The organism is Leucobacter japonicus (assembly GCF_001273855.1).
GTDB lineage: Bacteria > Actinomycetota > Actinomycetes > Actinomycetales > Microbacteriaceae > Leucobacter > Leucobacter japonicus.
Map to the genome: position 1 here is coordinate 1 of NZ_JHBX01000076.1, position 114,982 is coordinate 114,982.

99 protein-coding genes and 1 pseudogene (1 of these 100 cut by a window edge) are annotated in these 114,982 nt (G+C 66.5%); 57 read left to right on the forward strand and 43 right to left on the reverse strand.

From position 1 onward, the window contains the following. Positions 1–193: 193 nt before the first annotated feature. The 3 genes from AMS67_RS00270 to AMS67_RS00280 all read right to left on the reverse strand — a co-directional run bounded on the left by AMS67_RS00270 (position 194) and on the right by AMS67_RS00280 (position 3,178). On the reverse strand, positions 194–1,060 hold the full coding sequence (locus AMS67_RS00270; RefSeq protein WP_053385585.1) for an alpha/beta hydrolase: 867 nt from the start codon (positions 1,058–1,060) through the stop codon (positions 194–196). Between the two features lie 76 nt (positions 1,061–1,136). Further along, on the reverse strand, positions 1,137–1,625 hold the full coding sequence (locus AMS67_RS00275) for an Lrp/AsnC family transcriptional regulator (RefSeq protein WP_053385586.1): 489 nt from the start codon (positions 1,623–1,625) through the stop codon (positions 1,137–1,139). A 92-nt stretch (positions 1,626–1,717) separates the two neighbouring features. Continuing rightward, on the reverse strand, positions 1,718–3,178 hold the full coding sequence (locus AMS67_RS00280; RefSeq protein WP_053385587.1) for an aldehyde dehydrogenase family protein: 1,461 nt from the start codon (positions 3,176–3,178) through the stop codon (positions 1,718–1,720). A gap of 197 nt (positions 3,179–3,375) precedes the next feature. Between AMS67_RS00280 and AMS67_RS00285 the strand changes: the two genes are divergently transcribed. Then, positions 3,376–4,824, forward strand: a complete 1,449-nt coding sequence (locus tag AMS67_RS00285) for an NAD(P)/FAD-dependent oxidoreductase (RefSeq protein WP_082305182.1) — start codon at positions 3,376–3,378, stop codon at positions 4,822–4,824. Between the two features lie 103 nt (positions 4,825–4,927). On the opposite strand, the gene AMS67_RS00290 is transcribed toward AMS67_RS00285, so the two are convergent. The 3 genes from AMS67_RS00290 to AMS67_RS00300 form a co-directional block, all read right to left on the reverse strand. Further along, positions 4,928–6,190, reverse strand: coding sequence for an MFS transporter (locus AMS67_RS00290; RefSeq protein ID WP_053385588.1), 1,263 nt, complete (start codon positions 6,188–6,190; stop codon positions 4,928–4,930). A 271-nt stretch (positions 6,191–6,461) separates the two neighbouring features. Beyond that, a complete protein-coding gene (locus AMS67_RS00295) occupies positions 6,462–8,102 on the reverse strand; it encodes an amidohydrolase (RefSeq protein WP_053385589.1) in 1,641 nt (546 codons plus the stop codon). Positions 8,103–8,165: 63 nt separating this feature from the next. Continuing rightward, a complete protein-coding gene (locus AMS67_RS00300; RefSeq protein WP_241487945.1) occupies positions 8,166–9,395 on the reverse strand; it encodes an MFS transporter in 1,230 nt (409 codons plus the stop codon). Positions 9,396–9,558: 163 nt separating this feature from the next. Between AMS67_RS00300 and AMS67_RS00305 the strand changes: the two genes are divergently transcribed. Together AMS67_RS00305 and AMS67_RS00310 are read left to right on the forward strand one after the other, a co-directional pair. Next, positions 9,559–10,191 (forward strand): TetR/AcrR family transcriptional regulator, encoded by a 633-nt coding sequence (locus tag AMS67_RS00305; protein WP_053385590.1) that lies wholly within the window; start codon positions 9,559–9,561, stop codon positions 10,189–10,191. Beyond that, positions 10,188–11,240, forward strand: a complete 1,053-nt coding sequence (locus AMS67_RS00310; RefSeq protein WP_241487946.1) for an alpha/beta hydrolase — start codon at positions 10,188–10,190, stop codon at positions 11,238–11,240. Before AMS67_RS00305 ends, AMS67_RS00310 begins: the two co-directional genes overlap by 4 nt. A gap of 138 nt (positions 11,241–11,378) precedes the next feature. Here AMS67_RS00310 and AMS67_RS00315 read toward each other — a convergent pair whose 3' ends face one another. Together AMS67_RS00315 and AMS67_RS00320 are read right to left on the reverse strand one after the other, a co-directional pair. Next, on the reverse strand, positions 11,379–11,945 hold the full coding sequence (locus tag AMS67_RS00315) for a flavin reductase family protein (RefSeq protein ID WP_082305183.1): 567 nt from the start codon (positions 11,943–11,945) through the stop codon (positions 11,379–11,381). Beyond that, the gene (locus tag AMS67_RS00320) at positions 11,942–12,463 is read right to left on the reverse strand and encodes an NADPH-dependent FMN reductase (RefSeq protein WP_053385729.1); all 522 of its coding nucleotides are present in this window, start codon (positions 12,461–12,463) and stop codon (positions 11,942–11,944) included. The genes AMS67_RS00315 and AMS67_RS00320 overlap by 4 nt, the downstream gene beginning before the upstream one ends. Positions 12,464–12,736: 273 nt before the next feature. Between AMS67_RS00320 and AMS67_RS00325 the strand changes: the two genes are divergently transcribed. From AMS67_RS00325 to AMS67_RS00360, 8 genes are all read left to right on the forward strand, one after another. Then, positions 12,737–14,041, forward strand: a complete 1,305-nt coding sequence (locus AMS67_RS00325) for an LLM class flavin-dependent oxidoreductase (protein ID WP_053385591.1) — start codon at positions 12,737–12,739, stop codon at positions 14,039–14,041. Beyond that, complete coding sequence (locus AMS67_RS00330; protein WP_053385592.1) at positions 14,038–15,450, forward strand: NtaA/DmoA family FMN-dependent monooxygenase; 1,413 nt, start codon at positions 14,038–14,040, stop codon at positions 15,448–15,450. Before AMS67_RS00325 ends, AMS67_RS00330 begins: the two co-directional genes overlap by 4 nt. Then, on the forward strand, positions 15,447–16,070 hold the full coding sequence (locus AMS67_RS00335) for a GNAT family N-acetyltransferase (RefSeq protein ID WP_082305184.1): 624 nt from the start codon (positions 15,447–15,449) through the stop codon (positions 16,068–16,070). The genes AMS67_RS00330 and AMS67_RS00335 overlap by 4 nt, the downstream gene beginning before the upstream one ends. Further along, positions 16,067–17,110 carry an amino acid ABC transporter permease gene (locus AMS67_RS00340; RefSeq protein ID WP_075201149.1) on the forward strand — a complete coding sequence of 348 codons (1,044 nt, stop codon included), beginning with the start codon at positions 16,067–16,069 and terminating at the stop codon, positions 17,108–17,110. The genes AMS67_RS00335 and AMS67_RS00340 overlap by 4 nt, the downstream gene beginning before the upstream one ends. 10 nt (positions 17,111–17,120) lie before the next feature. Further along, entirely contained in the window at positions 17,121–18,008 is an 888-nt protein-coding gene (locus AMS67_RS00345; protein WP_075201150.1) for an amino acid ABC transporter ATP-binding protein, read from the forward strand. A 61-nt stretch (positions 18,009–18,069) separates the two neighbouring features. Next, the gene (locus AMS67_RS00350; RefSeq protein WP_053385593.1) at positions 18,070–19,080 is read left to right on the forward strand and encodes an ABC transporter substrate-binding protein; all 1,011 of its coding nucleotides are present in this window, start codon (positions 18,070–18,072) and stop codon (positions 19,078–19,080) included. Between the two features lie 130 nt (positions 19,081–19,210). Further along, a complete protein-coding gene (locus AMS67_RS00355) occupies positions 19,211–20,233 on the forward strand; it encodes an ABC transporter substrate-binding protein (RefSeq protein WP_241487947.1) in 1,023 nt (340 codons plus the stop codon). Further along, positions 20,230–22,488, forward strand: coding sequence for an FAD/NAD(P)-binding protein (locus AMS67_RS00360; RefSeq protein ID WP_053385595.1), 2,259 nt, complete (start codon positions 20,230–20,232; stop codon positions 22,486–22,488). The genes AMS67_RS00355 and AMS67_RS00360 overlap by 4 nt, the downstream gene beginning before the upstream one ends. 230 nt (positions 22,489–22,718) lie before the next feature. Here the strand turns inward: AMS67_RS00360 and AMS67_RS00365 are convergent, their stop codons facing one another. Further along, positions 22,719–23,537 carry a DUF1684 domain-containing protein gene (locus AMS67_RS00365; protein WP_053385596.1) on the reverse strand — a complete coding sequence of 273 codons (819 nt, stop codon included), beginning with the start codon at positions 23,535–23,537 and terminating at the stop codon, positions 22,719–22,721. A 263-nt stretch (positions 23,538–23,800) separates the two neighbouring features. Between AMS67_RS00365 and AMS67_RS00370 the strand changes: the two genes are divergently transcribed. Then, complete coding sequence (locus tag AMS67_RS00370) at positions 23,801–24,655, forward strand: hypothetical protein (protein WP_156316470.1); 855 nt, start codon at positions 23,801–23,803, stop codon at positions 24,653–24,655. Beyond that, positions 24,652–25,200 carry an RNA polymerase sigma factor gene (locus AMS67_RS00375; RefSeq protein WP_053385598.1) on the forward strand — a complete coding sequence of 183 codons (549 nt, stop codon included), beginning with the start codon at positions 24,652–24,654 and terminating at the stop codon, positions 25,198–25,200. The genes AMS67_RS00370 and AMS67_RS00375 overlap by 4 nt, the downstream gene beginning before the upstream one ends. Positions 25,201–25,229: 29 nt before the next feature. Here AMS67_RS00375 and AMS67_RS00380 read toward each other — a convergent pair whose 3' ends face one another. Beyond that, entirely contained in the window at positions 25,230–25,598 is a 369-nt protein-coding gene (locus tag AMS67_RS00380; protein WP_053385599.1) for a VOC family protein, read from the reverse strand. A 76-nt stretch (positions 25,599–25,674) separates the two neighbouring features. Between AMS67_RS00380 and AMS67_RS00385 the strand changes: the two genes are divergently transcribed. Next, the gene (locus AMS67_RS00385) at positions 25,675–26,148 is read left to right on the forward strand and encodes a MarR family winged helix-turn-helix transcriptional regulator (RefSeq protein ID WP_075201151.1); all 474 of its coding nucleotides are present in this window, start codon (positions 25,675–25,677) and stop codon (positions 26,146–26,148) included. A 48-nt stretch (positions 26,149–26,196) separates the two neighbouring features. Next, on the forward strand, positions 26,197–26,796 hold the full coding sequence (locus AMS67_RS00390) for a GNAT family N-acetyltransferase (RefSeq protein WP_053385601.1): 600 nt from the start codon (positions 26,197–26,199) through the stop codon (positions 26,794–26,796). A 57-nt stretch (positions 26,797–26,853) separates the two neighbouring features. On the opposite strand, the gene AMS67_RS00395 is transcribed toward AMS67_RS00390, so the two are convergent. Continuing rightward, positions 26,854–27,438 carry a TetR/AcrR family transcriptional regulator gene (locus AMS67_RS00395; protein WP_053385602.1) on the reverse strand — a complete coding sequence of 195 codons (585 nt, stop codon included), beginning with the start codon at positions 27,436–27,438 and terminating at the stop codon, positions 26,854–26,856. A gap of 184 nt (positions 27,439–27,622) precedes the next feature. On the opposite strand from AMS67_RS00395, the gene AMS67_RS00400 reads away from it, so the two are divergent. Then, on the forward strand, positions 27,623–30,163 hold the full coding sequence (locus tag AMS67_RS00400; RefSeq protein ID WP_053385603.1) for an MMPL family transporter: 2,541 nt from the start codon (positions 27,623–27,625) through the stop codon (positions 30,161–30,163). 172 nt (positions 30,164–30,335) lie between these two features. Here the strand turns inward: AMS67_RS00400 and AMS67_RS17190 are convergent, their stop codons facing one another. From AMS67_RS17190 to AMS67_RS00420, 4 genes are all read right to left on the reverse strand, one after another. Next, the gene (locus AMS67_RS17190) at positions 30,336–30,938 is read right to left on the reverse strand and encodes a putative endonuclease domain-containing protein (RefSeq protein WP_156316471.1); all 603 of its coding nucleotides are present in this window, start codon (positions 30,936–30,938) and stop codon (positions 30,336–30,338) included. 835 nt (positions 30,939–31,773) lie between these two features. Beyond that, positions 31,774–33,039 carry an alpha-hydroxy acid oxidase gene (locus AMS67_RS00410; protein ID WP_053385605.1) on the reverse strand — a complete coding sequence of 422 codons (1,266 nt, stop codon included), beginning with the start codon at positions 33,037–33,039 and terminating at the stop codon, positions 31,774–31,776. Between the two features lie 10 nt (positions 33,040–33,049). After that, positions 33,050–34,543, reverse strand: coding sequence for a rhamnulokinase (locus AMS67_RS00415; RefSeq protein ID WP_053385606.1), 1,494 nt, complete (start codon positions 34,541–34,543; stop codon positions 33,050–33,052). Next, the gene (locus AMS67_RS00420) at positions 34,540–36,582 is read right to left on the reverse strand and encodes a bifunctional rhamnulose-1-phosphate aldolase/short-chain dehydrogenase (RefSeq protein ID WP_053385607.1); all 2,043 of its coding nucleotides are present in this window, start codon (positions 36,580–36,582) and stop codon (positions 34,540–34,542) included. Before AMS67_RS00420 ends, AMS67_RS00415 begins: the two co-directional genes overlap by 4 nt. Before the next feature lie 142 nt (positions 36,583–36,724). On the opposite strand from AMS67_RS00420, the gene AMS67_RS00425 reads away from it, so the two are divergent. Both AMS67_RS00425 and AMS67_RS00430 read left to right on the forward strand, forming a co-directional pair. Next, positions 36,725–37,486, forward strand: coding sequence for a DeoR/GlpR family DNA-binding transcription regulator (locus AMS67_RS00425; protein ID WP_053351621.1), 762 nt, complete (start codon positions 36,725–36,727; stop codon positions 37,484–37,486). A 135-nt stretch (positions 37,487–37,621) separates the two neighbouring features. Continuing rightward, on the forward strand, positions 37,622–38,392 hold the full coding sequence (locus AMS67_RS00430; RefSeq protein WP_053385608.1) for an SDR family oxidoreductase: 771 nt from the start codon (positions 37,622–37,624) through the stop codon (positions 38,390–38,392). Between the two features lie 110 nt (positions 38,393–38,502). On the opposite strand, the gene AMS67_RS00435 is transcribed toward AMS67_RS00430, so the two are convergent. Beyond that, the gene (locus AMS67_RS00435) at positions 38,503–39,264 is read right to left on the reverse strand and encodes a DeoR/GlpR family DNA-binding transcription regulator (RefSeq protein WP_053385609.1); all 762 of its coding nucleotides are present in this window, start codon (positions 39,262–39,264) and stop codon (positions 38,503–38,505) included. 162 nt (positions 39,265–39,426) lie between these two features. On the opposite strand from AMS67_RS00435, the gene AMS67_RS00440 reads away from it, so the two are divergent. From AMS67_RS00440 to AMS67_RS00475, 8 genes are all read left to right on the forward strand, one after another. Further along, the gene (locus AMS67_RS00440) at positions 39,427–40,935 is read left to right on the forward strand and encodes a rhamnulokinase (protein ID WP_053385610.1); all 1,509 of its coding nucleotides are present in this window, start codon (positions 39,427–39,429) and stop codon (positions 40,933–40,935) included. Then, the gene (locus AMS67_RS00445) at positions 40,932–41,693 is read left to right on the forward strand and encodes a class II aldolase/adducin family protein (protein ID WP_053385611.1); all 762 of its coding nucleotides are present in this window, start codon (positions 40,932–40,934) and stop codon (positions 41,691–41,693) included. The genes AMS67_RS00440 and AMS67_RS00445 overlap by 4 nt, the downstream gene beginning before the upstream one ends. 62 nt (positions 41,694–41,755) lie before the next feature. Next, positions 41,756–42,487 (forward strand): SDR family oxidoreductase, encoded by a 732-nt coding sequence (locus tag AMS67_RS00450; protein ID WP_053385732.1) that lies wholly within the window; start codon positions 41,756–41,758, stop codon positions 42,485–42,487. A 2-nt stretch (positions 42,488–42,489) separates the two neighbouring features. Further along, a complete protein-coding gene (locus AMS67_RS00455; protein WP_053385612.1) occupies positions 42,490–43,266 on the forward strand; it encodes an ATP-binding cassette domain-containing protein in 777 nt (258 codons plus the stop codon). After that, the gene (locus AMS67_RS00460) at positions 43,266–44,300 is read left to right on the forward strand and encodes an ABC transporter permease (protein WP_053385613.1); all 1,035 of its coding nucleotides are present in this window, start codon (positions 43,266–43,268) and stop codon (positions 44,298–44,300) included. The genes AMS67_RS00455 and AMS67_RS00460 overlap by 1 nt, the downstream gene beginning before the upstream one ends. Before the next feature lie 47 nt (positions 44,301–44,347). Next, positions 44,348–45,358 (forward strand): ABC transporter substrate-binding protein, encoded by a 1,011-nt coding sequence (locus AMS67_RS00465; protein ID WP_053385614.1) that lies wholly within the window; start codon positions 44,348–44,350, stop codon positions 45,356–45,358. 82 nt (positions 45,359–45,440) lie between these two features. Next, positions 45,441–46,514 (forward strand): class I mannose-6-phosphate isomerase, encoded by a 1,074-nt coding sequence (locus AMS67_RS00470; protein WP_053385615.1) that lies wholly within the window; start codon positions 45,441–45,443, stop codon positions 46,512–46,514. Further along, positions 46,511–47,911, forward strand: coding sequence for an FGGY-family carbohydrate kinase (locus AMS67_RS00475; protein ID WP_053385616.1), 1,401 nt, complete (start codon positions 46,511–46,513; stop codon positions 47,909–47,911). Before AMS67_RS00470 ends, AMS67_RS00475 begins: the two co-directional genes overlap by 4 nt. A gap of 17 nt (positions 47,912–47,928) precedes the next feature. Here AMS67_RS00475 and AMS67_RS00480 read toward each other — a convergent pair whose 3' ends face one another. Continuing rightward, on the reverse strand, positions 47,929–48,870 hold the full coding sequence (locus AMS67_RS00480; RefSeq protein WP_075201164.1) for a 1-phosphofructokinase family hexose kinase: 942 nt from the start codon (positions 48,868–48,870) through the stop codon (positions 47,929–47,931). A gap of 68 nt (positions 48,871–48,938) precedes the next feature. Here AMS67_RS00480 and AMS67_RS00485 point away from each other — a divergent pair, with 68 nt between their 5' ends. Beyond that, positions 48,939–49,772 (forward strand): class II fructose-bisphosphate aldolase, encoded by an 834-nt coding sequence (locus tag AMS67_RS00485; RefSeq protein ID WP_053385618.1) that lies wholly within the window; start codon positions 48,939–48,941, stop codon positions 49,770–49,772. A 114-nt stretch (positions 49,773–49,886) separates the two neighbouring features. Here AMS67_RS00485 and rhaI read toward each other — a convergent pair whose 3' ends face one another. The 6 genes from rhaI to AMS67_RS00515 form a co-directional block, all read right to left on the reverse strand. After that, positions 49,887–51,056: an L-rhamnose isomerase gene (gene rhaI, locus AMS67_RS00490; protein ID WP_053385619.1), complete on the reverse strand. Its 1,170-nt coding sequence runs from the start codon at positions 51,054–51,056 to the stop codon at positions 49,887–49,889. Between the two features lie 27 nt (positions 51,057–51,083). Continuing rightward, positions 51,084–51,437 (reverse strand): L-rhamnose mutarotase, encoded by a 354-nt coding sequence (locus AMS67_RS00495; RefSeq protein WP_053385620.1) that lies wholly within the window; start codon positions 51,435–51,437, stop codon positions 51,084–51,086. Between the two features lie 137 nt (positions 51,438–51,574). Then, positions 51,575–52,624, reverse strand: a complete 1,050-nt coding sequence (gene rhaS, locus AMS67_RS00500; RefSeq protein WP_053351624.1) for a rhamnose ABC transporter substrate-binding protein — start codon at positions 52,622–52,624, stop codon at positions 51,575–51,577. 68 nt (positions 52,625–52,692) lie between these two features. Further along, positions 52,693–53,766, reverse strand: a complete 1,074-nt coding sequence (locus tag AMS67_RS00505) for an ABC transporter permease (RefSeq protein WP_053385621.1) — start codon at positions 53,764–53,766, stop codon at positions 52,693–52,695. Next, positions 53,763–54,794, reverse strand: coding sequence for an ABC transporter permease (locus AMS67_RS00510; RefSeq protein WP_053385622.1), 1,032 nt, complete (start codon positions 54,792–54,794; stop codon positions 53,763–53,765). The genes AMS67_RS00505 and AMS67_RS00510 overlap by 4 nt, the downstream gene beginning before the upstream one ends. After that, positions 54,791–56,320: a sugar ABC transporter ATP-binding protein gene (locus AMS67_RS00515; protein WP_053385623.1), complete on the reverse strand. Its 1,530-nt coding sequence runs from the start codon at positions 56,318–56,320 to the stop codon at positions 54,791–54,793. Before AMS67_RS00515 ends, AMS67_RS00510 begins: the two co-directional genes overlap by 4 nt. A gap of 250 nt (positions 56,321–56,570) precedes the next feature. Here AMS67_RS00515 and AMS67_RS00520 point away from each other — a divergent pair, with 250 nt between their 5' ends. Continuing rightward, positions 56,571–57,596, forward strand: coding sequence for a LacI family DNA-binding transcriptional regulator (locus AMS67_RS00520; RefSeq protein WP_053385624.1), 1,026 nt, complete (start codon positions 56,571–56,573; stop codon positions 57,594–57,596). A gap of 105 nt (positions 57,597–57,701) precedes the next feature. Here the strand turns inward: AMS67_RS00520 and AMS67_RS00525 are convergent, their stop codons facing one another. From AMS67_RS00525 to AMS67_RS00535, 3 genes are all read right to left on the reverse strand, one after another. Then, positions 57,702–58,064: a DUF3817 domain-containing protein gene (locus AMS67_RS00525; protein ID WP_053385625.1), complete on the reverse strand. Its 363-nt coding sequence runs from the start codon at positions 58,062–58,064 to the stop codon at positions 57,702–57,704. A gap of 250 nt (positions 58,065–58,314) precedes the next feature. After that, positions 58,315–59,028 carry a response regulator gene (locus AMS67_RS00530; protein WP_053385626.1) on the reverse strand — a complete coding sequence of 238 codons (714 nt, stop codon included), beginning with the start codon at positions 59,026–59,028 and terminating at the stop codon, positions 58,315–58,317. Then, on the reverse strand, positions 59,025–60,311 hold the full coding sequence (locus AMS67_RS00535; protein ID WP_053385627.1) for a sensor histidine kinase: 1,287 nt from the start codon (positions 60,309–60,311) through the stop codon (positions 59,025–59,027). The genes AMS67_RS00530 and AMS67_RS00535 overlap by 4 nt, the downstream gene beginning before the upstream one ends. A gap of 149 nt (positions 60,312–60,460) precedes the next feature. Between AMS67_RS00535 and AMS67_RS00540 the strand changes: the two genes are divergently transcribed. The 5 genes from AMS67_RS00540 to AMS67_RS00560 all read left to right on the forward strand — a co-directional run bounded on the left by AMS67_RS00540 (position 60,461) and on the right by AMS67_RS00560 (position 64,925). Further along, positions 60,461–61,366, forward strand: coding sequence for an ABC transporter ATP-binding protein (locus AMS67_RS00540; RefSeq protein ID WP_053385733.1), 906 nt, complete (start codon positions 60,461–60,463; stop codon positions 61,364–61,366). Beyond that, a complete protein-coding gene (locus AMS67_RS00545) occupies positions 61,363–62,505 on the forward strand; it encodes an ABC transporter permease (RefSeq protein WP_053385628.1) in 1,143 nt (380 codons plus the stop codon). The genes AMS67_RS00540 and AMS67_RS00545 overlap by 4 nt, the downstream gene beginning before the upstream one ends. An 82-nt stretch (positions 62,506–62,587) precedes the next feature. Then, positions 62,588–62,983, forward strand: a complete 396-nt coding sequence (locus AMS67_RS00550) for a cytidine deaminase (RefSeq protein ID WP_053351632.1) — start codon at positions 62,588–62,590, stop codon at positions 62,981–62,983. A 97-nt stretch (positions 62,984–63,080) separates the two neighbouring features. Further along, a complete protein-coding gene (locus AMS67_RS00555) occupies positions 63,081–64,562 on the forward strand; it encodes a DHA2 family efflux MFS transporter permease subunit (RefSeq protein WP_277619547.1) in 1,482 nt (493 codons plus the stop codon). Between the two features lie 60 nt (positions 64,563–64,622). Continuing rightward, a complete protein-coding gene (locus tag AMS67_RS00560; RefSeq protein WP_053385629.1) occupies positions 64,623–64,925 on the forward strand; it encodes an MTH1187 family thiamine-binding protein in 303 nt (100 codons plus the stop codon). A gap of 10 nt (positions 64,926–64,935) precedes the next feature. Here the strand turns inward: AMS67_RS00560 and AMS67_RS18075 are convergent, their stop codons facing one another. Beyond that, complete coding sequence (locus AMS67_RS18075) at positions 64,936–65,580, reverse strand: TetR/AcrR family transcriptional regulator (RefSeq protein WP_082305187.1); 645 nt, start codon at positions 65,578–65,580, stop codon at positions 64,936–64,938. Between the two features lie 72 nt (positions 65,581–65,652). On the opposite strand from AMS67_RS18075, the gene AMS67_RS00570 reads away from it, so the two are divergent. The 8 genes from AMS67_RS00570 (at position 65,653) to AMS67_RS00605 (ending at position 77,645) form a co-directional block, all read left to right on the forward strand. Then, on the forward strand, positions 65,653–67,458 hold the full coding sequence (locus tag AMS67_RS00570) for an AAA-type ATPase lid domain-containing protein (RefSeq protein WP_053385631.1): 1,806 nt from the start codon (positions 65,653–65,655) through the stop codon (positions 67,456–67,458). Positions 67,459–67,680: 222 nt separating this feature from the next. Then, positions 67,681–68,628, forward strand: coding sequence for a C-terminal binding protein (locus tag AMS67_RS00575; RefSeq protein ID WP_053385632.1), 948 nt, complete (start codon positions 67,681–67,683; stop codon positions 68,626–68,628). An 18-nt stretch (positions 68,629–68,646) separates the two neighbouring features. Further along, positions 68,647–69,927, forward strand: a complete 1,281-nt coding sequence (locus AMS67_RS00580; protein WP_082305188.1) for an aspartate aminotransferase family protein — start codon at positions 68,647–68,649, stop codon at positions 69,925–69,927. A gap of 19 nt (positions 69,928–69,946) precedes the next feature. Beyond that, entirely contained in the window at positions 69,947–70,840 is an 894-nt protein-coding gene (locus AMS67_RS00585) for a fumarylacetoacetate hydrolase family protein (protein ID WP_053385633.1), read from the forward strand. A gap of 51 nt (positions 70,841–70,891) precedes the next feature. Further along, a complete protein-coding gene (locus AMS67_RS00590; RefSeq protein WP_053385634.1) occupies positions 70,892–72,973 on the forward strand; it encodes a hydantoinase/oxoprolinase family protein in 2,082 nt (693 codons plus the stop codon). Between the two features lies 1 nt (position 72,974). Then, on the forward strand, positions 72,975–74,738 hold the full coding sequence (locus AMS67_RS00595; RefSeq protein WP_053385635.1) for a hydantoinase B/oxoprolinase family protein: 1,764 nt from the start codon (positions 72,975–72,977) through the stop codon (positions 74,736–74,738). Positions 74,739–74,919: 181 nt separating this feature from the next. Next, complete coding sequence (locus AMS67_RS00600) at positions 74,920–76,062, forward strand: Gfo/Idh/MocA family protein (protein WP_053385636.1); 1,143 nt, start codon at positions 74,920–74,922, stop codon at positions 76,060–76,062. Positions 76,063–76,139: 77 nt separating this feature from the next. Next, positions 76,140–77,645: a PucR family transcriptional regulator gene (locus AMS67_RS00605; RefSeq protein ID WP_162230797.1), complete on the forward strand. Its 1,506-nt coding sequence runs from the start codon at positions 76,140–76,142 to the stop codon at positions 77,643–77,645. A gap of 49 nt (positions 77,646–77,694) precedes the next feature. Here the strand turns inward: AMS67_RS00605 and AMS67_RS00610 are convergent, their stop codons facing one another. Then, entirely contained in the window at positions 77,695–79,014 is a 1,320-nt protein-coding gene (locus tag AMS67_RS00610) for an MFS transporter (protein ID WP_075201166.1), read from the reverse strand. A 275-nt stretch (positions 79,015–79,289) separates the two neighbouring features. On the opposite strand from AMS67_RS00610, the gene AMS67_RS00615 reads away from it, so the two are divergent. The 5 genes from AMS67_RS00615 to iolG all read left to right on the forward strand — a co-directional run bounded on the left by AMS67_RS00615 (position 79,290) and on the right by iolG (position 85,303). Then, a complete protein-coding gene (locus AMS67_RS00615) occupies positions 79,290–80,219 on the forward strand; it encodes an NAD(P)-dependent oxidoreductase (protein WP_075201153.1) in 930 nt (309 codons plus the stop codon). Positions 80,220–80,330: 111 nt separating this feature from the next. Continuing rightward, positions 80,331–82,277, forward strand: a complete 1,947-nt coding sequence (iolD, locus tag AMS67_RS00620) for a 3D-(3,5/4)-trihydroxycyclohexane-1,2-dione acylhydrolase (decyclizing) (RefSeq protein WP_053385640.1) — start codon at positions 80,331–80,333, stop codon at positions 82,275–82,277. Positions 82,278–82,389: 112 nt separating this feature from the next. Beyond that, positions 82,390–83,757, forward strand: coding sequence for an aldehyde dehydrogenase family protein (locus AMS67_RS00625; RefSeq protein ID WP_053385641.1), 1,368 nt, complete (start codon positions 82,390–82,392; stop codon positions 83,755–83,757). Next, positions 83,754–84,293 (forward strand): VOC family protein, encoded by a 540-nt coding sequence (locus AMS67_RS00630; RefSeq protein WP_053385642.1) that lies wholly within the window; start codon positions 83,754–83,756, stop codon positions 84,291–84,293. Before AMS67_RS00625 ends, AMS67_RS00630 begins: the two co-directional genes overlap by 4 nt. Next, complete coding sequence (iolG, locus tag AMS67_RS00635; protein ID WP_053385643.1) at positions 84,290–85,303, forward strand: inositol 2-dehydrogenase; 1,014 nt, start codon at positions 84,290–84,292, stop codon at positions 85,301–85,303. Before AMS67_RS00630 ends, iolG begins: the two co-directional genes overlap by 4 nt. On the opposite strand, the gene AMS67_RS00640 is transcribed toward iolG, so the two are convergent. Both AMS67_RS00640 and AMS67_RS00645 read right to left on the reverse strand, forming a co-directional pair. After that, positions 85,296–86,312, reverse strand: coding sequence for a Gfo/Idh/MocA family oxidoreductase (locus tag AMS67_RS00640; protein ID WP_053385644.1), 1,017 nt, complete (start codon positions 86,310–86,312; stop codon positions 85,296–85,298). The two genes, iolG and AMS67_RS00640, sit on opposite strands and share 8 nt — an antisense overlap. A gap of 64 nt (positions 86,313–86,376) precedes the next feature. Next, positions 86,377–87,225, reverse strand: a complete 849-nt coding sequence (locus AMS67_RS00645) for a sugar ABC transporter substrate-binding protein (RefSeq protein WP_162230798.1) — start codon at positions 87,223–87,225, stop codon at positions 86,377–86,379. Positions 87,226–87,572: 347 nt separating this feature from the next. Here AMS67_RS00645 and AMS67_RS00650 point away from each other — a divergent pair, with 347 nt between their 5' ends. From AMS67_RS00650 to AMS67_RS00685, 8 genes are all read left to right on the forward strand, one after another. Next, entirely contained in the window at positions 87,573–88,337 is a 765-nt protein-coding gene (locus AMS67_RS00650; protein WP_053385646.1) for an SDR family NAD(P)-dependent oxidoreductase, read from the forward strand. Positions 88,338–88,389: 52 nt separating this feature from the next. Then, positions 88,390–89,352, forward strand: coding sequence for a D-2-hydroxyacid dehydrogenase (locus tag AMS67_RS00655; protein WP_053385647.1), 963 nt, complete (start codon positions 88,390–88,392; stop codon positions 89,350–89,352). Between the two features lie 223 nt (positions 89,353–89,575). Then, positions 89,576–90,946 carry an APC family permease gene (locus tag AMS67_RS00660; RefSeq protein ID WP_156316474.1) on the forward strand — a complete coding sequence of 457 codons (1,371 nt, stop codon included), beginning with the start codon at positions 89,576–89,578 and terminating at the stop codon, positions 90,944–90,946. A gap of 209 nt (positions 90,947–91,155) precedes the next feature. Beyond that, positions 91,156–92,028 (forward strand): ATP-binding cassette domain-containing protein, encoded by an 873-nt coding sequence (locus AMS67_RS00665; RefSeq protein ID WP_053385649.1) that lies wholly within the window; start codon positions 91,156–91,158, stop codon positions 92,026–92,028. Further along, positions 92,025–93,017, forward strand: a complete 993-nt coding sequence (locus AMS67_RS00670; RefSeq protein WP_193392064.1) for an ABC transporter permease — start codon at positions 92,025–92,027, stop codon at positions 93,015–93,017. The genes AMS67_RS00665 and AMS67_RS00670 overlap by 4 nt, the downstream gene beginning before the upstream one ends. 38 nt (positions 93,018–93,055) lie before the next feature. After that, positions 93,056–94,027 carry a sugar ABC transporter substrate-binding protein gene (locus tag AMS67_RS00675; protein ID WP_053385650.1) on the forward strand — a complete coding sequence of 324 codons (972 nt, stop codon included), beginning with the start codon at positions 93,056–93,058 and terminating at the stop codon, positions 94,025–94,027. Positions 94,028–94,149: 122 nt separating this feature from the next. Continuing rightward, positions 94,150–97,110 carry an FAD-binding and (Fe-S)-binding domain-containing protein gene (locus AMS67_RS00680; RefSeq protein ID WP_053385651.1) on the forward strand — a complete coding sequence of 987 codons (2,961 nt, stop codon included), beginning with the start codon at positions 94,150–94,152 and terminating at the stop codon, positions 97,108–97,110. Beyond that, positions 97,107–97,931 (forward strand): purine-nucleoside phosphorylase, encoded by an 825-nt coding sequence (locus AMS67_RS00685; protein ID WP_053385652.1) that lies wholly within the window; start codon positions 97,107–97,109, stop codon positions 97,929–97,931. Before AMS67_RS00680 ends, AMS67_RS00685 begins: the two co-directional genes overlap by 4 nt. Positions 97,932–97,937: 6 nt before the next feature. Here the strand turns inward: AMS67_RS00685 and trpB are convergent, their stop codons facing one another. The 3 genes from trpB to AMS67_RS00700 all read right to left on the reverse strand — a co-directional run bounded on the left by trpB (position 97,938) and on the right by AMS67_RS00700 (position 102,468). Continuing rightward, entirely contained in the window at positions 97,938–99,125 is a 1,188-nt protein-coding gene (trpB, locus tag AMS67_RS00690) for a tryptophan synthase subunit beta (RefSeq protein WP_053385653.1), read from the reverse strand. Positions 99,126–99,133: 8 nt separating this feature from the next. Next, the gene (locus AMS67_RS00695) at positions 99,134–100,591 is read right to left on the reverse strand and encodes an APC family permease (protein WP_053385654.1); all 1,458 of its coding nucleotides are present in this window, start codon (positions 100,589–100,591) and stop codon (positions 99,134–99,136) included. Between the two features lie 116 nt (positions 100,592–100,707). Next, complete coding sequence (locus tag AMS67_RS00700; protein ID WP_053385736.1) at positions 100,708–102,468, reverse strand: IlvD/Edd family dehydratase; 1,761 nt, start codon at positions 102,466–102,468, stop codon at positions 100,708–100,710. 234 nt (positions 102,469–102,702) lie between these two features. On the opposite strand from AMS67_RS00700, the gene AMS67_RS00705 reads away from it, so the two are divergent. After that, the gene (locus tag AMS67_RS00705; protein ID WP_053385655.1) at positions 102,703–103,887 is read left to right on the forward strand and encodes a Gfo/Idh/MocA family protein; all 1,185 of its coding nucleotides are present in this window, start codon (positions 102,703–102,705) and stop codon (positions 103,885–103,887) included. A gap of 62 nt (positions 103,888–103,949) precedes the next feature. On the opposite strand, the gene AMS67_RS00710 is transcribed toward AMS67_RS00705, so the two are convergent. The 5 genes from AMS67_RS00710 to AMS67_RS17195 form a co-directional block, all read right to left on the reverse strand. Continuing rightward, positions 103,950–104,708 carry a sulfite exporter TauE/SafE family protein gene (locus tag AMS67_RS00710; RefSeq protein WP_241487948.1) on the reverse strand — a complete coding sequence of 253 codons (759 nt, stop codon included), beginning with the start codon at positions 104,706–104,708 and terminating at the stop codon, positions 103,950–103,952. 153 nt (positions 104,709–104,861) lie between these two features. After that, positions 104,862–105,815 (reverse strand): sugar ABC transporter substrate-binding protein, encoded by a 954-nt coding sequence (locus AMS67_RS00715; RefSeq protein ID WP_053385656.1) that lies wholly within the window; start codon positions 105,813–105,815, stop codon positions 104,862–104,864. A 52-nt stretch (positions 105,816–105,867) separates the two neighbouring features. Next, positions 105,868–106,932, reverse strand: coding sequence for a phosphotriesterase family protein (locus AMS67_RS00720; RefSeq protein WP_053385657.1), 1,065 nt, complete (start codon positions 106,930–106,932; stop codon positions 105,868–105,870). Between the two features lie 575 nt (positions 106,933–107,507). Continuing rightward, on the reverse strand, positions 107,508–107,912 hold the full coding sequence (locus AMS67_RS00725; RefSeq protein ID WP_053385658.1) for a hypothetical protein: 405 nt from the start codon (positions 107,910–107,912) through the stop codon (positions 107,508–107,510). 58 nt (positions 107,913–107,970) lie between these two features. Then, positions 107,971–108,444: a hypothetical protein gene (locus AMS67_RS17195; protein ID WP_156316475.1), complete on the reverse strand. Its 474-nt coding sequence runs from the start codon at positions 108,442–108,444 to the stop codon at positions 107,971–107,973. Between the two features lie 34 nt (positions 108,445–108,478). On the opposite strand from AMS67_RS17195, the gene AMS67_RS16710 reads away from it, so the two are divergent. Together AMS67_RS16710 and AMS67_RS00730 are read left to right on the forward strand one after the other, a co-directional pair. Continuing rightward, positions 108,479–109,516: a serine/threonine-protein kinase gene (locus AMS67_RS16710; RefSeq protein WP_075201154.1), complete on the forward strand. Its 1,038-nt coding sequence runs from the start codon at positions 108,479–108,481 to the stop codon at positions 109,514–109,516. A gap of 221 nt (positions 109,517–109,737) precedes the next feature. Continuing rightward, positions 109,738–109,920 (forward strand): annotated as a pseudogene (locus tag AMS67_RS00730) (thiamine-binding protein); the annotation flags it as partial. A 33-nt stretch (positions 109,921–109,953) separates the two neighbouring features. On the opposite strand, the gene AMS67_RS00735 reads toward AMS67_RS00730, so the two are convergent. The 5 genes in view from AMS67_RS00735 to AMS67_RS00755 are tightly spaced (at most 51 nt apart) and all read right to left on the reverse strand, a layout consistent with a single transcriptional unit that may run on beyond the window. Further along, positions 109,954–110,787, reverse strand: coding sequence for an alpha/beta fold hydrolase (locus AMS67_RS00735; protein ID WP_053385660.1), 834 nt, complete (start codon positions 110,785–110,787; stop codon positions 109,954–109,956). Then, on the reverse strand, positions 110,784–112,064 hold the full coding sequence (locus AMS67_RS00740; RefSeq protein WP_053385661.1) for an enterochelin esterase domain-containing protein: 1,281 nt from the start codon (positions 112,062–112,064) through the stop codon (positions 110,784–110,786). The genes AMS67_RS00735 and AMS67_RS00740 overlap by 4 nt, the downstream gene beginning before the upstream one ends. Next, complete coding sequence (locus tag AMS67_RS00745; protein WP_053385662.1) at positions 112,061–112,873, reverse strand: ABC transporter ATP-binding protein; 813 nt, start codon at positions 112,871–112,873, stop codon at positions 112,061–112,063. The genes AMS67_RS00740 and AMS67_RS00745 overlap by 4 nt, the downstream gene beginning before the upstream one ends. Before the next feature lie 51 nt (positions 112,874–112,924). Beyond that, on the reverse strand, positions 112,925–113,953 hold the full coding sequence (locus tag AMS67_RS00750; RefSeq protein ID WP_053385663.1) for a FecCD family ABC transporter permease: 1,029 nt from the start codon (positions 113,951–113,953) through the stop codon (positions 112,925–112,927). A 50-nt stretch (positions 113,954–114,003) separates the two neighbouring features. Then, positions 114,004–114,982, reverse strand: partial view of a FecCD family ABC transporter permease gene (locus AMS67_RS00755; RefSeq protein ID WP_206541722.1) — the 3' portion only. 164 nt of this gene lie beyond the right edge of the window; the window shows 979 of its 1,143 coding nt (coding positions 165–1,143); its start codon lies beyond the right edge, outside the window; it ends in the stop codon at positions 114,004–114,006.

Sequence of the window (114,982 nt, forward strand, 5' to 3'; positions counted from 1 at the left end):
GGGGTAACTTCGGACCAGTGCAGACGGCGAATGCGCCCGCTGCACCCACCCAAAGTTACCCCGATCGCGAAAATGAGCGGAGTGGCGGAGTGGCGGAGTGGCGGAGTGGCGGAGTGGCGGAGTGGCGGAGGCGCGGCAAAAAAACCGCGGCGGTGTGGCCGCGCCGGATCAGCCGCCGACCCGCGACCTCGCCTCAGTCGCTGGCGACGCGCTCCTGAATCCAGGTGGTGACGTCGGCGAAGACCTCGTCACGGTTGGTCTCGTTCAAGATCTCGTGCCGTGCCCCGGGGTAGATCTTCACGGTGACGTCGCGCACGCCCTTCGCTCGGTAGGCGTCGGCGAGCAGCCGGATGCCGTCACCACGGCTCAAGGGGTCGTCGGCACCGGCGACGAGCAGAATTGGCACCTCGGGAGCGAGGCCGGCGCCGGGCTTGCCGAAGAGCCGGAGTCCGTCGGCGACTCCGAAGAGCTTCAGAATGTCGGCCTCGAAGGTCAACGGATCTTCGGCGAACGCGGTACCCACGGAAGCGTCGCGGCTCAACCATTCGAAGCCGCTTCCGGCGTCTGCGGCCCACTTCGCGTTGAGGTTGCCGCTCTCCATGTGCCGGAACGTGCGGAAGGCCGACCCCGACAGTACGACCGCATCCCAGGTGCGTGGGTGCTCGTTCATGATGCGCTGCGCCATGAGCGATCCCCAGGAATGCGCGAACAACACGAGCGGCAGGCTGGGGTGGCGTTCGCGCGCGATGTCGGCGAACTGCCGCAGCGCGGCTTCGGTGGCAAGCAGCCCGCCGGGCCCGAGTTTGCCGAGCTTTGCGAGCTCACCACCGTGCTGGCGGCGGCCGGTTTCGCCGTGCCCGCGGTGATCGTCGGCGACGACGGTGAAGCCTGCCGCGGCGAGGTGGCGCGCGAACGGCTCGTAGCGCAGGGCGTAGTCGCCGATCCCGTGCGCGATCTGCACCACCCCGACCGGGTCTGCCGCCGCCCACTCGTAGCAGTGGATCTCGACTCCGTGCGCGTCGACGTAGTCGAATTCGGTGCGCTCGCCCTCGGTGCTCATTGCCCCATTCTGTCGCTTCGCGGGCGGGGGCACCAGGGAGGTCACTCAGGGTGGGCAGCAACCCATCGGTGCGGGATCACCCGATGTCGCCGACGCCCCAGCCGTAGGCGAGTTTGTGCGCCTTCAAGACGAAGAACGATTCGGTGCTCGCCACACCGGGGACCTTCTGCAACGTATTGAACATGAGGTCGGTGTAGTGGTCGATATCGCGGCAGACGACCTCGACCATCACGTCGAAACCGCCGCTCGTGAGCACGACGTAGCTGGTTTCGGAGAGGTCGGCGAGTGCTTCGCACACGGCCGGCGCAGTGCCGGGCTCGCACTTGATGCCGATCAGCGCGAGCCGGTCGAACCCGATGTTGAGCGGATTCGCGATGCCGACGATCTGGAAGAGCCCGCTGTCTTGCAGCCGCTGCACGCGGTATCGCACCGACGACGCGGAGACGCCGAGGTCTTGCGCCAGGATGCTGAACGGGGTGCGGCCGTCGATCTGCAGTGCGGCGATGAGCTTGCGATCCAACTCGTCGAGATCGAGGTGTGCGGCGGGCGGTTCGCGATCCGTCATGAATCCTCCTCGGCGGTACAGCGGTGTACCTATTCTAGGGACGTGGCGTTCGGGGCCAGGCGTTGTCCCGACCCCGAACGCCACATCGGCGGTTAGTCGCCGATGTGGATGACCGAGGTGCGCAGATCGGTCATGTCGTGCAGGGTGTACATGCCGCCGATGCGGCCCCAGCCCGTGCCCTTGCCGCCGGCGCCGCCGAACGGCATGTTGATGTCCCACCAGCCGTTCGATTCGTTCAGCAGCACCTGCCCGGTCTCCAGCTCTTCCAGGAAGCGGTAGCCGCGCGAGATGTCTCGCGTGAACACGGCCGACTGCAGGCCGAGCGAGTCCGCGTTCGCGATGCGGAGGGCATCATCGTCATCTTTCGCGGTGAGGATCGGCAGCACCGGCCCGAATGACTCCTCGCGCGAGAGCAGCGACTCCTCGGCGACGCCATCGACGATGGTGAAGTCGTAGTAGAGGTCGGTGGCGAACCCCGAGGCGCGACCGCCGCCGAGCAGCACGTCGAAGCCGAGTGCGCGCGCCTCATCGAGGTGGCGATCCATCTTCTGCGCGACGAGCTCATTGTTGAGCGCACCCAGGTTGGTGTGCTCGTCGAACGGGTCGCCGATCTTGACGTTCGTGCGCGCATACGCGAGCGCGGCCTCGACGAAAGCGTCGTGCGCGCCCTGGTGCACGATGACGCGCTCAGTGGCGCAGCACACCTGGCCTGCGCAGTAGAACGCCGAGTCGACCGCGGCCTTCGCCGCGCGCTCGATGTTGGCATCGTCGAGCACGATGACCGGGCCGTTGCCCGAGCACTCCATCACGGAACGCTTGAGGCCGGCGGTCGCCTGGATCTTCGCACCGGTCGCCGATGAGCCGATGAACCCGATCGCGTGAATGCCGGGGTGGGCGACGAGCTTCGACCCGAAGTTTCCCTCGCCCGGGAGGATGTTGACGAGGCCGTCGGGGAGGCCCGCCTCGACGAGGTACTCCATCGCCTTCAGTACGGTGAGCGAGGTGTGCGTCGGTGGCTTCACGACGAGGGCGTTGCCGGTTGCGAGGCCCGGGGCCGCGAACTCGGTGAACATGAGCAGCGGGAAGTTCCACGGGGTGATGATCGCCCAGGTGCCGACCGCTTGACGCCACGTGTGCATGCGCTTCTGCGGGTCTGAGGAGGGGAGGGTTTCCCCGTAGAGACGCAGCGCATCTTCGGCGTGGAGGTGGAAGAGTTGTGCGGCCTCGGTGACGTCGGCGCGCGACTCGGTGAGCGGCTTGCCCTGCTCAAGGGTCTGCAGCAGCGCGAGCTCTTCGATGTGCTGCGCAAGCGTGTCGCCGATGCGGTGGCAGATCTCGGCGCGCTTGAAGACTCCGAGCTTGCGCCAGTCGCGCTGTGCGCGGTTCGCCGCGGCAACGGCGCGATCCAGGTCGCTCTCGGTCGGAACCGGAAGCGCCGCGATGGTTTCGCCCGTGGCGGGGCTGACGATTTCGAATCGTTCGCTGCCGGAGCCGTCGGTGTATGCGCCGTCGATGAAGAGTTGGGCGTTGGGCTGGGGAATCTCATGGGACATGTGGGGATCTCCTGTCGTCGTTGACGCCATCTGCTGGGTGATGTCAGCATATCCCCGCTTTGCTGATCAAACAAGAGAAACGTGATTTAGTCGTTGATTCCGCAATCTCGGCGCGAGTATATTCGTTGAATCAACTAAAACTTGGCGCCGCAATGCTTGAGTGGCGGCGCCTGATGTGTCAAGGGAGACCGCGCAAGATGCAACGACCGACCACCTTCGAAACGGCAGAGGCGCGCGCGGATTTTTCGCGAGCGAAGCGTCTGCTCGCCCACGCTCGGCGCACGTCGTTCTGGCTCGACGACCTCGGTGAGACTGAGGCGCATCCGCCACTCGCGGGCGATACGACGACAGATCTGCTCGTGGTCGGCGGAGGGTACAACGGCCTCTGGGCTGCGCTGCGCTCGAAAGAGCGCTATCCCGATCGGGAGGTCGTGCTGATCGAAGCCAAACGCTTGGGCTGGGCCGCTTCCGGCAGAAACGGCGGCTTTTGCGAGCCCAGCCTGACGCATGGGAGGGCGAACGCCGCGATTCATGTGCCGGGGGAGGAGGCGATCCTCGCCGAGCTCGGGGAGAAGAATCTCGCGGATCTCCTCGCCACCCTTGAGCGCTACGGGATCGAGTGCGATGTGCGGCCTCACGGAGTCATCAAGTTGGCGACCGAGCCGCATCAGGTGCCCGCGCTTGAAGCGCTCGCCGCTTCCGACTCCTCGGTGCGCGTGCTGCGCGGGCCCGAGTTGCAAGCGCAGGTGCGCACCGCGGCGGCCGAAGTCGGCGGGTGGGCGACGGAAGAGGGGGTGGTGCTGAACCCGGCGCGCCTCGTGCGCGGGCTTGCGGAGGCGTGCCGATCGTTGGGGGTGCGCTTCTACGAAGATACTCCGGCGACGGGGCTGCGCAGCCTGGGCCGCGACGCAGGGGTCGAGGTCACGACGCCGCGCGCGTCGATTCGAGCGCGCCACGTCGCGCTCGCGACGAACGGCTTCCCGTCGTTGCTGCGCAGTACGCGGCTGCACACCGTGCCCGTCTACGACTACGCCGTCGTGACCGATCCGTTGACCGCAGAACAGCGGGCAAGCCTCGGGTGGGATCTGGAGCAGGGCGTTACTGACATGAACAATCGCTTCCACTACATGCGCCTGCTGACCGATGCCGATGGGCGCGAGCGCCTGCTGCTCGGCGGATACGATGCGCTCTACCACTTCGGGCGGCGCGTGCGACCCGAGTACGACGTGAGCGAGTCGACGTTCGAGCGGCTCACCGTGCACCTGGAAACCCTGTTTCCGCAGCTCATGGGAGTGCAGTACTCCCACGCGTGGGGCGGCATGATCGACACGTGCAGTCGGTTCTTCGCGTTCTTCACCCGCGCGCACCACGGCCAGGTCGTTGCCGCGGCGGGCTTCACCGGTCTCGGCGTGGCCGCGACACGATTTGCCGCCGACGTCATGCTCGACCTGCTGCACGGGGAATCGACCGAACGCACGCGCACGAGTCTGGTGCGCAAACGCCCCATGCCGTTCCCGCCCGAGCCCTTCGCCTGGCCCGCGATCCGGTTCACCTCCGCGATGATGGCCCGCTCCGACCGTCGCGGAGGCAAAAGCGGCGCATGGCTGTGGTTGCTCGAGAAGCTCAAGCTGGGGTTCGACTCCTGAGTGGGGAGGTGCGCGCGGGGGCGGGTGGCCCCATACGCGCAGTGGGCGGGCCGTCGGAAAATGCTTCCGGCGGCCCGCCCACTGCGTGTGGCGGCGAGACGCGTTATCCTCGCGTCACCGCGGGTTCTCCCACCGTGACAGCACCTGCGGGTGCGCGGCGCACGTCCTTTGCAAATAGTGCGATCACGAAGTTCAATACGAGCGTCGCGACCACCATGGCGATGAACCCGACGGTGTAATCACCGGTCGCGTCTTTCACGACGCCGATGAAGTACGGGTAGACGAACCCGCCGACGATGAACCCGATGCCGAGCACGAAGCCGTTCACTGCCCCGGCCATGCGAGTCGGCACGGACTCGGCGGCCAACGCGAGCGCCAAGGGCATGCCGGTGTACACGCCGAGGCCGACCAGCGGCAGGCAGAGCGCGACCAGCACGTAGTTGCCGCTCGACAGGCCGAGCGTGAGCACGCCCATGAACACGGTCATGGCGATGCCGGCGATCACGATCAGTCCTTTTCGTCGCCCGAGGCGATCCGAAACGAGTCCGAAGCCGATCGACGTGATCATGCCGATCACGACGTACAGCGACGAGAAGAGGCCGGCGAGTGTCGCGTCCCACCCGGCGCCCTCGATCAGGATCGTGGGCATCCACACGGCAACGACGGCGAAGATGCCCCATTCTCCGATGAAGAACGCCGCGGCAACGAGCACGTTGCGGCTGAACAACCAGCTCGCCAGCGAACGCCCGGAATCCGGTTCTGTGGTGTCTGCTACCGCCGCGGGTTCCGGCTTCGGTGCATCTTTCAAGAAGAGCGCGGCGATGATGAAGATGGCGACGAGGAATGCGCCGCCGACGGCAGAACCGGTGCGCCAGCCGAGTGCGACCAGCACGATCGCGAAGGCGTAGAGCGCGAATGCGCTGCCGATGCCGTCTGAGGTGAACATCACGCCGAGAGCGATACCGCTCTTGCGTTCGCGCTCGAACCAGTTCACGGCCATCGTGTACGGGCCGACGAAGAGCAACCCGACGCCGATGCCGCTCACTGCGCGCCCCAGCATGAGGAGCGTGTAGTCGGGCGCCCACGAGAAGAGCAGCTGCCCGATGAGCGATGCGACGATGCCCACAAGAATGATGCGCTTGATGCCCCAGCGATCCCCGATGACGCCGGCGAACGGCAGGATGAGGCCGCCGACGAGTGCGGTGATCGACCCGAGGAGCCCCGCCTGGGTCGCACTCAGGGAGAACTCTTCAGAAATGTCGAGGAGCGCGACGCTCCAGCCGATGTATGGGATGAAGCAGGCGATGAGCACGAGATACGAGAGCCCGAGCATCACCCACTTGGTAGACGAGGTGTTCGCATTCATGGAATGAACTTTCTTCTCGGCGTTGAGAGGTGAGAAAGTGCAGCCGGAGAGGCTTCACTCAACAACGAAATCGCATATTGATTTGTTGTATGAGCAGAAAGATACTCCAATAGTTGCGAATCTGCGAGAAATAGCCCCATAATTGTGCTCGCTGCGTGCAGGGGTGTCGATTCGAATCGGTGCGGTGATCCCATGGACGCAGTGAGCGCCGAACCCCGGGAGGGGCTCGGCGCTCAGTGGAATTGTCGGTCGTCGGTGACGCGCGTCGCGATTACCCTTCCGCGACGGCCGCCTGCCCGTCGACGACGGTCAGCACCGCGGCAGCGCCAAGCAGCAGTTCGGGCGCTTCGACGAGCGGGTTCACAGCCCAGACGACGAAGTTCGCGCGGTAGCCGGCGGCGATGCGGCCGAGCTCGTGGTCGCGGCCGGTGGCGTAAGCGGTGCCCACGGTGAAGGCCTCGAGAGCCTGCGGGGGTGTGAACACGCGCTCCGGTTGGTAGGGGGCGCGGTCGCGTTCGAGCACCGACTTCGCGGTGAGCGCGATGAACAGGTTGTCGGCCGCCTCGTGCGGCGCGGTCGGGGCGTCGGTGCCGAGGGCGAGGTGCACGCCGGCCTCACGGAACTTGTGCCACGGGAAGCCGGTGACGGCGCGCTCGTCGCCGAGCACGGCCTGCCAGTTGTCGAGCACCGCGGGGTCGCAGTGCACCGGCTGCATCGATGCGGTCACGCCGAGGTCGGCCATGCGCGCGATCGTTTCGTCGGCGACGTATTCGAGGTGCTCGACGCGGGGGCGGCGGTTCGGGTTCTCGCCGTTGACGCGCACGGTCTCAGCGATCATGTCGAGTGCGATGGTGCTCGCCTCGTCTCCGATGGCGTGCAGCGCGAACTGCAGCCCGGCGGCGTCGGCGGCGACCGCGACGGGCAGCGCGAACTCGCGCTCCCAGATCGGCCCGGGCAGCTCGCCGTTGGCGTAGGGCGCGCGCATGGCGGCGGTGCAGGCGTCGATGACGCCGTCGAGGATGAACTTGACGCCCGCGATGCGCAGCCACGTGTCGCCGTAGGTGGCGGCGATCTCGTCGCGAATGCGCGCGACCTCCGCGATCTCGGCGAGGTCGGTCTCGAGGTCGCCCGATGCGGTGAGCAGCCAGTGCGCGTTCACGGGGAACGGCAGGCGCCCGTCGCGGTCGAGGATGCGGCGGTAGGTGGCCAGGTCGGCGTGCCCGAACGACATCTCGGTCGCGCCGGTGACGCCGGTCTCGAGGTACGCGGCGAACGCGTTCGCGAGGAAGCGGTCGCGGTCGGCATCGGTCGAAACCGACTCGAGGTAGGCCCACGCGTACTTCACGGCGGCGGTCTCGAGCAGGAACCCGGTCGCCTCGCCCGAGGCATCGCGCACGATCTCGCCGCCGATGGGGTCGGGGGTCTCGCGCGTGATGCCCATGGCGGCGAGAGCGGCGGTGTTCACCCACACCGAGTGCAGGTCGTTCGCGTCGAGCACGACGGGCACGTCGGCGATCACCGCGTCGAGGGCGGCCGCGGTGGGGCGCTCGCCGTCGGCGAAGATGTCGAAGCGCCAGCTGACGCCGGTGATGATGGAGGCGTCGGGCTGGGCTGCGCGTGCGGCGGCGAGGCGGCGCTGCACCTCGGCGACCGAGTCGGCGTCGCGCAGTTGCACCTTGCCGAGCGCTTCGCCGAGCATGAGCATGTGAGCGTGCCCCTCAGTGATGCCGGGGGTGACGAAGGATCCGGCGAGGTCGATCTCAGCCGCACCCGCACCGGCGGCCTCGCGCACCTCGGCGAGACTGCCGACCGCGAGCACCCGGTCGCCTTGCACGGCGAAGGCCTCTTGGGTGTCGGCGTCGGCGGGGCCGGTGAAGACGACGGCGTTGGTGTAGACGGTGGTGGCCGACATGGGGCTCGCTTTCGATCGGGGTGCTGCGGGGTGGTGCTGTGGTGGTGCGGTGGTGCGCGCGGTTCAGGCGTTCGCTGCCTCGCGGGCGGCGGATCGTGCCAGCGCTCGTTCGGCACCCGTCGAGACGCGCGCGACGAGCACGACGGGAACGATCACCGCGAAGCTGACGATACCGGTGATGAGCGTGAATCCGCCGATGCCGAACCAGGCGATGAACAGACCGCCGATGAGCGGCGCGAAGCTGGAGCCGACGAGGTAGGCGCCGAGCAGCGGCCCAGACCACCGCCCGCGCGCGTCGAGGCCAGCGGCGGTGGCGATGAAGAGCGCGAACGCGAATGCGTAGATCGAGCTGACGGCGATGATGAGCACGGCGTAGGTAGTCGGGTCGGCAGTGAGCCCGGTCCAGACCTTCAGGGCGCCGCCGATCACGAGGGCGATCGCGAGTGGCCAGGCGCGGCCGAAGCGGTCGCCGATGATTGCGGCGATCACCATGCCGACGATGCCGCCGCCGGCGGCGAGGCTGAGGGTGAATCCGAGCGACTGCTCGCCGATGCCGAGGGCGTCGCCCATGACGGGCGCCATGGTCCAGATCGCATCCTCGCTTGTGCCCCAGAGCGGGAAGAGGAAGAGGATCGCGATGCCCGCGATGGTGATGCGGCGCGGCTCGGCGATCTGCAGCGATGAGGTGACATCGACGGGTGCGGCGTGCTCGGGCGCGTTCGGCAGCCAAGAGGTCAGGGCGAGCCCAACGAGCGAGATACCCGCGAGGGTGCCGAACACGCTGCCCTGGGTGATCCCGATCAGCGGAATGATGGCGAGAATCACGGTGATGAGGGCGCGGTTGACGAGCCCGCTTGTCGCCGAGACGCGGTTCGGGTTGCGGAGGGCCGCGATGGCGGCGCCCGACGTCGAGATCGCTGCCCCGACGCCCGCGCCGCCGACGATGAGCCCGGCGATGGCGACGGCGGGGGTCGTGACGAAGGTGGCGAGGCCAAATGCGAGTACCGCGACGACGAGGCCGGCCACGGCGAGCGGGCGGCGCAGGCGCCCGGAGGCGATGCGACCGGTGCCGAGCCCGACGACGGCCGAGGCGAGCAGCGCCCAGGTGAGGATGTTGCCGGCGGCGACGGCGTCGAAGCCGAGCGTCATGAGGGCCGTGATGATGAACGGGGCGAGATTCGCCATCATCAGGCTCGCGAGCGCGATGAGGAAGGTGGCGCTCCCGTTGCGGAGGGTCAGCGGGTGGCGGGGATCGGTGTCGGCCTGTCGGGGCGGCATCGTCTGTGATGACAAGGGAACTCGATTCTTCGGCTGCGTCGCCGGGCTCATTAACCGAATCAGTTTCGGTTTTGCTGCGACCATGCTCCTCGCTGTGGGAGGATCTGTCAAGACGGCGGCGATCCTGCCCCCACAGCGACACCCGAAACCCCCGAACCGCGAACCCAGGAGACACCCCGTGGCCCGACCGAAAACCGCGCGCCTCAGCCGCGAGATCATCGGTCGCGCTGCCATCGAGCTGGCGGAGTCGGGCAAAGAGCTGCAGGTCGTGCCGCTCGCGAAGAAGCTCGGCGTCAGTGTCTCGTCGCTCTACCACCACGTCAACGGGCGCGACGGCGTCATCCGCGCAATGCGCGAGGTGCTGGTGCCCCGGTACCTGCTCGATGTGCCCGAGGGGGCGACCTGGGAGCAGCGCATCCGCCTCGAGGTCGAGCGCACCTGGCGCATGTACGCCGACCACCCGCGCGTGCTGCAGTACATGGTGACGTCGGTGATCGATGAACCCGATGTGATGCGCTTCTACAATGCGCTCGCCGAAGCCCTCACCGAGGCGGGCCTGCCGTCGGGCGAGATCCTCTCCACGATCGAGGTCATCGACGCCTTCACCTTCGGTGCGGCCCTCGATACGCTCTCGCCCGACACCATTCTCGACCCGGCGAGCGCGGGCGAGGTGCTGGGCGCATTGATGGCGGATCACCCCACCGGTGCCGCACGAAACCGCCGACTGTTTGACCTCGGTCTCGAATTGTTACTCTCGGGCATCACGGCCCGTGTCGCATCCCAGCGGAGCTCGCTTACACTGTCCGAGTGACGCGCCCCTCCGGTCGCCGCCCCGCACCGCGCGGCCGGCTCGTGTCCCCGCTCCTCGCGGGGATGGCGTTGGTCGCGCTCGCCGCAGCCGTGCCCGTCGCGGTGATCGCTCCCGGGCCCGCGGTTTCCGCAGAGGCCGACCCGCTCGCCACCCAGGAGGCCCAGCCCGTGAGCATCACTGATCTGACCGTTGCCGGCCCGGCTCGCGGCGCGATTCTCGATTCGCCGAACCGGTTGGGGCTGCCCGCCGTTCCCGTGCGCGCGTACGAGCCGGAAGGTGCCGCATGGGCGACCCTCGTGTGGGCCCACGGCGGATCATTCGTGCACGGCACCCTTGACGGCCCGGAATCCGACTGGGTATCGCGTCGCTTCGCCGAAGCCGGGGTGCGCGTGTACGCCGTGGGCTACGGAGTCGCCTCCGACTCGGTGAAAGCTCCGGCACCGGCGAACGACGTGGCCGCGGTGCTGGCCTGGGTCGCGGCGCGCACCGACGGACCCATCGCGGTCGGCGGGGCGAGCGCCGGCGGGCAGCTCGCGGTGCAGGCTGCGCTGCAGCAGGCGGATCGCGCGGACGCCGACCCACTCGGCGTGGTGCGCCGGGCCGACGCCGTGCTGCTCGAGTACCCGACCCTGCATCGCGTGCAGCAGCACGACGCGACGATCGCGGCGGCCACGGCCGGCGTCATCGAGCGGCGCCGGTTCTCGGCCGAGCGGATCGCCGAGATGTACGACTACTATCTTGGCGGTGCGGCAGAACCCGCGGACGGCTCAGCGAACGCGAACGTGGTCGGCGAGCTGCCCGCCGCGCGCCTCGCAGCGCTGCCCGCCACCGTCATCGTGAACGCCGACCTCGACGACCTGCGCGCGTCGGGCGAGCAGTTCGCGGCGCAGCTGCGTGAGGCCGGGGTGCCGGTCGCCGAGTCGCTGCAGCCCGGTACCGATCACGGCTACCTCAGCCGGCCGCAGGAGTCGCCTGAGACCGACGCCGCCGCGCGCGAGACCATCGAGCGATTCGTCGCGGAGCTGCGGGAGATCGTCGCCGCGCGCTGACGCTCGGCGGTCCTTCCCCGGCCCCGATTCGTCCTCGCGCACCGATTCGACGAAAGGCAGACAGTTTCTCGTCGAAACTGATATCAGTTCGTCGAATCGGTGTGCCAGGGCAAGGGGTGAGGCCCGCGCTCGAGCGCCTCAGATCTGGTACTCGAGCTCGTGGTACTTGCCGCGGTAGAACAGCAGCGGCGCGCGATCGGGGTCGGTCGAGATGCCCGAGACGGCAACCAAGAAGATGAGGTGGTCGCCCGCCTCGATCTCGCGCTCGATCTCGCCCGCGACCCAGCCGGTGCCGCCCGCGAGGGTCGGTGCGCCGTTGCTCTCGGAGGGGTACCAGTCGACACCGGCCCACTTGTCGGTGCCGGATCGGGCGAACTGCCCGCTGAGGTGCTGCTGCTCGGCGCTCAAGAAGTTGACGACGACCTGCCCGTCCTCGCGCACAGCGGCGAGGCTCTTCGAGGTGCGGGCGACCGAGAATGAGATCAGCGGCGGGTCGATCGACACGCTGTAGAAGGATTGGCACGTGAAACCGACGGGGCCGTCGGGGCCGCGGGTGGTGATGATGGTGATGCCCGAGGCGAAGCCGCCCATGGCGTCGCGGTACTCGCGCTGGTCGAACGCGGCGACGGGGGCCGCGGCCTCGATGGCCGGCTCGACCGCGGTGGCGGTGTCGGGGAGCTCGATGGTGGTGGTGTCGGTGCTCATGCGGAGGCCTCCGTTCGGTCGAGTGCGGGCAGCAGCAGGCGCCCTTCAGATGCGATCCACTCGTCGAGAATCTCGTCGCGGCGGTCGAAGCGCGGGGTGGCGAAGGCGAGGCCTCGGGTGGGCACGCTGGCTCCGAGCTCGACGAGCAGGGGGCGCAGGGTGAATTCGACGGCGAGGGCGTGCTCGTCTGACGCGGTGGTGAAGACAGGAATCGCGGTGACGCCGTCGAGACCGCGCGCCGGATAGCGGTCGAGGAACGCCTTGAGCAGGCCGGTGTAGCTGGCCTTGTAGGTCGGGGTCGCGATGATCGCGTAGGTGGAGGATCGCAGCTGCTCGTTCAGCGAGTCGACCGAGGGCGCTGGCCAGGCGAAGAGCTCGGCGGCGTGGTCGATGAGGTCGACGGTCGGCAGCACCTCGGCGCCGGTGGTCGCTGCGACGCGCTGCGCGAGGTCTTCGGCGATCTGCCGCGTGCGCGACTGCGGCTTCGGGTTGCCGACGATGACGGAGATGGTGGACAAGACGCTCCCTTCGGGAAAGCAGCTGGGTGCGGCGCCGCGGTCGTGCTCATGAGCGCGCTCGGCGTCGCATGGCTTCATCGGCTGCATGCGGGCGGTTGGGTCATGATCCACGGTGTGATGTCGCGGAGTCGCCTCGGGATCTCATCCCGCGGAACTGTGCTCCAGTGTATGGCTGCCATTCGCTGCGGTGAAGATTCGACTGCAACCGGGCGTAACGGTCATGGTTCGTCATCTTTGTTTCACGATCGTGATCGGTTCGCATAAGCTCCACGCATGTCTTCCATAACGATACCCGCAGCGGGTGCCGCCGTTCCGACGGTCGGCATTGCCCTCGACGGCGCCGGGTGGCACCCGGCGGCCTGGCGCGAGCCCAGTGCTCGGCCCGATGCGCTCTTCACCGCCGACTACTGGCAGCAGCTCGTCGACACCGCCGAAGCCGCGGGTGCCGATTACGTCACGTTCGAAGACGCGCTGCGTCTGCAGAGCGCTCCGGTGCTCGGCGGCGCGGCCGATGCGGGCATCGATCCGACCATCGTCGAGGGGCGCCTGGACGCTCTGCTTACCGCCAGCTGGATCGCGCCGCGCACGCGCACCATCGGTCTGATTCCGACGGTCACGACCACGCACACCGAACCGTTCCACGTCGCGACCGCGCTGCAAACACTCGATCACGTCTCTGCCGGCCGCGCGGGCTGGCAGCTCCGGTTCTCGGCCGAGTCGGTTTCGGCCGACGCGTTCGGGCGCCGCTCCGCACCGCAGATCGATGTCGAGCGCGTGCTGGCGGGCGATGCCGACGCGGGCCTGACTGAGCTGCTCGACGATGCGCACGACGCGGCAGAGGTCGCACGCCGACTCTGGGACAGCTGGGAAGACGACGCGATCATTCGCGACCTCGAGTCGGGCCGCTTCTTGGATCGCGATCGCGTGCACCACATCAACTTCGAGAGCGAGCGCTTCTCCGTCGTCGGGCCGTCGATCGTGCCTCGATCGCCGCAGGGTCAGATCGTCGTGACGCTGCTCGCGCACGCCGCGCCGATCTACGGCCTCGCTGCACGCGTCGCCGACGTGGTCTTCATCACGCCCGAGAACGACGCCCCGAACGCTGGTGCGTCGCGCGGCAAGCGCACGGCCGAGATCGTCGCCGAGGTGCGCGCCGCCGAGGCCGAGGCCGACCGTGCTGCGGCGGGTCTGGCACCGCTGCGCGTCATCGCCGACCTGGTCGTCGCGCTCGACACGGCCGACGAGCTCGCCGTCGATCGCATCGCGCGCCTCGACGACGCTGCCGGTACGGCCTTCGCGAGCGATGCACGCATCGAGGCCGGCAGCGCTGCGCACATCGCCGACCGCATCGCCGAGTGGCACGCGGCCGGTATCGACGGGGTGCGTCTGCGCCCGGCCGCCCTCCCGCTCGATCTCGACCTCATCGCCGCCGAGCTGCTGCCGCTGCTGCGCGAGCGCGGTCTCGCAGGGGTTGCCGACGTCGGTTCGCTGCGCGACCGCTTCGGCCTCGGCAGCGCCGTCAACCGTCATACCGCGGCCCGCACCGCATCCGAGCACGCCGAGGAGGCCGCAGCATGAGCAAGCGTCAGGTGCGACTGGTCGCGCACTTCCCGGGTGTCAACAGCACGACGGTCTGGAGCGACCCCGAGTCGGGCAGCCAGATCGACTTCGCGTCGTTCGAGCACTTCGCCCGCACGGCCGAGCGAGGGTTCTTCGACTACGTCTTCTTCGCCGAGGGCCTGCGCCTGCGCGAGCACGGCGGGCAGATCCACGACCTCGACGTCGCGGGTCGCCCGGCGACGCTGGCGATCCTCGCCGCCATCGCGTCGGTGACCGAGCACATCGGGGTCGTCGGCACGCTTTCGGCCACGTTCAACGAGCCCTATGAGCTCGCGCGCCAGCTCGCGACCATCGATCACCTGTCGGGCGGTCGCGTGGGCTGGAACGTCGTGACCTCGCCCGACGCGTTCCACGGCGGCAACTTCCGCCGCGGCGGGTTCCTGCCCTACGACGAGCGCTACACCCGTGCAGAAGAGTTTGTCACGCTGGCGAAGCACCTCTGGGATTCGTGGCAGACGGGCGCCGTGACCGCAGACCAGCAGCTGGGACGCTTCGTCGATCCGGCACTCGTGCAGCGCGTCACCCACGCCGGCCCGCAGTTCGATGTGACCGCCACCAGCACCGTTCCGCGCAGCCCGCAGGGGTACCCGGTCATCGTGCAGGCGGGTGACTCGCCCGCCGGCCGCGACTTCGCCTCCGCGAACGCCGAGGTCATCTTCTCGCGGCACACCGGGTTCGCCGACGGCCAGGCGTTCTACCGCGACGTCAAGGGCCGCCTGCCCGCAGTGGGGCGCACGGAAGAGTCGCTGCTGATCCTGCCCGCCGCCACGTTCGCGCTCGGCGACACCGATGCCGAAGCGCGCGAAGCGTCGCGCGAGATCGGCTTCGCGCAGACCACCCCGCAGACCGCCGTCGCCTGGATCGAGGCGATCTGGGGGCAGGAGCTGCCGGGCCTCGACCCCGATGGGCCGCTGCCGACCGTCGAACCGCAAGAGACGGAGCAGCGTCAGGGGCAGGCCGCGACGAAGATCGATCGTGCGGCCCGCGCGGCCGAGTTGCGGGATCGCGCCCAGCGCGACGGCCTCACCGTGCGCCAGCTGGTCGCCGCCGAGACCGCCTCGCACACGTTCGTCGGCTCGGCCGAGACCATCGCGTCTGAGATCGACCGCTACGTGCAGGGCCGCGCCTCAGACGGGTTCGTGCTCGTGCCGCACCTGACCCCCGGCGGGCTCGACGGCTTCGTCGACCAGGTGGTGCCGCTGCTGCAGGAGCGCGGCGTCTTCCGCGAGCAGTACGAGACCGATGCGGCGTCCGGTGCCCCCGTGACGCTGCGCCGCACGCTCGGCCTGCCGACCCCTCCCGGGCCGGCCGACGCATCGTCGTTGCGCGCGACGACCGAGCGCGAGACCGCCGAGGCCGCCGCATGAGCGCGACCGCTGTGCTGCCCGAGACCGGCCCAGCCGTCACGGAGCCCGAGCTCACGGTGTCGGATCAGGATGCGTTCGAGATCCGCATCGTGCACCCGGATGACGCGCTCGCGCGGCCGCTGCTCGACGACCTCGAGCGCGAGTACGACGCGCGGTACGGCGTCGAGGTGTTCGGCGAGCCCGCCTCGGCCGAGATGAACCGCTACCCGGTCGCCGATTTCACGGCGCCGAACGGCACCTTCCTCCTGCTGTTGCAGGGCGGAGCGCCCGTCTCGGGCGGCGCCTTCATGCGGTACGACGAGCGCACCGCCGAATTCAAGCGCATCTGGACGCGCGCGGACCTGCGCGGCCGCGGGCTCGCGCGTCGCGTGCTCACCGCGCTCGAGCAGGAGGCGGCTCGCCTCGGCTACGACCGGGTGTACCTGACGACCGGCCCGCGTCAGCCGGAAGCCGTGACGCTGTACCTCCGCACGGGGTACACCCCGCTCTTCGACCCGGCGCTCACCGCCGAAGAGATCGGCGTGCACGCGTTCGAAAAAGCTCTGCCGCCCATCGCCTCCCGCGATGGTGCGGAACCCGCAACATCCCCCGCAGATACCGCGAAGGAGGCACGATCGTGACCGCAACACTCGACGCACCCCAGGCCGAGGTGGTGAACCGCACCGCGAAGCCGAAGCAGAAGCTCGACGTCGTGCCGCTGCGCCACTGGTGGCGCTGGGCATTCAGCGCCATCGGCGTCTTCCTGCTCGCCCAGCTCGTCTGGACGTTCTTCTCGAATCCGCAGTGGCGCTGGCACATCTTCGCCGAGTACTTCTTCAACGATGCGGTGCTGCGCGGCCTGTGGCTGACGCTCTGGCTCACCGCAGTCTCGGCGGTCATCGGGTTCATTCTCGGCGGGCTGCTCGCGGTGGCGCGGTTGTCTGGATCCGCGATCCTCAGCTCATTCGCCTGGGGCTTCATCTGGTTCTTCCGTTCCGTGCCCCTCGTGGTGCAGCTGGTCATCTGGTACAACCTCGGCTACCTCTTTCCGACGCTCGGGATCGGCTGGCCGTTCACGTACGACTTCTTCGTGGTCGAGTTCGACACGGTGCGCTTGCTCTCCGGTTCCGTAGCGGCCATCCTGGGCCTGTCGCTGCACCAGGCCGCCTACTCCGCCGAGATCATCCGTGGCGGCCTGCTCTCGGTCGATCAGGGCCAGCTCGAAGCCGCCCGCGCACTCGGCATTCCCCGCGGCCGCCGTTTCTTCCGCATCGTGCTGCCCCAGGCGGCGCGCGCGATTCTGCCGAACGCCTTCAACGAGGTCATCGGGCTGCTCAAGGGCACCTCGGTCGTCTTCATCGTCGCGCTGCCCGAGCTCTTCTACACGGTGCAGGTGATCTACAACCGCAACCAGCAGGTCGTGCCCCTGCTGCTCGTCGCGGCCGTCTGGTACACGATCTTCACGACCGTGCTCAGCATCGCCCAGTTCTACATCGAGCGACGATTCGCCCGCGGCACCGCCCGCGAGCTGCCACCGACGCCGATTCAGAAGCTGCGTCGCCGAATCGCACAGTTCACCGGGCGCGGCACCGCCGTCGCGCCGTCGGCGCCCGTCGCCGCGGCCCCCGGTACCGCCCTGTCCAACCACTCCGGCGCGGCCACCTCCGCGAGCGCCCAGTAAGGAGGCCGTCATGACCATCACCACCGCATCAGCCACGGCGGCCGTCGAGGCACCGACCTCAGACGCCGAAGCGCCCGTCGTCGAACCCGGCAGCGCCGCGACTCCCGAAGCCGCCGCGACCCCCGCCGCTCGGTCGGGCAAGGGGCTCGTCGAGATCACCGGCGTGCACAAGTCGTACGGCGCCCACGAGGTGCTCCACGACATCACCCTGCGCGTCGAGCCCGGTCAGGTCGTCTCGCTGCTCGGTCCGTCGGGCTCGGGCAAGTCGACCCTGCTGCGCGCGATCAACCACCTCGAGACCATCGATGCCGGGTCGATAACCATCGACGGCGAGTACATCGGCTACGAGCAGCGCGGCGGCAAGCTGCACGAGCTGCACGAGAAGCAGGTGCTTGAGCGCCGCACCCGCGTCGGCATGGTGTTCCAGAACTTCAACCTGTTTCCGCACCTCACCGCGATCGAAAACATCATCGAGGCGCCGATCGGACTGAAGCGCGCCAAGCGCGCCGAGGCCATCGCCCAGGCGAAGGTGTTGCTCGAGCGGGTCGGCCTCGCCGACCGGGCCGACCACTACCCCCGCCAGCTCTCGGGCGGCCAGCAGCAGCGCGTCGCGATCGCCCGCGCGCTCGCACTGCAGCCCGACGTGCTGCTGTTCGACGAGCCGACGAGCGCGCTCGACCCCGAGCTCGTGGGCGAGGTACTGCGGGTGATCCGCGACCTCGCGCACGGCGGCACCACCCTGATCATCGTCACGCACGAAATCGGCTTCGCCTCAGAAGTGTCTGACCACGTCGTCTTTCTCGACGGCGGCCGCGTGATCGAAGAGGGCACTCCCGAGCAGGTGCTGCGCGCCCCCGAACAGGCCCGCACCCAGGAGTTCCTCGACTGGGTCATCTGACCCCTCCGTACCACCCCGCAACACCCCCATATTCCCTTTCATGACCCAAAGGACATCACGCATGCCCACCATTTCACGCCGCGTTCGCACCGGCTCCGCGCTCGTCGCGCTCTCCGCACTCGCACTCGCCGGCCTCACCGCTTGCAGCGCCGTCGTCAGCGATGAAGACGCCGCGAAAGCCGACTCGGGCGAGATCACGAAGGGCGAATCGCCCTTCGACCTGACGAGCAAGAACGCCGACGAGCGACTGCACATCGACCCCGTGCCCGAGGCCGTCGAGGCGCTCAAGAAGAGCGGATTCACGCCGATCCAAGACGGCAAGCTCACCGTCGCCCACTCGGCGTACGAGGCCCCGCTCGGCTTCCTCGCCGAGGACGACAACACGACCCTGCTCGGCATCGAGCCCGACATCGCGAACCTCGTCGCCGACGGTCTCGGCCTCGAATACGCCCCCGAGAATGTCGCCTGGGCCGACTGGCCGCTCGGCGTCGAGTCGGGCAAGTACGACGCCGTCGTCTCGAACGTCACGGTGACCGAAGAGCGTAAAGACATCTTCGACTTCGCGACGCACCGCCAGGATGTGCTCGCGTTCTCCGTGAAGGCCGACAGTGACATTACGTCGATCAAGGAAGCCAAAGACGTCTCCGGTCTCAAGGTCGTCGTCGGCAGCGGCACGAACCAGGAGAAGATTCTGCTCGACTGGTTCGCCGAGAACGAGAAGGCCGGCCTGCCCGCGGGCGAACCGATCTACTACGACGACAACGCCGCAGCGCAGCTCGCGCTCGTCTCGGGCCGCGTCGACGCGATCTTCGGGCCGAACCCGACCGCATCGTACGTCGCAGCCGTGAGCGGCGAGTCCAAGGTCGTCGGCACGCTCAACGGCGGCTTCCCCGAGAACGCCGAAATCGGTGTCACCACGGCGAAGGGCAACGGCCTCATCGAGCCCGTGCAGATCGTGCTCAACTCCATCATCGAAGACGGCACCTACGCCAAGGCGCTCGATCGCTGGAACCTCGCCGACGAAGCCGTCGAGGAATCGCGCGTCAACCCGCCCGGCCTGCCCCGTCCGTAGCGGTCACGTGCTGGGGCGCCGATTCGCGCGCCCCAGCACCCCGCCCCGCACCACTCGCACGACCGTGCACGCGCAGCGACGCACGGCCAGGTGATCCCGCATCACCGCACCACAGACTCTGGAGAACACCGTGACCACCCTCACCACCGCCCGAATCGCCCGCCGGGGCGCGACGCTCGTCGGCCTGCTCGCCGCCGCGACCCTCGCGCTCACCGCCTGCTCCGCAGTGGTCACCGAAGACGATGCCGCCGCGAAGTCAACAGGCGAGACCGCGGTGAAAACCGAGGCGCCGTTCGACCTCACGACCGCGAACCTCGACACCCGGCCGCACATCGACGCGGTGCCCGAGGCCGTCGCCGCGCTCAAGGCGAGCGGGTTCGAACCCGTGCAGCCCGGCAAGCTCACCGTCGCCATCAACGGCGCCGGCACCCCGCCGACCACGTTCTTCGCCGAAGACGACGCGCAGACCATTCTGGGCAGCGACGCAGACTTCGCCTCGCTCATCGCCGAGGGTCTCGGCCTCGAGTACACGCCCGAGAACGTGGCCTGGGCCGACTGGCCGCTCGGTATCGAGTCGGGCAAGTACGACCTCGCCCTCACCAACATCGGCGTGACCGAAGAGCGCAAGGAGCTCTTCGACTTCGCCACCTACCGCGACGCCGTCATGGCGTTCACGGTCGCTGATGACTCCGACATCACGTCGATCGACAAGCCCGCCGATGTCTCCGGGCTGAAGGTGATCGTGGGCAGCGGCACCAACCAGGAGGCGTACCTGCTCGATTGGTTCGACCAGAACGAGAAAGCGGGCATCGACCCGGGCGAGCCCGTCTACTACGACGACATCGCCGCCGGGCAGCTTGCGCTCTCGTCGGGTCGCGCCGACGCGAACATCGAGCCGTACGCACTCGCTGCGTTCCAGCAGGCGACGCTCGGCGACACCCGCATCGTCGGCAAGTTCAACAGCGCCTACCCGGTCAACGGCCAGGTCGGGGCGGTCACCGCGAAGGGCAGCGGGCTCATCGAACCCGTGCAGCTCGTCTTCGCGGCACTCATTGCCGACGGCACCTACGACGAGGTGCTCAAACGCTGGGGCCAGCAAGAAGAGGCGGTCGCCGAATCGCTCATCAACCCGCCGGGCCTTCCGAAGCCGTGACGCAGTTCTCGCACGCACCCGCGGCGCCGGTCACCATCGCATGGGTGGGGGCCGGCCCCGGCGCGATCATGCTGCTCGAACGCGTGATCGCGAACCACGCCCGTGACACTCCGGGCGCACCGGTGTCGGTGCACCTCATTGACCCGCACCGACCCGGCGGCGGGCGCATCTGGCGCCGTGAGCAGTCGCCGCTGCTCAAACTCAACTCGATGCTCGAAGACGTCGCCTTCTTCACCGACGCCTCGTGCACCATTGACGGCCCCATCGCCCCCGGCCCGTCGCTCGCCGAGTGGGTGCGGGCCGTGCGCGCGGGCGACATCGCCCGACCCGAGTGGATCGACGCGGCCCTCGAGCACGAGATCGCCGAGATCGGCGACCGCGATTTTCCGACGCGACGCCTCAACAACGCCTACCTGAGCTGGGCGTACGACGAGACGCTGCGGCGAGCCGACCCGGCATTTTCGGTGACCTGGCATCAGGACACGGCGGTGGCGATCGGTGCCGGTACTGGTGCTGATGCTGCTGATGATCCTGCGCAGGATGGCTCTGCCGGGCATGGCTCTGCCGCGCATGGCCCCACCGCGCATCGCCCCGCCGCGCATCGTGTGCACCTTGCTTCGGGGCAGACGATCGACGCCGACCTCGTCGTCTACACCCTCGGGCACAACGGCACCGACCCCTCGGCCGACGCACTGCGTCTTGAAGCCTTCGCCGCACGTCATGGCCTCGACTACGTCGCGCCGGCGTTCACCGCTGAACTCGACCTCGACTTCATCGAGCCCGGCACCGAGGTGATCGTGCGCGGTCTCGGACTCGCCGCCATCGATCTCGCCGTGATGCTCACGGGTGGGCGAGGCGGCGAATTCGCCACGCGGGCCGATGGCTCACTCGCCTACACCCCCAGTGGGCGCGAACCCGTGCTGCACTTCGGATCGCGCCGCGGTGTGCCCTACCGTTCGAAGATCACGAGTCGCATGGTCGGTGATCCCGTTGCGCTGCAGTACCTCGGAGCCGAGTTCCATGCGCAGCTCGCCGAGCGCACCGAACCGCTCGACTTCGAGCGCGACGCGTGGCCGTTGATCGCTGCCGAACTCGTCACCGGCTACTACCGCGAACTCTTTACCGGGCACCCCGAGCTCGTCGTCGGCACCTGGGATGCGTTCGCTCCCGCGCTTCGGGCAGCGCTCGCGGAAGAACGCGGCTGGGATTCGCCGCGGCTCACCGCCCTCATCGCCGAGCACGTGCCCGACGCAGACCATCGATTCGACCTCGAAGCGTTCGACCGACCGCTCGCGTTCGCGCCTGAGGTTGGGGATGGTGCTGGTGCTGACACTGGTGCTAGTGCTAGTGCTAGTGCTAGTGCTAGTGCTAGTGCTGGTGCTGACACCGGTGCGGGTCTCGAGGCAGATGCTGACGCCGGCGCCGCAGCGGTGCAGCGCCGCGTGATCGAGCACATCGCCACCGATCTGCGGCACCGCACGAGCCAAGATCACAGCGCGACCCAGGCGCTGTTCATGACGTGCCTCTTCGCGTATATTTCGCTCGCCGAGGTGGCGCCCGAGCGCTGGAACGCGCGCAGCCGCACCAGCCTGCTGCCGCGCCGCTGGCACACCTACTTCAGCTACCTTGCGAGCGGCCCGCCCGGGCATCGACTTGAGGAGCTCGTCGCCCTCGCCGAAGCCGGTGTGGTGCGCTTTCTTGGCGGCGATGTTGAGCTCGACGCAGATGACACACGGGGCGTATTCACCGCGCGCGGCAGCGTCGTGCTCGCCGGCGATGGAGATGCCGGGGCCGGGGCTGGCGTCCGTGGTGATGCGGGTGCTCGCGCTGAGGCTGATGCGGCCGCTGCCACTCCGGTGACCGCGAGCGCCACCGTCACGACGCGCACGCTGATCGATGCGTGGCTGCCCGAGGCGCGGGCCTCGCGGAGCGACAACGCGCTGTTGCGCCAACTCGTCGCGACCGGACGTGCGGCGGAGCTTTCGGTGACCGACGCCGAGGGGACCTCGTCGACGGGGCAGATCGGCGTCGCGCCGGGCGGGCGTATCCCGGGGAGCGACACCGAATTCGCGCTCGGTCCGTTCGTCGCCGCACCGAGCGGCGGCGCGTTCACGCGACCGGGCCTCGATTCGCTGCCGTTCCGCATGCACGACCGTGTGGCGCGGGCGATCGTCGACACCCTTGCCGGTGCTCCTGCCGCTGCCACCGCGAGTCGCGACATCGAAGCCGAGCTGCACGACATCGCGGTGGCTTGAGTCTGCTGGGGACCGGGTGCTCCCGGTGTGCTGACGCTCCTGCAGGAGAAATTCGTTCACGCCGGTGAAACCGCACAGGGTGTTCCGCATGAGCGAATTTCTCCGGTGCGACGGAACACGCAGGTGGAACCTGTTGCCGGGCTGCCCGGCGGAACCGGGCTGCCTGGCGGAGCCGGGTGACCGGGCGGCCGGATTGCCGAGTCGCAGGGCGCCCGCGCGGTCGCGCTGATCTACGCGCCGCTGAGAGCGACCCCGGGTCGCAGTTCGCCGGCTTCGATGCGCACGTCGAGACGGTTCTCGGTCGGCGGGAACGGGCAGGTCGCCGCGTCGGAGTAGGCGCACGGCGGGTTCGTCGCGCGATTGAAGTCGATGCGCACGGTGTCGGCGTCGATCACCTGCGCGCCGACGAAGCGCACCGCGGGGTACGTCAGATCGCCCCCGGTCGCATCGGCGAACAACGCGCGCAGATTGCCGGCCTCGGGTGATCCGAAGAGCGTCAGTGCGACGGGTCGCCCGTCGATCTCGAACTCGGCCGACCCCGCGGAATCATAGTGCTGGGTTCGCCCCTCGCCCGCGGCACTGCCGACCTCGACGATGTGCGGCTCGGCGGGGGCGAAGCGGGCGGTGACGGCCCAACGTTCATCTGCTGGGAAGGTGTTCGTGCCGGCGTAGTCGATGCGATCCTGCGCGGCCGGATCGCGCGGCCGCACCACGAGCGCCCCGCTGCGCGCGGCGACCTCGATCTGAATCTCGCCCCACACGACCGTGGTCGACTCGATGCCGGTGAGCGGCCCGATGCGCACTTCGCCAGAGAGCGATTCGCCGTCACGGCTCACACCGTCGGATTCGGTGAGCACCGCGGTGGCGACTCCGTCGACGTCGGCGCTCCAGGTTCCGGGCAAACCAGGCAACACAGTCGGCGTCGCGGTGAGCCAGTGCAGTGCAGTGACGCTCAGCGGGCCGTACGGTGCGACGCGTGCTGCCTCGACCTGCGCGTGCCAGGCGGCGTGCGCGTCGGCGAACGAGGTGCTGCGGATGGGTTCGGTCATGAGGCTCCCTCGAAGCGGTCGGCGCGTGCACTGCGAACCATGCAGTCGATGCGTGGTCACCAGCCCATCACAGGCCGCCGACATTCGGTCGAGTGTGACCGCAGATTGCACTGACTGCGGAGACGTCGAGCGCCCGCCCACTGCACGCACCCGACCCGCGGAGAGTGTTTGAGAGAGTGCCCTCAATAAAATTTCTTCGGCAGTGTGTCACGTTTTGGGCCTCGCAGCACAGGAAGAGGTGACGACAGATGCAGGAGGACGAGATGCACATATCCGAGACGGAGTTCGACGCGCGGCTTTCTGCGCAAGCGCGCCCGACCCCGGAGATCGATCGAGGGCTCGTGCTCGCGCTGATGAACCAAGCAGGAACGCGTGCTCGTGGAAGACGCCGACGCTGGCTGGCGCTGGGCGCCGGCGTTGCACTCGCGGGCTGCGGCCTTGCAATCCCGGCGACGGCGATTGCGACGCACATGTTCCGCGCACAGACCGGCGTGTTCAACGTGGAAGCAGACGGCTCGGCGCCCACTGCGGCGCAGTCGAACGAGCGCGCTGAAGTGTTTGATCCGGGAACGGAGGGCGCGCCCGGCGCCGAGTGGATCGACATGGCCTCGCCCGACCTCGAATCGTACATGCGGTCAGTGGCCCCCACCGAGTTGCCGTTGCCGCCCGGGATGACCTGGGGCGAAGCAATGGACGGCTTCTTGGCCGGCTTCTCGCAGAGCGAGTACCTTGCCTCGAACGATCTGGGCGGCGGCGGGGGCATTCGCGCCGAAAGCGTGGTGATCGACATCATGCTCGAGAACCATGCCCGAAAGCTGTGGCTGACGGAGTGGTTCGACGCGTATGGTGCGCACGATCGAGCGCGCATGCTGGGGGCGGGAGACGCCCTCACCGCGTCTGTGGATTGGCCGGCCGAGGTGGCGAGCTCCGGTGGCGCGTATGCCGAGCAGATGCGCGTGTGGATGCGGGTGATCGGCGCCGGCGACTTCGATGCGGCGCAGGCCTACGCAGAGACGATGGAGTGGTCGGAGCTCTGGGACGGCCAGGAGCGCGGAGACCTCGTCGGTGATCTGTACGCAGGCACGGTCGCTGTGCCCGGTGAAGGCGGTGCCGCATGACCCGCGCATCGCGAGCGGCCGACTCCGCCGCGCGCCTCGACGACGCCAAGCGGGCGCTCGCGGGCATGTTCCCCGAGCTCGTCGGGTACTTCTCTCGCAGACTCGGCAACCTCGAGGACGCCGCAGACGCCGCGTCGATGACCGTCGTCGAACTGCTTGCGCGGCCGCGTCGATTGCCCCTCGAGCTTTCCGCACTTCGTCAGTACGCGTATGGCACGGCCCGCCACGTGCTCGCGCGGGTGCGCAAGGGCAGGCTTCGGGATCTGCATCTCGCCGATCAGATGAAGCTCCAATTGCGCGTGCAGGATCAGTCGATCCACATCCCCGAAGATCGGGGACTCGCAGATGCGCTCGGTCGGCTGAGCTTCGCGGATCAGGAGCTGCTGCTCATGGTCGCGTGGGAGGGATTCGGGATCGCCGAAGCCGGTGCGATTCTCGGGCTTCGGCCCGAGGCGGCCCGCAAGCGCTACTCGCGTATTCGGCTCAGGCTGCGGAGCGAGCTCGGGGCTGCCGAAGAGGTTGGTGGGGTCCGCTCGCCATCGTGATCGCGCCGTGTACTCGCCCGCAGCGGGGGTTACGCGGCCGAGTGCACGGTCATACGGTATCCATCAGGATCGACGAAGGTGAACTGCGTCCCGAACTTGCCGTCGGTGGGGGCCTCGGCGATCTCGACGCCGGCGGTTGCCAGTCGATCGTGCAGGCCGAGGGTGTCGTCGGAATGGAACCACAGTGCGATGCCGACTCCGGGCTGCCCCGACTCGAGGTCGGTGCCGGGCAAGAGGTCGCGCACCGCGAACGTGAGGCCACCGGTCGTGAAGAGCGAGACGACGGGGTTCGGAGCGGGCAGTGCGGTGAGGCCGACGAGGCGTTCGTAGAAGTCGGCGGATGCGGCGCGGTCGCGCACCTGGAGCGAGAGGAAGTCGAGCGCGGGTGCCTGGGTCATGAGGGCTCCTTCGGAATGAAGTTGTATGTGTGTCAATATCCTGACACTGATTTGCAATCTGTGTCAAACTGTTGACATGGATGGAATGGCGCCTGCCGATCAACTCGGCCTGCTGGTGAAAGAAGCTCAGGCCGTGCTCCACCTCCGCATGACCGAAGCTTTGCGACCTCTCGGCCTGAGCGTGCCGCAGTACGCCTGCCTGAACGCGTTGCACGAGCAACCCGGGCTCACGAGTTCGGAGCTGGCGCGTCGGGCGTTCGTCTCGCGGCAGTCGATGAACGTGCTGCTGCAGGGACTTGAGCAACACGGGCTTGTCGAGCGTTCGACCGAGCCCGGACCGCGGCGCGAGCGCGCAGCGATGCCGACGGAGGCGTCGGGGCAGCTGCTGATCCGAGCGCATCGGGTCGTCGGCGAGGTCACGCGGGTGATGACGGGCGGGCTCTCGAGTGATGACGTGATGCAGGCGTTGGCGATCCTGCGCCTTTGCCGCGATGCCCTGCTCGATTCCGGCTCCGAGATCGCATCTGGCACGGTGTCGGGCACCGACTGATCGGCGCGCGAACCGCCCAATGTCGGCGGTTCGGTGCAGAATACCGACATGGCTCTCGATCACCCCGGCACGCTGCGCGGTGCCCTCGTCACCCTTGAACCGCTTGCACTCGATCACCTGGAGGGGCTCGCCGCTGCCTCCGCTGACGGTGAGATGTGGAAGGTCTGGTACACGTCGATTCCGGCGCCTGACGAGATGGAAGCGGAGATTCGGCGACGCCTCGGCCTGCAAGAGGCCGGGTCGATGCTGCCGTTCACCGCTCGGCGCAACGACACCGGTGCCATCATCGGCATGACGACGTTCATGAACATCGACGCGGTCACCCCGCGCGTCGAGATCGGTTCCACGTGGAACGCCTTGAGTGCGCAGGCGACGGGCACGAACCCCGAGTCCAAGCTGATGCTGTTGCAGCACGCGTTCGAGGTCTGGGGCTGCTCAGCGGTCGAGTTCCGCACCGATCACAACAACCATCAGTCGCGCGCAGCGATCGCGCGGCTCGGCGCGAAGCAAGACGGCATTCTTCGCGCGCACCTGCGGCCCCCGGCGGGGTACGTGCGCGACACTGTCGTGTTCTCGATCACGCAGCCCGAGTGGGCCGGTGTGAAGCTCGGGCTCGAGTACCGCATCGCGCGCCACCGCGCGCGCTGAGTCATCGGGGATCGGTGGCCAGGAGCGCGCGGCTGAGGGGGGTCGTCCGCGCGTGACTCAGGGGGCCTCTGGGCCCAGCGCGACAGTGATGAGGCCCCGGATCGCCGCGTCATCCAGGGGTGAGCGACTGAGGGCGCGCAGCAGCAGTGCCCCGACGAGCGCCTCGGCGATCTCGTCGATCGGTGCACCAGGCGTGAGGTTCGGTTCGGTGCCACTCGCGGCATGCAGCCTCGTCGACAGCGCACCCGACCCCGCGATCGCATCGCGCAGCCGGCGCCCCACATCGGCGTTGTCCGTTGCAGCTGCGATGAGCGAACGGGCGAGCCCCTCGCCCTGCGGGCTGAGCAGCACCTCACCAATGGCTTCGAGCCACGTGCTGAGGTCGGCGCGCACATCGCCGGTGTTCGGCAGATCGAGTCGCTCGCGCAAGATCATGCCCTCGAGCAGCGCCTCCGCGATGATCGCGCTCTTTGACCGCCACCAGCGGTAGATGGTCTGCTTGCCCACGCCAGCGCGCGCCGCGATGCCCTCGATGGCGAGATGGTCGTACCCGCGTTCGGCGAGCAGTTCGACGGCCGCCGTCAGGATCGCCTGTCGCGCAGCCTCGCTGCGTACCGGGCCGGAGCGCGTGGAAGCGGTCACGGTGACTCCTTTCAGGGCGGTGCGAGGCGGTTCAGTTCGGCGCCGTGCGCCGGCTCGTGAGATGTTCGAGCGCGTCGTTTCGATTCGCCCAGTAAAGACGAGACGGTCCGTGTTATCTTACCCATGCTGGTCGAAGACGATGGCGACCGGTATCTCGGTCGTCCCGTGAGCTGAGGGAGATTGCATGGCCGAGTTGCTGCACCGCTTGGGAACGTTCGCCGCGCGGCGCGCCTGGACCGTGATCATCGCCTGGGCCGTAATCGTGGGGATCGCGGTCGGTGGTTTCCTCGTCGGATTCAAGGGACTGAGTTCCAGCTTCGACGTGCCCGGCACGGCGTCGGGCAAGGTGCTCGAAGAGCTGGAAGATTCGTTGCCCGACTTCAGCGGTGCGTCAGGAACCGTCGTGTTCCACTCCACTGACGGCAAGTCCTTCACCGACGAGCAGCGCGCAGAGATCACGAAGCTCGCGGCGGGCGCGAAAGATCTGCCCGACGTCGCCGATGTGATCGATCCCTTCGAAGCCCAGCAGCAGCTCGCAGACCAGCAGCAGCAACTTGTCGACGGGCAGCAGCAGCTCGACGACGGTCGCGCGCAGGCCGAGGCCGGCCAGCAACAACTCGAAGCCGCTCGCCAGCAGATCGCCGACGGCCAGGCGCAGCTCGACGCCGCGAACGCGCAGCTCGCCGCGATCGAGATGCCCGACGAAGCACGAGCCCCGCAGCTCGCCGCACTCGAAGCCCAGCAGCAGCAGCTCGATGCCGGCAACGCCGAACTCGACGCGCAGCAGCAGCAGGTCGATGCCGGCGTCGCCGAGCTCGACGCGAACCAGGTGAAGCTCGACCAGGGCGCGAAACTCGCCTCGTTCGCCGAGAACATCCGCCTCGTCTCGAGCGACGACACGACCGCGCTCGTCAACATTTCGTTCACGGAGCCCCGCCTCGATCTCTCCCAGGAGTCGAAGGATGCGGTGATTGAGCACTTCGAGGGCACCGCAATCGACGGCGTCGACGTGGCGCTGTCGACCGACATTTCGCAGGGCGTTCCCGAAATTCTCGGGGTCGGCGAAGCGATCGGCGTGCTGCTCGCGGCGATCGTGCTGATCGTCGTGCTCGGCTCGATCCTCGCCGCCGCATTCCCGATCGTCACCGCGCTCGTCGGCGTCGGCGTCGGGGCGATGGCCACACTGTCGTTCTCGGGGCTCGTGCAGATGGCCTCGGTCACGCCGATCTTGGGCGTCATGCTCGGGCTTGCGGTCGGCATCGACTACTCGCTGTTCATTCTCTATCGTCACCGTCGCCAGCTGCTGCAGGGCGCCGGCGTCGAAGAATCGATCGGGCTCGCGAACGGTACCGCAGGCAACGCGGTCGTCTTCGCCGGCACGACCGTGATCGTGGCGCTGCTCGCGCTGAACATCACCGGCATCCCGTTCCTCGGACTCATGGGCACCGCGGGGGCCGTGAGCGTCGCGGTCGCCGTGCTCATCGCGGTATCGCTGACCCCGGCACTGCTCGGGATCGCCGGCACCCGCGTGCTCAGCCGTCGAGCGCGCGCTCGCGCCGCCGAGGCGGCCGCGCAGGAGCCGGGAACGGCACCCGATCCGATGCGCTCGGTGAAGCCGATGAGCAACGTTCGGGCGATCCTGACCGCCGTCGTCTCGGTCATCGTGCTGCTCGTCATCGCGATCCCCTCGATGTCGATGCGCCTGGGGCTGCCCGACGGTGGCTCCGAAGCCGCCGGATCGACCGCGTACCGCGCCTACACCCTGACGAACGACGCGTTCGGCGAGGGGGCCAATGGGCCGCTGCTCATCACCGCCGACCTGCCCGACGGGCTCGACGACGACGGGGTGCTCGACGCTCAGGTCGACGTCGCCAGCCTGCTCGCGGAGCAGAGCGACGTGGTCGCCGTCGCGCCGGTCGCGGTCTCCGACGACCACCGGTTGGCAGCGTTCCAGGTCGTGCCCGCCGAGGGGCCGAACAGCGAATCGACCGAGGCCCTGGTGCGCGACCTGCGCGCGCTGCCCGCGATCAGCTCCGACGGCGGCGACATCACGCTCGGCGTCGCCGGCCAGGCTGCGATCAACATCGACATCTCCGAGGGCCTGCAGAACGTATTGCCGCAGTACCTCGCCGTCGTGGTCGGGCTCTCGTTCCTCATCATGGTGATGGTGTTCCGGTCGCTGCTCGTGCCGCTGCTCGCCACCGGTGGATTCGTGCTGTCGCTGTTCGCGACCTACGGGGCCGTCACCGCGGTGTTCCAGTGGGGCTGGCTCGGCGGTCTGCTCGGCGTGCACAACCCCGGGCCGATCCTGAGCTTCCTGCCGGTGATCCTCGTCGGCATTCTGTTCGGGCTTGCGATGGATTACCAGCTGTTCCTCGCCACCGGCATGCGCGAGGCGTATGCGCACGGTGCGCCGGCGCGGCTTGCGGTCGCGCAGGGCTTCCGGGCGGGGCGCACCGTGGTGATCGCGGCCGCCATCATCATGGTCGCCGTGTTCGGCGGCTTCATCGCCTCGGAGTCCGTGATGATCAAATCGATGGGTCTCGGGCTCGCGCTCGGCGTGCTGTTCGACGCGTTCATCGTGCGCATGCTGCTCGTGCCGGCGCTCATGCACCTCGTCGGGCGAGGCGCCTGGTGGCTGCCGAAGTGGCTCGACCGCATCATTCCGAACGTCGACGTGGAGGGCGCGGCACTCGAACGCCGCCACCCTGTGCACCACGGGTGAGCGGCGGGGCGGCGGAGCTCCGCCGCTCTGCTGCTCTGCTGCTCTGCTGCTCTGCTGCTCTGCTGCTCTGCTGCTCCGCCGCTCTGCCGCCCGGCTCTTTGAGGTAACTTCGGACCAGTGTTGACGCTCAAATGGCGCTCCACACTGGTCCGAAGTTACCCCGATCGGCGACTTAGCGCTGAGCTGCGGTCGCCACAGCAATCGCGCGGGCGAGCGCGGCGATGAAGTCCGTGGGATCCGCCAGATCTTCGTCGGTGGCCTGCAATACTGTCCAGCCAGCATCGATCATCGCTCGCCGACGGCGCAGGTCGAACTTCACCTGCGTCGCGTTGGAGAAATGGTATTTGCCTTCGTACTCGATTGCGATGCGAAGCTCGGGGTATCCGAGATCGGCGAAGAGCACGCGTTCGCGGGTCGCTACGGGGCAGCTCACGATGGGCTCGGGGAGTGGCGCGCGGAGGATCGCCAGACGCAGATGCGATTCAGGCGGTGAGTCAACGGGAGCCCGCAGCAACGAAACAGCTCGGCGCCGAAGAGGCGAGCCTGTGGTGCGTTGATGGCGTCGGCGAGCTCGCTCGATGTCGTCGAGTGTGCAGAGCGGCGGCGTGCGCCGCTGAGCCGCGTGCGAACGTGCGGAGGCGTCAACGATCGGTGTGCCAGAGATGAGGAAGTCACCTGCGGCAACCAGCTGTTCCAACGTGACGACTGCAGCGAGTTGGCACCAGATGTCGGCCGGTGTCGGCGTGACGATCCCGTCGATTTCTGCCCACTCCACCGATCCGGTACGGACCCGATGGCCCGAAATGATGCGGGTCTGTGGCGCTTTGAGTGGGCTGAAAGAAGACACTTCGACGCGTCCGCCAGGGGCCACTGGCGCGGGCACTCCCCACAGGATGGCGGCAGATCGGTGCGAGATGAAGTGGCCTTGACGCAGCGTTTCTGCCACTGCGATGCAGCGCTGCCGATAATCGAACGGGTCGAATTGCAGTGCAGGATGAATAACATAGCCGCGTGCGATGCGGCGAATGTCGGTGGCACGCAGCCTCTGCGCCGAGACTCCGTGCTCTCGGAGCTCAGAAGTTCGGTACACGCGGGGACTGAGGTGAAGTGGGCGGCGACGAGTCATGCGGTCAGCTTCGGGCCCGCGTGATGCTGCAGTTCGCCAATATGTGCAAACTGTGGAAAGCGCGCAACAGCACGTGGCCATTCGCGCACTGTGAGTACACCATAAGCAGGGGCGCAGGGGCGCATGGGCGCATGGGCGACTGGGCGACTGGGCGACTGGGCGGTCGCGGTCGCACCCACACGATCGGGGTAACTTCGGACCAGTGCTGAGGCTCTCAACCGCCTAAACACTGGTCCGAAGTTACCCCAGACGCATCAGGAGGCGGCGGGCCGCAACACCCTCCAAAAGTGACCCCGCTCCCACAGGGCGGCGGGGAACAGCTGGGCCGCAGCGCCGCGCCAGCCGCACCGCCGCACAACCGCCGCGCACCCCTGCAGGCAGCGCAAACGCGGCCGACCGGCGGGCGTCGTGGGCGCGACATCCGCTGGCCGACCGCGTTCGCAGTCTGGGGGAGTGATCGATGGGCCGCGCGCGGCCCCGTGACCTACAGGCCCGCGCGAGCGCGGGCGGCGAGGCCGGGTTCGACCGGCGCGAGGCGCTGCAGCTGGGTGACGTGCGCCGGTTCGAGCTCTTCGATCGACGAGACGCCGAGCAGCTTCATGGTGCGCTCGATCTCGCTCTTCAGGATCGCGATGGTGCGGTCGACGCCCGCACGCCCACCCGCCATCAGGCCGTAGAGGTAGGCGCGGCCGATGAGCGTGAACTTTGCGCCCTGCGCGATCGACGCGACGATGTCGGCGCCGTTCATGATGCCGGTATCGACCATCACGGTCGCGTCTTGGCCGACCTCGCGCACGACCTGCGGCAGCAGGTGGAAAGGGATCGGTGCGCGGTCGAGCTGGCGCCCGCCGTGGTTCGACAGGATGATGCCGTCGACACCGTGGTCGGTCAGCTTTGCGGCGTCTTCGACGGTCTGCACGCCCTTGACGACGAGCTTGCCCGGCCACATGTCGCGGATGACGCGGAGGTCGTCGAAGCTGATCGTCGGATCCATCGCCGCGTCGAGCAGTTCGCCGACGGTGCCGCCGGTGGTCGACAGCGACGCGAACTCGAGCTTCGGCGTGGTGAGGAAGTCGACCCACCACCAGGGGCGCGGGATCGCGTTGACGATCGTGCCAAGGGTGAGCTGCGGCGGAATCGAGAAGCCGTTGCGCTTGTCACGCAGGCGGGCTCCCGCAACGGGGGTGTCGACGGTGAACTGCAGGGTGTCGAACCCGGCTTCGGCGGCACGCTGCACGAGACCGTATGAGATCTCGCGGTCGCGCATGACGTAGAGCTGGAACCAGTTGCGGCCCTCGGGGTTCGCAGCCTTCACATTCTCGATCGAGGTCGTGCCGAGCGTGGAGAGCGTGAACGGAATGCCTGCGGCCCCTGCGGCGCCGGCGCCGGCGATCTCGCCCTCGGTCTGCATCAGACGGGTGAACCCGGTCGGTGCGATGCCGAAAGGGAGCGCTGACGTGCCGCCAAGAATCTCGACCGACGTGTCGACATTGGCAGCGGGCTTGAGGATGCCGGGGTGGAATTCGACATCTTCGAACGCCTGACGGGCGCGCGCCAGCGACAGCTCGCCCTCAGCGGCTCCATCGGTGTAGTCGAACGCGGCTTTCGGGGTGCGGCGCTTCGCGATCGTGCGCAGATCGTTGATGGTCAGCGCCGAGTCGAGGCGGCGCTTCTTGCCGTCGAGTTCGGGGCGCTTGAACTGCATGAGCTCGAGGAGCTCCTTGGGATTGGGAAGCTGACGGGAAACCATGTCTGAAACCTTACGAAGAACTCGGGATGTAACGGATGGGAGCGGTGGATCGGGCGACGACGGCGCGCAGCTCGGCGAGACCGGGTTCGATGAGCCCGAGCGCTTGCGCCTGAATGAGCAGGTTGCCCATTGCGGTCGCCTCGACTGGGCCGGCGAGTACCTCGAGACCGGATCGATCGGCGAGGCGTTGGCAGAGCAGCGTGTTCTGGGAGCCGCCGCCGACAACGTGAATCACTGATACTTCGCGATCGGCGAGGCGGCTCGCGGTGGTGACCGCATCGGCGAATGCCACTGCAAGGCTCTCGGTGATGGAGCGCAGGATCTCGGCTCGGCCTTCGGGTGCGCGTTCGCCGCGCTCTGTGAACCAGCCCACAATGCGCTCGGGGAGGTCTCCGGGCGGGAAGAACCGAGCGTCGTTCGCGTCGAACACCGGCGCGGGGCCGGTGAGCGTTGCGGCCTCGGCAAGAAGCTCTCCGAGCAGACTCGAACGCTGGGCGTCGGTCGCGCCGGGCTCCCAGGAGCGGAGCGACTCGGAGAAGAGCCAGGTGCCCATCACGTTGTGCAGGAATCGCGTGGTGCCTTCGAGCCCGCCTTCGTTGGTGAAGTTGGCCTCTCGAGCTTCGTCGGTGAGCACCGGAGCATCGAGCTCCAAGCCCACGAGCCCCCAGGTGCCGCACGAGATGTACGCGAAGTCTGGGCGAGTAGCTGGCACGGCGGCGACTGCTGAAGCGGTGTCGTGCGATGCGACCGAAACGACGTCGAATGACCGGCCGATCACCCGGGCGGCTTCCTCCGAGATCTGACCGAGTCGCTCACCGGCTTCGATGAGCGGGGGCAGGATGCGTGCGGGAATACCGGCGGCCTCCGCCAACTCGAGATCCCATTCGCGGGTGCGCGGGTCGAGCAAGCCAGTCGTCGACGCGTTGCTCCGCTCGGCAGCTTCGACGCCGGTCAGCCAATAGTTGAAGAGATCGGGTACGAGGAGCGCGCGTTCTGCGACCTCCAGGAGCCCGTCTTCTGCCGCCAACTGGAAGATCGTGTTGAAGGTGAGGTGCTGCAATCCGTTGCGCGCATAGAGCTCGTCGGCGGGTACGCGGGCATGCACGGCGGCGACGCCGAGGTCGCAACGCGCGTCGCGGTAGTGGAACGGGATGCCCAGGAGCCGACCGTGGCGCAGTAGCCCGTAGTCGACTGCCCAGGAATCCACGCCCACGGACGCGATCTCACCTGGAGCGATGCGCTCGGCGGCGGCCAAACCCTGGAGTGCCTGACGGTAGAGCTCGAGAAAATTCCAGTGCAGACCGTCAGGCGTGCGCACGGGGTCGTTCGCAAATCGTGCGATGTGCTGCGTGTGCAGTTCGGCACCATCAGCGCCTTGCACGATTCGCCCGACGATGACGCGCCCACTGGTCGCCCCGAGGTCGACGGCCGCGACAGCGGTACCGGCGGTCGAACCGCTGGCACCGCTTGCGTTGACCGTCGAGTCAGAAGCCGGAGTGCTCATCGCAGGAACGCCGCCGCGACGCCGGAGTCGACCGGGATATGGAGGCCGGTGGTGCGAGTCAGCTCGGGCCCGGTGAGCACGTACACGGCGTCGGCCACGTTCTCGGGGACGACCTCTCGCTTGAGGATCGTGCGGTTCGCATAGAACTGGCCGAGATCTTCTTCCTTAACGCCGTAGGTCGCGGCGCGGTTGGCGCCCCAGCCGGCGGCGAAGATGCCCGACCCGCGCACCACGCCGTCAGGGTTGATGCCGTTGACGCGGATGCCGTGTTCGCCGAGCTCGACGGCCAGCAGGCGCACCTGGTGCGCCTGGTCGGCCTTCGTCGCCGAGTAGGCGATGTTGTTGGGGCCCGCGAAGACGCTGTTCTTCGACGAGATGTAGATGACATCGCCGCCGAGGCCCTGGGCGATCATGGCGCGTGCCGCAGCCTGCGAGACGAGGAAGGAGCCCTTTGCCATGACGTCGTGCTGCAGGTTCCAGTCGGCCTCGGTGGTGTCGAGGAGCGACTTCGAGAGCGACAGGCCCGCATTGTTCACGATGAGGTCGATGCCGCCGAAGGCGAGCACTGCGGCGTCGATGGCGCCCTGCACGGCTGCCGCGTCCGCGACATTCGCGGCGACGCCGATCGCGACGTCGGTGCCGCCGAGCTCTGCGGCTGCAGCCTGCGCCTTCTCGAGGTCGAGGTCGGCGACCACGACGCAGGCGCCCTCGGCGGCGAGGCGCGTTGCGATGGCCTTGCCGATGCCCGATGCCGCGCCGGTTACGAACGCGATGCGTCCCTGGTGCGACTTCGGCTTCGGCAAGCGCTGCAGCTTCGCCTCTTCGAGTGCCCAGTACTCGATGCGGAACTTCTCGGCATCGCTGATCGGGGAGTAGGTCGAGAGCGCCTCGGCACCGCGCATGACGTTGATCGCGTTGACGTAGAACTCGCCGGCCACGCGTGCGGTCTGCTTGTTCGCGCCGTAGCTGAACATGCCGACTCCGGGGATGAGCACGATGAGCGGGTCGGCGCCACGCATGGCCGGGCTCGCGTCGTCGGCGTGCGCTTCGTAGTACGCACGGTAGTCTTCGCGGTACGCCGCGTGCAGCTCCTGGAGACGCGCGATCTGCTCGTCGATCGTTGCCGACGTTGGCAGATCGAGTACGAGCGGCTTCACCTTGGTGCGCAGGAAGTGGTCGGGGCAGCTCGTGCCGAGTGCGGCGAGCGGGGCGAGCTTCTCGCGCGACAGGAAGTCGAGCACCGCATCGGCGTCGGTGAAATGACCGACCATCGGCTTGTCGGTGCTGGCGATACCGCGCACGACGGGGGCGAGGCGCGCGGCACGCTCGCGACGCTCAGCCTCGGGCAGGGGCTCGAAGCCGGATACGACGGCGCCGAACGGCTCAGGAGCACCATGCTCGGCGATGTACGCCGCAGCGGTGTCGATGATCCAGAGTGAATTCTGTTCGGTCTCTTCGCTCGTGTCGCCCCACGCGGTGATGCCGTGGCCGCCGAGAATGCAGCCGATTGCCGAGGGGTTGTCGGCCTTGATCGCCGCGATGTCGAGGCCGAGCTGGAAGCCGGGGCGGCGCCACGGCACCCAGACGACCTTGTCGCCGAAGATGGTGCTGGTGAGGGCTTCGCCGTCGGCTGCGGTCGCGATGGCGATGCCGGAGTCGGGGTGCAGGTGATCGACGTGGGCGGCGTCGACCAGGCCGTGCATGGCTGTGTCGATCGAGGGTGCTGCCCCGCCCTTGCCGTGCAGGCAGTAGTCGAGTGCGGCCACCATCTCGTCTTCGCGCTCGAGGCCCGGGTACACGCCGACGAGTGCGCGCAGGCGGTCGATGCGCAGCGTCGAGAGGCCGGCCTCGGTCAGCGTGCCCAGGTCGCCGCCCGACCCCTTGACCCACATGAGCTCGACGTCGTCGCCGGTCACGGGATCTTTCGTGAACCCCTTGGCCGAGGTGTTGCCGCCGGCGAAGTTCGTGTTCTTCTTATCGGCGCCCAGTCGGTTCGAGCGGGCGATGAGTGCCTGGGCGGTGGGATCGGTGTGCGTCATTGGCGGCCTTTCGAGATCCGATGGGTACGAGTCAACCATAGGCAGTTGAGCTTTCGAAAACAAGTACACATGATTCCGTTCGAAAGGAGATACGTTTCGAAACTCGCACTGGGGATGCCGGATCGCGGTATCATCGACAACTATGACCCCACCGGCAGATCAACGCGATGAGCGCATTCTCGACCTTCTCGAGGGCCGCGAACAGGTGCCGGTCGTCGAACTCGCCGAACAGGTGGGGGTTTCGGAAGTCACGATCCGGAAAGATCTCGAACGATTGGTGCGCAGCGCGCTGATCGAGCGCGTGCGCGGGGGCGCCCGGTTGCGCACCGGCGAAGAGGGGCCGCTGGCCGAGCGCCTGGGGCAGCGCGTGACCGCCAAACGCGCGGTGGCCCGCCGCGCGGCCGAGCTGGTCGAACGCGAAGCGGTGATCGCGATCGACTCGTCATCGACGGGTTACTACCTCGCGCTGGAGCTCGCCGAGCGGGCGGATGCGACGGTGGTGACGAATTCACTGCGTGTGGCGAGCCAGCTCGCCGAGCGCTCCGGCCCGGCGGTCGTGATGCTCGGCGGCACGGTGCGACGCACCTCATTCTCGACGGTCGGTTTCCCGCCCGAACTGCTGCGCGGCTACGGCACTATCGACATGGCGTTTCTCGGGGTCTCGGCGCTTTCGCCCGAGCAGGGGCTGCTCGAGCGCTCGTTCTCCGAGGCTGAAACGAAGCGGGCGATCGCATTGGCGGCGAACCGGGTCGTCGGGCTGTTCGACTCGTCGAAGGCGTCAGGGTTCGGTCAGCACAGCGTGGTTCCCGCCTCGGCGGTCGATCGCCTCATTACCGATGACGAATTCAGCGAGGCAGACGCCGCGCCCTGGCGCGCACTCGGCGTCGACGTCGATCGCGTGTGAAAGGCCGCTCCCGGGATGCGACCGATGCTGCCTGCCCAAAGGCGCACTTGACGCATGCCGATGCATCCCAAATGTGAATGTGATATCACTGTGTAAGTAACACCAAGTCACACGCATGGATCAGAGGAGATCATCATGACCGACGCGGCAACGAAGCCCGGTCCCGCTGTCATCACCGGAGGCGCTCGAGGGCTCGGCTACTCGCTCGCGACCGCCCTTGCGCGCACCGGATCGGCGGTCGCGCTGCTCGATATCCTTCCCGACGTCGAAGAATCGGCCGCGCGCATCGCCGCCGAGTTCGGGGTGGAGGCCGTGGGCCTGCGTGTCGACGTGACGGATCGACAGGCGGTCGCTGCAGCGTTCGACACGGTGACCACGCAACTCGGGGTGCCGCGCACGTTGCTCACCGCAGCCGGAATCACGGTGTGGAACGATTCGGTCGACGTGTCGGCCGAGGAGTGGCGCAAGGTGATGTCGGTCAATCTCGACGGCACGTTCTTCGCGGCCCAGGCATTTGGGCGGGGTCTGCTCGACTCGGGGCAGGCTGGAAGCGCGATCTTCGTCGCCTCGATGTCGGGAAGCATCGTCAACGTTCCCCAGTTCCAGGCGTCGTACAACGCTTCGAAGGCGGCGGTGTCGCACCTCGCGAAGTCCCTGGCGGTCGAATGGGCCCCTTCCGGAATCCGAGTGAACTCGATCTCACCTGGCTATTTCCTCTCCGATATGACGCGACAGTTCACGGAGCAAAATCCTGAGCTCGCCCGAGATTGGGTGGCGCGCATTCCCCTGGGGCGGATGGGGGAACCCGAGGACCTCCACGGACTCGTCGCATTCCTGGCATCAGACGCATCCGGGTATCTCACCGGTCAGGATCTCATCATCGACGGCGGGTACACCGCCATTTAGGTCGAGGCGGGATCACCTCGTCGGCGGGCCATGATCGTGCCGAGGTGATCCCGAACAACGCTTTCTGCGTGACCGGCACCGTGGGCCGGATAGCGCGGAGTGGAGACCGACTATCGGATCTCAGCGACGAGATCGCGATAGGGATCGAGCCGAACGTCGTTCGGCGACAGGTCGGTCACCAGTACATCGATATCACTCGGCCCGAGCGAGCGAAAGCGTGCCTGCGTGTCGAGTTTCGAAGCGTCGATCGCGAGCACCAGCCGGTTCGCGCGTGCGGCGAGGGTGCGCTTGTACGAGACCTGGGCGAGCGTGTTCTCCCCAGCGCCCAGCTGCGGGTCAAGGCTCATGGTCGAGATGAAGGCCGTGCCGATGAGGAAGTGCGTGAGCGAGGATTCGGCGAGTGGCCCGACGAGTGAGTCGTTCTGCACCTCCTGCTCACCGCCGGTGAGGAATGCCTGGGCGCCTTCGCGATCGCGGAGTGCGTGGAAGGCGGGGAGACCGTTCGTGATGATCGTGACGCCGCTGAGTCGCGTCAGGCGCTCGGCGAACACGCTGATGGTCGTCGAGGAGTCGAGTGCAATGACCGCTTCGGGTTCGACAAGATCGAGCATCTTTTGTGCGATCGTTTCCTTCGCGGTCGCGTTCAGGTGCCGGCGGTGCTTGAAGCTGTCGCCACGGAGAGCGATGATGCCTCCGCGTACGCGTTTCGCGATGCCCTGATCGACGAGGAATTCGAAGTCTCGCCTCACGGTCATCGCGTGCACGCCCCATTCGGCAGCGGCATCGGTGACGAGGAGGGTCCCCTCGCTGCTGAGCCGAGCCGTCATCGACTCGCGCCGCCGTTCGGTGTCGAACGTGCTGTTTACGGCCATCGAGTATGCACTCCCTTGCGTTCGCGGGCTCGGGCCGCGGCCCCGTTGCCCTGTGCTCATCATAAAGCCTGGATAAAAAAGATTGTACTTGTTGTGAGAAGCAACACGATATAACATCATCCCGACACATGATCGTAACTTTCACAAGGACGTGAATCGCACATGCAATCCATAGCAGCAACCGATGGGCCCTTCGCGTACGTCGCGGTCGACCTCGGTGCCTCGAGTGGCCGGGTGGTGCTCGGCGTGTGCGATGCCGGTGTCTGGAGCTTCACGGAGACGCATCGATTCGACAACGGCGTTCTCGCCACCGATGCGGGCGAAGCCTGGGACGTGGAACGACTCTTCCGTGAATCGTGCACGGGGCTTCGAGAGGCGGCGCGGCTCGGCGCGGCGTTGGGTGCAGAAATCCGCAGTATCGGTGTGGACTCCTGGGGAGTCGACTGGGCCCTGATCGATGGCGCGGGTGAGGTTCAGCTGCCGGTGCTCAGCTATCGAGGAGCTCCGAACGCGACGGAGATCATCGCGACGCGTTCCCTCGACGCCCGCGCGGTCTACGAGAGGTCAGGGATCCCTGACCACCCGATCAACACTTCCCTCAGATTGGGCGCACGCTCGCGCACCGAGGATCTCGCCGGCTACCGACTCGTGTTCATCCCCGACCTCTGGGCGTACTGGCTCACGGGTACTGTCGGCACGGATCCCACCATCGCCTCGACCAGCCAGTTGCTGCACGCCGGCGGCGCGGAGTTCTCGCCTGAGCTGGCGGCGGCTGTGGGCATCGGTGATCTCGAGTTTCCCGCGGTTGCCCGAATCGGAGACCCGGCCGGAGCTCTGACGGAGCAGGCTGCGCGCGACACAGACCTCAGCACCCGCGTGATTGTGCGCCGCGTCGCTGGGCACGACACCGCCGCGGCGTTCGCCTTCGCGGATGCCGCGGGAAGTCGGGGCCGGGAAGTGCTCATCTCCAGCGGCACTTGGTCGCTCATCGGTGCCGCGGTCGACGCACCGGTCACCTCGGAGGCCGCACGGCTCGGTGGGTTCTCGAACGAGCGGGGCGCCGACGGCACGCTGCTCCTGCGCAACCTCACCGGGCTGTGGACGTTGCAGGAGTGCCTGCGCGAATGGGGCGATCCCGATCTCGCCGAGCTGCTGAACGAGGTGCGCACCCACGACTTCGACGCGCGCACGTTCGACACGTCCGACCCCGTGCTCTTCCCGAGCGGCCCGATGGAGCACCGCGTGCGTGCGCTGTGCGCGAGCGTCGGGCGGCCAGTCGCTGACGGTCGGGGCCCTGTCGTGCACGCCATTGTCGACAGCCTCGCGAGCGACTACGCGACCGGTGTCCGCGCTGTCGTCGCCCTCACCGGCGTGCAGCCCGAGCGCATCCGCATGGTCGGTGGCGGTTCGCGCAACGACCGCCTCTGCCGCCTGACCGCCGAGCTGACTGGCGTCCCGGTGGTCGCCGGCCCCACCGAAGCGACTGCGATCGGCAATATTGCGATCCAGGCGGCGGCCGACGGGGTCGTGGTGCACCCCGCCGACGTCTTCGAAGCCCTCGACGCCACGCAGATCCACCGATACTCCCCGGTCGTGGCCCCGCAGACCGCGTCCGCACCGCTACCCGCATCAGCACCCGCCCACGTAGGAGTCGAGGAGACCCACGCATGACCGACACCGCCCCTGACCGCATCTCGGAGATCGTCGAGCTCACTCGCAGAGCCGGCGATCCCGAACGGGAGTACGCCATTCTGGCCGAAGGCAACACCTCACTGCGCACCGTTCCCGACCGCATGCTGGTGAAGGCGACCGGAACGTCGATGAGTGATGCCGATGCCGGCAGCTTCGTCGAGGTGGACCTGCCGAGTTACTGGGACGCGATCGATGGCGGCGCCGAGAGCGACGACTTCGTGCGAGAACTCTTCGCCCGCGCGACGACCTGGGGCGATGGCCGTCCGTCGGTTGAGTCCGTGCTGCACGCGGTCTGTCAGCGGCTCGACGGTGTCGAAGCCGTGGTGCACACGCATCCGGCGCCCGTCAACGCGCTGCTGTGCTCGGATCAGGCTGAGCTGCTCACCGCCGGAGCGTTGTTTCCTGACCAGATCGTCGTCATGGGACGCCGCCCGCTGCTCGTGCCCTACGTCGACCCGGGGTTGCCGTTGGCTCGTGCGGTGTCGCGGGCGTTGCAGGATCACCTCGAGCAGCACGGTGAGCGTCCGCGGGTGATCTACCTCCGCAATCACGGCGTGTTCGCGCTCGCTCGCACCGCAGACGAGGCGCTTTCCATCACCCAGATGACGGTGAAGTGCGCCGAGGTGCTCAGCTCGGCGCTCTCGATCGGCGGGCCGGTATTCCTCTCCGACGAGCACGCGTCGCGGATCGACACTCGGCCCGATGAGATTCTCCGGCGCAGCATGCTGGCCGGTTGAGCGCGATGCATCACCACGAGGATGTGCCGGTGCCGCAGCGCACGGCGAAGAAAGGACAGGCGATGGAACGGATCGCAGGACAGACCGCGGTGGTCACGGGCGCGAGCTCGGGCATCGGCCGCGCCTACGCGCGAGCACTCGCGGATGCCGGCGCCCACGTCGTGCTGGTCGGCAGAAACGAGGAACGGCTCCGCAGCGTCGCGGACGCGCTTCCCGGCGAACACCTCGCGGTGCCGATCGACGTCTCGGTCGACGGCGGCGCTGCTGAAATCGTGCGGGCTGCGACCGAGCGGTTCGGGCGCATCGATGTGCTGCTCGCCAACGCCGGGCTGTACCTGCCGGGCGATTTCGCCGAAGCCGATCTGTCGGCCGTGCGCGCGCTGCTCGACGTCAACGTCTATGGCGCGCTGGCGATCGTGCGCGAGGTACTGCCCGCCATGGTCGCCGCCGGTGCGGGCGACATCATCGTCACGAGCTCGGTCTCCGGGCACCAGGCGATCCACTGGGAGCCCGTGTACTCGGCGTCGAAGCACGCGATTCAGGCGTTCACCCACGGGGTACGTCGCCAGCTCGTGGGCTCCGGTGTCCGCATGGGGGCCATCGCTCCGGGGGTCGTGCTCAACGAACTCTGGGGTATCGGCGAAGAAGCGTCGGCGAAGATCGCGGCCGAGATCGCCGCGGCTCGCGGCATCGACTCGACGGACGTTGCCGAAGCCGTGCTGTTCATGCTCAGCCGCCCCCGCCACGTGAACATCCGCGATCTCGTGATCCTTCCGACTGCACAGGAGATTTGACCATGACCCAGTCCACTCAACTCGAGCCGCTGCTCGAGGCGCGCGGCATCGTGAAGACGTTCGGCCACGTCCGCGCGGTGCGCGAGGCCGACTTCACCGTGTACCCGGCCGAGATCGTGTCGCTGATCGGCGACAACGGGGCCGGGAAGAGCACACTCGTGAAGATGCTTTCGGGTGCGATCCGGCCCGATGCCGGGGAGCTGCGCTTCGACGGTTCGCCCATCACCTTCGAAAGCCCCCAAGACGCCCGCCGTCACGGCATTGAGACGGTTTATCAGGATCTCGCGCTCGCACAGGATCTCGACCCCGCGGCGAACCTCTACCTCGGGAGAGAGCTCAAGCGCGGTGGTTTGCTTGGCGCGCTGGGCTTCCTGGATCGCAAGCAGATGCTCGACACGGCCGAGCGGGAGATGTCCGATCTCGGGGTGAAGCTGAAAGACATCACCGCGCCGATCGCGGAACTCTCGGGGGGCCAGAAACAGTCGGTCGCCGTCGCGCGCGCTGCCATGTGGGCGAAGCGCATCATCTTCATGGACGAACCGACGGCTTCACTGGGGGTGGTGCAGACAAAGCAGGTGCTGGATTTGATTCGCCGCGTCCGCGACGCCGGAATCGCGGTGGTACTCATCAGCCACAACATGCCTCAGGTGCTCGAGGTGAGCGATCGCGTCGAGGTGCTGAGGCTCGGCCAGCGCGTCGCAACGTTCGACGCGGCCACCACGAGCGTGGACGATCTCGTCTCCGCGATGACGAGCGGTGCAAAGGAAGGAAAGCAGTGATGATCGCTCCACATGAGGAGACCATGTCCACGGCCGTGATCGGATCGGCCGACCTGTACCAACGACCCCCGCTGCTGCGACGCGTGCTGACGAGTGACACGTTCCGACTGTTCCTCGCCATGGTCGCGCTCGTCGTCGTGTTCGGTGTGCTGCGCCCCGGCGCGTTCTTCACGCCCAACAACTTCATCAACCTGCTGACCGACGCGGCGATCCTGCTCGTGATGGCCGCCGGTGCGACATTCGTCATCATCACCGCCGGTATCGACCTCTCGGTCGGTGGCGTGCTGGTGTTCTCGAGCGTCGCGTCGGCGATGACAATGTCGGCGATCGGCAACGGATCACCGCTCACCCTCCTCATCGGCGTCGTCGTCGCCCTCGTTGCGGGTGCTGCCTGGGGCCTGCTCAACGGATTGCTCGTCGCGAAGGCGAAGATCCCGGCACTCATCGTGACGCTCGCGACCATGGGGGCCTCGCTCGGTGCGTCGCTGCTCATCACGGGAGGCGTGGACGTTCGCAACGTGCCGTTCAAGCTCGTCGACACGATCGGATCGGGTCGCATCCTGGGGATCCCGATTCTCGCGGTGATCGCGCTCGTCGTCGCAGTCATTTTCGGCGTCGTGCTCGCCGAGACCCGATTCGGTCGCTACACCTACGCGGTCGGTTCGAACGCCGAAGCGCTGCGCCGTACCGGCGTCAATGTGGATCGCCACCTCGTGAAGGTCTACATGCTCGCGGGCCTCCTCGCCGGGTTGGCCGGATACCTCTCGGTTGCGCGCTTCGCCACCACGACACTTGGCGGGCACTCGACCGACAATCTCTCGGTGATCACTGCAGTCGTGATTGGCGGCGCGAGCCTCTTCGGCGGCCGCGGCCTCATGGTCGGCACCGTGATCGGCGTGTTCATCCCCGTCATCCTGCAGAACGGCTTCGTCATCCTCAACGTCAGCCCCTATTGGCAGCAGATCGCTGTCGGCGCGGTGCTGCTCGGCGCGGTGTACCTCGACCAAATGCGTCGACGCAACAGCAACCGCTGACCTCCTCACTTGATCCACCCAACCCACACGAAAGGCAACATTCGAAGATGAATAACGTTCAGCGCAGTGCAGCGCTTCTCGCGGTGTCGGCTCTGGCCGTATCGCTCGCCGCGTGCACCACCGGAAGCCAGCAGTCCGAGGCCGCGGCGAGCGAGTCGGGCGGAGCGCTCAGCACCGCCGATCTCGCCGGAAAGACGATCGGGTTCATCCCCGGCGTCAATGATCCGTTCTACATCTCCATGCAGTGCGCCATCGAGGACGCTGCTGCTGAGTACGACATGAAGGTCTCCGCGCAGATCCCGGGCCAGTTCGAGGCTGCGGTGCAGACCCCGATCGTCAACTCGATGGTCGCGACGAAGCCCGCGGCGCTGCTCATCGCTCCGACCGACGGCAAGGCGCTCGAGCCGCCGCTCAAGCAGGCGGTCGACGCCGGCATCCCTGTCGGTCTGGTCGACACGACGCTCGACGATCCGTCGCTCGCCTTCACCTCGGTAGCGACCGACAACGAGCAGGGCGGCGCGGCCGCGGCCGATGCGCTCGCTGACCTCATCGGCGACAAGGGCAAGGTGCTCGTCATCGCGTTCAAGGCAGGCGCGTCGACCTCTGACGCACGACAGAAGGGGTTCGAGGACCAGATCGCCACGCACAGCGGGATCGAGTACCTGGGCGCACAGATCAACGACAACGACCCGGCGAAGGCCGCGTCCATCGTCCAGGCAGCCCTTGCCGCGAACCCCGACCTCTCGGGCGTCTTCGCGACGAACCTGTTCGCAGCACAGGGCGCCGCAACCGGTTTGCGCAACGCGAACGCCCAGGGCAGCGTGAAGATCGTCGGCTTCGACGCCGGCGCGACTCAGGTCGAGCAGCTGGAGCGCGGCGATGTGCAGGCACTCGTGGCGCAGAAGCCCGGCGACATCGGCAAGCAGGCTGTGGAGCAGACCGTGGCCGAGCTCACCGGCGGCGATGTGACCCCGCAGATCGGCACCGAAACGGTCGTGCTCACCGCCGACAACCTCGACAGCATGCAGGACGCCGTCTACAAGGAATCCTGCGGATAACCCGCCGGGGCGGCCGGGCCGAGTGCCTGGCCGCCTTTCGCGGTCGTACGTCGGCCGCGCCAGGCACCAGAAAGGACGCACGATGTCGACGCCGATCCACCAGCTCCCGGGCATCATCGACCTCCCGGCTAACCAGCCCCTCGACCGGCCGTACTTCGGGGGCAGCGGCATCGCCGCCTTCCGCGGAATTCCGCAGCGCGATGATCGCTGCCCCGAAGACTTCCTCGGGTCGACGACCGAGGTCTTCTCGGGTGGGGGAGTCGGACTGACCGTGCTCTCCGACGGTCGCACCCTGCGCGACGCGGTTGCTGACGAGCCGGAAGGGTTTCTCGGGCCGGATCTCGCTGCGCACCTGCCGGCAGGGTCGACCGGGCTCCTCACCAAACTGCTGAGCACCGACGCTGCGCTCTTCATCCACGCTCACCCCGACGATGCCTACGCGCGCCAGCACGGCCTGGGCTGCTGCGGCAAGACGGAATCGTGGTTCATTCTCGCGGTCGACGACGACGCGCCGGGAGAAGTGCTGCTCGGCTTCACCCGCGACGTCTCGCAGACGGAGCTCGCCGACTGGTTCGAGACGCAGAACGTCGCCGCAATGTCCGCTGCGATGCACCGCTTCCGGGTGAGACCCGGCGACACCGTGCACGTGCCGGCCGGAGTACCGCACGGCATCGGACCCGGAATCACGCTGCTCGAACTCCAGCAGCCGACCGACCTCTCGATTCTCTTGGAATACGCGGGGTACCCCGGGCTCAACCGGGCCGACGCACTGCTCGGTCTGACCGTCGACACGGCACTCGCGGCGTTCTCATCGACCGCGCTCGACACCGACGCGCTGCGGACCCTGCGCGAAGTGCGGCCCACGATCGGCCGCATTCAGCTGCTGTTCCCCGCCGACACTCATGAGTTCTACGGCGCCGAACGAGTGCACCCGGGCGCCACCGCAGCGACTCTCGATGCGGGGTTCGCAATCGCGGTGGTCATCGGGGGCAGCGGGCGCATCGCCTCCGCACGGCACGCGCTTCCCGTGGAGCGCGGTCGTGTGCTTCTCGTGCGCCACGACGCGGGCCCCGTGACGGTCGACCCCGGGCTCGACGTCGTGTTTTGCCGGCCGGCACCCGTGCCGCACACCGTAGGGACGCCGCAGGATTCATGAACGCGATGCTCGAACCCGGCGTGCTGCTGGTCGGTCTCGACGTCGGCACAACCGGGGCGAAAGCCGTCGTTTTCGACGGCGCGGGATCGCCGAAGGCCAGCGCGCGGCGCTCGATCGTCTGGCAGCCCGCCTCGAACGGCGGAGCGGAGACCTCGGCTGATGCACTCCGGCAGGCCGCGTTCGACGCCCTCCGAGCGGCGCTCGATGAGGCCCCCGAGGGTACGGTCGCCGGAATCGGAATTGCGAGCCTGGCCGAATCTGGAATCGTGCTCGACACGGACGATCGCGCGGTGGCGCCCGTCATCGCGTGGTACGACGAGCGAGATGTATCGGAGCGTCGAGCGCTCATCGAGGTACTCGGCGCGGATCGCTTTGCCACGACCACGGGGTTGCCCGCGGGCCAGCAGTGGTCGCTCACGAAGAGCCGATGGATCTCGGAGCATGTCCCTGAGGCCGCTGCCTCCGGCCGCCTGCGGCTGAGCGTCGCCGAGTGGATCGCGTACGCGCTCGGCGGTCGTGCCGCCAGCGAACCGTCGCTCGCCTCTCGGACGGGATGGCTGGACCTGCGCACGCGCGAGTGGTGGGGCGAAGCCCTGGAGTTCTCCCGGGTGCCAACGGGGTGGCTCCCCGAGCTGCTCGACGCGGGTACCGACCTGGGGCCCGTGACCGCAGCTGTGCATGCGCGCCTCACCGGCGCGCGAATCGCGGTGGCCGGGCACGACCACCAATCGGCAGCGGTCGGTGCCGGAGCCTGGAACGCCGGAGACGTGCTCGACTCCTGCGGCACCGCCGAGGCGCTGGTGCGCACGGCCGATCCGGGCCTCGACGACCCGGTGATCGGGCAGCTTACGCGGGCGGGAGTGACGGTGGGCTGGCACGCGCTCCCCGGCCGGTGGTGCCTGCTCGGTGCGACGCAGGGCGGGCGCACACTGGGTCGCGTGCTCGACGCGCTCGGTGTCACTGACGTGACGCGGTCGCTCGATGCGGCGGCGCTCGGCGCTGCCGATCCCGACGCCGCACGCGTCAGCGTGCCGGATGCAGTGCTTCCACACGCGACCGACCACCTCCCCAGCATCGGCGACGTCGCCACCGAGCAGGAACTCGCCGCGCTGGTGTCGCGAGAGACACGGCCGGGCGCTGTCTGGCTCGCTGCAGTGACGGGAGTCACGGGCGAAGCGGCAGCCCTTGATGCGCTCATGACTCACCACGCGGGCCCACGGCGTCGCATGCTTGCCGTTGGTGGGTGGACGGCCAGCACAGCGCTGCTCGCAGCGAAGCGGCAACAGTTCGGTGCCGTGGAGATCCCCGATGTGCGAGAAGCCGGCGCGCGGGGTGCGGCACTGTTCGCCGGAGTCGCCGCGGGGTTGTGGGAGCACGTTGCGGAGTCGTCGTGGTGACCCGCGCAGCCTCCGATTCAGTCGGAGTCGGACTGAATCGCTCGCGTCCAATCGATTTCGACCGTGCTCCACTGCTCAAGCCGGTGCTCGGGCAATACGGCGAAGAGGGTCGTCGGGTGCGCCACGGCGGAGGCCCCCCAGCGCACGGCGGTGCGGATGGCCTCTGCCCGGTCAGCACGTGCCGCGAGGAAGCCGGCGAGCATTGCATCTCCGGCTCCGACCGCGTTGACTACCGCGTCGGGCCGCGCGCCTGCCCAGATCTCGCCGACCCCGTCGACGAGCAGCGCACCATCGGCTCCGAGGCTGACGAGCACCGTGCCGATCCCGAACTGCTCGCGCACACCCCGCGCCGCATCGCGCACGTCCCCGAACGTGCGCAGCGAAGCGCCGGTCAGCTCGGCGAGTTCGTGAGCGTTCGGCTTGATGAGATCGGGGGCCGCCCTCACAGCGGCGGCGAGTGCATGCCCAGAGGTGTCGACCGCGGTGTATCGCCCGAGTTCCCGTGCGCGGGTCACCAGGCGCGCGTGAAGCTCCGCGTCGGTGCCGGGTGGCAAACTCCCCGCAGCGAGCACGGCGTCTGCGTCAGGGAACGCGGCGATGCCCTCGACCAGTGCGTCGCAAGCGGCGGCATCGAGCGCGACTCCGCTCGTGTTGATCTTGGTGTCGGGATGACCGTCCACGAGCAGGGTGACGTTCGTGCGCACCGGGCCGCCCGGCGTGAAGGTATGCGCCACATTGAGCGCATCGAGTGCGCCACCCATGAAATCCGTTCCCTCGCCCGAGGCGGCGATCACCGCGTGCGTCGGGACTCCCGCGCGCTGCAGCGCCACCGACACGTTCACACCCTTGCCGCTTGGCTCGCGGCGTTCCGCGCGGGCGCGATGCACCAGGCCGAACGCGAAATCAGCGCACTCCAGCGTCCAATCGATAGCGGGAGCGGGGGTCACCGTGATCAGCACGCCACCATCGTATCCGCGCATCAGCCGGACCGCTCAACGTCTCACCACCCCACCTCAGGAGGATCCGCATGACCGTACTGCATGAGCTCATCTCCACATCTCGCGGCACCGGCATCCTCGCCGTGAACGTGGTGACCCTCGAACACATCAGCGGAGCCATCGCAGCCGCAGAGATCGCCGGCCGGCCGATCGTGCTGCAGCTGAGCGAGAACGCGATTGCGTTTCACGGGAAACCGGAGCCGATCGCGGCGGCCGCGCGTTCAGCGGCCGATTCGGCGGCCGTGCCCGTCGCGCTGCACCTCGACCACATCACCGATGCGGCACTCGCGCTTCGCGGGGCAGAGCTCGGCTTCGACTCGGTCATGTTCGACGCCGCTGCCCTGCCCTACGCCGAAAACGTTGCGCGCACCCGAGCCGTCACCGAAGCGTTGCACGCGGAGGGAGTGTTCGTCGAAGCGGAACTCGGTGAGATCGGCGGGAAAGCAGGGGCTCACGCGCCCGGCGTGCGAACGGACCCCGATGAAGCACACTCGTTCGTCGCGTCGACCGGCGTCGACGCGCTCGCGGTCGCCGTCGGTTCGCAGCACGCGATGACGACGCGAGACGCGCATCTCGACCTCGAGCTGATCGCGCGTCTGGCCGCGGCGGTACCGGTGCCCCTCGTGCTGCACGGATCTTCCGGAGTCTCAGATGCAGGTATCCGGGAGGCGATCACCGCGGGCATCACGAAGGTCAACGTCGGCACTGCGCTCGGCGTTGCCTTCACTGAGGCGGTCCGCACAACGCTGCGAGAGCAGCCGGATTTGGTGGATCCGCGGCGGTTTCTCGCCCCGGCTCGCACAGCGGTGCGCGACACGGTGCTCCACCTGCTGGCTGAGGTGCTGCCGCCGAGTGCGGCGTAGGCCGCGCCCCGCTGCCCCCACCCAGTGCGATCGGGGTAACTTCGGACCAGTGTGACACGGCGATTCCGCCTCAACACCGGTCCGAAGTTACCCCGATCGCAAGGGAGTCAGCGACTACGCGCCCCAGCTGGCCTGTGCGCCGCCGACGCGGTCGGCGTTGATGCGCTGCTGGTAGCCCGACGCGGCGTAGGCGGCCATCGGGTCGGCGGGCAGGCCGCGCGACTCGCGCCACTCGGCGAGGGCGGGGCGCACGTCGGTGTAGAACGCATCCATGAACACGGCGTTGGCGCCGAGTACGTCGCCGGCGGCCTCAGCAGCGCCGAGGGCGTCGCGGTCGAGCAGCAGGGCGCGGGCCGTCATCTCTTGCACGTTGAGCACGGAGCGGATCTGGCCGGGGATCTTCTCTTCGACGTTGTGGCACTGGTCGAGCATGAAGGCCACGTCGGGGTTGTTGAGCCCGCCGCCGCGCACCACCTCGACGAGAATGCGGAAGAGCTGGAACGGGTCGGCCGCGCCCACGATGAGGTCATCGTCGGCGTAGAAGCGGCTGTTGAAGTCGAACGAGCCGAGCTTGCCGAGGCGCAGCAGCTGCATCACGATGAACTCGATGTTGGTGCCGGGGGCGTGGTGGCCGGTGTCGAGGCAGACCATGGCTTTCTCGCCGAGCGATGACACCTGCGCGTACGAGGTGCCCCAGTCGGGAACATCGGTGTGGTAGAAAGCGGGCTCGAAGAACTTGTACTCGAGCACGAGTCGCTGGTCGGCGGAGAGGCGTGCGTAGATCTCCTGGAGCGACTCCTGGAGGCGATCCTGACGGCCGCGCATGTCGGCCTGACCCGGGTAGTTCGAGCCCTCGGCGAGCCAGATCTTGAGGTCGCGCGATCCGGTCTCGTCCATGACGTCGATGCACTTCAGGTGGTGGTCGATGGCCTTGCGGCGCACGGCGGCGTCGACGTGGGTGAGGGCGCCGAACTTGTACTCGTCGTCTTGGAACGTGTTCGAGTTGATCGTGCCGAGTTCGACCCCGAGGTCTTCTGCGTGCTTGCGCAGCACCCCGAAGTCGTCGACGAGATCCCACGGAATGTGCAGCGCAACGGCGGGCGCGAGGCCGGTGACGCGGTGCACCTCGGCGGCGTCGGCGATCTTCTCGAACGCATCGCGCGGGGTGCCCGGCGTGCCGAAGACCTTGAACCGCGTGCCCGAGTTGCCGTAGGCCCACGACGGGACCTCGATCGCCTGCTGGGCGAGGGTCTGCTGGATTTCTGGGGAGAACAAGGAGCTCATGATCTGCGCTTTCTTTCCGGTACTGCGCTATGCGCGATTCGTGCTCGCGTGGTGGCGGGCGAGTTGGTCCTCGAGGTTGAACACCTCGGGAAGTCGGGGGGCCTCCTGGTCGGGGCGGCCGGTCGACGCGACGAAGTAGTCGGCCATCTTCGACTCCCACGCGGCGGTGCGGGGGTCGGCTTCGAGCGCTCGCTGCGCGGCGTCGTCGTCATCGGTTTCGTAGTAGCCGATGAGCAGCCCGTCGGGGCGCAGGAAGAGCGAGTAGTTGCGGCGGCCGGCATCGGCGATGGCCTCGAGCATGTCGGGCCAGACGGCGGCGTGGTGCTCGGCGTACTCGGCCAGGCGGTCGGGCTTGACCTGCATTTGGAAGCACACGCGCATGGGAGTCTCCGAGTCTGGTGGGGCGCGGCTGGGCCTGCGCGGGGTGGGGCGGTGGTGCGGTGGTGCGGAATGGCGTGACAGAGCGGGGTGGTGCGGGGGCAGGATCGCAACCGATCCGGCCCCCGCCCCGTGGCGGCTTAGAAGTCGAAGTCGCCGATGTTGTCTGCGTTGAAGCGGAACGGGTCGCCGAGCAGCACGACGCCGTCCTTGCCGACGGTGAAGTCGCCGAGGTCGCCGGCGGTGAAGGTGTCACCCTCCTTGCCCTCGATCTCGCCCGAGACGAGTGCGTTGGCGGCGTAGGCGGTCAGGTAGCCGAGATCCTCGGGGTTCCACAGTGCGAACTCGGTGACGGTGCCGTCTTCGACGTACTCGCGCATCTGGTTCGGGGTGCCGAGGCCGGTCACTGCGACCTTGCCCTTCGCGTCCGAGGTCGAGACGTAGCGCGCGGCTGCGGCGATGCCGACGGTGGTCGGCGAGACGATGCCCTTGAGCTCCGGGTAGGTCTGGAGCAGCGCTGCGGTCTTGTCGAACGAGGTCTGATCGTCGTCGTCGCCGTAGACGGTCTCGACGAGCTCGACGTCGGGGTGGTTGGCCTTGAGCTCTTCCTTCATGAGGTCGATCCAGGCGTTCTGGTTGGTCGCATTCGCGGCGGCCGAGAGAATCGCGATCTGACCCTTGTCACCGATCTGCTCGGTGATCATGTCGACCTGCACCTTTGCGATGCCCTCGGCATCGGCCTGGTTGATGAACAGGTCGCGGCAGTCGGCGCTGGTGTCGGAGTCGAACGTGACGACCTTGACGTCGTTATCGCGTGCCTCGTTGATCGCGTCGCAGATGGCCTTCGGGTCGTTCGCCGAGATGGCGAGCGCGTCGACGCCCTGCTGCGTCGCGGTGTTGATGAAGCTCACCTGCGCGTCGGGGGTTGCCTCGGTGGGGCCGACCTCGTTGAAAGTGCCGCCGAATGCCTCGACGGCTGCCTTGCCGCCCTTGCTCGACGTGTCGAAGTACGGGTTGCCGAGGTTCTTGGGCAGGAAGGTGACGCTGGCGCCGGATCCGCCCGAACCCGAGTCCGATCCGCCGTCGCCCGCGTCGCCGCCGCCGGTGGAGCAGCTCGAGAGCAGCAGCGCTGCGCTGGCCGCGAGCGCGAGAACCGCGCCCGCCTTCTTCTTATTCTTCGTGAACCACATCGTTCGGTGTTTCCTTTCCTGGCCCGCGAGTGCGGGGGTGTGGGTGTGGTGGGTCGTGGGAGTCAGGGTCAGGCCGTGGTGGCGGCCCGTGCGCCGGCGATCTGCAGCTTTCTGCCGGTTTTTCGCCGGTTTTTGAATGCTGCGATGACGCTGGTCGAGATCACGGCGGCGATGAGCAGCACGCCGGTGATGATGTTGATGACGTCGGAGGTGACGTTCGCGAGGCGCAGTGCGCTGCCGAGCACGCCGATGAGCAGCACGCCGGCGATGACGCCGTGCAGTGCGCCGCGGCCGCCGAAGATCGAGACGCCGCCGAGCAGCACTGCCGCGATGACCTGCATCTCCATGCCCGTCGCGTTGTCGCCGCGAGCGCTGCCGTATCGCAGCGTGTAGTAGATGCCGGCGAGTGCGGCAACGGCACCGCTGAGCACGAACAGCACCATCTTGGTGCGGGCGACGTCGACGCCTGAGAAGCGCGCAGCCTCGGGCGAGAGGCCGATCGAGAAGACGCCGCGACCGAACTTCGTGAAGTGCAGCATGATGGCGAAGAGAATCGCGAGCACGACGAAGAGGATGACGACCACGGGAATGCCGGTCGAGCCGATCTTCTCCTTGGCGAGGTCGGTCCAGAACGACGGGAAGTCGGTGACGGCGGTGGTGCCGAGCAGGCCGACCGCGATGCCGCGGTAGAGCGCCAGCGTGCCGATGGTCACCGCGAGCGAGGGGAGCCCGACCGCCGTGATCAGCCAGCCGTTGATGGCGCCGCCCACCGCACCTGCTGCGATGGCGAGCACGATGGTGATCCCGAACGGCACGCCCGCCTGGGTGAGCACACCGGTGAGCACGCTCGAGAGCCCGACGACGCTGGCGACCGACAGGTCGATCTCGCCGGTGACGATGATCGCGGTCATCGGCAGAGCGATGATCAGAATCGGGAACATGTCGAGCAGCAGGTAAGTCATCGTGATCTTGCTGCCGAAGTTCGGCACCAGGATCGCGGCGACGAGCACGACCACGACGAAGAGGGCGATGATCGCGCTCTCGCGGGTCAGCAGCAGGCGCTGCCAGAGCGGGCGGTCGTAGTCCGCGATGTGGCGGATTCCGGTGGTCGCCGTGCTGAGGCCGGTGGTCGTCGCGGTCATCGCTGCGTCTCCCGTTCTTCGATGAGTTTGCGGTGCTGTCTGAGCGACAGCACGCGGTCGAGCACGATGGCTCCGATGATGAGCACACCGACGACGGCGCGCTGCCAGAAGTCGGGCACACCGAGCACGGGGAGCGCGCGGTTGATGGTCATGAGCAGGAAGGCGCCGATGGCCGCGCCCCACACCGAGCCGACGCCGCCGAAGATCGCGACGCCGCCGATGACCGCGGCTCCGATCGCATCGAGTTCCCAGCCCGAACCGGCCTGCGAGTTGATCGTGCCGTAGCGTGCGGCGTAAAGCACGCCGGCGAAGCCGGAAAGCGCGCCCGACAGCACGAATGCGACGAGGATGCGGCGGGTGACGGGCAGGCCGTAGAGGTGAGCCGCGTCGGGGTCAGAGCCGATTGCGTAGCTTTCGCGACCGGCGCGCGTGTTCTTCATCCACCACGCGACCGCGATCAGCACGATGAGAGCGATGATCGTGAGCACCGGAATGGTGAAGACCTGCGCGGTGCCGAGCGCGAGGAAGCCACGGGGCATGTCGGAGGCGTTGATGCGATCAGAACCCGTCCAGAGCACGTTGATGCCGCGGAACGCGTACATCGTGCCGAGTGTGATGACGAGCGCGGGCACCTTCGCGAAGGCGACGAGTGCACCGTTGATCAAGCCGAGCAGGCCGCCGAAGACGATGGCGATCAGCACCACGACGATCGCCGGCAGGCCCGGCATGTCGATGAACAGACGACCGGTGAGGTATGCGCTGAGGCCCAAGATGGAGCCGACCGACAGGTCGACGTTGCGCGTGATGAGCACGACCGCCTGGCCGACGGCGACGAGCAGCAGCAGCGACGGCGTGAGCCACAGGTCGCGGTACCCGTCGGTCGAGAACAGGAAGTTCGGGTTCTTGATTGTGGCGGCCGCGACGACGAGCAGCACGGCAAGCAAGATGCTGGCCTCGCGAGCCCGGGTCAGGCGCCCGACGATCGCGCCGAAACCGACGCTCGGGGCATTCAGGGTGGTGGCGCTCATGCGTGCTGCTCCGTATCTGCGTTCGCGCTGTGCGTGGCGGCACGCATCACGTTCTCTTGCGTCGCGTCTTCGCGGTCGATCGTCGCGGTGATGCGCCCCTCGTGCATGACGACGACGCGGTCGGCCATGCCGAGCACCTCGGGCAGCTCGCTCGAGATCATCAGCACGCCCATGCCCTGGCTGGCGAGCGTCGAGAGCAGGCGGTGCACCTCAGACTTCGTGCCGACGTCGATGCCGCGGGTCGGCTCATCGATGATGAGCACGCGCGGGTCGGTGGCGAGCCACTTGCCGAGCACGACCTTCTGCTGATTGCCGCCCGACAGGGTGCCGGCGATCGTGGTGAGCGCGTTGGTTTTCACCTCGAGCTTTTCGGACCATGGGCGCGCGGCGCGGTTCTCCGCGCCGGTCGTGACGATGCCGAGCTTCGCCAGCGAATCCAAGATCACCGAGGTCGTGTTGCGGCCGACGCTCGACTCGAGCACCAGGCCCTGCTTGCGGCGATCTTCGGGAACCAGCGCCAGGCCGGCGCGCATGGCGGCGGTCGGCTTGCCCTTGGCGACGTTCTTGCCCGCGACCTGCACGCTGCCGCTGCGGTACCCGTCGACCCCGAACACGGCGCGAGCGACCTCGCTGCGGCCGGCGCCGACGAGGCCGGCCAGGCCGACGATCTCACCGGAGTGCACCGTGAAGCTGATGTCGTTGAAGACGCCCGGGCTGGTGAGCCCCTCGACGACGAGCAACGGCTCGCCGACCTCGGTCTCGAGCTTCGGGAAGAGCTCGGTGATCTCGCGGCCGACCATCTCAGCGACCACGCTGTCGGGGTCGGTCTCGCTGATGGCGCGAGTCGAGACGTAGCTGCCGTCGCGCATGACGGTGATGGTGTCGCAGAGCGCGAACACCTCGTCGAAGCGGTGCGAGATAAAGACGAGGGCACGGTTCTCATCGCGCAGTGCACGGGCCACCTGGAACAGGCGATCGACCTCGACGCCCGAGAGAGCTGCTGTGGGCTCGTCCATAATGAGCACGCGGGCATCGAGCGAGATGGCCTTCGCGATCTCGATCATCTGCTGGTCGGCGATGGAGAGCCCGTCGGCCGTGCGATCCGGGTCCATGGCCACGCCGAGGCGAGCGAACAGCGACTGCACCTCCGTGCGCATGGCAGCGCGATCGATGCGGCCGAAGCGGCCGCGGGGCTGGCGGCCCATGAAGATGTTCTCGGTAACCGAGAGGTCGGGGAAGAGCGTGGGCTCCTGGTAGATCACGGCGATGCCGGCGGCCTTCGACTCGGCGGTCGACGCGAAGTCGACGGTCTCGCCGTCGAGCCGGAAATCGCCCGAGTCGCGGCGGTACAGGCCGGCAATGATCTTCACGAGCGTCGACTTGCCGGCGCCGTTCTCGCCCACGAGGGCGTGGATTGATCCCGGGTGCAGAGCGAGCGTGCTGTCGCGCAGCGCGATCACCTGGCCGAAGGCCTTGGCAACGCCGCGCAGTTCGAGCAGCGGCTCGCCAGCGGGTGGTTTCTTCATTGAACTCACGACTTCCTGCCATTGGAAGGGCATCTTAGGGTGTTGCTGAAACGGATCGACGACCGATTGAACAATCGATCAATGAATCGTTTCAATATCAGTGAGCCTGAGTTTACGCACGGCGATCGAAATGCGTCAAGTCGAAGTCATAACGGTTTCCAAGTCGTTATTGAAGCGTTTCAATATTGTGAGCGCATCGAATAGACTCTGGCGAATACAGGACACTGACGACCGGATAGGGGACAACGCTATGGCAGCGAGTATCCGAGACGTCGCGCGTGCCGCGGGGGTGTCGGTGGGCACGGTCTCGAACGTGCTGAACCGGCCAGAGATCGTGGCCGCAGCGACCGTGGAACGCGTGACGCAGGCGATCGAAGAGCTCGGCTTCGTGCGCAACGACGCCGCGCGCCAGTTGCGCGCCGGGCGCAGCACCAGTTTCGGGCTCGTGGTGCTCGATACCCGCAACCCGTTCTTCATGGACCTCGCTCACGGCGCCCAGCGCCGCGCGATCGACGACGGCTACACCGTGCTCATGGGCGGCAGCGACGACTCGAGCACGCGCGAGCACAGCATCCTCGACATGTTCGAGGAGCATCGCGTCGCCGGGGTGCTCATCTCACCCGTCGACACCGACCTCACACAGCTCTGGAAGCTGCGGCAGGCCGGCACCCCGGTCGTGCTCGTCGACCGCGGCTCGAGTGACCGCTCCTTCTCATCGGTGTCGGTCGACGACGTCGAGGGCGGGCGCATCGCTGCGCGCCACCTGCTCTCGCTCGGTCGGCGGCGGCTCGCCTTCGTCGGCGGCCCGCTCGGCATTAAGCAGGTCTCCGATCGACTGAACGGCGCGAGATCGGTCGTCGCCGAAACCCCCGATGCCACGCTCACCGTGCACGAGACGCCGGCGTTGAGCGTCATCGAAGGGCGCCGGATCGCCGAAGAGATCGTCGCACTGCCTCCCGAGCGCAGGCCCGACGCCGTCTTCGCGGCCAACGACCTGCTGGCGATGGGCGTGCTGCAGGCGTTCGTGATGACCGGATCACTGCGCGTACCCGAAGACATCGCACTCGTCGGCTACGACGACATCGACTTCGCCAACGCCGCCGTGGTGCCCATCACCTCGGTGCGCCAGCCGGCGATCGAGATCGGTGCGACCGCGGTCGGGCTGCTCATCAAGGAGGCTCAGGCCGGGCCCGATGCGCCGCGCGAGCAGATCGAGTTCACGCCCGAACTCGTCGTGCGCGCGTCGACCGTCGGTGACGCCGCGCCGCCTCGGTGAGAGATTCGGCTTCCGTGAGTCGTATCACGCCAGAATCTCCCACCGACGCCGAATCTCTCACGCTGGTCGCGGTGCTGCCGCAGCCAGTGCGGCGCTGACCCTGGTCTACGCCTGGGCGAGCACCGCGTCGCCGGGAGCGGCGGTCTGCGCGGCGTCGTCACGACGCGTGAGGCGCCCGGTGCGACGGAGCCAGATCTCCATCGGAATCGTCACGAGCGGCGGCACGGAGGCGGCGAGGGCGAGCAGTGCGACCCACCAGCCCCAGCGCAGCCGGATCGCGGCGACGATCGTGATGATGCCGTAGACGATGAACGCGCCGCCGTGCAGCGAACCGAAGATGGTGACGCCCATCGCGGTCGTCTCAGTCACGTACTTCAAAAACATGCCGACGAGCAGACCGGCCCAGGTGAAGGCCTCCACGAAAGCGATCCAAGCGTAGGCGCGGCCGATTCCTGTGGCTTTCGTCATGGTCGGCATCCTATCGATGCAGGATCAGCAGGCCCCGTGAGGCTGCAGTGTCGGCAGCTGCTCCCGGTGTCGAACCCTGCACTTCTGGGCACCAAGCCCCTCAAGTCCGGTTCCCAATCCTGCGCCCTTTGGCGCCGAGCCCCTCTGATGTTGCCGAGCGCCTCCAAACTGCGCGCGCAGATAAGAGGCGCTCGGCGAGTTGAGAGGCGCTCGGCGAGTTGGGAGGGGCTCGGCGTAGTCGAGAAGGGTGTTACACCCGGGTGTGCGCCCAGACGACGGCCTGGATGCGGTCGCGCACCCCGAGCTTCTGCAGCAGATTTGAGACGTGCGTCTTGATGGTGGCTTCGCCGAGGAAGAGTGCTTTGGCGATCTCAGCGTTCGAGTGCCCCTCTGCGACGAGTGCGAGAACTTCGCGCTCGCGCTCCGTGAGCCCGGCCGCCTCCATCGCCGCGCTCGTGGCGTCGAGGGCGGAGACAGCTTCACGCGCTGGGGCAGCCGCATCTGCGGCGGAAACGGCGCCGCCCCCCGTGCTTCGTTCTGCCGCAACGCGTTCGATGACGGCACGCGTGACGTCGGGCCCGAGCAGCGCGTTGCCGGCTGCGAGTGAGTGCACCGCGTCGATGAGTTGCTCGGCGCGAGACGTCTTGAGGAGAAAACCGCTGACCCCCGCGGCGAGGGCGTCGAAGAGGTACTGCTCGTGACCGAACGTGGTGAGCACGAGCACCGAAGGTGCGGCATCAGCGGGCGCTGCAGTGAGGATGCGGCGCGAGGCCTCGATGCCGTCGAGCACGGGCATCTCGACATCCATGCAGATGACGTCGGGCGCGAGTTCGGCGGCGAGATCGACGGCGATTGCGCCGTTCTCGGCCTCACCGACGACCTCGATGTCGGGCTCCGATTCGAGGATGATGCGGAAACCCGAGCGCACCAGCGCCTGGTCGTCGACGAGGAGCACGCGAATCATGCGGGCCTTTCAATCAGGGCGGATGCTGAGGAGTAAGCGGGCACGCTGGCCCGCACGATGAACCCACCGCGCTCGCGGCGGTCGGCGGTCACGGTGCCGCCGACGGCGCCGATGCGTTCGCGCATGCCGCGCAGCCCGAGCCCGGAGCCGGCAGCACGCTGGCCGAGCTCCTGGCGCACGCCGTCGTCTGAGATCTCAACCTCGGTGGCGTCGGGAGTGAACCGGAGGCGCACCTCGGCGCGGGCGCCGCGGCCGGCATGCTTGCGCACGTTGGTCAGTGCCTCCTGCACCACGCGGTACAGGGCGACGTCGACGAGCATCGGGACCGGGCGCGGTTCTCCGGCGACGATGAGCGTTGCCGGGGTGCCCGAGCTCTGTGATTCGGAGACCAGCGTCGAGAGATGAGCGACACCGATGGTGGTCGGAGCCGAGGCGTCGCTGCCCGGGTCGCGCAGCGTGCCGAGCAGTGCGCGCAACTCGGCGACAGCGTTACTGGCGCTCTCTTCGACGACTTCGAGTGCGGCAACCGCGCGTTCGGGGTCGCGCGCGATGCTGCGTCTGGCGGCAGCGGCTTGAATGCCCATGACCGATACGTGATGCGCAACGACGTCGTGCAATTCGCGCGCGATGGCGATGCGATCGAGAGCGACCGCCTGCGCCGCGCTCGTCTGCCGCTCGAGTTCGAGCTCGCGCCCCTGCGCCTCGAGCAGCGCCTGTGCACGCGCTGCGTTCCAGGATCGCTCGCCGAAGAAATAGGCGCCGCCGAAGTACAGGAGATTGGTGATGATCTGAATGACGGCGTACGTCGCGTACGCCGAGAAGATGCCCGAGCGAGATATGCCCGGAAACGCATCCTCTTGCGATGACGCGATGATGAGCGTGATCACGAGCCACACGATCATGATCACGCCGATGCCGACGCGCGACCACACGGCCAGCGCACGGCGCCGCTCCCAGGCGCCCACCGTGTACATTGCACAGAACAAGCTGATGTTGACGATGAGTACCTCGGGTACACCGAACTGCCCGCACACGAAGAAGCCGATGGCCACCACGATGGCGACGGGCACGGGGTACCTGCGACGCACCGCGAGCGGCAGGGTGGCGAGACCCAAGCCGATGACCCACACCCAGCCGGGCGCCGGATTCTCATACATGCCGGTGCGCGCATACAGGAGCGCCGTGGTAGCGGCCGCGAACGCGAGGAGCACCGCGAGGCCGATATCGGCGCGCAGCGCGCGACGATCGGGCGCGGGGCGACTCCAGGCGGCGTGTGGCTGCATGACTCCAGCGTAGGGGGAGCCGCCGACATCGGGCATCCGCCCTGAGGGGGAGCGCCGGCCGCGCCGGGCGATCCCGCAGTCATTCGCTCGGGGGAAGCGCAATGTCGACGGCACCCGCCAAGCTGGAGGCAACGACAGAAGGGATCGAGATGATCGACATCGCAGGCGTCACCCGCAGCTTCGGCGACCGACGCGTGCTCGACGACGTGAGCTTCACGGTCGAGGGCGGTCGCATGACCGGCTTCGTCGGGGGCAACGGCGCGGGCAAGACCACCACCATGCGCATCATTCTCGGGGTGCTGTCGGCCGACGCCGGCACGGTGAGCCTCGACGGGTCGCCGCTTACCCCCGCAGATCGGGCGCGCTTCGGCTACATGCCCGAAGAACGCGGACTCTACCCCAAGATGCAGGTGCTCGAGCAGCTCGTGTACCTTGGCAGGCTGCACGGCTTCAGCGCGCCAGACGCGAAGGCGTCGGCGACCGAGCTCATCGAACGGCTCGGCCTCGGCGAGCGCGCAACCGACACGCTCGAGAGCCTCTCGCTCGGCAACCAGCAGCGCGCGCAGATCGCCGCGGCCCTCGTGCACCGCCCGTCGGCGCTGGTGCTCGACGAGCCGTTCTCGGGGCTCGACCCGATGGCGGTTGAGGTAGTGCTCGGCGTGCTGCGCGACTATGCCGCGCAGGGCGTGCCCGTACTCTTCTCCTCGCATCAGCTCGACATCGTCGAACGCCTCTGCGACGACGTGGTCGTGATCGGCGGGGGCAAGATCCTCGCCTCGGGTTCACGTGAAGGGCTGCGTGCGCAGCACTCCGGCAGCAGCTTCGAGCTCGAGGTCGTCGGCACCGGAGCCGACGCCGGGTGGGTGCGCGAGCAGGCCGGCATTACGGTGACGCATCTCGACGGCGGGTTCGCCCGCTTCGACGCCATCGACGAGCATGCCGCTCAGGGCGTGTTGACCGCCGCCGTGCAGCAGGCGCAGCCCGGCGTGACGGTGCGCCGATTCGCCCCCATCACCCCGTCTCTGGCCCAGATCTTCAAGGAGGTCGTGCGATGAACGCCCCCACCCCCGCCGCGACGCAGTCGTCGCGATCAACGTCGCGCCCCGTGAGCGGCGCCCAGGGCGCCTGGCTCGTCGCCGAGCGCGAGATCACCACGAAACTGCGCAGCAAGGCCTTCCTCATCTCGACGGCGATACTGCTGCTGCTCGTGCTCGGTTCGGTGCTCTTCAGCGGCTTCATGGCGAAGAACGGTGGGTTCGCCAGCGATACCTCAGTGGCGGTGGTCGGCGAGGCCGCCGCGACGGTCGATCCGCTCGACGGCAACGGCTTCGAGGTCACCGAGGTGGCGGATCGCGCGGCCGCCGAACAGGCCGTGCGCGATGGCGAGGTCGACGCCGCGGTGGTGCCGGGTGGCGATACCCCGGTGGGCCTCACCATTCTCGCGAACGACAGCCCTCCGACCGGGCTGCTGCAGGCGCTCTCGGCATCGCCGTCGGTCGAGCTGCTCGAGCCGACGAGTGAGAATCCCTTCCTGGCCTACATCATTGCGATCGCCTTCGGCGTCGTCTTCATGATGAGTGCGATCACGTTCGGCACGACGATCGCGCAGAGCGTGGTCGAAGAGAAGCAGACGCGCATCGTCGAGATTCTGCTGGCCACTGTCTCAGCGCGCACCATGCTCGCGGGCAAGATTCTCGGCAACAGCATTCTCGCGCTCGCCCAGGTCGTCGCGATCGCGGCGCTGGCCTCCGTGGGCATGCTCGCGACCGGGCAAGACCTGCTGTTGGGCGAACTTGGCACGGCACTGATCTGGTTCGGCATTCTGTTCGCGTTCGGGTTCGTGCTGCTCGCCGCGATGTACGCCGCGCTGGCCGCCCTGGTCTCGCGTCAGGAAGACATCGGCTCGGTCACCAGCCCCGTCATGATGCTGGTGATGCTTCCGTACATCGGCGTCATCGTGTTCTACGACAACCCGACCGTGCTCGCGATCATGAGCTACCTGCCTTTCTCGGCCCCGGTCGGCATGCCCATGCGCCTCTACCTCGGCACTGCCGAATGGTGGGAGCCGATCGCATCGCTCGGCATCCTCGCCGTGTCGATCGCGATCGTCATCTCGATCGGGTCGCGCATCTACAGCAACTCGATTCTGCGCACCGGCGCCCGGGTGAAGCTGGGCGACGCACTCAAGGGATAACGGGCAAACCTGCGAGACTGCGGGCCCGGGGCGTTGGTGCGCTCCGGGCCCGCAGTGCGATGTACGCCGATACGCTGGTCGCATGGCACCCGAGATCGACTGGACCGCGCTGCAGCAGGCGGCACTCGCCGCTGCGGAGCACGCGTACGCGCCCTACTCCGGCTACTCAGTCGGGTGCGCCGCACTGGTCGACGACGGCCGGGTGATCACCGGCTGCAACGTCGAGAACGCCAGTTACGGTGTGACGCTCTGCGCCGAGTGCGCGATGGTCGGCCAGCTGCATCTTGGCGGGGGCGGGCGCCTTGTCGCGTTCACCTGCGTCGGCAACGGTGAGGTCATTACCCCCTGTGGGCGCTGCCGCCAGGTGCTCTCGGAGGCCTCAGCCCCCGGCATGCTGCTGCAGACTCCCGCGGGGCTCGCCACGATCGAGCAGATGCTGCCCGAAGGGTTTGGCCCGGCAGCGCTCGCGACCCCCTAGCAATGTCGGCGCCCAGGAGTAGTCTGCTCGGGTGAGTTCCGAACACCCCTCCGCCAGTCAGCCCGCTCCCGGCACCACCCCGGCACCCAAACCCGACATTCGGCCCTGGCCGGCACTCTGGTCACTGGTGCTGGGCTTCTTCATGATCCTGGTCGACACGACGATCGTGTCGGTGGCGAACCCGTCCATCATGGAGGGGCTCGAGACCACCATGGTCGCTACGCTGTGGGCGACGAGCGCGTACCTGCTCGCGTACGCCGTTCCGCTGCTCATCACCGGGCGACTCGGCGACCGCTTCGGCCCGCGCCGCATCTACCTGTTCGGGCTCACCGTCTTCACACTGTCGTCGCTCGCGTGCGGGCTCTCGGGCACCATCGAGGCGCTTATCATCGCCCGCGTGTTCCAGGGCCTCGGCGCCGCACTCATGACGCCGCAGACCATGGCCGTGATCACCCGCATCTTCGCGCCTCGTGAGCGCGGTTCGGCGATGGCCGTCTGGGGCATCACCGCCGGAGTGGCGACGCTCGTCGGCCCGATCTTGGGCGGCGTGCTGCTCGACGGCTTTGGGTGGGAGTGGATCTTCTTCATCAACGTGCCGGTCGGCGTCATCGGGTTCGTGCTCGCGATGCGCTACGTGCCGCAGCTCGAGACCCACGCTCATCGCTTCGACTGGGTCGGCGTGCTGCTGAGTGCCGCGGGAATGTTCATGCTGGTCTTCGGTATTCAAGAGGGCGAGAGCTACGACTGGGGTCAGATCTGGGGCCCGATCTCGGTGTGGAGCCTGATCGTGCTGGGCGTCGTAGTGCTGGCGCTCTTCGTGATCTGGCAGCGGGTGCAGCGCGGCGAACCACTGCTGCCGCTCGAAATCTTCCGTGATCGCAACTTCTCCGTCGGCTCCTCCGCCATCACGATGGTCGGTCTCGCGGTCACGAGTATGGGCCTGCCGCTCATGTTCTACTACCAACTCGTGCGCGGCCTGACGCCGACGCAGTCGGCCCTGATGCTCGTTCCGATGGCACTGCTCTCCGCGGGTCTCGCGCGGCCGATCGGCCTGCTCATCGACCGCACCGACCCCCGCCGCATTGCCACCCTCGGCCTCGTGCTCGTCGGTGCCGGCATGCTGCTCTACAGCTTCCTGCTGCAGCCCGACACCCCGCTCTGGCTCCTGCTCGTGCCGAGCGCCGTGCTCGGCATCGCGAACGCCTGCATGTGGGGTCCGCTCGCCTCGATCACCACCTTCAGCCTCGCACCCGAACTCGCCGGTGCGGGCTCAGGCGTCTACAACACGTCGCGCCAGGTCGGCGCGGTGCTCGGGTCGGCCGCGATCGCCGCGCTCATGCAGTCGCGCATCTCCGCCGAACTCGGGGCGGGCGCGGCCGATGGTATGAGCGGCGGTGAATCAGCCGGGGCCGCGGGCCAGCTGCCCGAAGCGCTGCACGCGGGCTTCGCGACCGCGATGGGGCAGTCGCTCTACCTGCCGATCGCCGCCATTCTGCTCGGTGCCATCATCTCGCTCTGGTTCGGTCGCCGCCCGCAGAAGGCGACCACCCGGCCGGTCGAGGTGCCCGCCGAAGCCTGACCTCGCGAGTCGCGAACGCCCCACCTGCCATCACCTCGCCCCGAACGAACGGATCCCTTCATGATTCTCGCCTTCTCCGTCGCCCCGTCGGGCACCGGCAACGCCTCCGTCTCAGATGCCGTCGCCGAGGCGGTGAAGATCGTGCGCGCCTCCGGGCTGCCGCACCGCACGTCATCGATGTTCACCGAGATCGAGGGCGAATGGGACGAGGTCTTCGACGTCGTGAAGCGCGCAACCGAGGCAGTGCTGCCGTTCGGCTCACGCGTGTCGCTCGTGATGAAGGCCGACATTCGCCCCGGGTTCGAGGGCGAGCTCGACGGGAAGCTGGAGCGGCTTGAGGCGGCGATTGAGGGAAACGAGTAGCCGCGCTCCATTAGCCAGGTGGCCATGAGCCGCCGGCCAGCGCTAAGTGCAGTGCAACCAGATCGCCGCAAGCTTCGCATCCGCGCCGATGCAACTGCGATGCGTCCGAGCTGCAGAGTGTGTGGAGTTCGTCGAGCAAGGCGGTGACACGCCCTTGCCGGCTCCGATGGGCGAGGAGATCGAAGAACGCGGGGGAGCGGAGCGCGAGCAACTCGCATTCCGCCACCGCATCGAGCTGGGGCTCCGAGCGGCCAGTGCACGTGCACGCGCTGGAAACTGCCGCCAGATCTTTCCGAAGCTCCCCCTCGTACAGGGTGAATGCCTGATCGAGGAGTTCCTCGATTCCTGAGAAGTAATAGGTCAGCGATCCCAAGGGCACTCCCGCCCGCGCAGCGATGCGCCGGAAACTGGCGCCACGCAAGCCGCCCTCCGCGATCACGCAGAGCGCTGCGCGTGTGATGACCTGCTTCCGCGGTTCGGACCGCGCCGTCGAGGTCATGCATTTCTCCGATCTTCCCAACATGCCGCAAATCGTGCATGGATGTCTTCGAAGCGTACGGTGACCGGGTCGCCAGCGGTGCGCCTGCATCAAGTTGGGACGCCCATTCGGATGTTCTGCCAATCGGAGTGTCCCGTTTTCGACTTTTCCAGACATCAGAGCGCGATGTTTCTGTGTTACTTTCGTCGCATATTCCGACACTCAGTGTGGAGATTTAGGAGGTGCGCGATGACCGGTCATGCCATTGTTTCGACCCGGCGCGTGAATGAGTTCCGAGCCGCCGATCGAGCCCGAGACTCGATTCTCGAAGCCTTGGATGCGGAGATCACAGGCGTGCGCCCCATGATCGCCCGCTCGTGGTACCGCAGCCGAGCTGCGGGCGTGGACGGCTCGGCCGATCGAGGTATGTTCGATGCCGGTCGAGTCGACGAGTACACGCTCAGCGCCGCAGAGCCACACCTGCGCAAGCTCGATGAGGTCGCGTCTGACCTCGGCGGATACGTGAGCTTGACGGCGCCGAACGGTGCGCTCATTCACCCCAGTTTCTTGCGGGCGGATGACAGTTTTCCCGAGGGATACTCGCTGCTTGAAGAGAGCTGCGGCAGCAACGGCGAGGGGCTCGCGCTCGAAGAAGGGCGCGGCGTTTGGCTCGCGCCCGAAGAGCACTTCCGTGAAGACATGCGTGGCAACTGGTGCTTCGGTTCGCTCGTCCGCGACCCGTTCCACAACCGTGTGCGTGCAGTGGTCGGCTTGACCTTCCCTGAAGCGAGGGTGTCGCGCATCGATCCGGGGTCGACGCTGCTCATGCTCGAGGGTGTGTCGTCCCGCATCGAGCACGATATCGCAACACGTACGTCGTCGAAGGAGCGGGCTCTGCTCGACGAGTACCTTACGGTGACCCGGCGCAGGGGCGACACCCCCATCATCGCGATGGACGGCAAGAATTCTCTGATGAACGCGGCGGCAACGTCGCGCCTCCAAGACAACGATCTCGCCATCATCGAGGGCTATGCCAAATCGGTGATGTCATCGGGCCGCTCAAGCACTGCGACGGTGTCGCTCAGCGGGCTCGGCTCGGCTGAGCTGACACTGACGGCGGTGCAGCTCTCGGGGGCGAGCGTCGGCGCGATTGTCACGGTGAGGCCGCGCGCTGAGCAACGCACGCTGCGCCGTGCGGCGAGCACAGCCCCCGCGACTACCTCCGAGCCGGCCTCGCAATCTTTCGCTCTCACTCAGTTGCGCCAGCGACTCGTCGGTGCGAGCGAAGAGTTCGAAACGACGCTTGCCCTGGCCGCCCGCGCCATCGAGCAATCTCGGTCCGCAGTCATCATTGGCGAGGCGGGCACGGGGAAGCGGCGGCTCGCTGGTGCGATTGCAGCGTTGCGCGGCAGCAGCGTCTTCGTCGATGCGCGCCATCGCAATAGTTCGTTGTCGCTCACCGAAGAAGTGGCCCAGTCGCTCGGAGCGCATCCCGACACGCTGGTGATCGGTCACGCCGACGAACTCAGTCAGCTCGACGGCATCGATCTCGTGCGCACCATCGGGGCGCACCCGACGGCAAAGGTGATCCTGACCGCGCATCGCGCGACGCCGACCACTCTCCGCATCTCTGAGTTTTGCGGCGCCCTTGAACTCGAAGTGGCGCCGCTGCGCAACCGGCGGGAAGACATCCCGCTGCTCGCGCAAGCCATTGCCGCCGATCTGGGCGACAAGAAGCTCTCCCGGAAGATGCTCTCTGCACTCATGAACTCTGACTGGGAACGCAACGTTGAGCAGTTGCGATCGGTCGTGGTCAATGCGGTCGAACGCGCCCGGGGCGGCGAGGCGACAATGGATGACCTGCCGATCTCGTTCCAGCGCGTTGCGTCGACCGGGCGATTGTCACGGCTCGAGGAAGCCGAGTACAGCGAGCTTCGCGGTGCACTGCGTGAGGCGCAGGGCAACCGTCGTCTGGCGGCATCGATGCTGCAGATCGGGCGCTCGACGCTCTATCGGCGCATGGACTTCTTCCGCAGTCGGGGGCTCGACCTCTAACTCGATGCACACCCGCTGCTGACGCGGCACAACACCCAGGCATACCGCTGAGACCGTGCAATCCACGGTCTCAGCGGTACGCCATTTTTTGGCGTATTCCCGTGTACCGATCTGGGACGTTTCGGGCTCGGCTGCGGGCGGTGGAATGGTCACACCCCGCGAACGGAACTCGATTTCGACTGCGGACCTCAACCGTCACAGACGAGAACAGGATTGCTGCACATGAACCGCGAAGGACAGGGGACCATCCTGGTCGCTCCCCACCACTTCCCCGATCTCGACCGCGAGCACGCGCTCGCGAAGGAGCTCAACTACGAGCTCGTCGCCGCAAGCGATGTCGACGAGTTCCGCGAGGGCCTCGCCGGCGCTGAGATCGTGATGATTACGCCCTACGCCAAGCTGACGGCGAGCGACTTCCCGATCATGCAGCAGTGCAAAGCGGTGATTCGCTACGGGATCGGGTATGACAACATCGACGTCGATGCGGCGTCCGCGGCGAACATCCCGGTGTCGATCGTGCCGGGTACCGCCTCGGAAGAGGTCGCGTCGCACGCGTTCTCGATGGGTCTCGCACTCGCGCGTCGCCTCCCCGCAGGCGATGCCGCGATTCGTGATTTCGCCTGGGGCGGCATCATCGGTTACGACACCCCGGTGCTCTCGCAGCTGGAGGTCGGCGTAGTCGGTCTTGGACGCATCGGCGCCCACGTCGCGCGGATGTACACCGCGGTCGGGGCGCAGGTGCGCGCGTACGACCCGTTCGTGACCGAGAGCGAGTTCGCCCTCGCAGAACTCGATGACATTCTCGAGAACTCCGATGTGGTGTCGCTCCACCTGCCACTGACCGATGACACCTGGAATCTCATCTCCGGGGAGGTGCTCGGTCGTATGCGTCGCAACTCCGTCATCGTCAACGTATCTCGTGGCGGGCTCGTCGACGAGGAGGCTCTGGCTGAGGCCCTGAATAGCGGTCACATCGCCGGCGCAGGCATTGACACGTTCGTGCAGGAGCCGCTCGACGCCGAGCACCCGCTGCGCAAAGCCCCCAACACCATTTTGACGCCGCATATTGCCTGGCGTTCGAACCGTTCGACGGGTGCGCTGCAAGACGGTGCAGTGGATCGCGTACGCCGCGCGCTCACCGGGCAGCCGCTGATCGACCTTGTGAACTGAGAAACGGGAGACAACGACGTGAATACCAACACCGCTGCCGAGCGCATCAAGCACGAAGTGCTCGCCGAAGATCCCCATCTGCGTCGCGGGCCGCGCGGCTTCCCACTGCTTCCCGGTGGCTACGGGCGCTCGACCTACTTCACGGGGGAGCCCAGCCCGTACGCGATTCGCGGCGTTGGATTCCGCGTGTGGGACGACCGAGGGCGCGAGCTCATCGACGCCAACAACAACTTCACCTCGCTGATCCACGGCAATGCGCACCCCGAGATCACCGAAGCCGCCACCAAGGCGCTTGCGGCCGGCTCGAGCTGGGGCATTCCGAACCTCTGGGAGTGGGAGCTCGCCGAGCTGCTGCTGAAGCGCTTGCCGTCGCTCGACCAGGTGCGCTTCACCAACTCGGGCACCGAGGCTGTCATGTCGGCGTTGCGTATCGCGCGTGCTGCGACCGGTCGCGACAAGGTCATTGTGACCAAGGGCGGTTACCACGGGACGTCGGACGTCGCGCTGGTGCCCGGCGGGCCGTCGTACACGAAGGGTGTGCCTCAGGGCGTCATCGACGATGTGACCGCGGTGCCGTTGAATGACATCGAGTTTCTGACGCAGGCGGTCGAGTCGGCGCCGCAGGCGTACGCGGCCATCATTCTTGATCTGCTGCCGAACCGCGCCGGCCTGCTCAGCATCACTGAAGAGTTCGTGCGGGCCGCGCGCGATCTTGCGACAAAGCACGGCATCGTGCTCATCATCGATGAGACCATCAGCCTGCGTCTCGGCTACAGCGGCCTGAGCGGCGAATACGGCGTCGAGCCCGATCTGCTCACGACCGGCAAGCTCATCGGCGGAGGATTCCCCGTGGGTGCTGTGGCCGGGCTCGGCGCACTCATGGCTGAGGTCGATCCGACGCGCGCCGGCAACCTGCCGCACGGCGGCACGTTCTCGGGCAACCCCGTCAGTATGGCCGCGGGCGCAGCAGCAGTGCGCCTCTACACCGCGGGCCAGGTGCAGCGACTCAACCGTCTCGGTGATGCAGTGCGCACCGCTGTGGGCGAGCGCATCGCGGACTCCGGCTGGGAGGTGCGCGGCCGTGGCTCGTTGCTCCGCGCGGTTCCGGCCGGCGCCGAGAAGGTCGCCGAAGACGTACAGCACCGCCTCTGGTGGGCGACCTACGAGCGAGGTCTGCTCGGATCCCCGGCGAACCTCCTCTCTTTGTCGACGGAAATGGACGAGAACGTCGGCGCGGATATCGTCGACCGACTCGCCGACGCCGTCAATTCCGTAGCCGCCGGCACCGACCGCGCCTGACTCGAAAGCAGCGACAGCGATGAAACTCGTTTCATACAACCACCCCTACGGCGCCCGCGGCGGCGTGCAGATCGGCGAGGCCGTCTACGATCTTGAGCGTCTGCTCGCGGATGCTGATGCGGCTGACCGCGGGGCCCCGAGCTCGGTCAAGGAGTTCCTGGCCTTGTATGGCGATCGTTTGGCCGAACTCGGCGAGGTCTTCGACAGCGCCAGTGACAACGCGATCGGGGCGCTGGTCGGCCCGGTCGCTGAGGCCGGGCTGGTCGGCCCGGTGCCTGATCCGGCGAAGGTGCTGTGCGTGGGCCTGAACTACAAGGATCACGTCGCCGAGACCGGGCGTGCCCTCCCCGAGTTCCCCGACGTGTTCACGAAGTTCGCGTCGACGCTCATCGGTCCGTTCGCCGAGATTGGCGGCGCCGAAGTCAGTGACAACCTCGACTTCGAGGGCGAGGTGGCCGTGGTCATCGGCCGTCGCGCCTCGAAGGTCAGCGAAGCAGAAGCGCTCGAGTATGTCGCGGGTCTCGCCCCGCTGAACGACGTCACCGCGCGCGACCTGCAGTACCGAGGTACTCAGTGGACTGCGGGGAAGGCGGTCGACGGTTCGACGCCGTGGGGCCCCGCGCTCGTCACGCTCGACGAGGTCGGCGACCCGCAAACCCTCGATCTCGTCACCCGAGTCAACGATGTCGAGATGCAGCGCTCGAACACACGGCATCAGATCTTCCCGATCGCCACGATCATCGCTTACCTCTCAAGCTTCCTGACCCTTGAACCCGGCGACGTGATCGCCACCGGTACCCCGCAGGGCATCGGGGCGAAGCGCAACCCGCCGGTGTGGATCGCTCCGGGCGACACCGTCGAGATCGAGATCGAGCGCGTGGGCACACTGCGCAATCGCGTCGCCTCGGTCTGATCCGCACCACGATCACACTTCACTCCGCACTATTCACGAAAGACACACATCATGAGTCAAGATCTCACGGGCGCCGACGAGGCGCGGTACCGCATCGCCGTCGATACGGGTGGCACGTTCACCGACGTCGTCGTCGGCTCCAGCACCGGTGGCATGGCCGTCGGTAAGGCCCTCACGACCTACGACCGCGTCTTCACCGGTTTCGAGGCGTCGGTGCGCCGCGCCGCCGAATCGGTGGGTTGGGACGGCGACGCGGTGCTGCGCAACGCGGACGTCATCGTCTACGGCACGACGCACGCGACTAACGCCGTGCTCACCGGCAAGGTCGCGAAGACCGCGCTGTTGACGACCACGGGGTTCGCCGACACCCTGCTGCTCCGCGAGGGCGGCCGTCGTGAAGCCTTCGATTCGAAGGCCGCATACCCGCCGGCATATATTCCGCGTAACCAAACGTTTGAAATCACTGAGCGCCTTTCCGCCGAAGGCGAGGTGCTCGTACCGCTGGATGAGGAGCGCACCCGTGAGGTGCTGCGCGGGCTCGCCGAAGACGGCACCGAAGCGATTGCGGTCGGGTTCCTCTGGTCGATCATCAACGATGCGCACGAGCGACGCGTCGGCGAACTGATCGAGGAAGAACTGCCCGGCATTCCCTACACGCTCTCGAACGAGGCGAATCCCACGATTCGTGAGTACCGGCGCACCTCGGCTGCGGCGATCGATGCCTCGCTGAAGCCCTTGATGGCGGATCACCTCGGCAATTTGCGGGCAGACCTCGTCGAGTACGGATTCACGGGCGACCTGCTCGTCGTCACGTCGGAGGGCGCGGTGCTCGACGTCGCCGACGTGCTGAACCGCCCCGTGCTCCTGCTCAACTCGGGCCCCTCGATGGCCCCGCTGGTCGGCGCAGCTGCCGCGCCCAACCGCGACACGGTCGTGGTCTGCGATATGGGGGGCACCACCTTTGACGTGTCGCTCGTCGAGAACGGCATCGTGCGTCACACTCGAGAGGCATGGCTCGGTGAGCCGTTCGTCGGGCACCTGACCGGTCTTTCTTCCGTGGCGGTGACGAGCATCGGCGCCGGCGGCGGCAGCATTGCTTGGATCGATGGCGGTGGCCTGCTGCGTGTCGGCCCCCAGAGCGCGCGCAGCACACCCGGCCCGGCCGCATACGGCCGCGGGGGCGAGGAGCCGACGGTGACCGACGCGTGCGTCGCCCTCGGGTACCTTGACGCCCAGGGCTTCGAGGGCGGCTTCACGCTCGACCGCGACGCCGCGACGCGTGCTATCGACAGCCGCATCTCGGGACCGCTCGGACGCGACACGCTGCAGTCGGCTCAGGCGATCCTCGACGTGTCGGCGAACCACATGGCGACCGCAATCCGTCAGTCCTCGCTTGAGCAGGGCGTCGACCCGCGCGGCGCTCTCATCGTCGCAGGCGGCGGTGCGGGGGCGATGGTCGCAGCTGCGATCGGTGCGCTGCTCGAAGCCGACACCGTGTTGATTCCCGCAACGGCGGGCGTGCTCGCCGCATACGGTGCGCATCGCGCGCCGATCGCGACTGAATTCCTCTCGCCGCTGCACAACGACACCCGCGCGTTCAACGTGAGCTCCGCTGCCACAGCGCTGCGCGATCTCTCGGGCAAGGCCGCGGTCTTCGCGGAGCGATTCAGCGGCACTGACGCGGTTATCTCGTACTTCGTCGACGCTCGGTACCCGGGCCAGGCGTGGGATCTCCGCGTGATCCTCGACGAGGCCCCGTCGCCTGAGTCGGCAGCTGAGATCGTCGAGCAGGCTTTCCATGTCGAGCACGATCGTCGCAACGGTACCCATGATCCCGACAGCCGCGTCGAGGTCATCACCTGGGGTGTGCGCGTCGAGATTCCGCGACCCGAGCTCGTCGCTCTCGTCGGTTCGAACGATTCGACGCCTGAAGTGCATCGCACCGACGACATCGTGTTCGGTGGCAAGCCCTTCGCGACGGCGCGTTACCGCGGCGTCACGCTGAGCCCCGGAGACCGCATCGCCGGCCCCGCGGTCATCGACCAGCCGACGACCACCATCGTGGTGCCGCCGGAGTGGGACGCTCAGCTCGACGACCGATCCAACATCTACCTCACCCGCAAGGAGGCGTGACATGACACGCGAATTCGACCCGGTGAAGCTCTCCGTTCTCGCCAACGCTTTCGACGGCATCGTCCGCGAAATGACGAGTGGACTGCTTCGCTCCGCACGTTCATCGGTGATCAACACGGCGCGCGACTTCTCGTGCGCGGTGCTCACCGCAGACAACCAACTGCTGGCTGCAGCGGAGGGCGTGCCGGTGCACGTGTTCGGCGCCGGCCCGTTGGGCGAAGACATGGTGGAGCTTCACGATGACATTCGTGAGGGCGACGCCTTCCTGCACAACGACCCCTACCGCGGCAACTCGCACGCGGCCGACCACTGCATCCTGGTGCCGATTTTCATCGAGGGTCGCCACCTGTTCACCGCGGTGACGAAGGCGCACCAGGCCGACTGCGGCGACTCGCTGCCGACGACCTTCTTCGCGACGGCTCGCGACGTCTACGAAGAGGGCGCGCTCATTTTCCCGTGCGTGCGCGTGCAGCGCGATTACACGGATATCGACGACATCGTGCGCATGTGCCGTGCGCGCATCCGCGTGCCCGATCAGTGGTACGGCGACTACCTCGCCTCGGTGGGCGCATCGCGCATCGCAGAGCGTCGCATTCAGGAGCTCGCTGAGAAGTTCGGCGCCGATGATCTCGTCGACTTTGTCGACGCGTGGTTCAACTACTCGGAGCGTCTGGCCCAGTCCACGATCGAGACGCTGCCCGCGGTAGAGCTCCACGGTTCGACCGCGCACGATCCGTTCCCCGGAACCGGCCCTGACGGGGTGCCGTTGCAGGCGACCATCGCGGTGCGCCCGGAGGAAGGACGCATTTCGATCGATCTGCGCGACAACCCCGACAACCTGCCGAACGGACTCAACCTGACTCGCGCGACGGCGACGGGCGCGGCGCTCGCGGGTATTCTCTCGGGCCTGCCCGAGAACCTGCCGAGCAACGCCGGTACGTTCCGACGTATCGAGGTGCAGCTGCGCGACGGATGCGTCGTCGGGGTGCCGAAGCATCCGTTCTCGTGCTCGTCGGGAACGACCAACCTCGCCGACCGCGTCGTGAATCTCGTGCAGGCGGCGTTCGCGCAGATCGACGATGGCTACGGTGCCGCCGAGGGGGCCGCCGGACAGGCCCCCGCGAAGTCGGTGATCTCGGGCATCGATGAGCGCAACGGGAACGCGTACGTGAACCAGATTCTCGTCGGCGGCGTCGGCGGCCCGGCGACCCCGTTCGTGGACGGGTGGCCCACCTACCAGCGCCCGGTGTGCGGTGCGCTGCTGTACCACGACAGCGTCGAGGTCGATGAGCAGCGCTACCCGATCCTGGTGCACGAGCGCACGCTCGTCGCCGACACCGGCGGCGCTGGGCGCCAGCGCGGCGGCCTTGCAACGCGGGTCGTGATGGAGGCTCGTGATGAGGAGGTGACGCTCACCTACGGCATCGAGGGCAAGCTGAACCCGCCCCAGGGCGTGCGCGGCGGTCATGGTGGCACCGAGCCAGAGGCATGGGTCATCGACGCTGCATCGGGGGAACGCAAAGAAATCCCGATCGTTGGTCGCTACGACCTGCGCCGCGGTGAGAAGGTTGTTTCGATCACCCCGGGCGGCGGCGGATACGGGGACCCCTTGGAGCGCGAGCCCGAGGCCGTGCTGACCGATGTCGAGGATCTGCGCGTGACCCTCGAGACGGCGCGTGACATCTACGGTGTCGTCATTTCTGACGGTGCGATCGACACCCAGGCGACCTCGGCTCAGCGACGCGATCTGCTGGCCGCGCGCTGAGCGTGTGTCTCAGAATGGGACACGTTGCACGTGGCCCATTCTGAGAATCTAGAAACACTGAACGGGCGAACCGCTACGGTTCGCCCGTTCGTTTCTCAGGGCGGCGAACAGTGCGCCGTCCGACCCCAGAGCCGTCGCGAACGCGCGGCTCACCGAGAAATGTGATTGACGGAGAAGAATCATGGAACCCATTCGAGTCGGCATTATCGGCGTCGGAAATGTTCTGAACCAGTACCTCGACAAGATCGGCGTGCATCCCGATGTCGATATCGTGGCGCTGGCTGACGTGAACGAAGCAGCGGTCACCGCGCGCGCTGAGGAGTACGGCGTGCGCAAGGCGCTGAGCCCCGACGAATTGCTCGCGGACCCCGAGATCGAGCTCGTGCTCAACCTCACCCCACCGAAACTGCACGCGCCAGTCAGCCTGCAGGCGATTGCGGCGGGCAAGCACGTGCTGTCGGAGAAGCCCTTTGCCACCTCTCTCGAAGAGGCGCAGCAGATCCTGGACGCCGCGAAAGCGGCCGGTGTCTACGCCGGTTCCGCCCCCACCACCTTTCTAGGTTCGGGAGCGCAGACCAGCCGCAAGTTGATCGATGACGGGTGGATCGGTGAGCCGGTCGCCGCATTCGGCTCGTTCGTGAACCGCGGCTACGAGCACTGGCATCCCAACGTGGATCCCTTCTACAGCCCCGGAGCCGGCCCGATGCTCGACATCGGGCCCTACCTGATCACCAACCTCGTCAACATCTTCGGACCAGTGCGCCGGGTGTCGGCCTCGGCGGCTAAGTCTTCTGAAACCCGACCCCGCCCCGACGGATCCGGCGGGTACGAGGGCGAGATCCCGATTCAGACGCCGACGCACATCTCAGGGTCGATCGACTTCGAGTCGGGCGCCGTGGCGACAGTCGTCGTGAGCTGGGACGTGTGGAATCACAATCTGCCGCACTTCGAAATCTACGGCACCGCCGGTTCGATCGCTGCTCCGAACCCGGATCACTTCGATGGAGCCCCCGTGCTGCGTCGGGGCGAACCGCGCGACCTGGCGCTCGATATGACGCCTCCGGGCGGTGGCGACTGGCGCGAGACCGCGCTGACGCATCGGGATGATGCATACCGCGGGATCGGCCTCGCCGAGTTCGGCCACGCGATTCGCGCCGGTGTCGAGCCGCGCACAGGCGGTGCCTTCGCGTATCACGTGCTCGAGGTGCTGCTCGCCTTCGAGCAGTCCTCGCAGGAGAGCCGTCATATTGACATCGCGAGCACCTGCGAGCGGCCGAGGCCGCTGCCTTCGGTCGGCCCGCACGAGCCGTATCGATTCGATTGATATTCGACCAGAACGCCCCGGCCCCGACCGGGGCGTTCTGGTCTCTCAAGGATGAGAGCACCGAGATGCCCCAGCTGATGACCCAGACCCGCGCTGCTCGTGGACAGCTGACCGTTGCCGAGCTGGTCGCCATGCCGCATCTCGGCCTCGAACTCGCCGCGGGGGCGGCAGGCCTCGAACGGCGGGTGCAATGGACACACACCTCTGAGTTGGAAGACCCGGGTCCGTGGCTCGAGGGCGGCGAACTGCTCATCGTCAACGGCTTCGGGATTCCGGAGGATGGCCCGGGGCAGACGGAATACGTGCGGCGTCTTGCGCAGCATCGTCTCGCCGGGGTGGCGGTGAGCGTGCGCGCGCCGGAACTCACTCCTGAGATGCTCGCGGTCGCCGACGAACTCGGTTTCCCTGTGATGAAGATTCCTCGCCAAGTGCCGTTCATTGAACTGTCGTATCTGGTGGCCAATGCGAGCGAGCGGTCGGCGCGGGATCGCCTGGCCAGGCACCTCCGCATCTTCGAGACGCTCCGATTGCGCAACGCGATCGACAGCGACGTACCGGGTATTTACCGCCAGCTGGAGCAGATTTCCGGGTACCGGCTTGCGCTGATCTCGCCTTCGGGTCAGGCGCTGCTCGATGACTGGGCCTGGGTGCCGGATATCGACTGGGAAGACGCGCTCCAAGCCACCGACTTGCGGGTGGTGCCGGGCGGATACCTCGTGCCGCTGTTCGTCGGCGATCGGGTGACCGCGTATCTGGTCGGCGTTGAGCACGACGAGGTGTCACCCGAGGGTCTCGCGGCCCTGCAGCACGTGAGTACCCTGGCTGCGCTCGATGCCATTGAGGATCAGCGCAGGCGCGAAGCCGAGCACCGCAAGGGCGGTTCGGCGCTGTTGCGGGCCATGGAGGCAGGTGCGCCCCATGCCGAAGTCGAACGACGACTGCAAGATGCCGGGCTGGTTCGCGACACGCCTTTCCGCGTCGTCGCATTCGGCCGCATCGCTCATGCGCTGCCCGAGACTCGCGCGCGGGATTGGCTGGCGGATCGCCGGATCCCACATGCCATCCTGTGGCAGGAGCAGCTCATCGGTGTGCTCCAGTGCGGCGACGAGCAGCTTTCCGCACTCGGATCCGCACTGGGCGCCTCCATCGGAGCCAGTCCGACGAGTACAGCGGCGTCAGAGATTCCGCGATTACTGAGACAGGCTCGGTGGTCGTTGAGTCTCGCTGTCGAGACCGACGCTCCCGAAGTCATTTTTACCGAGCGCCAACTCGGTCTCGCACGCTGGTTGAATCCTGATGCGCGCACCATGGAGCGACTCGCCGAAGACACGCTGCGCCCCGTGCTCGAGCACGATGCCGCACAGGGGTCAGAGCTTTTTCACACGCTCGCGGTGTACTTCCGGCAGCACGGGCGCATGCGCGCGACTGCGGGGGCGCTCTTTGTGCACGAGCACACGCTGCGGTACCGGCTGAATCGCATCGAGCAGCTGACGGGAAAGAACTTGAAGAATATGCGCGAGGCATTCGAGCTCTGGCTCGCGGTCGAGGCCCACGCGCTCGTCGCTCGTGACGACGACGAATAGCATGCCGTAGCCCCTGCGCGTTCTGTGATGCGCAGGGGCTACGGCATGCTCAGTTCTGCAGTGCGCCGTGCGCGGTCTCGCGCGACAGCATGACGCCCGTGATTCCGATGACCGAGGCGGCGACGCCGAGCCAGATCACGCTGAGCCAGGTGTCGGTGGCGCTGAGGAGTGCGAACGAGATCAGCGGGGTGAGCCCGGCGAAGGCGGAAGCGCCCTGGAACCCGATCGACATCCCTGTGTATCGCACCTTCGCGGGAAAGAGCTCGGCGAGGTAGGCGGAGAGCGGGCCATAGGTCGCTCCGACGAAGAACAACTGGCCGCCAACCGCGAGCACGATCGTGCCGAGCCCGGAACTCGGTGTGAGCAGGGTGAAGTACACGGGGAGCCAGAGCAGGCAGCCGATGAATCCGATGGCCAGCACAGGCTTGCGGCCGAAGCGGTCGGAGATGGCTGCCCAGCTCAACGACACCACGATGTAGAGCACCTGCGCGATCGTGATTGACCAGAGCACCATGCTGGCGTTGAGCCCGAGATGCGTGGTGGCGTAGGGCGTCACGAATACGAGCGAGAGCTGATAGTAGACCAGCGACAGGCAGATGGCGATGCCGCAAAAGACTGCACGTCCATGTTGAGCGAAGAGTTCGGCGATCGGCAGCCGTTCTCGCTTGGCGGGCTCAGCTCGGCGCGCTGCCTGCATCTCGAGAAAGGCGGGAGTGTCGGCGATCTTGGTGCGGATGTAGGCCCCCACGATCAGGAGCACCGCGCTGATCAGGAACGGAATGCGCCAGCCCCAGGCCTCAAATTGCGCTGGAGTGAGCGTGCCGAGCAGAATCGCGAGCAGCGCCGACGACATGAGGAAACCGAACGAGGCACCCACGTTCGCGATCGTCGACAGGAAGGCGCGGTGCCGCGTTTCTGCCGCGTGTTCGATGATGAGCGTCGCAGCACCTGCGAACTCGCCGCCGACGGCAATGCCCTGCACGAGGCGCAGCAACACCAGCATCACGGTCGCCCACCCGCCGAGTACCGCAAACGTGGGGAGCAACCCGAGCAGTACGGTGCTGCCGCCCATCAACCAGACCGTGACGACCAGCATGCGCTTGCGTCCGATGCGATCCCCGAAGTGGCCGAAGATGATGCCACCCACCGGCCGCGCGAAGTAGCCGACGGCGAGGGTGCTGAACCCGAGCAGCACCTCTGAGACGGGGTCACCCGGCTCAAAGAAGAGTCGGCCGAGAACGAGGCCTGAAAGAGAGGCGAAGATGAAGAAATCGAACCACTCGAGCACCGCGCCGACGGTGCTCGAAGCGACGACTCTGACCAGCGAGGTGCGTGCGGTGGTCGGGGGAGCGGAAGTTGCAGTGTGCATGAGTACCTGTGATTCGTCGTTGAATGAGCGCTCGGATCGCGAGCTGTGCAACTAAGTGCTCGGCCGACAGTAACAGCGCTCCACGACGCGATTCATTGGACGAACATATGAACTCACTTCAGTGGTGTTGGGCAGAAGTGACAACCGAGACGGCGGCCTCACAATCCGCATCTGCAGATGAGTAGCATCGAGCTCTGCCGTGCGCTGACGCGGAGCCCACGGTGCACGATCGAGCGATTCTGTGTCACCCCGTACGTCGAAATCTGGAGCCCGAAATGCCTGCATCACAGACCCTGGTGGTGAGTTTGCCAGACCCACAGTTGCGGCAGCGGATCAGGAATTTTCCTGATGTTCGCTACGTGGCGTGGGATTTGTCGACGCCGCCTCCCGAGGCCCACATCGACGTCGTCGTGCTGCCGTATCTCTCGTCGATGCGGCCGATCCACGCCCTGACGCAGGTGTCGAGTCGTCTGGTGCAGAGCCCGGCGCTCGGCTTCGACGGGATCGCTGCTCTGCTGCCGGCCGGCGTGACCTTCGCAAACGGAGTCGGAGTGCACGAGACAGCCACAGCCGAACTCGCGCTCACCCACGTCCTCATGGCTCAACGGGAGATGCACCGGATGTACCGGGACCAAATGCGCGGCCGCTGGGAAACCGAGGATCGATTCGTGCCGGGTCTCGCCGACCGTGAGGTGTTCGTTGTGGGGTACGGCGGGGTCGGTCGCGAAATCGTGCGCAGGCTCGAACCGTTCGGACCTCGGCTTTCGGCCTTCGCTTCACGGCGACACATCGCCGATGACGGTCGCCAGTTGGGATCGACGGGGGATCTCATCGCAGCGCTGCCCTCCGCCGATGTAGTCATCCTCGCGGTGCCACTGACTGAGCGCACGAGAGGAATGGTGGATCGCGGTTTTCTCTCGCGTATGTCCGACAATGCGTTGCTCGTGAACGTCTCACGCGGCCCCGTTGCCGTGACCGCCGACCTCGTCGGTGAGATCGGTCGACTGCGATTCGCACTCGACGTGACGGATCCCGAACCGCTGCCGGCAAACCACCCGCTCTGGAGCGCGCCGGGGGTGGCGATCACTCCGCACGCTGCGGCGGGCAGTCGTGCCATGGGGCCGCGGATGGTCGCCCTCGTCGAATCACAGGTCTCGCGCCTGCGCACCGGCGAGGAGCCGCTGCACGTCGTGATTCGCACGTAGTCAACTGGCCAGTATCAAAGTGGGACACTTCCGTTCATCAGCCCGATGGGAGCCTGAATCGGTACGCGGCGGCCCCGGTCGCCGACCCCGCTTCGAACTTGAGGAGAACCCATGAGCAGCACGGCCGCTGCCGTTGCAGGTATTGGTGACCCGAAGGCGCCCGTGCGGCGTCGCACCGTCGCCCAGGCGATTATCGAGTACCTCCAGGTGCAATACAGCGAACTCGACGGCGAACGTCGTCGCCTGATTCCCGGCATGTACGGAATCTTCGGCCACGGTAACTCTGTGGGTCTCGCGCAGGGCATCGATGAGTACGGCGTCGACTTCCCCCACTATCCGGGCAAGAACGAGCAGAACATGGTGCACGCCGCCATCGGCTTCGCCAAGGCCTCGAACCGCGCGGCAACGCTTGCGTGCACCGCATCGGCGGGTCCGGGTTCCACAAACATGGTGAGCGGTGCGGCCACGGCGACGACGAACCGTCTGCCGGTCCTGCTCTTCCCCGCCGATATCATCAACAACCGCTTCGGTGACCCGGTGCTGCAGCAGATCGAGCACCCGATCGAGCGCGACGTGTCGGCAAACGATTGCTTCCGCCCGGTCAGCCGGTACTTCGATCGCATCACGCACCCCGGTCAGCTGCTCTCCACGCTGCCCGAAGCAATGCGCGTACTCACCGACCCCGTCGATACCGGCGCGGTCGTGGTCTGCCTGCCGCAGGACGTGCAGGGGGCCGAGTTCGACTTCCCCGAGGCTTTCTTCACCCCGCGCGTGTGGCACATCCGCCGTCGTTCCGCAGTGGAGGAGGAACTGGCGGGTGCTGCGGAGATCATCGCTGCATCGCAGCGTCCCATCATCGTCGCCGGCGGCGGCGTGCGCTACTCGAAGGCGCAGGAGGCGCTGGCCGAGTTCAGTGATCGCTTCGGCATCCCCGTCGTCGAGACGTACGCCGGCAAGGGTGCGGGCCCGGTCGGCGCGCTCGGACTGGGCGGTCTCGGCGTGACGGGTACCGTCGGCAGCAACCAGATTGCGGGCGAGGCTGATTGCATCATCACCGTGGGCACCCGTCTGCAAGACTTCATCACGGCGTCGCACTCGATCTTCCGTCACCCCGACGTGCAGATCGTCAATCTGAACGTCGGTGCGTTCGACGCGCACAAGATGGGCTCGTTCCCGGTCATCGGCGATGCCAAGCGTTCGCTGCTGTCGCTGCATGAGCGGCTGGCCGAGGCAGGCTTCGCACCGGTCGACAGCTACGCGGACGAGATCGCCGCGGCGCAGGAGGAAACGCGCAAGGTGCGCGATCACGACCTGCAGGATTTCCCTGACGAGAAGATGAGCCAGGCGCAGGTCATCGAGGTGCTCAACCAGCGCATCACGGCACAGGACGCGCTCGTGCTTGGATCGGGCGGCGTCGTCGAGGGCATTCACAAGGCCTGGGACCCTTCCAACGGTGCAGAGATCCACTTCGAGTATGCGAACTCCTGCATGGGTCATGAGATCCCTGCGGGTCTTGGCTACCGCCTCGCACAGCAGAACACCGATGGTGAGGTGTACGTGCTGATCGGCGACGGCACCTACTTCATGCAGCCGACGGAGCTCGTCACCGCGGTGCAGGAGAACCAGAAGATCATTGTGATCGTCATCGATAACCGTGGGCACCAGTGCATCTGGCCGCTGCAGGCGTCGAAGGGCGGCGGGCAGGAATTCGGCACGCAGCTGCGCGAGCGCAATCCGATTTCCGGTCGTCTTGACGGTCCGATCGTCGACGTCGACATCGCTGCGAATGCGGCGAGCATGGGGGCTGCGGCCTGGTCGACCGACACGGTTGAGGAGTTCACCGCGGCACTTGAAGAGGCGCAGTCGGTCTCGGGCCCAGCCGTGATCGTCGCGAACGTCGAGCAGTTCCGTTACCTGTCGGGCAACGGTGCGTTCTGGGACGTGGGCGTTCCGCTCACCTCGCAGCGCGAGGTCACCCGCGAAGGCGTGGCCAAGCACGTCGCGGGTCGCGAGCGCCAGCGGTACTACGGCGCGACGGTCGCTCCGAGCGAGCGCTGAGTCAGCAGTAGGCGTGGGCCAGACGGGCGGGATCTTTTCGGGATCCCGCCCGTCTCCTGCATCAGGCGCCGCACGGCGCTCACCAGATATTCAACGACGAAAGAGAGACACCATGGGCGCATTCGCGGTCATCAATCCTGCAACCGGTGAGACGCTGGCGGAGTATCCTGCGGCGACGGACGCCGAGGTCGAGGCGGGCATCGCCGCGGCCGACCAGGCCTACCGCGATTGGGCACGCACCACCACGCTCGAAGAACGTACGGCTGCTGCGGCGCTACTCGCAGAGCTGTTCGAAGAGCGTGCGGAGGAGTTTGCCGCGATCATTAACCGTGAGATGGGCAAGCCGATCGCGCAGGGCATCGGAGAGACCAAGTTTTCGGGTTCGATCACGTCGGCCTACGCGCGCAAAGCCGCGGAGTGGCTCGCCGACGACGTGTTGTCGGTCGACGATGGTCTGCGCACGTTCGTGCGCTATCAAGGCATCGGCGTGCTGCTCGGCGTGATGCCGTGGAACTTCCCCGTCTACCAGGTCGTGCGTTTCGCCGTGCCGAACCTCATCCTCGGCAACACAGTGCTTCTGCGGCACGCCTCGCAGTGCCCCGAATCCGCGCTGGCACTCGAGCGCATCTTCCGTGACGCCGGATTCCCGGAGGGTGCCTATGTCAATCTCTTCGCCACGCACGACCAGATCGCCGAGATCATCGCGGACGATCGGGTACAGGGCGTCTCGCTGACCGGATCAGAACGAGCCGGCGCTGCCGTTGCCGCCCAGGCAGGCAGGCACCTCAAGAAGTGCGTGCTCGAGCTCGGCGGTGCAGACGTGTTCTTGGTGCTCGACACCGATGACCTCGACCACGCTGTGGAGCATGCCGTGCGCGGGCGCATGGACAACAGCGGTCAGAGCTGCACCGGGTCCAAGCGCATCGTGGTGCTCGATCAGTACTTCGACGAGTTCTCCGAGAAGTTCGCGCGAGCGCTCGGTGCGCAATCGCATTCGGCCGGCGACTTCGGCCCGCTCTCCTCGACCGCAGCAACCCGTGAACTCGCCGATCTCGTGAACGGCGCTGTCGACCAGGGAGCCGAGATTCTCATCGGTGATGGTGATCCGGAGGGCAACGTCTTCACCCCGACCATCCTCACCGGCATCACCCCGGCGATGGATGTGTACAGCCAAGAACTCTTCGGTCCGGTCGCGCAGTTGTACCGCGTGAGCAGCGATGCCGAAGCCATCGATCTCGCCAATTCATCGCCCTTCGGCCTCGGCTCGGTGATTATCTGCGACGACCTCGAGCGTGCGGAACGGGTCGGATCCCAGCTCGACGTCGGCATGGTCTTCATTGGAGCCGCGGGCCTCAGCGGTGCCGATGTGCCCTTCGGCGGCGTGAAGAAATCGGGGTACGGGCGCGAGATGGGGCAGGCGGGGCTGCTGGAGTTCGCCAACAAGAAGCTGTTCCGTTTCGCAGAGGGGGCCGGTCGTTGATCGCACTCGACCACGTGGGTCTCGCCGTGCCCGATCTGGAACAGGCCATCATGTTTTTTGAGGAGATGTTCGCCTGCGAACTCGTCTTCACCGCAGGGCCTTACGACAACACTGGATGGGTATGGCCCGGCGAAACTGAGCCCGAAGAGCTGTCGCTGCGCCTCGCGGTATTGCGCCAGGGCGACACCTTGAACATTGAGCTGTTGGAGTACACCAGCCGCACTCGAGAGCTCCCGGATCGCCCGCCTCGCCCGGCCGACCCTGGCGGGCAGCACATCGCCTTCTTCGTGGAGGACATCCATGGGATCGAGCGTCGACTGCGCGAGCGCAGCGACGTGCACTTCATGAATGCGACCGAGACCGAGTACGACAGCCCCATCGAAGGCACCGAATGGTGCTACTTCCTCACTCCGTGGGGTCAAGCGATTGAGCTGATCAGGTGGGAGGCGGGTTTGCCGTACGAGCGTTCTACCGCGCGGCGCATGCTCGCGCCGCACTGGCGTCGCGGAATCGATCGCGTCGAGGCCGCGCGATGAACGCGGCACCGCTGCGGTTTGCCCTCATCGGCACCGGGCGCATCGGGCGGGTGCACGCGGCGAACATCGCCGCGAACGACGCCACCCAGCTCGCCGTCGTCGCCGATCCGATGATCGCGAGCGCGAACGAGGTGAGTGCCAGATTCGGAGGCACCGCAGTCAGCGACCCGCTTGCTGCGGTCGATCCGGCGCGAGTCGACGCTGTGGTTGTCGCGTCGCCCACTCCGACGCACATCGACCTCATCACGGCTTGCATCGAGCGGGGCATCCCGGTGCTCTCGGAGAAACCGATCGATCTCGACATGAGCCGCATCGATGAGCTGCGTCCACAGGTGCGCCTCGCCGCGAGTCCGGTCGCGATCGGCTTCAATCAGCGTTTCGATCCCGCGATTGCCGAGGTGCGGCGGCGGGTGGCGGCCGGCGAGATCGGTGAAATCGAGCAACTCGCCATCACGAGTCGCGACCCCGGGCCGCCACCGGCGGCCTACATCGCCGTCTCAGGTGGCATCTTCCGTGACATGACGATCCACGATTTCGACCTCGCTCGCTTTTTCGTGGGCGACATCGATGAAGTGACCGCGGTGGGGTCGAGTCTGTTCGACGCTGGCGCGCGCGAGCACGACGACTTCGACACCGTGGTCGTCACGCTCAAGGCCCGCACGGGAGCGATCGTGACGATCACCAACTCTCGCCACAGCACGTATGGCTATGACCAGCGCATCGAGGCCTTCGGCGGCGGTGGATTGCTGAACGTCGAGAACGTGCCGGCGAGTCTCGTGACGGCTTCGAACGCCACGCACGCCGCAGCCCGCGGTCCATACGTCGAACAGTTCCTCGAGCGGTATGCGCGCGCATACGCGAACGAACTCGATGCCTTCGTCGAATGGGTCCGCAACGGCGCTTCTCCGAGTCCAACGTTTGAAGACGGACGTGCTGCGCAGGTGATCGCGGAGGCCGCGCATCGGTCCGCACGTGCCGGGCGCACAGTGCGGACCGACGAGTTCAACTGAGCGCGCCGTAGAGGTCAGGGCGGGGAGGCAGCGCGATGCGCTCCTCCTCGCCGCTCGTGAGTGCGCGGTGAATCGCATCGGTTACCGCGGTCGCTGCGAGTCCATCCCAGGAATTCGGCCCGTGTGCGGACGAACCCGCTCCCAGTTGATCGACCCACTCCTGCAGCTCGGTGTCGTAGGCCTCGACAAATCGTTCGCGCCAGTCCTCGGCTATTGCGCGAGAGGCTCGCCCTGATGCGCGGATTCTGGGGCCGCGTTCGGTCACGAGTTCGCTCGTTCCGTGCTGACCCACCACCTCGGCCCGGATGTCGTATCCGTACGCTCCATGTGCCGACGCTTCGACGTCGATCGATACTCCGCTTTCGCTGCTCAGCACGACCAGACACGGGTCGGTGAGGCTCAGTGGAGCACTCGGGTTGTGCCGCGTCGGCAGCACCCGTACACCGACGATCTCCTCGTCGAGGATCCACCGTGCTGTGTCGATCTCGTGCACGATGGCGTCGTTGACGACCTGCTCGGTCGTATACCCCGCCGGCACGCTTCCCATGCGGTGGGCGCAATGCAGTAACAGTGGAACACCCAATTCGCCAGACGCGACGGCGGTGCGCAGCAACCTGAACTGTCGGTCGTACCGCCGCATAAAGCCGACTTGCACGAGGCGTCGCCCGAGAGCGGTCTCCGCCGCAATGATGCGTTCGCAATCCGCAAGGGTCGTCGCGAGCGGTTTCTCGCAGAACACCGGCTTCTGTGCGGCAATGGCGGCCAGAACGAACTCTGCGTGCGTCGCTCCCCAACTCGTCACGACGACGGCATCAACTTCAGGGTCATCCACCAGTTCGGAGGCGTCCACGACACGGCACCCCGGAATGCCAGCAGCGATTTCGATCGCGCGTGAAGCGTCGGCGTCCGCAATGGCGACCACGTGCGCTCCGGAGATGACCGCGGTCAACCGTCGAATATGGTCCTGTCCGATCATTCCGGCGCCGATGACGCCGATACGCGTACTCATAGTGCTCCTCTCCATAGAGGCGGGGTGCGGCACCGGTGCTCAGTACCGCACCCCGCTCAGGGCATCAGTTGAGATAGTCGCCGACGTTGTCAGCGGTGATCAAGGTGGCAAGCCGAGCGTAGACGGGATCCACCGACTTGCCTTCGAGTGCGTCGAGTACAACGTTCGCGGCGGTTTCGCCCTGGCCGGTGAAGTCCTGTGCCATCGTCGCCGTGACGATGCCCTCTTGTACGGCTTCAAGTCCGGCCGGGTCGCCATCGACACTCACGAACGCTGTAAAGTCTGCATCCCGTTCTGACTCCTCAATCGCGAGTGCTGTGCCGATCGCGGTTTCATCGCACTGCGCAACTGCGCCGACCAGACTGCCCGCTGGAAAACGCTGCAGCGCATCCTCGGTAGAGCGTTTCGCTTTGTCGCGCGAGCAGTCTGCCTGGAATTCGAAGGCGATATTGAAGTTGGCATTGATCGCTTCGTCGAAGCCGGTGCGACGGCGATCCGTCCACGACGCACCATAGGTTCCGGCGATGAAGAGAATGCTGCCGCCATCCGGCAGCTGCTCGTTCATGTATTCGGCCTGGGCGCGCCCCGCCTCGGTTTCATCTTGGCCGATGTAGCTCGTGATATCGACCTCGGCGTCCTCCGGAAAGGCAGTGTTGACGGTGAATAACGGAAGGTTGGCATCGTTCACCAGTTTTGCGGCACGCTGGCTCGTCTCGCCGTCGATCGGCTGCATCACGATGGCGTCGACACCGCGAGTGATGAGGTTCTCGACTTCGGTGAGCTCCACCGAAGTGTCGCCCTTAGCGTCGGTGGTGATGAGCTGGGCGCCACGGGCATCCGCGACCTCGTGCATCGCTTCTCGGATAGGCGCGGTGTTGGGCGCGGCCTCGTCGTAGAAGACGACGCCGATCACGGGTCCGTCTGCCGTGCCTGCTGCACTGCAGCCGCCGAGCGCCAGTGCCGAGACACCCGTGATTGCGATGACGGGGAATAGACGTTTCATCATTGAACAGTGCTCCTCGAATCGTGTTGAGCAGGGCCCGAGCGAGGAGAGGCGGGTCGCGTTCACCTCTGAACGTGCTCCTGCAGGCAAAGTGTCCCGGTCTGAGCGATCCCGCAGGTGTGCCGGGATGGGACACCTGCGGCTGAGTGATCCGAGCGTGTGTCGGACGCTGTCCCAAACTGGAACAGCGTCCGATCGTGGGGGCTTGCTCTACTGGAGCGGAAGTCCAGTGAGGACAGCGAAGGAGCGACCAAACGATGCAGCGACGATCGGCCAAGATTCAGATCGACCGGGCCAAGGTGCTCATCACCGGGGCCTCCTCGGGAGTGGGGGAAGCGGCTGCCAGCCTCTTCAGTGCTCGAGGTGCCAGCGTGGCGCTGCTCGGGCGGCGAATGACGGAGCTGGAACGCGTGCGATCGTTGCTGAGCGGTACATCGATCGCACTTCCCGTTGACGTTTCCGACGAAGAGAGCGTGATCGACGCCGTGCACCGTGCCGCGCGTGAACTTGGCGGCATCGACATCGTGATCAACGCGGCCGGTGTCGCCGAAGCCGCTGAAGCGGAACACATCACGGGCGATGCTTGGCGCGCAGTGATCGATACCAACCTGTCGGGCACCTTCTACGTTTCACGAGAGGCCATTCCGTATCTGCGCGAGTCGGGAGGCTGCATCGTGAACGTGGCCTCCGATCTCGCCGCGATGGGGGCCCCGGGGCTCGTGCACTACTCCGCGTCGAAGGCCGGAGTTTTGGGTCTGACTCGAGGCCTCGCGGTCGAACTCGCGCCGCGGATTCGCGTGAATGCCGTGTGCCCCGGCCCAATCGATACCCCCATGATGCAGCAAGGACTGAGCGCAGCTCCCGATCCGGGGCGCGCTCGGCGAGAGAAAGAGCTCAGTGTGCCGCTCGAGCGGTTGTCGACCCCTGAAGAGATCGCGAAGTCGATCTACTTCCTCGCGGTCGATGGAACGTTCGCGACTGGGGCGGCGCTGCACGTGGACGGAGGTACGTCGGCCGCCTAGGCCGCCGCACCTGAATCGATTGAAGACCACCGAAGAACACAGGAGGAGCACCATGTCCCACCCACGCGCGATGCTCATCGTGCCCGAAGGGCGACCCGTACCACCGATGGATTCGTTCGCGAGCGAGGCCGAGGTCACGGTCGTCAGAACCGCCGATGAATTCCGGGCAGCGCAGCCCGGCACCGAGATTCTGTTCTTGAACGACTTTCGTACACCGCTGCTCCGCGAAGTCGGCCCGGGCGATCTGAAGTGGATTCACACTTCGAGCATCGGTGTCGATGTACTGCTCACGCCAGAGATTGTGAACAGCAACATCGTGGTGAGCAACTCGCGAGGGGTGTGCGAGCGGCCGATCGCCGAGTGGATTCTCGGAGTCATCGTCATGTTCGCGAAAGACCTGCGACGCACCGTCGAACTGCAGCTCGAGCGTACGTGGCTGCACCGCGAGACGGAACCGATTCTCGGCCGCAAGGTGCTCGTCGTCGGTCCTGGCCCGGTCGGGCAGGAGACCGTGCTGCTGCTTCGCGGGGCAGGCATGGAGGTCACGGTGGTCGGCCGCTCGGCCCGCATCGATGACCGCCTCGGAGAGATTCACGCGTTCTCCGAGCTCGATGAGCTCCTGGGAACGGTCGACGACGTTGTGTTGACAATGCCACTGACCGAGGAAACGCGAGGACTGTTCAACAGTGAGCGATTCGCCATGATGCGCCAGGGGGCGCGACTGGTGAACGTGGGCCGCGGTGCCGTCGTCGTCGAGCAAGACCTGCTTGACGCCATCGATTCCGGGCATCTCGCCGGGGCAGCGCTCGACGTGTTCGAGCAGGAACCGCTGCCCGTCGAGCATCCATTCTGGTCACGGCCGACGATTCTCGTGTCCCCGCACGCGTCGGGCGACCTCGTTGGCTGGCGTGGGCGCGTCGCCGAGTGCTTCGCGGCAAACTTGCGCAAGTGGAAGGCCGGAGAACCGCTGAACGACGTCGTCGACCTGAAACGCATGGGGGTCACCGCCGGGTGATCCTGCATGACCTCTGACGAGGGCCGGGCGAAGGAGAGCCCGGCCCTCGCGTGTTCCAGGCTGGGACATTCGCGCGCAAGTTGCCGTATCTAGGGTTACTCTGCAAGCAAGATCGTTCAATGACGAGGATTTCATGACAAGCGCAACACAACACGCAACGGAGAACGCCGAACCGGCGCCGAAGCATCGTCTCAGCGGGAACATGGGAGTCGGGGAGCTCGTGATGAGCGTGCTCGCCTTCTCATCGCCGCTCACCACTGTCGCCGGATTCATTCCGGTTCTGCTCATGTTCAGCGGACACACGGCTCCGGGCATCTACCTGTTGCTCACCGTCATGCTGCTGATCTTCTCGGTCGGTTTCGTGCGCATGAGCCGGAGCGTCGAGAACCCGGGCGGTTTTTATGCCTTCGTGACGGCGGGGCTCGGAAAGCCGGCAGGCCTGGGCGGCGCACTGCTCGCGCTGTTCGGCTACTTGTTCATCGGCTTCTTCGCGCCGTCGCTCTTCGCGGTGACGCTGCAGGGCTTCGTCGTGAACACCCTGGGCGGCCCCGACATTCCTTGGTATTTCTACGCCCTCGCCATCATCGCGATCACGACCTTCCTCGCCTACAACCGCATCGACCTCTCCGCGAAGGTGCTCACGGTCGTTATGCTCCTCGAAGTCGTCGTCGTGGTCACCTTCAACGTGTTCGCCTTCGCGACGAATGCTGGCGACGCGGGCCACGATGCAGGCTTCGCGCTGCCGTGGATCACCGACGCGGGCCTGGGCTTGGCCCTGCTCTTCGCCGTTGGTAACTTCTTCGGCTTCGAGGCAACCGTCATCTACCGCGAAGAGGTGAAGAACCCGGAGCGCACGATCCCCCGTGCAACATATCTCGCCGTGATCGGCATCGGCATCTTCTACGCGGTCGCCGCGTGGGCGTACATCGCGTTCCTCGGGAGCGACTCGGCGCAGGCTGCGGCCGAAGCGAACACTGTCAACCTGTTCGGCGACGCCGTGACCGGTCTGATCGGCAAGACGTTCGCAGACATCGCCGTGGTGTTGCTGATCACCTCGATTCTCGCCTCGATGCTCTCGATCCAGAACATTGCCGCGCGATACAGCTTCTCCCTCGCTGTCGACCGGGTACTGCCGGCAGCCCTCGGCAAGGTACATGTGAAGCACAAGTCGCCGCACCTCTCGGCTCTCGCCGTGGGGCTTCTGTGGGCCGCAGCGATCGTCCTCTTCACCGTGCTCGGGGTACCCCCGGAGAACCTCTACCCGGTTGCCAGCGGCAGCGGCACGTTCTCCGTGCTGCTCCTGCTGTTCATCACGAGCATCGCGGTGTTCGTCTACTTCGTGCGCAAGCGCCGCACCCAGCCCGAGTCTGTCTGGAAGACCTTGGTCGCCCCGGCGATCAGCGCGGTCTTCCTCGGTCTGATCACGTACCTGGCGATCACAAACTACTCCGATCTCATCGAGGGCTCGGTCGTGATGACGGTAATCTTCATGTCGTTCACATTCGCGCTCTTCCTCGGCGGCATCGCATACGCGGTGTATCTGCGTCGACGGAAGCCGGAGGTGTACGCGCGCCTGGGACGCCAGAGCGTGTAATCGGCAGCAGTGCCCAGCAGCGCCCCCAGGAAGCCGGTGAAGAGCTTCCTGGGGGCGCTGCTGCGTGCGGGCTCAGTTCCGGTCGGTGGTGTCTCAAAGCGGTACAAAACCGGGCGCGTCGTGACGCTGATAGTTGAGTAACCGCAGAAGCCGCGCCGCACACGGCGTGAGTTCAGCGGGGCCAGAGATCCATCAACGACGAGGATGACATGACCGACGCACCCTCAGCGACCACTCCGCTGGTCGCCCTCAACAACATTCAGAAAACCTTCGGGGCCGTAACCGCGCTTCGGGGAGTGAGCATCGACGTGCTGCCGGGGGAGACGTTCGCCCTGCTGGGCGACAACGCCGCAGGCAAGTCGACGCTCATGAAAGTGCTCACGGGCGTGTACCAGCCCGATCACGGCACGATCCGCATGGACGGAGACGCCGTGTCGTTCCCGAGCCCCGCGGTGTCGCGTTCCGCCGGCATCGAGATGGTCTACCAGGACTTCGCGCTCGCCGACAATCTCGATGTGCGCACGAACATCTTCCTGGGACGCGAGCCGCAGAAGAACATCATCGGACCCCTGGTTCGCGTGATCGACAAGAAAAAGATGGAGCGCGAGACGAACCGCGTGCTTGAGCGCCTCGACATCCCGATCAATCCCAGACTCAAGGTGAAGCGGCTGTCGGGCGGGCAGCGACAGGCCGTGGCCATCGGCCGCGCTCTCGCGTTCGACGCGAAACTCATCATCATGGACGAGCCGACCGCCAACCTCTCCGTTGCGAAGGTCGACAAGCTCATCGAGGTGACGCAGAAGCTCAAGGACCTCGGGATCGCCGTGATCATCATCACGCACCGTCTCGATGAGGCGTTCGCCGTCGCCGACCGTTGCGCCGTCATGCGGCAGGGCGAGGTCGTGGGTCGATTCCGCATGGACGAGGTCAGTGAATCCGAAGTCGCGCACCTGATCTCACAAGGCACCCTCGACGGGTACGAAGTGCCCGAGGTCGATATCCCCGCTGAGCGCCGCCGCATCGGCAGCACCTCGGCTTCCCACCCAGCAGAGCAGGCACCGACGATCGGGAGCGACGCATGAACACCAACACGGTCGCAGTCATGCTGCGCAAGTCGAATCAGGACGGGCCGTCGCCGGCGATGCGCGTCAAGCATTTCGTGGGCGACTACGGAATCCTCATCATTTTCGCCGCGGTGCTCATCTTCCTCGCGGTTGCCGCTCCGAACTTCCTCACCCTCGAAAACCTCGTCAATGTGGTGCGGCAGTCGTCGATCATCGGCATCATCGCACTGGGCATGACGTTCATTATGATCACCTCCGGCATCGACCTGTCGGTCGGCTCGGTGGTCGGCCTCGCCGGCATGGTGTTCGCGATCCTCGCACCATCGAGCGGCAATGCGCTGTGGATCCCGCTCGTCGTCGGACTCGGAGTCGGTCTGCTCGTCGGCTTCTTGAGCGCAGCACTGGTGGTGTGGGGCAAGATTCTCCCCTTCCTCGCAACGCTCGCGACGATGGCGATCGCCCGTACGGCTGCGCTCGTCATCACCGACGGTCAGGTCGTGTCAGGTTTGAGCGGCCCGGCGGAGTGGCTCGGTTCGGGCTTCATCGGCCCGATTCCGGTGCCCGTCATCATCTTTATCCTGGCAGCTCTGCTCTGTGACTTCGTGCTCAGCCGCACGAAGTTCGGATCGCACGTTTACGCGATCGGCGGCAACGAGGAGTCGTCGAAGAAGGTCGGCATCTCGGTCAGTCGCGTGCTGTTCACGGTCTACCTCATCGGTGGCTGCCTTGCGGCACTCGGCGGCCTCGTCTTGACCGCTCGCCTCGATGGTGCGGCACCGACCGCCGGCCTGACCTACGAGCTGCAGGTCATTGCGGCGGTCGTCATCGGCGGCACCAGCCTCTTCGGCGGCGTCGGCACGATTCGCGGCACCGTTATCGGCGTGCTGCTGCTCGGCGTCGTGATGAACGGCATGAACCTGCTGGGCGTTTCGAGCTACTACCAGCAGGGCGTGCAGGGCCTGATTCTCGCGCTCGCGGTGCTGCTCAACCGTTGGAAGTCCGATTGACCCCCTCCCCGCTGTACCCACTTTCGAAAGGAACACCCATGAATATGCGACGACGCATGTCTGCGGTAGCCGCTCTGATCGCAGTCTCCGCCCTGGCGCTCACTGGATGCGCGAATGGAGCCTCAGGCGATGCCGCCGCCTCCGGTGACGGTGAGCAATACGACATCGGCGTGGTGGTGCTCGACTTGCAGGATCCCGATCTCGCCCACATGGTCGAGGCGATGGAGAGCACCGCGAAGGATGAGGGCGTCAGCCTGCACGTCACCGATTCGAAGAAAGATGTCGCCAGCGAACTGAATCAGGTCGAGGATCTGTTGACGCGCCAGGTCGACGCCGTCATTCTGCAGCCGCTTGACGGAGAGGCCAGCCAGAACGCCGCCAATCGCGTGATCGATGCCGGTGTGCCGCTGTTTATTCTGTCGACCGAATTCGCCGAGGGGGCCGACATCAAGTATGAGAGCTACATCGGCGTCGATGACACGCTCGCGGGCCAGATGCAGGCAGAGTACCTCAACGATCTGCTGCCCGACGGCGGCAACGTCGTCTTCGCCGCAGGAATCTACGGCGCCTCGTGGACGGATCGCCGCAAGTCGGGCTACGACGAGACCATCAACGACAACATCAAGACCGTGGCCGAGTTCCAGGCGAAGGGCAGCCGCGACGAGGCGAAGCGCAACATGGAAGATACGCTGCAGCGCTTCGGTACCGGTGAGATCGACGCCGTTGTGGCGAACAACGATGAGATGGCGATCGGTGCGGCTTCGGCGATCAAGGACGCTGGTCGCACCGATGACATCGCGGCCGTCGTCGGAGTCGACGGCACACCTGCCGCCGTCTCCGCGATCGAGGCCGGCAACATGTCGGCGACCGTGCGTCAGGACTCGGCCGGCCAGGGCGAAGAATCGGTGCGCGTCGTGCACTCCTTCCTCCAAGGCGACGACGTGAAGGATCGCTACACCCTGCCGTTCACCCTCATCACGAAGGAGAACGTCGCGGACTTCGCCGAGTAGCGCGACGAACCACACGACGGGGTGCCCTGCGCGAGCAGCGGCACCCCGTCCTGTTTTGGCACACGTTCGACACCTCGACTGCTACATACACTGCGGGAGTAAGCAGTGATTGGGGTACCAGTATGTCGAATCTGACGATTGCAGCGGCGGATGCGACGCAGCTGCTGAGCGAACTGCGGGCGCAAGGCATCGATGTCGATGATGCGCCCCGCAGGCGTTCGGAATACTCGTTCGACGCGTCCAACTACCGCATCCGCCCGCAAGCCGTCGTCTTCCCCCGAACCGTCGACGACGTGAGATCAGTGATGCGCGCAGCGCGCGCCGCCGGGGTGCCCGTGACTACCCGCGGAGGCGGCACCTCGATGGCGGGCAACGCGGTCGGTCACGGGGTGATTGTCGATCTCTCGCGGCGCTTCATCGATGTCGACACGATCGATGTCGATGACCGCTCCGTTTGGGTCGGCGGTGGCGTGGTCCTCGGCGAACTGCGCACGCTCGTCGAGCGCTCGACGAGCGGCGCACTCACCTTCGCTCCTGACCCGTCGTCGCTCAGCCGTGCGACGGTCGGTGGCTCGATCGGCAATGATGCGTGCGGCAATCACTCCGTTGCCTACGGTCGTATGACGCAACATGTGCGCGAAATCGAAGTGGTGACACTCGACGGCGCCCACGTGCGGTTGGCGCGCGGAAGCATCACCGCGGTGGATCCCCAGGACGCGCAGTCGACTGCGCGCGCAGAACAGCTCACCGCAGAACTACGCGATCTGGCGCAGGCGCATCTCGCGGCGCTCCGTGTCGAGTTGCAGACCATTCCGCGACAGGTATCGGGCTACCATCTCGGTCACTTGCTCCCCGAAGAGGGGTTCGACGTCGCAGCGGCCTTGGCCGGGAGCGAGGGGACGATCGCCGTCATCACTCGTGCCCGAGTCGGGCTGGTTCCTCGACCGGCGACCACCGCGTTGCTGTGCCTGGGGTACGCCAACACCGTTGATTCCGCGCGCGACGTGATGGACATCTTGGCGAGTAAGCCGACCGCGATCGAGGGACTCGACCGATCGATCGTGGAGATCATGCGACATCGGCGCGGGCCGGAAAGCGTCGACGGGCTGCCGAGCGGAGAAGCGTTCCTCATGGTGGAGTTCTCCGCCGATGATGTCGAGGTCGCGCGAGAGCGCTGCGAGCAGCTGCTCGTCACTCTGAGTGCGGCTGGCCGCGTCACCGACTCCGCGGTCGTCACGGATCCTGCGGCCCGCGCGAAGCTTTGGCGCGTGCGCGAAGACGGGGCGGGGCTCTCATCTCGCCGGGTCGATGGCAAGCAGACCTGGCCGGGCTGGGAAGACTCGGCGGTGGCTCCCGAACGGCTCGCCGACTACCTGTCAGAGCTGCTGCCGCTCGTTGAGAAGTACCAGTACTCGGCGTTCATGTACGGCCACTTCGGCGCGGGGTGTGTGCACATGCGTCTCGATTACGACCTGAGAAGCGATCACGGCAGGCGTGACTTCGAGGCCTTCACACGGGAAGCCGCGGACCTCGTCGTTGCACATGGCGGGTCGCTCTCGGGTGAGCATGGCGATGGTCGCGCGCGCAGCGAATTGCTCAGCGTGATGTACTCGCCCGAGATGCTTGACCTGTTCGCCGAATTCAAGCGGGTGTGGGATCCGGATAATCTGCTGAACCCTGGCATCATCGTCGATCCCGATGCCTTCACAGACTCGCTCGCGCTCGAGGGAACCCCCGCACCGGGCCCCACGCTGGGAGAACCGTCGGTGATCACCGAGACCGTGACCATGGGGCTCTCGATTCAGTCGCGCACCCGTCTGCCGCTCGCCAGCCCGTACGTCGGCAATGCGCACGCCTGCATCGGGGTCGGCCGCTGCCGCGCGACGAGCGGTGGATTTATGTGCCCGAGCTACCGCGCGACGAAAGATGAGAAAGACAGCACCCGAGGTCGGGCGCGCGTGCTCCAGGAGCTCACCCGTGCGAACAAGAACAGCCTCGACGGCTGGTTGTCGCCCGAGGTACGCGACGCCCTTGACCTGTGCCTCTCGTGTAAAGCGTGCTCGAGCGATTGCCCAACCGGAGTCGACATTGCCGAAGCGAAGTCAGAACTCATCGACGAGCATTACCGGGGTCGCATTCGACCATTCACGCACTACTCGATCGGTTGGCTGCCCCGCTGGCTGCCGCTGATCGGCTGGTTCTCGAGCATCGCCAACATTGGGGCCCGGATCGGACTGCTGCGCCGGGTTGCCGATTGGCTCGGCGTGAGCGCGAAGCGGCGCCTGCCGGCCTTCCGCTCGCGCAGCGATATCCGGAGACATCTCACCGAGGCGGCTTTTGACGCGAACGGTGAGATCCTCATCTTCGCCGACAGCTTTACGAAGGCATTCCGCCCTGAGGCGATTCCCGCTGCCGCGCGCGTGCTTGGCGACACCGGCCGAACGGTCGGATGCACTGCAGACGCCTGCTGCGGCCTCACCTGGATCTCGACCGGTCAGCGAGATGGCGCTCGACGCAGGCTCGAGCGTCTGATCCGGCGATTCGACGACGGGACAGATCGAGATATCGTCGTGCTTGAGCCCAGTTGCGCCGCAGCTATCCGCGACGAGGGGCCGAAGATGGTGGGCGGCGAAGCCGCCGACCGCGTGGCTGCACGAGTGCGCTCCTTCTCGGTCGCGGTCGATGAGGCCGTGCAGCGCGGCTGGACCCCGACTGCACCAGTGCCCGAGGCAGCGGTGCTGCAAACGCACTGCCACGAGCACGCGGTCTTCGGGTCCGGTGCGCAGAAGCGCGTGCTGGGTGCGTGGGGTGTGCCGCAGATCGTGGAATCGTCATCGTGCTGCGGAGTCGCGGGCAACTTCGGCTTCGAGTCCGAGCACTTCGACATGTCGATGCAGGTAGCCGAGCACTCCATCGTGCCGGCACTGCGGCAGGCCCCAGAGGGGGCGCTCGTGCTCACCGATGGATTCAGCTGCACCATGCAGGTGTCGCAGATCGATCCTGACCTGTCGGGTCAGCACCTCGCACTCGCTCTCGACCCAGCTCGCACGTCTCCCGGAGAACCTCGAGAAGGCAGCGAATGAGTACGCGCATCAATCTGGCCCAGGCTCTGCACGAGGCGCACTCGGCGGCTGATGTCATCGCCCGCCTTTCGGGAGTCAAGCAGCATGACATCGTGCTTACTCTGGGAAGCGGATGGCGCGAAAGCGCCGCGTCGCTGGGAGACGTGGTCGCGGTGCTTCCTGCCGCGGAGATTCCGGGTTTCTCCGGAGGGTGGGTGCCGGGCCATTCTGGGGTCATTCAGTCGATACGTCTCGAGAGCGGCGCGCACGCGTTGGTGATCGGTGCACGCGCGCACCTCTACGAAGGCAGAGGAGTGCAGGCCGTTGCGCACGGCATGCGCACCGCAGCAGCAGCCGGAGCTCGCACTGCGGTGCTCACGAATGGCGCCGGCGGAATCGACCCGACGTTCTCCGTTGGCGACGCCGTGCTCATCAGTGACCATCTCAACCTCACCGCCGTCTCCCCGCTCATTGGCGCTGATTTCGTCGACTTGACCGATCTGTACAGCGAACGGTTGCGTTCGATCGCGCGGCAGGTCGAACCCGGTCTGCAGCAAGGCATCTACGTGCAGCTTCCGGGTCCACATTTCGAAACACCCGCGGAGATCCGTGCGCTCAGCATTCTCGGGGGTCAGCTGGTGGGGATGTCGACAGCGCTTGAGGCGATCACCGCCAGATCACTCGGTATGGAGGTGCTTGGGGTGTCGCTCGTGACGAATGCCGCAGCCGGGCTGAGCGGGCCGATCGATCATCTCGATGTTCTGGCCGAGGGCCGTGCAGCCGAGTCGAAACTTGCTCGCACGTTGAAGCGACTTGTCGACGCGCTGCCGCTTACAGGCTAGGCAGACTCACGCAAGAGCGAACCAGTCTTTCACGGTTTGCATGTCTTTGTCGCCGCGGCCTGAGAGGCACACGACGAGGTCATGGCCAGGCCCGAGATCACGTGCCAGTGAGATCGCCCCGGCGACGGCGTGCGCGGATTCGATTGCTGGAATGATGCCCTCGGTGCGACTGAGCAGCCGGAGGGCATCCATGGCCTCCGCATCGGTGACCGGGCCGTAGGAGACGCGGCCGTTGTCGTGGAGCCACGCGTGCGCCGGACCGACCCCGGGGTAGTCGAGGCCGGCAGAGATCGAGTGCGAGTCGAGCGTCTGCCCATCCTCGTCCTGCAACAAGTAGGAACGGGCTCCGTGCAGAACTCCCGGCCGCCCACGCGTGAGCGTAGCGGCGTGACGCGGCGTATCCACGCCCTCGCCGGCCGCCTCGAACCCGAAGAGGGCGACGTCGGCATCGTCGAGAAACGCCTCGAACATGCCGATCGAGTTGGAGCCGCCGCCGACGCACGAGACGACAGCATCGGGGAGGCGGCCTCGGTGAGCGAGTGCTTGCGCTCGGGTCTCGTCGCCGATGACGCGTTGAAAATCCCGCACCATCATCGGAAACGGGTGTGGGCCCGCGGCGGTGCCGAACACGTAGTTCGTGTGGTCTGCCGTCGCCACCCAGTCGCGGTACGCCTCGTTGATCGCATCTCGTAGCGTCGCGGTTCCGGTGCCCACCGGTATGACTGTGGCGCCGAGTAGTCGCATGCGCGAGACGTTCAGCGCCTGTCGTTCAACGTCGACTGCGCCCATGTACACGACGCATTCGACACCGAGCAGTGCTGCGGCGGTCGCGGTCGCGACTCCGTGCTGCCCGGCACCGGTCTCCGCGATCACCCGGCTCTTGCCCTGACGTTGCGCGAGCAGCACCTGACCGAGCGCGTTATTGATCTTGTGGCTTCCGGTGTGGTTGAGATCTTCGCGCTTCAGCAAGAGCGTCGCGCCCCCGAGGTGCTCGGAGAGTCGCGCGGCCTCTGTGAGTGGCGTCGACCGACCGGAGTAGTTGAGCAGAAGATCGGAGAGTCGCTGTTGAAAGTCGGCGTCTTTGCGCGCGGACGCATACGCTTCGGCGAGGGCATCGACCGCAGTCACGAGTGACTCGGCAATGTACCGCCCGCCGTAGGGGCCAAATTGCGGCCCAACGGTTCCCTGGAGCATCGCTCCGCCTAGTACTTCTGGCGCCCGAGGCGCGCGTAGATGTCTGGTCGACGCGTGCGCAGCACGCGTGCGTAGAGGAAGCCACCGATGAACAATGCGAACGTCAGCCCCATGAAGATCACGGTGATAGCCCCGGAGCCGCCGACCAGCTCGGGGAAGTTCGCGATCGCGACCACGGTCACGACTCCCAGGAACACGGCGCTGATGGCCGGAGCGACCAGCGACTTCCACACCGATTCAGGGGCGCTGCGCCGCTTGCGCAGAAAGTAGACGAACACGGCGGCGCTCGCGATGAACATCAGCAGCAGCACCGAGAACGTGCCGCTCCCGCTGGCCACAACGTAGAGCTGCTCGGGAGGCAGGCTGAGCGCCGCGAACAGTATCGTCGCGAGCGCCCAGACGACGCCCACCGCGAGTGCCGACAGGTACGGCGAATTGTGCTTCGGGTGCACGTGGCCGAGCGCACGCGGCAGCGCATGATCCCGTGCAAGGGAGAAGCCATATCGGGCTGCGATGTTCTGAATCGACAGCATGCAGGCGAGTGTCGAGGTGATGAGCAGGATCGTCATGACGTCGGCGAAGATCTTGCCGAGCAGCAGCACGATCGAGTTGTGGAACAGGTTCGCCGTGTCAGTCGTCGCGGCGGTCTGCACGCCGTCGGTGCCGAAGAACGCCACGTAGGCGGCGGCGGTGGCCGCGTAGAAGAGACCGATGCCGAGCACGGAGAGATACGTGGCGCGTGGGATGGTGCGGGCAGGATCCTTCACTTCTTCACGGTAGATCACGGTGGCTTCGAATCCGAAGAAGTTGCCGATGGCGAAGAGCAGCGCGAGACCAAACGTCGCGTCGCTGGGGCGCGGCAGAGATACCGAGAAGTCGGCACCGCTCGTCACATTGTGCGCGAACGCGGCGACGTCGTACACGACGATGATGAGCACCTCGAGCACCATCACAATGGTCAGCACTTTCGCCGACAGGTCGATGCGGTTGTAAGCAAAGAATGTCGTCAGCACAATGATCGCGAGTGCGTACCAGTACCAGGGAATGTCGGGGCCGCCGAGCGTGTGCACGACGAAGCCGCTCATGGTGACAGCGAAGAATACGGGGGCGAAGTAGCCGATGAAGAGGTATCCGACCAGCGCGAGGAATGCACCGCCGAGTCCAGCCGCCTTGCCGAGCCCAGCAGTGACGAACGAGTAGAAACCGCCGGGGTTCTCGATGCGGCGACTCATCAGTACGAAACCGACCGAGAAGATGAGCAGCATCGCCGTCATGATGAGGTAGATCGCCGGAGCGGTGTTGCCGCCGAACATGAGGAGCACCGGCATGGTGCCGGCGACGGTCGCCAGGGGGGATGAGAACGCGAGCACGCTCATGGCGAGGGTTCCCACGCCCATATTGCCCTGAAGTCGATTGATGGTGGTGGTGTCGAGCGGGGGTTCGACCGCCTGCTGCTGTGTTGCCATGAGATTCACTCGCTGTCGTCGTCATTGAAGACCTGGCGCACCGCACGCGGATGCGGTGCGCCAGGAGGAGAAATGCTGTGGAGAGGGCTGAGGCGCGCGGCCTCAGCAGGGGCGGATCACCAGCCGCCCTGCCAACCGGTGAAGAGACCGTAGGGCAGTCGCTGCGGCTCTTCATCGGGAATGGCGTGCAAGAAGTCAAAGTCGCAGCCCTCATCGGCCTGTGTCACGTGGTCGACGAAGAGACGCCCGTAGCCACGGTTGTACTTGCGGGGCGGCAGCTCGACTTCGGCAAGGCGCCGTGCCAGTTCATCCGCCGGAATGTCGAGATCCAAGCGTTGGGTGGAGACGTCGAGCACGATCGGGTCGCCATCGCGCACCACAGCCAGAGGGCCTCCTGCCGCCGCCTCGGGCGAAACATGCAGGATCGTAGTGCCGAAGGCGGTGCCGCTCATGCGAGCGTCCGAGATGCGCACAACGTCGCGAATGCCACGCTTCAAGAGCTTTTCCGGGATGGGGAGCATGCCCCACTCGGGCATACCCGGTGCGCCGGCCGGGCCGCAATTGCGCAGCACCAGCACCGAATCCTCGGTGATGTCGAGATCGGGGTCATCGATGCGTCGACCGAGGTCGGTCATGTCATCGAAGACGACCGCGGGCCCGCGATGCGTGAGCAGTTCAGGGCTCGCCGCACTGCGCTTGATCACCGCGCCCTTCGGCGCCAATGATCCACGCACGACCGCGATACCTCCGGAGGCGTCGAATGGAGTCTCGAGTTTCGAGATCACCTCGCCGTCGGGCTCGGGCGCGTTCGCGAACCCGGCCGCGAGTGATTCACCAGTCACGGTAATGGCGTCGCCCTTCAGCAACGGTGACAGTTCCTTCAGTACCGCGCCGATGCCGCCGGCATTGAAGAGCTGCTGCACGAGGTATTCGCCAGACGGCCGCACGTTCACGATGCGCGGCGTGCGCTCCGAGATCTGGTGGAAGCGGTCGAGATCAAGCTCGTACCCGACTCGGCGTGCGAGGGCGAGCAAGTGCAGCACTGCGTTGGTGGAACCTCCGACCGCCATGAGCAGGGTAATCGCGTTGTCGAACGCATCGGGGGTGAGGATCTCGCGCGGAGTCGGCCCGCCGGTGAGCGCCATCTCGACGGCACGTCGGCCGGTCGCCTCTGCCGCTTGCGCCCGCCGGGCGTGCACGGCGGGGATCGCTGCCGTCGATGGCAAGCACATGCCGAGTGCCTCGGTGATCGATGTCATCGTCGATGCGGTGCCCATCTCGCTGCAGTGACCCGCAGTCGGTTTTGCCGACGCCTCCAACTCGTCGAAGTCGGCCTGCGTCATGCGACCAGCGCGCAGCTCATCGGCGTACTTCCAGGTATCAGTGCCGACGCCGAGCTGCTTGCCGCGGAAGACCGCGGGCTCCTGCGGTCCGCCGGTCAGCATGATGGTGGGAATGTCGGCGCTCGCCGCACCCATGAGCTGAGCGGGCACTGTCTTGTCGCAGCCGCCGAGCAGCACGATCGCATCCAGCGGGTACGCACGAATCGATTCTTCGACGTCCATCGCCATGAGGTTGCGGAACTGCATTGCGGAGGGCTTCATGAGGCTCTCGCCGAGCGAGATGGTCGGGAATTCGAGCGGCAGCCCTCCCGCCATCAACACGCCGCGCTTCACCGAGTCGGCCAGGAGCTTGAAGTGGATATTGCAATTGACGAGTTCCGACCAGGAGTTCGCGATGCCGATCACGGGGCGATCCTTGATCGCGAAGCCCGAGAATCCCTCCGCTTGGATCGCGGTGCGGTGCACAAAGCCGGTGAGATCGTGCGGGGCGAACCAGCGCGCGCTGCGGAGGTCGGCCTGGGGTGAGTCTTCCATTCTGGTGTTCATTCCTTCTCGTTCGGGTGAGAAGACGAATGCCTCGGTGGAGTCGACATCGGGTTCGAACTCCATTGTCAGCACTGCGTCGCCGATTGCACCCCAGTACAGCAATCGGTGAGCATCGGGACCTGTTCCAGATTGAGACAGCCGTGCACCTCGAGGCCAGACGTAACCTGGCGCAGGCGTCAACGAACCGACGTCGAAACATCGCAGGAAGACGAAGGAGTCGTAATGGTGAGCAGTGAGCGCATTGGCGTCGGGCTGATTTCGGTGGGATGGATGGGACGCCTCCATGCGCGGGCGTACCTGGCGACGCGCCAGTTCTTCCCTGAGCTTGAACGCCACCCCGAGTTGGTGATTGCGGCGGATCCCGATGCGTCAGGCCGCGAACACGCTGCCGAGGCGCTCGGGTTCCGAGAGACCACGGCTGACTACCACGAGCTGCTGGCGCACCCCGACGTCGACGTTGTCTCGATCTGCGCACCGAACTTCTTGCACCACGAGATCGCTCTCGCGGCGATCGCAGCGGGCAAGCCGTTCTGGATCGAGAAGCCGATGGGCATCAGCGCAACGCAGTCGCGTGAGATCGCGCAGGGCGCGGCGGCAGCTGGCCTGATTACAGCGGTCGGATTCAATTACCGCCATGCGCCGGCGGTGGCTGAAGCCCGCCGGCTCGTGCGGAGCGGGGAACTCGGCACGATCACGAACGTGCAGATGCGACTGCTCACGAGCTACGCGTCTGACCCACAGCAGGTCTTCACCTGGAGGTACGAGAAAGAGCGTGCCGGCACGGGTGTGCTGGGCGACGTGCTCTCTCACGGCTTCGACCTCGCACAGTTCGTCGTCGGCCGCGTGGAGTCGCTGAACGCGATCACCGAGACCTTCATCCCGCAGCGCCCGCTCCCGGCAGGCAACTCGTCAAACAGCTTCGCGAAGGGCGAGGCCTCCACGACGCTGCGCGACGTGGAGAACGAGGATTATGCCGCAGCGCTGGCGAGATTTGAGAACGGGGCCGTGGGGTACTTCGAGTCGACGCGCGTCGGCATCGGCCCCCACGCCGAGTACATTTTGGAGGTCTACGGCACGCAGGGTTCGATCCGCTGGAACTTCGAGCGCATGAATCAGCTCGAGGTTGCGACAGACTTGCGCGGGTACCAGACCGTACTGACGGATACGAGCTTCGGCGAGTTCGGCCGATTCCAGCCGAACGCGGGCCCGGGCATCGGATTCAACGATCTCAAGACGATCGAAGCCGCGCTGTTCATCCGATCGGTGATCGAGAACGAGCAGCTGGCGCCTTCGGTCGCAGACGGATGGTCGGCGTCGGAACTCGTCGACGCCTCGGTGCGCAGCGCGGAGTCGGGTGCGTGGGTCACGATTCCGGAGATCGACGGCGGCACCACCTACGACCGCTGACGCCGAAACGATGGTGCTGGTCGCGTGAGCGAGCCACCCCCGCAGAGGTCGAGGCGGCTCGCTCACGCGACAAGCAGAAAGAGTGCACACAGCACGGTCATCACCATTACGGCGTGCTGAAACACCCCGAGCGGTAGTCGGCTTGCGACGATGCGCCCCGCGACCCCTCCGATAATCACCACGGGCGCGAGTGCGAGATCGAAGAGTAAACTCGGGGCCGCGATGAGCCCGAGCCCGATCGAAAACGGGAGCTTTGCGATGTTGACGAGCGCGAAGAACCACGCTGCGGTGCCGAGAAACGAACGCACCGAGAAGTTCGCGGTAATCAGGTACAGCGACATGACTGGGCCGCCCGCGTTGGCGACCATGGTGGTGAACCCACTGAGTCCGCCGTAGCCGATGCGTAGTCCGACGCCACGGGCGAAAGCGGGGCGGGGGTAACGTCGCTGTACGACCGTCATCACGACCAAAGCCAGCAGAATTGCGCCGATGACCTGCCGGATTACTCCGTCATTGAACCAGACCAGTGCCGCGACTCCGACGAGCATGCCAGCGGCGACAGTTGGAGCGAGACGCAGCAGTACCCGCCAATCCGCGTCGCGACGGTAGGCCCAGACCGCGACGATGTCGCCGATCAAGAGCAGCGGCAGAAGCGCGCCGGTTGACTCGCGAGCGGGGAATACGAGTGCGAAGAGCGCGACCGACAGCGTGCTTCCACCCGGCAGCGCGGTCTTGGAAAATCCGACCATGGCGGCTGCAATCGCAAGCAGGCACCAGCCGAGCGTGTCGAGTGAAGGAACTGAGAGCTGCAATGAAAACACGTGGCGTCCCCTCGAGCAACGAGAGATCGCAATCGCGTGACAGACTGCCTCTCCTGGATCTCGACAGCATAGAAAGCGACGTTGACCGCTGAGCGTCCCGATTTGGGACGCGAGACGTTTCGGCCCGGTCGCAGTGACCGGGCCGACACGATCTCACTCGTCGTCCACGTTCTCCGACGTGATCAAGGTGAAAGGCAGCGCGTATCGTTCATCGACGGTGTCGCCGGCGACGAACGCCGTGATGACCGAGAGCGCCTCTTCGGCTTGGGCCCGGGGGTCTTGCTTGACCGTCGCGGTCATCTTCCCGTCGCTGATCAGATCGAGCGCGGCTGCGGTGCCGTCGACACCCACGATCGCAGCGAATTCGGCGGTGCGCCCCACCTCGGCGATGGCGAGAGCGGCTCCAACAGCCATTTCGTCGTTGTTGGCCACGACGGCGTCGATGGAACCGGGTTCTGAGTAGCGCTGCAGCGCATCTTCCATCCCACGTTTCGCTTCATCCCGGTTGCCATTGCCCTGGAATTCGGCGACCACCGTGATGTTCGGATTGATCGCGTCTTCGAAGCCGGAGACCCGGCGGTCGGTCCAGGATGCACCGTTGGTGCCGGCGATCAGTACGACATTTCCACCATCGGGCAATCGCTCGTTGAGGTATTCACCTTGCAACCTCCCGGCATCGGTGTCGTCGACGCCGATGTGTGATGCGTATTCGACGCTGGCTCCCTCGGCGAACTCGGTCGAAATGATGAACAGCGGAATGCCGGCCTCGGTGACGCGCTTTGCCGCTGACTGGCTCGCTTTGCCGTCAATCGGTTGCATGATGATCGCGTCTACCTGTTGGGTGATGAGGTCCTCGATGTTGCTGAGCTCGAAGGAGGTATCCATGCGTGAATCGAGGGCGGTGACGCTTGCTCCGAATGCGGGAGCCTCATCTTCGAGCGTGTTGATGATGGTCGAGGTGAACTCCTCCTTCGTCGTCATTGCGGCGTACCCGATGCGAATGCCATCGGACCCCGACCCTGAATCGTCTGACGCTGATGCACTGCACCCGCCGAGCAGGAGTGCACAGCTCAGAGCCGTGAAGATTGCGACACTGCGATGCTTCATGATGTGGCCTTTCGTGTGTTCGTGATGGTGCTGGGGCACATGCGCCAGCGAGTTACTGGATGGTGAGGAAATTGCGCGGGTTCGCCACCGTAATTGCCGCGATGTCGGCGTCTGAGAAACCGAGCGTGCGCATCATCGGAACGACGTTCGTGACGATGTGGGAGTATCCGCCGCCGCCGAACGTCATCAGGTCGTGCTTGCACGACAGATCTTGACCCACGGTGATCTGGTCGACGTGCCCGCGCTCGACGTAGCGCTGCAGCACGCGGAGGCGCTCGCCATCGCTGGCATGCATGAGTGGATTCGCGAGGCGCTGCGTCGGCATGAAATGGGTGGATCCGAAGTTGTCCCAGGCCATGAAGTAGCCCTCGTCAGCTACGCGGTCAATCGCAGCATCAGAGAACCCGAAGCAGTCGAGATGTCCGATGACCACGCGCTTCGGATCGACGCGGTGCGCCGAGAGGAAATCGAGTATTTCGAAGAGCGCCCCGTCGCCCATGCCGGGATGGATACTCATGCCGAGGCCGGTGTGCTGCTGGGCGATGATCGTCGCCTCGAGCGAACGGAGTTCGTCGGCCTCGATGGGCGCCGAAAGCCCGATCTCACCAAAGCACCCGGTGCGCACGTCAGTGTCGCCGATTCCAGTTTCCGTGGCCGCGATCAGCTCACCTGCGAGCTCGTCGAGCGATCGTGCACTCAGATCGACGCCGTGTGCTTGGCGGGTATACCACCCGGTGCCGGCGACGATCGTGACGCCGCTCTGCTCGCTGACCTCTCTGAGTCGGGCAGGGTTGCCGCGCATGCCGGTGCTGCTGAGCTCGAGGAGTGCGCCGCCGCCGGCTGCTCCGAACCGCTGCACCTCGGTCGCTGCGAGCGGAACGTCGGTGAAGCGGAGATTGTCGCGGTTATTGAACGGATTGCGTTCGAATAACCACCGATTCTGCAGGGTGAGCGGCGCTTCTCCGAGTTCGGCGAAATCGGGGTGAGGCTCGTAGTACACCTCCGACTGGTCGAAGATGATGTGTTCGTGGATGTGGGTGATGCCGAGATCTTCGGGATCGATCACCCCGGTCACGGTTTGGATCTTGCCTGTGCGGTCTGTTGAATGCGGGGCCATGCAGTGTCCTCTCGCTCTGGCCGTCGCGGAGCGGATGCTGCGCGACGTGACGCGCGGTGCACCGGCAATGATGAACGGAGGAGTGCGGTGCTGCGATTCCACGCGGACCAACTGGGTCCGCGCAGGGACGTCATCGTTACCCATACAGGCGCACTACGAGGCCATCATGCGCAGGCGCGGTGTCACTGTGCCAGATCGAGACAAAGGAATGCGGTTGAAGGAATCTCGCGTCGTTGGCGTGACACCGTCATTCGAATCGATCGATGTTCGCCGAGATCGAGGGCGAGCTCGACGGGAAGCTGGAGCGGTTGAAAGCTGCGATCGAGGAACTCGGCGAATCCTTGCGGAGGCGTTGCCTCCGCTATCAACGGTAGGCATAGCATAGCCCTGAGGCTTGACCGGTGACGCTCACGCTCAAGTAATCGTGGAGGAGGGCCAAGGAATGTTTCCAATGAGGGGGTCGAGACTTGATGTTGTCCCGAAATTGCGCTCCGCCTCGTAGACAGTGCCTTCTTTGGGAACTTCCTAACTTGTGAATCTAAGAGAGTGAACTCGTCGCTATTGCAATGGTTGTGTCATTGATAGAAATCCAGGGCACGTGGCTGGCTAGCGTCCGGTAAGACGAAACACGATGAAAAAGTGTCGAATCGCGCAACCTCAACGAGGGCTGCGCCCTTTTCCATTGCGTGTCTGAAGCTAATATTTATACCTACTTCACCAGCCGAGTGAGCAGCGACAAGGAGAACCTTGCAGCCATCAAAACGACGCGTGCGGTCGACGAGCAAGAGGTACGGATCGATGGTCACGGCTGAGCCAATGATTCTTTCGGCCGCGAAATCCACCGCAAGTAAGTGCCAGTTGCCGTGAGAAGCGAAGTCAGCAAGCGCGCACGCAGCATCGTTCAAAGCTTGCCCACGGAGCATGCTATTCGCAGTCTGAGCCTTGCAAACTGATTCGAGGAGGCTGAGCTGACCGGCCATACAGTGATTATCTTCGATTGCTAACATTGGTCAAACCATTTCGCATGGTAAAGCCGATTTACTCGAATGCGTTTTCTCTCGCATGAACCGCAACTGCCGTCAGAGCGGCGGCTGCAGCTTCAATGTATTTCTTTGGGACGAGTGCGGATGCAGCGAGGTCGAGTTCGGCTTTCGACTTGCTGCAAAAGAGGCCGCACTCTTTGCCGGTCAAAATTTTCGTAGTTGGAATAACCTGTTGAATGCCGCCTGTTACTGCGCCCTCGATGAGCAGGCGGAAGCGGGGCCCTTCTTGATTTGACGCTTTCTGCGTTCTATCCGCGCGTCTAATGACTGCAATTTCTGGTTCCAGGGTGCGCACTCGACCGACAATGTTTTTGCACGAGTCGCCTAATTTTTCTGCCAAATCCGAGTCTCCAGTGTGAATCTCGAAGGTTGTCTCAATTTCAACTACTGCGGGATCTGCCTTTTCAACCGAAAGGACTACCACGGCAATAGTCGCCTTCTGGTTGGAGACGCGCGTTGCTAGCCCCATAACTCTCATACTCGATTATCTCTAGGATGAATCCGTGTCATCAATTCCCGAGCGCGTTTACATAGCGGATCGATATGAAGTTCTCGCAGCGCTAGGGGCGGGGGCATACGGTGAGGTCTATCGAGTTCGCGATTCATTCATGAATGTGGAAGCCGCGCTTAAACTAATCGGCGAAGAGCCCTTCGGTATATGGCGAGAAGCTCAGATTCTGCAGAAAGCGTCGGGGGAGCACCTACTTCCCGTGCTGAACGCTGATCTCGCGTCTGGGCGGCCCTATATCGTGACGGCGCTCGCGACTCACGGGACACTTGCAGACCGGATCGTTCCAGGCTTGGGTGTTCCTATATCTGATGGTGTGAAATGGGGGCGGCAATCGGCTCAGGGGGTCGCTCGCCTCCACGATCTAGGGCTTCTGCACTGTGACATTAAGCCTGAAAACATCTTCCTTGATGACCGGCAAAACGCTTTGGTGGGCGACCTCGGATTGGCGCAACTTGTTGATAATGAAGGATTCGTTCTCGCAGCAGGTTCAGTACATACGATGGCACCCGAAGTTGCGGCGGCGATGGCGAAAGTCCGAGAGCCGAGGTCATACTCTGCCGCTAGTGACGTTTTTAGTCTTGCTGCGACCGTCTATTGGCTACTCGCTGGCAAGCCGGCGGTGCCGAAGGATTCGTACTCGCGGCTGATGTCGTTTACTGCAGAAGACGTTTGGATCCATGCACCGCACCTCCCACGCGGGCTGAGAGATGTCATTAATCGCGCAACTGCCTTTGACCCGAAAGATAGATATGCATCGCCAGCAGAATTCGATGCCGCACTGGGATCTTATAGGGTCCCCCAGCGAATCTGGACGCGGATTTCCGCGCACGAATCGCATCTCGATTGTTTTGTTGGACAGCGTCGTTCATCGCCAGACATCTCGGTTTGCTCGGAAAGGTCAATAAGAACAAACACGATATGCGTCGAAGTTCACTACACGGGTTCCGGGCGGCGAATCAAGGAGCACTCGGTCGAGTGCAAGAGGAGAGACTTCGGCCAGCGACTCCGGGCGATCTTTCGCGCCCTTTAGGGAGACGTCCGTCAACCTATGTGATGACGCGTCAAACCCTTCAACGTTGTCTCATGTCCCAAACGTTTAGAGTTGGTTGCGCTTATTTTGACTCGACAGGTCGCCGTGGGGCGCGCCACGGCATGGTTGGCCACCCTTATGCCGTCTAAAAGAGTCCGATGTGCTTTGAAGTTGCATGTTGGTTGAGGCGTGGAAGCGAACGATTGTCCTGTCCCAACATATCGATGTTCACCGAGATCGAGGGCGAGTGGGACGAGGTCTTCGACGTCGTGAAGCGCGCGACGGAGGCCGTGCTGCCCTTCGGCTTGCGGGTGTCGCTCGTGATGAAGGCCGACATTCGCCCCGGGTTCGCGGGCGAGCTCGACGGGAAGCTGGAGCGGCTGGAAGCGGCTATCGAGGGATGAGTGCCGCGACCGAAGCTGCCTCCCGCTGACCGCTCAAGCGCTGCCGAAGCCTCGCAAGAACCGATTGAGCTCGAGCGCCAGGGCGTCGGGTGCGTCTTGCATCGGCTGGTGCCCGACGGCCGGAATGATCGCGCGCGCAGCCGCAGGGTTCGCCCGAACCACCTCGTCGAAGATCGCATCGAGCGCTTGCGGCATGTCGAGTTCACCCCGAATGTGCAGGGTCGGCAGGTCTGACGGCGGGGGCGCGTGCACGCTCTCGAAACCGCTGAGGCCGAGCTGCAGGTAGGTGGTGCGGCCCGTCGCGATGAGGCACTCCCGCACGTACGCGCGGGTGTCGGGGTCGTGACTCGACCACGAGCCCCCGAAACGCGCGAAGAGCGGCCACGGCACCACTCGATAGAGATGCCCGGCGAACCGCATGGCCGAGAGTTCGCCTCGCCGCAGGGTGCGGTGCTGGCCGGGGCTGCCGATCGTCACGAGCGCATGCACCCGGTCAGAGTGCAAGTGGCTCAACTCCTGGGCGACGTTGCCACCGAACGAATGGCCGACGAGCAGCCAGGTGCCTCCGTCAGTCCGCAAGTGCTGGTCTGCGTACGTGAGGATCACCGCAAGGTCGTCGATCACCGTGTCGATGGTGGCGACCGCCCCGTCATGGAGCCGTGACGCACCGTGGCCGCGCATATCGAACAGCACAATGTTCCACGCCGCATCGATCCGGTCCATCATCGGGAGAAACTCGCGGTGGTCGACTCCTGCGCCGTGCACCATCGCCATCCACAGCTTCGGGTCGCTGCCCTCGCGGTGCCAGGCAGCGAGGTCGGCTCCGTCTGCGGCGATGCGATGCGGAGAGAGACGGGGATGCGTCACGAGGCGCTCCCGCCGGTGAGCGCATCCAGAGCGTCGAAGAGCCCGGTGCGCCACCACGCGTAATCGTGGCCACCCGCATAGACGCGCCAGTCGATCTGCGCGCCCGCGTCGCGAGCCGCTTCGGCGAAGTGCGCCGCAGATTCGGTCATGCCGGTCTCTTCGGTGCCCGACTGCACGAGGAAGCGGCGACCTGACAGTGCGTTCGTGCCGGCGAGCTTGCTCACCTGGTCGACGAGATCTCCGGTCTCTCCCGCCGGTGGTCGCGGTGCTTCGCTCGCGCGGAAATGGAACGACCCCGACTGCACGACAGCTGTCGTCGCCAGGTCCGGCCGCAGCGCGACGATCGCGGCTGCAGCCAACCCGCCGTAGCTCTGGCCCGCGACGACGATGCGATCGGGGGTGGGAACCGCGAGGATCCGCGGAGTGTCAGCAGCGGCAGCGTGGGTGCGCAGCGCGGCCAGTACGGCTGAGAGCAGGTCGGCAACGCGATCCGGATGCGGCAGTACCGCCGAGCGCTGCTCGAGGGAGCCCGAGGGCACCAGCACCATGGCACTGGGGGCGACCGCTCCAGCAGAGTGGGCGAGCGCCTCACGAATGCCGACGCGCTCCCAGTTCTCGCCGTCGAAGAGTACGAGCAGGCGCGCAGCGGAGTCGTCGGAGCTTGGGCGAATGAGCAGCGTCGCGACGCGATCCGCGAACTCCCCGCCGAGCGGCAGCGACGTTTCTTCCAGAGAGCTGAAGGGCTCCGAGCCTGCGGTCCGCATCGCCGCAGGCCGCCACGCCGGGTGCTCGACGGCGCCGGGGGCGATCAGCACCGACGACCAGCGCCCGAGCGGATTGGGCAGCCGGCGCGGGTTTCGGGGATCCGGCGCACCCGCGTCGTGCACGCGCAGCCATCCCGCTCGCGTCGCGCCCGCGTCGTCGGGCAGCTCAGCGGCGGGGAGCGACACGAAGCGGTAGCTCGCGATGAGATCTTCGGGCAGCAGGTAGTCGATCACGCGTACGGAGCTGTCGGGCACCGCGTCGAGCACCGCCGGCCGAATGTCGGTGCGGTGGGCGTCGGTCGTGCCGTTCAGGTGGATCATTACCCGATCGCCCGCCTGCTCGGCTTCGGCTACGAAGACGACCTCGCGGTGGGCCTCGCCGTTGAGCTCGACGCGTTCGCCGAAGGCCGACCACACCGGTGAGACGAGATCCGGAGACTCGCCGGCGAGCACCCGTCGCCAGATCGCCGATTGAGCACGGGTGGGCGGCATGCCCTCTGTACGCACGTTCATGCGACCAGCGCCGATCGGCCGGCGAGGGGCACCACCATGGGCGTGCCGGTGATGGGATCGCCGACGACCGAGGCCCGCAACCCGAACACCCGCTCGATGAGTTCCTCGGTCATGAGCTCGGCGGGCGGCCCCTCGGCGACGATCGCACCATCGCGCATCGCCACAAGGTGCGTGGCGTATCGGCAAGCCTGATTGATGTCGTGCAGCACGGTGACCACGGTGCGCCCCGCGCGGTGCAGTTCGCTGACGAGTTCGAGTACCTCGATCTGATGGGCGAGATCGAGAAACGTGGTCGGCTCGTCGAGCAGCAGCAGATCCGTCTCTTGGGCCAGCACCATGGCGAGCAGCACGCGCTGCCGCTGGCCGCCCGAGAGCTCATCGAGGCTGCGGTCGGCGAGTTCGTCGACGTCGGTCACCTCGAGGGCGCGGTCGACGGCTCGCTCATCGTCGATCGACCACTGGCGCAGCAGCTTCTGATGCGGAAAACGCCCGCGGGCAACGAGGTCGGCGACGGCGATGCCATCGGGCGCAACGACCTGCTGCGGCAGCAGCGCGAGCAATCTCCCGGCCTCCTTGGCGCGATAGCTCTCGATCGGGCGGCCGTCGAGACGCACCTCGCCGCGCTCGGGTTTCAGCAGCCGTGCGAGCGCACGCAGCAGCGTGGATTTGCCGCAGGCGTTCGGCCCGACGATCACGGTGAAACCGCCATCGGGAATCGTCAGTTCAAGCTCATCGACGACCGTTCGCCCCTCGTAGGCGAGCCGGAGAGCATCGGCGACGAGCCGGGAATCGGCGGGGGTGGGAGACACGAGACAGCCTTTCACGGGAGGGGAAGGAAGAGGGGAGGCGATCCGGATCACCTAGCGCCCTCGCGAGAGCATCCACAGCAGGTACCCGCCGCCCAGCACACCGGTGACGAGTCCGACCGGGGCCGAGAGCGAGAACGGCAGATACTGCGAGAACAGATCGGCGGTGACGAGCAGCACGGCGCCCATGACCGCGGAACCGAGCAGCGGAAGGGAGGGTGAGCGGGAGATTCGGGCGATGAGCTGCGGTGCGGCCAGCGCGACGAACGAGATCGGGCCGGCTGTGGCGGTGGCGAAGGCCGTCAGCGCGACGGCGATTGCCACGGTGGTCAACCGGATCGCACCGACCGCGGCACCGGTCTGGCGGGCCATGTCGTCGCCGAGCTCAAGGGCCGCGAGCCCATGTCGTGAGACGAGCAGGATCGGCACCAGCACGACCACCGCGATCACCGTGGGCAGTACCTCGTCCCACCCCCGGGCGTTGAGCGTGCCCACGAGCCAGATCTGCGCCGCGATGGCGTCGTCGCGCTGGCTGCGGGTGAGGAGGAGGTCGTTGAGGGCCGCCAGCAACGCACCGACGCCGATGCCGACGAGAATCAGGCGGTATCCGCCGGCTGACGCCTGGCCGCGACGGCCCGCGGTCAGGAGCGCGACGATCACCGCGGTGAAGACGCCGGAGACGACCGCGGCTGCCGAGACCATCAGGGCGGGGGCTTCGAAGACCAGGATGGCGACGATCGCACCGGTGGCCGCACCCGTGACGAAGCCGATGATGTCGGGAGAGCCGAGCGGGTTGCGTGAGATGGTCTGGAAGACTGCGCCGCTCAGCCCGAGGGCCGCGCCGACGACGATTCCGCCGATGTACCGCGGCAGCCGAATGCCCTCGAGCACGCGCAGCACCTTGGCGTCGCCCTCTCCGGTGACCGCCGCCCAGAACGCGGCCCAATCGACCGTGAAGGTGCCGGTCATCATCACGGCAACGCCCAACGGCACCAGGCACAGTGCGAGCACGATGGTGACCCGCAGGGTGCGTCGGTGCCACCGCAGCGAAACGGAGTCGCCGCGGCTGCGCCAGCTGCTCATCGCCGGGGAGCGTCTCGCTCCACTGGTCGGCAGTGCGGTGGGCGTCGCGTTCACAGGCGCATCAGCCGTCGACGTCGGGCGAGCAGGATGAACACGGGTGCACCGATCAGTGCGGTCACGATCGAGGTCTCCAATTCGGTGGGTGGCAGCAGGATGCGGCCGATGATGTCGGCGCCGATCACGAGCACCGCCGCATAAACGGCCGACAGCGGGATGATCCAGCGATAGTCGGGGCCCACGAGCAACCGCACGGCGAGCGGTGCAGTGAGACCGACGAAGGCGATCGGCCCCGCGACCGCGGTCGCGGTCCCCGCGAGCAGCACCAGCAGCACGGCTCCGGCCCACAGGGTGCGACGCGGATCAGCGCCGAGCGTTCGGCCGAGATTGCTGCCGAGCGCCGTCGCGTTGAACTGACGGCCGAGCAGTGCGGCGACGATGATCGCAGGCACGATCAGCAGGGTTGCCGGAAGCACGAGGGTGCCGTCGCGGCCCTGCACCGAGCCGACCGCCCAGTGCCGGAACGTGTCGAACACCTCGGGGAAGTTGATGAGCAGCGCTTGGGTGTACGCGCCGAGGGTCACGGCGAGTGCCGCACCGGCGAGCACCAGTCTCACCGGGTCTGCGCCACGGCGGAAGATGCCGCCGAGACCGGCGACGGCGACGGAGGCGAGCGCCGCGCCCAGAAAGGAGAACCCGATCAGGCCGAACGTGCCGAGGGATCCGCCGAACAGACCGATGCCGGTGGCCGTCGCCGCTGCCGCGCCCGCGTTCACCCCCAAAATGCCGGGCTCTGCGAGCGGATTGCGTGTCAGCGCCTGCATGATCGTGCCCGCGACCCCCAGGGCGGCGCCCACGAGAATCGCCAGTGCCGTGCGCGGCAGACGCAACTCGGTGACGACCAGGTGCACCCCATTCGTGGGGTCGTGCGCGATGATCGCCTGCCAGACCTCGCTCGGGGCGAGTGCCCGGGTGCCGACGAAGACGCTCAGCACCGCGAGTACCGCGAGCGCGCCGACGCCGAGGGCCAGC

What these genes read in the sequence shown, in the direction of transcription:
- AMS67_RS00270 (WP_053385585.1), bottom strand. Translation starts at nt 1,060, where the DNA reads ATGAGCACCGAGGGCGAGCGCACCGAATTCGACTACGTCGACGCGCAC.
- AMS67_RS00275 (WP_053385586.1), bottom strand. Translation starts at nt 1,625, where the DNA reads ATGACGGATCGCGAACCGCCCGCCGCACACCTCGATCTCGACGAGTTG.
- AMS67_RS00280 (WP_053385587.1), bottom strand. Translation starts at nt 3,178, where the DNA reads ATGTCCCATGAGATTCCCCAGCCCAACGCCCAACTCTTCATCGACGGC.
- AMS67_RS00285 (WP_082305182.1), top strand. Translation starts at nt 3,376, where the DNA reads ATGCAACGACCGACCACCTTCGAAACGGCAGAGGCGCGCGCGGATTTT.
- AMS67_RS00290 (WP_053385588.1), bottom strand. Translation starts at nt 6,190, where the DNA reads ATGAATGCGAACACCTCGTCTACCAAGTGGGTGATGCTCGGGCTCTCG.
- AMS67_RS00295 (WP_053385589.1), bottom strand. Translation starts at nt 8,102, where the DNA reads ATGTCGGCCACCACCGTCTACACCAACGCCGTCGTCTTCACCGGCCCC.
- AMS67_RS00315 (WP_082305183.1), bottom strand. Translation starts at nt 11,945, where the DNA reads ATGAGCACCGACACCACCACCATCGAGCTCCCCGACACCGCCACCGCG.
- AMS67_RS00325 (WP_053385591.1), top strand. Translation starts at nt 12,737, where the DNA reads ATGTCTTCCATAACGATACCCGCAGCGGGTGCCGCCGTTCCGACGGTC.
- AMS67_RS00330 (WP_053385592.1), top strand. Translation starts at nt 14,038, where the DNA reads ATGAGCAAGCGTCAGGTGCGACTGGTCGCGCACTTCCCGGGTGTCAAC.
- AMS67_RS00335 (WP_082305184.1), top strand. Translation starts at nt 15,447, where the DNA reads ATGAGCGCGACCGCTGTGCTGCCCGAGACCGGCCCAGCCGTCACGGAG.
- AMS67_RS00345 (WP_075201150.1), top strand. Translation starts at nt 17,121, where the DNA reads ATGACCATCACCACCGCATCAGCCACGGCGGCCGTCGAGGCACCGACC.
- AMS67_RS00350 (WP_053385593.1), top strand. Translation starts at nt 18,070, where the DNA reads ATGCCCACCATTTCACGCCGCGTTCGCACCGGCTCCGCGCTCGTCGCG.
- AMS67_RS00365 (WP_053385596.1), bottom strand. Translation starts at nt 23,537, where the DNA reads ATGACCGAACCCATCCGCAGCACCTCGTTCGCCGACGCGCACGCCGCC.
- AMS67_RS00370 (WP_156316470.1), top strand. Translation starts at nt 23,801, where the DNA reads ATGCACATATCCGAGACGGAGTTCGACGCGCGGCTTTCTGCGCAAGCG.
- AMS67_RS00375 (WP_053385598.1), top strand. Translation starts at nt 24,652, where the DNA reads ATGACCCGCGCATCGCGAGCGGCCGACTCCGCCGCGCGCCTCGACGAC.
- AMS67_RS00380 (WP_053385599.1), bottom strand. Translation starts at nt 25,598, where the DNA reads ATGACCCAGGCACCCGCGCTCGACTTCCTCTCGCTCCAGGTGCGCGAC.
- AMS67_RS00385 (WP_075201151.1), top strand. Translation starts at nt 25,675, where the DNA reads ATGGATGGAATGGCGCCTGCCGATCAACTCGGCCTGCTGGTGAAAGAA.
- AMS67_RS00390 (WP_053385601.1), top strand. Translation starts at nt 26,197, where the DNA reads ATGGCTCTCGATCACCCCGGCACGCTGCGCGGTGCCCTCGTCACCCTT.
- AMS67_RS00400 (WP_053385603.1), top strand. Translation starts at nt 27,623, where the DNA reads ATGGCCGAGTTGCTGCACCGCTTGGGAACGTTCGCCGCGCGGCGCGCC.
- AMS67_RS00410 (WP_053385605.1), bottom strand. Translation starts at nt 33,039, where the DNA reads ATGGTTTCCCGTCAGCTTCCCAATCCCAAGGAGCTCCTCGAGCTCATG.
- AMS67_RS00415 (WP_053385606.1), bottom strand. Translation starts at nt 34,543, where the DNA reads ATGAGCACTCCGGCTTCTGACTCGACGGTCAACGCAAGCGGTGCCAGC.
- AMS67_RS00420 (WP_053385607.1), bottom strand. Translation starts at nt 36,582, where the DNA reads ATGACGCACACCGATCCCACCGCCCAGGCACTCATCGCCCGCTCGAAC.
- AMS67_RS00425 (WP_053351621.1), top strand. Translation starts at nt 36,725, where the DNA reads ATGACCCCACCGGCAGATCAACGCGATGAGCGCATTCTCGACCTTCTC.
- AMS67_RS00430 (WP_053385608.1), top strand. Translation starts at nt 37,622, where the DNA reads ATGACCGACGCGGCAACGAAGCCCGGTCCCGCTGTCATCACCGGAGGC.
- AMS67_RS00435 (WP_053385609.1), bottom strand. Translation starts at nt 39,264, where the DNA reads ATGGCCGTAAACAGCACGTTCGACACCGAACGGCGGCGCGAGTCGATG.
- AMS67_RS00440 (WP_053385610.1), top strand. Translation starts at nt 39,427, where the DNA reads ATGCAATCCATAGCAGCAACCGATGGGCCCTTCGCGTACGTCGCGGTC.
- AMS67_RS00445 (WP_053385611.1), top strand. Translation starts at nt 40,932, where the DNA reads ATGACCGACACCGCCCCTGACCGCATCTCGGAGATCGTCGAGCTCACT.
- AMS67_RS00450 (WP_053385732.1), top strand. Translation starts at nt 41,756, where the DNA reads ATGGAACGGATCGCAGGACAGACCGCGGTGGTCACGGGCGCGAGCTCG.
- AMS67_RS00455 (WP_053385612.1), top strand. Translation starts at nt 42,490, where the DNA reads ATGACCCAGTCCACTCAACTCGAGCCGCTGCTCGAGGCGCGCGGCATC.
- AMS67_RS00460 (WP_053385613.1), top strand. Translation starts at nt 43,266, where the DNA reads ATGATCGCTCCACATGAGGAGACCATGTCCACGGCCGTGATCGGATCG.
- AMS67_RS00465 (WP_053385614.1), top strand. Translation starts at nt 44,348, where the DNA reads ATGAATAACGTTCAGCGCAGTGCAGCGCTTCTCGCGGTGTCGGCTCTG.
- AMS67_RS00470 (WP_053385615.1), top strand. Translation starts at nt 45,441, where the DNA reads ATGTCGACGCCGATCCACCAGCTCCCGGGCATCATCGACCTCCCGGCT.
- AMS67_RS00475 (WP_053385616.1), top strand. Translation starts at nt 46,511, where the DNA reads ATGAACGCGATGCTCGAACCCGGCGTGCTGCTGGTCGGTCTCGACGTC.
- AMS67_RS00485 (WP_053385618.1), top strand. Translation starts at nt 48,939, where the DNA reads ATGACCGTACTGCATGAGCTCATCTCCACATCTCGCGGCACCGGCATC.
- rhaI (WP_053385619.1), bottom strand. Translation starts at nt 51,056, where the DNA reads ATGAGCTCCTTGTTCTCCCCAGAAATCCAGCAGACCCTCGCCCAGCAG.
- AMS67_RS00495 (WP_053385620.1), bottom strand. Translation starts at nt 51,437, where the DNA reads ATGCGCGTGTGCTTCCAAATGCAGGTCAAGCCCGACCGCCTGGCCGAG.
- rhaS (WP_053351624.1), bottom strand. Translation starts at nt 52,624, where the DNA reads ATGTGGTTCACGAAGAATAAGAAGAAGGCGGGCGCGGTTCTCGCGCTC.
- AMS67_RS00505 (WP_053385621.1), bottom strand. Translation starts at nt 53,766, where the DNA reads ATGACCGCGACGACCACCGGCCTCAGCACGGCGACCACCGGAATCCGC.
- AMS67_RS00510 (WP_053385622.1), bottom strand. Translation starts at nt 54,794, where the DNA reads ATGAGCGCCACCACCCTGAATGCCCCGAGCGTCGGTTTCGGCGCGATC.
- AMS67_RS00515 (WP_053385623.1), bottom strand. Translation starts at nt 56,320, where the DNA reads ATGAAGAAACCACCCGCTGGCGAGCCGCTGCTCGAACTGCGCGGCGTT.
- AMS67_RS00520 (WP_053385624.1), top strand. Translation starts at nt 56,571, where the DNA reads ATGGCAGCGAGTATCCGAGACGTCGCGCGTGCCGCGGGGGTGTCGGTG.
- AMS67_RS00525 (WP_053385625.1), bottom strand. Translation starts at nt 58,064, where the DNA reads ATGACGAAAGCCACAGGAATCGGCCGCGCCTACGCTTGGATCGCTTTC.
- AMS67_RS00530 (WP_053385626.1), bottom strand. Translation starts at nt 59,028, where the DNA reads ATGATTCGCGTGCTCCTCGTCGACGACCAGGCGCTGGTGCGCTCGGGT.
- AMS67_RS00535 (WP_053385627.1), bottom strand. Translation starts at nt 60,311, where the DNA reads ATGCAGCCACACGCCGCCTGGAGTCGCCCCGCGCCCGATCGTCGCGCG.
- AMS67_RS00540 (WP_053385733.1), top strand. Translation starts at nt 60,461, where the DNA reads ATGATCGACATCGCAGGCGTCACCCGCAGCTTCGGCGACCGACGCGTG.
- AMS67_RS00545 (WP_053385628.1), top strand. Translation starts at nt 61,363, where the DNA reads ATGAACGCCCCCACCCCCGCCGCGACGCAGTCGTCGCGATCAACGTCG.
- AMS67_RS00550 (WP_053351632.1), top strand. Translation starts at nt 62,588, where the DNA reads ATGGCACCCGAGATCGACTGGACCGCGCTGCAGCAGGCGGCACTCGCC.
- AMS67_RS00560 (WP_053385629.1), top strand. Translation starts at nt 64,623, where the DNA reads ATGATTCTCGCCTTCTCCGTCGCCCCGTCGGGCACCGGCAACGCCTCC.
- AMS67_RS18075 (WP_082305187.1), bottom strand. Translation starts at nt 65,580, where the DNA reads ATGTCTGGAAAAGTCGAAAACGGGACACTCCGATTGGCAGAACATCCG.
- AMS67_RS00570 (WP_053385631.1), top strand. Translation starts at nt 65,653, where the DNA reads ATGACCGGTCATGCCATTGTTTCGACCCGGCGCGTGAATGAGTTCCGA.
- AMS67_RS00575 (WP_053385632.1), top strand. Translation starts at nt 67,681, where the DNA reads ATGAACCGCGAAGGACAGGGGACCATCCTGGTCGCTCCCCACCACTTC.
- AMS67_RS00585 (WP_053385633.1), top strand. Translation starts at nt 69,947, where the DNA reads ATGAAACTCGTTTCATACAACCACCCCTACGGCGCCCGCGGCGGCGTG.
- AMS67_RS00590 (WP_053385634.1), top strand. Translation starts at nt 70,892, where the DNA reads ATGAGTCAAGATCTCACGGGCGCCGACGAGGCGCGGTACCGCATCGCC.
- AMS67_RS00595 (WP_053385635.1), top strand. Translation starts at nt 72,975, where the DNA reads ATGACACGCGAATTCGACCCGGTGAAGCTCTCCGTTCTCGCCAACGCT.
- AMS67_RS00600 (WP_053385636.1), top strand. Translation starts at nt 74,920, where the DNA reads ATGGAACCCATTCGAGTCGGCATTATCGGCGTCGGAAATGTTCTGAAC.
- AMS67_RS00605 (WP_162230797.1), top strand. Translation starts at nt 76,140, where the DNA reads ATGACCCAGACCCGCGCTGCTCGTGGACAGCTGACCGTTGCCGAGCTG.
- AMS67_RS00610 (WP_075201166.1), bottom strand. Translation starts at nt 79,014, where the DNA reads ATGCACACTGCAACTTCCGCTCCCCCGACCACCGCACGCACCTCGCTG.
- AMS67_RS00615 (WP_075201153.1), top strand. Translation starts at nt 79,290, where the DNA reads ATGCCTGCATCACAGACCCTGGTGGTGAGTTTGCCAGACCCACAGTTG.
- iolD (WP_053385640.1), top strand. Translation starts at nt 80,331, where the DNA reads ATGAGCAGCACGGCCGCTGCCGTTGCAGGTATTGGTGACCCGAAGGCG.
- AMS67_RS00625 (WP_053385641.1), top strand. Translation starts at nt 82,390, where the DNA reads ATGGGCGCATTCGCGGTCATCAATCCTGCAACCGGTGAGACGCTGGCG.
- iolG (WP_053385643.1), top strand. Translation starts at nt 84,290, where the DNA reads ATGAACGCGGCACCGCTGCGGTTTGCCCTCATCGGCACCGGGCGCATC.
- AMS67_RS00640 (WP_053385644.1), bottom strand. Translation starts at nt 86,312, where the DNA reads ATGAGTACGCGTATCGGCGTCATCGGCGCCGGAATGATCGGACAGGAC.
- AMS67_RS00650 (WP_053385646.1), top strand. Translation starts at nt 87,573, where the DNA reads ATGCAGCGACGATCGGCCAAGATTCAGATCGACCGGGCCAAGGTGCTC.
- AMS67_RS00655 (WP_053385647.1), top strand. Translation starts at nt 88,390, where the DNA reads ATGTCCCACCCACGCGCGATGCTCATCGTGCCCGAAGGGCGACCCGTA.
- AMS67_RS00660 (WP_156316474.1), top strand. Translation starts at nt 89,576, where the DNA reads ATGAGCGTGCTCGCCTTCTCATCGCCGCTCACCACTGTCGCCGGATTC.
- AMS67_RS00665 (WP_053385649.1), top strand. Translation starts at nt 91,156, where the DNA reads ATGACCGACGCACCCTCAGCGACCACTCCGCTGGTCGCCCTCAACAAC.
- AMS67_RS00670 (WP_193392064.1), top strand. Translation starts at nt 92,025, where the DNA reads ATGAACACCAACACGGTCGCAGTCATGCTGCGCAAGTCGAATCAGGAC.
- AMS67_RS00675 (WP_053385650.1), top strand. Translation starts at nt 93,056, where the DNA reads ATGAATATGCGACGACGCATGTCTGCGGTAGCCGCTCTGATCGCAGTC.
- AMS67_RS00680 (WP_053385651.1), top strand. Translation starts at nt 94,150, where the DNA reads ATGTCGAATCTGACGATTGCAGCGGCGGATGCGACGCAGCTGCTGAGC.
- AMS67_RS00685 (WP_053385652.1), top strand. Translation starts at nt 97,107, where the DNA reads ATGAGTACGCGCATCAATCTGGCCCAGGCTCTGCACGAGGCGCACTCG.
- trpB (WP_053385653.1), bottom strand. Translation starts at nt 99,125, where the DNA reads ATGCTCCAGGGAACCGTTGGGCCGCAATTTGGCCCCTACGGCGGGCGG.
- AMS67_RS00695 (WP_053385654.1), bottom strand. Translation starts at nt 100,591, where the DNA reads ATGGCAACACAGCAGCAGGCGGTCGAACCCCCGCTCGACACCACCACC.
- AMS67_RS00700 (WP_053385736.1), bottom strand. Translation starts at nt 102,468, where the DNA reads ATGGAAGACTCACCCCAGGCCGACCTCCGCAGCGCGCGCTGGTTCGCC.
- AMS67_RS00705 (WP_053385655.1), top strand. Translation starts at nt 102,703, where the DNA reads ATGGTGAGCAGTGAGCGCATTGGCGTCGGGCTGATTTCGGTGGGATGG.
- AMS67_RS00715 (WP_053385656.1), bottom strand. Translation starts at nt 105,815, where the DNA reads ATGAAGCATCGCAGTGTCGCAATCTTCACGGCTCTGAGCTGTGCACTC.
- AMS67_RS00720 (WP_053385657.1), bottom strand. Translation starts at nt 106,932, where the DNA reads ATGGCCCCGCATTCAACAGACCGCACAGGCAAGATCCAAACCGTGACC.
- AMS67_RS00725 (WP_053385658.1), bottom strand. Translation starts at nt 107,912, where the DNA reads ATGGCCGGTCAGCTCAGCCTCCTCGAATCAGTTTGCAAGGCTCAGACT.
- AMS67_RS17195 (WP_156316475.1), bottom strand. Translation starts at nt 108,444, where the DNA reads ATGGGGCTAGCAACGCGCGTCTCCAACCAGAAGGCGACTATTGCCGTG.
- AMS67_RS00740 (WP_053385661.1), bottom strand. Translation starts at nt 112,064, where the DNA reads ATGAACGTGCGTACAGAGGGCATGCCGCCCACCCGTGCTCAATCGGCG.
- AMS67_RS00750 (WP_053385663.1), bottom strand. Translation starts at nt 113,953, where the DNA reads ATGAGCAGCTGGCGCAGCCGCGGCGACTCCGTTTCGCTGCGGTGGCAC.